Below are 115343 nucleotides of genomic sequence, written 5' to 3'. Positions count from 1 at the left end.
CGTTTTGCAAATTGATAACCGCCCGGAGTTCGTCAGGCCGATTAAATCGATGTTTCCGAAAGCTACTGTGTCCTTGTATCTTCACTCGTTGACTTTTGTCAACTTTCCCCATACCAGCCGGGCAGAGACTTTGGCCGGATTACGAAAAGCAGACTTGATTATCACTAACAGTTCATCGCTTGAAAGTCGGCTTTCTGCTCGTTTTCCTAGTATGTCGAGAAAAATCCGGGTTGCATGGCTTGGCGTTGATACATCTCGCTTTTCCCCTATTCAAAAAACCTCTTATCCCCGTGCCTTCACCTTATTGTTCGCAGGCAGGCTTATTCCACGCAAAGGCGTTCCCATATTGCTGCAAGCAGCTAAGCTCGTGAATAAACAGGTAGCCCAACCTGTCAAAGTAATGATTGCAGGAGGATCATCAACAAGCAAATATGCAAGACAATTGCAGGCGCTCTCGCGTAAATTTGGCGTACATGCCGAATTTCTAGGTACGATCCCTCATTGTCGTATCCACCGCGTGTTTAGAAAAGCCGATTTGTTCATTTGTCCTTCGCAGAAGCATGAATCGTTCGGCCTTGTTAACGTCGAAGCGATGTCTTCCGGATTGCCAGTCGTTGCTTCGAAAAACGGGGGCATAAAAGAAGTGATTCAGCATGGCCGTTCTGGATTGCTGATCAATCAATATAAAAATCCGCAAGCCTTCGCCGATGCGATCTGTTCGCTGATCATGAATAGGCCTCTGTATTTGAAAATGAAGCAAGAAGCTCGTCAAATTGCCTTGGAGAAATTTAGTTGGCGAGCAACAGCCGATAGACTCAACCAAATTTACGAGTCTGAAAAAGCTTTACAAAAGAATGAACTCCAAAATGAAGACCATAACAATCCCCGCAATACCGTCCACGAGTATGGCCAATGTCTCGGCACGATAAGCGGTGGTAAAGCTCGATTTGGAGAAGTGGGACACGATCCAGAAATAAAAGACGTTAACAAGGCTGACGATCATAGCACCGCTGCCGATTGCCATGAATGTCAAGATTTGCACGAATGGCATGTCCACGATTGGAGCTGCTTTGATGACTGCCCCCATAGCATTACCAGCACCCGAGTTTTCCAAAATGTTGCCGATCTGTGTACCGAAAATGACGAGTCCGATGGGAGTGATGATTCCACGGAAGCCTCTTTCGATTTCTTTTCCGCTATCGGCTATCAAAGGCTTGTCGATGCACTCATATACGGTTAACACAATACTGCTGAAGTGGACAATCAGGATTTCAGGCTATAAATCCGCATAACCTGCTCGGCTGTTTGCTCTAGAAGTGAAGCCGCTTCGTGCATGGATTGATCCAGCGTCATCGGTTTGTTGGTGATGCTGACAACGGCAGAAACGCCTTTTTCATAAAGGGTGTCGATGCCATTTCCAATGGAACCCGCGAGGACGATGACGGGAATGCCGTATCGTTGCGCGACTTGGGCAACTCCACATGGCGTCTTTCCTTGGGCCGTCTGGAAATCGACTTGTCCTTCGCCAGTGATAACAAGATTGGCTTTGTCCATGGCTTCTGCGAGTCCGGTCGTCTCAATCACAATCTCAATCCCGGAACGCAGCTGACCATTCAGAAAAGCGAGAAGGGCACCAGCGACACCACCCGCAGCACCTGTGCCAGGCAAATCGTGAATGGCTATGCCGCGGGTCTTTTCGATCAAGTCAGCGAAATGGCGCAAATGATCATCCAATTGGAGCACCATTTCCGGTGTGGCTCCCTTTTGCGGGCCAAAAACGTGAGAAGCGCCATTGGGTCCAATAAAAGGATTGGTGACATCACACGCGATGACGAAGTGACAGTCAGCTAGCCGCTTATCAGCCTGGCTCGTATCAATACGGCTCAGTCGTGATAATTCACCACCTCCAAAAGAGAGTGGCTGATCGTCTTGGTCGAGGAGCACATATCCGAGAGCTTGGAGCATGCCAGCACCTCCGTCATTGGTTGCGCTGCCACCCAGTCCCAGAATGAACTTGCGGCACCCCTGATCCAGTCCGGCTGTAATCAACTGACCAAAGCCATAGGTCGTCGTGACAAGCGGGTTGCGATCTGCGGCAGAAATCAAGTAAAGACCAGAGGCAGCAGCCATTTCGATCACACAGGTTACACCGTCACCCAAAATGCCAAATTCAGCAGCAATGTCCTGTCCGAGCGGGTTTTTTACGGTGGCGGTCAGTATTCTTCCATCTGTGGCATCGACCAAGCATTGCATGGTACCTTCGCCGCCATCAGCCATCGGTTTCACGGTGAGTTCACTTTGCGGGAGTGCGCGTCGAATCCCTGAGCGAATGGCTTCGCCCGCTTGTTTGGCAGTCAGGCTGCCCTTAAAGGAGTCCGGAGCAATTACAATTTTCATGACGGTGTTCCTCCTATCAAAAAGAGGGTATTTTCCCCATGATAAAAAAAGACTGTCCCCCGCGTCTAGGCGAGAAACAGTCTTGGTTGTGTCAGGCGTTCTTTTTCAAAGCCATTTCTTCTGGCTGCGATGTTTTCGAGAAGAACATTTTCATCATTGGCGGAGTGACGATGGTCGTCAAGAGTACAACGACAATCAGGACAGCAAACATGTCTTGTGTGAGCAAATTGTTCTCCAGACCAATGGCAGCGATAATAAGGGCGACTTCCCCACGAGATACCATGGCAGCACCAATGGCCATCGAGTTTTTCCACGGGAAGCCTGTGATTTTTGCACCAAAAGCACCACCGATGAGCTTGGAAACAATCGCGATGACGCTCAGGAGCACAATCAGTCCGAGGTTTTCCAAGATGCCAGAGAACTGTGCCGTTACCCCGATCGAGGTGAAAAACACTGGTACGAAAACCGAGTAGCTGATGGTTTCGACCTTGTGGGTTACTTCTTGCTTGTAATTGGTCAAGCTGATGGCAACACCGGCGATGTAAGAACCGATGATAGCAGCAACCCCTGTATATTCAGCAAAGTAAGCGAACAGGAAACAGATGATGAGCGCTGCGGAAATGACCGATTCTGTAACCTGCAACGGAGCGAATTTTTTCAAAACCCAAGGGACAACCTTCCAGGAAAGAACGATGACGATGGCAAAAAACGCGACCTTTTTCAAAACCACCATGCCAAGATTCACGTCGCCGCCAGCAAAGCTCATCAAGAAAGCGAGTGCCAAGATGACCAAAACGTCATCAATAACAGCGGCTCCCATGATTGTTGCGCCTTCTCTTGATTTTAGCTTGCCCAATTCCTTCAATGTTTGTACGGAAATACTTACACTGGTAGCAGAGAGCAACAGGCCCAGGAAGATCGCTTCGATGTTGGGGAGGCCAATCGCAATTCCGGCACCATAACCGAGTGCGAGTGGCATGACAATCCCGGCAACACCTACGCTGGTTGAAGACTTGGCGGTGCGTTTGAACTCATCAATATCCGTCTCTAAGCCCGCGATAAACATGAGCAGGATAACCCCGATTTGGCTAATTTCCTTGAGGATTTCTGTGTCTGTGACCAGCCCGAGAACGGTAGGGCCTAAAACGATACCGATGAGCAGTTTCCCCAAAACGGATGGCTGCCCCAATCGTACGCTGATATCACCAGCGATTTTGGAAGCGATCAAAATGACAGCCAGCTGAAAAATAAGCATGTGGTTTCCCCCTTTTTACGAAATAAAAAAGAGCCGTGATCACAGACTTCTTTTTGTCGGCTAAAAAAAGACAAAAAGAACCCTATGATGACAGGCTCCTCCAGTAACGAATTGAATATTCACTTACGATTTACAAACATTTTAGCATATTGGGCAGAAAAAGTAAACATTTGATGACAAATGCTCTCCTGCGTGTGAAGATAGAGCAAAAAACCGGAGGAGAAGCAGGTTTGAAAAAAATTAGCAAAGAGAATGCAGAGCATTATATCTGGGGCGATCAATGCGACGGCTGGCATCTGGTCAAAGGCCAAGAGCTCAGCGTCATTCATGAGCGGATGCCCGGAAATACAGCAGAAGTGCGCCATTATCACGAGCGGTCGCGTCAGTTTTTCTTCGTGCTGTCAGGACAGGCTATGCTGGAAGTGGATGGCGTTCGACATGTGCTGGGCAGGCAGGAAGGGGTAGAAGTGCCTCCGGGAGTCAAACACCAGATGAAAAACGAGGGAGCAGAGGATGTGGAATTTCTCGTGATCTCGCAGCCGACAACAAGAGGAGACCGTATCCAGACAGATTAAAGAAAGCCTGACCGTCATAAGAGGCGGCCAGACTTTTCTATGCGTCAAGCTTATTTGAAATTAGTGAAATCGGACATTTGTGCGAAGATATCTGCCAATGCATGCATTCCTTCGAGTGTTTGATAAGCGAAAATAGGCAGACCCACAACAAACAACAAAGCTTCTCCGATATATTTGGCGATCATATGATCAACCTCCTTTTGGATGTTCGTTACGCTACGCGATCCAAAACAAAGGAACCATATGTATCCATTTCGCCGTCTGTATGCTGTATGCGCCTGAATAAGCGAAGGCGCTGCGGTTGCCTTGCCGCCATTGGATAAGTCTCAACCAACAACGTGTTAATAGAAGGTCGGTACGTATCCGTGACGTTCTGATGTAGAGCCCGGTTTTGCAGGTAACACTGTCTGAGACAAAAAGCAGAAGTGAAGCATCCTACAAAAAGCGCGACCAAGGCGAAGAAATCTTCCAGCGAAAACAGCAGCAATAGCATATCTTCCATGGCGTTTCTCCTCCTTTCGTATTCATCATTCTACTCTTGTTCACAATATCGAGCAACCCCGAAAAATCATGAGAGCGGATACATTGCCAAACTGCCAACTATTTCAATTTGCTAATCGATAGATTGACTCGGTAGTTCCCAAAAGGAAGCAGGGCATCTAAAAAATGATTGAGGGCCTCTTGATCTGGAACATGTACCACCATGGTGTAGCAGCCTTCTCCGCTAATGCGGTGGGCTTCGACGATCTCGCTGCGACTTTTGATAAAACGAGTGAAGAGAGAATGATCGGTAGTGGTCATGAACATGGTGACGAGAGCAGTGAGGAATGGGGCGATTTTACTCTCATCAATGAGCGTTGTGTAGCCTTGAATAATGCCTTGCTCCTCCATTCGTCTAATGCGGTTGCCGACGGCTTGACCGCTTAGATGGACCTGTTCGCCGATGTCCTTCCACTGCAATCGGCTGTTTTTGCGTAGCAAGGCAAGGATGGAGAGATCGATTTGGTCTAGCATGCGTATCTCCTTTCACGGCGAAAGTCGGTAGCCAGCAATCGTTTCGCGGCAACCGTTCATAACCTTATAAAATAAACGTACATCCATTATAACGATAACGAGGAAAGGAAGAAATGACATGCAGATTCAGCTTGTACGACATGCTACCTTGCGCGTGGAATATGCAGGGCTGACATTTTTGGTCGATCCGATGTTTAGCTCCAAGGGCGAAATGCCAGCAGTACCAAATACGCCGAATCAGCGTCCGAATCCAGGAGTAGAATTGCCCATTTCCGTGGAGGAGGTACTCGCTGGCGTAGACGCCCTCTTGGTGACGCATACCCATTTCGATCATCTCGATGAAGCGGCCATACGCCTTCTCCCGAAGCATTTGCCTGTCTTTTGCCAGCCACCGGATCTGGATAAGCTGGTACAGCATGGCTTCGAACAAGTCATTGCCATCGAAGAGGAGTATACATGGCAAGGGATTCACCTACATCGAACAGGTGGTCAACATGGAACAGGAGAAATTGGACAGCAGATGGGGCCAGTATCTGGCTTCGTTCTGGGGCGAGCTGGTGAGCCGACGCTGTATGTGGCGGGGGATACGATTTGGTGTGAAGAAGTGGAGCAAGCTGTTACAGCGTATCGTCCAGATGCGATCGTCGTTTTCGCAGGTGCGGCCCAGTTTTTGACGGGAGACCCGATCACGATGACGCAGGAGGATATCGTCCATATCGCAAATGCCGCGCCCGACAGCCGTATCCTCGTTGCCCATATGGAAACATGGAACCATTGCTTGCTCAGCCGCCGGGAATTGAATGAATGTTTGCAGGAAAAACAGCTGTCCGGACGCGTACATGTTCCGCAGGATGGCGAAATCATCTCTTTTTAATGAGTGAACCGAATAGTAATGAAAAACAAAAGCTCCGCAGGTCATAGCGGGGCTTTTGACGTTGTCGAAAAAAAGGCTTATCCATCATTTGACAAACAAAAACGAACGTAATAAACTATTTTTACGTAAATGATTAATGTCATGAGGTGTTGTTGTGGCGCACGAACAACTGGAAACATATGTAGTCGAGAAACCGGAACAGGCGATGGCGCTATTGAACCCGCTCCGTGCCGAGATATTAAGCCGTTTGGCAGAGCCTGCTTCGGCAGCAGAAGTCGCACGTGGGATCAATGAAATCCCGCAGCGTGTCAATTATCACTTGAAAGCCTTGGAAAAGGTCGGATTGGTCAGGCGGGTAGGGAGTCGACAGGTGCGCAATCTCGTCGAGGTGCTTTATTTGGCGATTGCGCGGACGTATGTGCTCTCGGAAGGACTGAACTGGGGCAACGATACCATTCAGCAAATGAAGGATCAAGGATCGTTGTCTCATCTAGTCCAAACAGCAGAACGAATCAAGCGTGATGCCATGCTTTTGCTGGAGCGCTCCGATCAAGAGGTGGAGGTTCCGAGCGCCTCGCTGAATGCGAGTATTCAGCTAGCCAGTGCGGAACAGCGCAGTGCTTTTGTAGAGGAGTACGTCCAACTGGTGAATCAGCTTGTGGCGAAGTATCAGCCAAAAGAAAAGGGACAAGAAACGTATCAGGTCGTTCTGGCGGTTTATCCAAAACAAGGAGGAGACGAGGCATGAAGGCACAAGCTGTGGAGTCAAACAAGTCCAAACCCGTAATCGTTTGGGAAAGTCGAGTCCAGCCTCAAACCGATCAGGTCATTGCCATGCCTGCCCGAAACGGAAATGGGGTTGCTGTCGAAAGAGAAGCAGCTGTTCAGACATGGTCAGTGGGGCCGGCGAGTAATCCGGCAGTGGTGACGCAGGTTTCATCTGGATTTAACAAAAAATCAGTGGCGGTTCCACAAGCAACCAGCATGCGTATGGCCGCGTAAAAAATCGAGCGTAAACAAGCGAAGGAGGGCTTTTTCATGAATCTCATTCCGGTAGTAGTCGAGCAAACGAGTTATGGAGAGAGGTCCTATGACATTTACTCCCGGTTGTTGAAGGATCGCATCATTTTTCTCGGCAGTGCCATCGATGATCAGGTAGCCAATGCAGTCGTAGCTCAGTTGCTGTTCCTGGCAGCAGAGGACCCAAAAAAAGACATTCACCTTTATATCAATTCGCCCGGGGGCTCTGTCACAGCAGGGATGGCGATTATCGATACGATGAGTTTCATTGCGCCTGATGTGTCCACGATCTGCACAGGGATGGCAGCGTCTATGGGCGCGATGCTCCTCGTAGCAGGAGCGCCGGGCAAACGCTATGCGCTGCCCAATGCTGAAGTGATGCTCCACCAGCCGTGGGGAGGCAGTCAAGGACAGGCGAGCGATATTAAGATCGCGGCAGACCGTATTCTACGACATCGCAACATGCTGTATACGATTATCGCGGAGCGTACGGGGAAGACAGTCGAGCAAATCGAAAAAGATGCAGACCGCGACTATTTCCTTACTGCCGCAGAGGCGCTCGAATACGGCTTGATTGATAAAGTGATCGAAAAATTGTAGAGATGGGGGTACCGGGGTGAAGATCCTATTTTTGGGGGGAACGCGTTTTATCGGGCCACATGCAGTGAAGCGCTTGGCAGAATCAGGTCATGAGGTTGCTGTATTTAATAGAGGGATTAACCCCGGTGCTGCTTCTCTTCCGCAAGGTGTCGTTTCTAGCAGTCTCCACTTTGCGAGAAGCGCTATCCGTTCCGAGGGGCCAGACCAGATCGTGAAGATTATGACAAGGTACTCGTGGAGCGAGCCGTGATGGGGCAGCAGAGTCTGCCAGGCACGATTTTGCGCCTGCCGATGGTGTATGGCCCGCATGACTATCAGCATCGCGTCTATCCGTACCTTCAGCAGATGCGAGACGGACGTCCGTTTATTTTGCTCGATGAAGGCTTTGCTTCTTGGCGTTGGGCACGCAGCTACGTAGAAGACATCGCGCATGCCATTTACCTGGTGGCGACCGACGATCGAGCAAAGAATCAGATTTACCACGTAGCAGAAGAGCAATGCTTGTCGATGAGAGAGTGGATTGAACGAATCGGCAGCGTTTATGGTTGGGATGGCAAAGTAATGACAGCGCCTTCTGCTGAGTTGCCGACCGAATGGGTCCCGCAGATCGAATCGAAGCAGCATATTCAGCTGGATTCAGCAAAAATCAGGAGTGAGCTGGGGTATACAGAACAAGCTACCGCAGAGGAGTCTATGCGACGTACGATTGCATGGGAGATTGATCATCCTCCTGAGAACGTTTTGCAAGGAATTGACTACAGCGTAGAGGATAAAGTGGCTGCGAAGCTCGGAGTTTAGCGTACCGAATGTTCAACCGTCAGGATTTTTCCTGGCGGTTTTTTATCTGCACACGAACGTGATTAAAGGATTAAGTTTTAGTGACTTGTTCTATGAAGTTGTTCAATTGCTCCATAGCGTTGTTAAAATTCATAAAAAAGATATCTATATCCGTAACGGTATACTTTTCAAGTAATTTCTCAGGTTTCGTAATTAATGTGTAAAGATTTATATCTGTCTCATCTTGCTCAGGGTATACATAGATGAGTAGATCGTCAATTCGCTCTCTTAACTCAATGATTTGATTTGCGGAAAGTTCTGCCGCTATATGTTCTTCTGTCAACAAATCATTAAGCTGCCTTGTTAGTTGGGTTAATTTGCGATTCGCGTCAAATAATTTTGCGATGATTTGTTCATTGTAGTGTTTTGCAAAGTAGAGCGAGATGATATTTTCTACACTTTCATAAATTTTCATCCTGCTATTTCCTTGTTTATACCCACTAACATACATTTGAAGTGATTCCAATGTGATTTCTTTTCCATTAGCGTTACCTAAAAAATCACTGATAGATCCTACGTATCTATAGTTATTAAATACATTTTCTGAGTAGGTGTATGCAAGCATTCGGATTTCATCTTCATTGATATCGGCTGCATCCTTATTGCATCCGGAGGTCAACACTAGAATCAAGGATAGCATGATTAGTATCTTTTTCATTATTACCGCCCCTTCATTTAATTATATTATAGAGACTGAATTTTCCAACTCCATCAAGAAAACAGGTGTCCTCTATAAAGGGAACACCCAAATTTTAGCATTATCCTTTCCAATATTCACCTGTAGAGGTGAGTGGATTTAAGTACTTCACTCCCGTGTTCCAAGATATATTAAAACCTCCACCGCCACCTGATACGTTACCACCTATCCCTGTAATTGAAGTGCTTGTCCAAGAATGGTCATATTGTAAATAGACGCGCTCCTTTTTGTTAGTTGTAACTTTTTCAAGTACAGCGGTTATCGTGCCATTTGTAACATATCGATCATTAATCCAAAAGCCAACACCTGCGTCCGTAGCGCGTTTTGCTAACGCCACCTTACCACGTTTTTTATCAGTTCTTGTATCGAAGAAAGCTTCTTCATCACCCAAACCATTCCATCCTTGGATGACAACCCCATCAACGTCGATTGGCATACTTTTTTTATTATCTGTATAAACACCTACGAAATCGTATGGTTCACGTCCGACAAAACCTTCATTCTCATCCCACTCCCAATATCCAACAAACACATATTGATCACTTTCATCATCGTAAACAATTCTATCAGTAAACGTAAGCCATCCTTCCTCGTTAGATAAAGCCTTGATCGGTTTTCCATCTTCACCATCTGAATTTACAACCTTCAAATTACTGTACTTTTCTACTGTTATTTTCATTGCCTTATCAAAATCCTTCGTTTTTCTTACTTGCTCTCGTAAGTAATCTAATTTTTCGTTAAGTTTTTCAAGTTTTTCTTGTTTTACTGCTTTCTCGTATTTTGCGTCAACTTTTTCAGTAAAAGCCATACTTGGAACAGTGAGCAATGACATTGAAAGTGCAAGAGGTGTAATTATCTTAGAAAAATTACCTAACATTAACTCATCTCCCTAATTATGGTATATACTTCGTTTGCGTTCTACTATTTCTTGATTGTTTGTTCAATGTATTTTGTTGAAAAATAAAAAGATTACCACAATTTAATCTAACGGTTTTTTGTTTGCACATCAAATTGTTTGAAGGAAGGAGAAGCTGGGAATGAACATGAGTATCAGATGACGGGAGGCTCACCTTGTGAAAATCAGAACAAAAATTATCCTGGCTTTTGGTGTCATATTGGCAGTCTTGTTCGGTTCAGGTACGTATATGTACGTGCAAATGTTAGCGATGAAGGCATCCTACACAAAAATTATCGAAGAGGAAAAATTGTTGACGGACCTGCGTGAAATGCAGTTTATCATGACAGGTCGAAACAATGACGAACGTGCCTATTTGTTAACGGGCGATGAAGAGTTTCGGATGGAATTGAAGGAAAAGGCAGCAAAGGTGGACAGCCTGTTTGCTAAAATGATCAGTTCTCTTGATACTTCTCACCATCGTGAGGAAATGGAGGAGGCTGAGAGACTATATAAGTCTTATCTGGAGTCGAGTAATAAAGCAGTAGATGCAATGGATAAAGGACTTCGTGAAGAAGCCATCTCTCACCATTTCGGCCAGGAACGGCAATCGAGAAAAGAAATGGATTCGGTTGTGAGTGGATTGGTTGAAGAAGTGCGTAATGAAATCGAAGCAGATCAACAGGAGTTGGCAGAGAACGAAGGAATTTCGGCCATGATTCAGTTGTTTTTTAATGTAGCGGGAATTCTCGTCGCGATTGTGGTTGGCGGTTTTCTGATTCGCTCGATTGTGGCACCGCTGCATCGGGTGAACAAACAGCTTCATGATATCGCTGACGGAAAAGGGGATTTGACGCAAGAGCTGACCGTCTTTTCAAAAGACGAGATTGGACAGTTGGCAGGCTCATTCAACCGGATGCTTGCCAATTTACGAGAGTTGATTTCTCAGGTTCGCGGGCATGCCCAGCAGGTTGCAGCCGCAGCTGAACAACTGACAGCGAGCTCGAAGCAAACGAGCCAAGCTACGGAACAGATCGCCATCACGATCCAGGAAATGACAGAAGGAACGGACAGGCAATCCCAAAACGTAGAGGAGAGTCAGCAGGAAGTCGAAGAAATATCAGCTGGAATTGAAAAAATTGCGGCACGTGCGCAAAGTGTGTCTGCTGCGGCTGCCAGTACCTCAGAGCTGGCGACAGAGGGGGATCGAACCATCCAGCAGTCGGTATCCCAGATGAACGGGATCGGAGAAACGATGGAGCATTTGACTGCACTGGTAGGTGGTTTAGGAAAACGCTCCGAGCAAATCGGCCAAATCGTCGAAGTCATTACGCAAATTTCAGGTCAGACGAATCTCTTGGCATTGAATGCTGCCATCGAAGCGGCGAGGGCGGGCGAGCATGGCAGAGGCTTTGCTGTCGTGGCAGATGAAGTGCGAAAGCTGGCAGAACAGGCATCTGCATCGGCACAAGAAATTTCCCAGCTGGTAGCGTCGATCCAGATGGAGACGAACGAAGCGGTCCTCACGATGGAAAAAGGCTCTCAAGAAGTGGCAGATGGTATGGGGGGCGTCGCAAGAGCAGGAGAAGCGTTCTCTCAAATTCGCGATGCTGTTGTGGGCGTGACGAATGAAATTCAAGAAGTATCGACTGCGGCACATACCCTTACGGAAAGTACAGGCAAGGTCGGACAATCGATGCAGATGATCGCCACTGTAGCGCAATCGGCTGTCTCTCTCTCGGTGGGAGTCTCGTCTGCTACAGAAGAACAGCTTGCCTCGATGGAGGAAATCTACTCCTCGGCCGCATCGCTGGCGAGCCTTGCGGATGATTTGGAAAAGCTGATAGGCCATTTCAAGGTATAAAGCTTCGCCACAAGAAATACCCCTTAGAATCGACAGAATGATTCTGAGGGGTTTTTTTTCGTTTACGCCAATTTCCACAAAGACAATCTTCGGTACACAAGAAAAACCACGAGATTCCCCACTGCCGCTGCCAAAAAGACAGCCCAAGGCCCCAATGACAAAGTCATCCAGCCCGAACCATAGATGGAGAAGACAATCCCGAGCTTGAAAATAGAGCCGGTGATCCCGCTAATTCTCCCGATCATGTGGGCAGGGGTAGTCTCTTGACGGAAGGTCCAAATACAGACGTTTTCAATCGTGCTGATCAGACCCGTGAGAAACAGAGACAGACAGAGCATCCACGTACTTTTCGCGAAAACCATGAGCAAATAAGAGCAAGCAAGTAGCAGGATGGTCATGCCCATGATGCGGCCGATGGGATAGCGCCTCCGCAGATAGGCAACCACTGAGCTGCCGAGAAGACCGCCAAGTCCAGCGACGGAAAGCACCAGCCCTAATGTGGAATTATCCAGCTTCAGGTGATCCTTGGCAAAGAAAATGATCATGGCGTCATACATGCCCGAGGTGGCATTGAGAAAAATCACGAGCACCGTAATTTGCCATAACGGTCGATTTCCCAAAAGCTCCTTCCAACCATTTTGCAACTCCTGCCAGAAGCCGCCCTGAGTGGGGGCAGGCGCATCGGTACGATCTAAAAACGATATGGCGATAAAAGCCAGTAAATAGGCTGTACCCGTAATAAGCAGCCCGGTGTGCAGTGCCGACAGAAGCAGGATAAACCCGGTAATCGCCGGCCCCATAATTTCGATAAACGTGCCCATAAAAGAAAAACGAGCATTGGCTGAGGTTAACAGTGGGGTAGGGACCACTTGCTTGATCATGCTGACGCGTGCGTTGTGAAAGCCGTAATGAAACGCCATCAGGAAAAAGCCAGCCACATAATAATGAATGACCTGTGCATGCCCGGATTCGGTCAGTCCATATAGCAAAAACAACAAGACCATCTGGCCAAAAACCATCCATTGCGACCAGCGTTTTTTAGAAAAGCGATCGACCCAGACACCGATGAACATCGCGAGCAGCAGATTAGGCAAAAACTCAATGCTTTTCATGGTCGTCATGGCAACTGGCGATTGGGTCATGTCATACAAAATCAGTGGCAAGGCTAGTTCGTACACCTTTGCTCCACACGCGATAAAGGTGGAAGTGAAAAAGAGGACGAGAAAGGGCCGATTCCGCCAGATCGACATGCTTTCGTGTGATTCAGGCTTCGTGGCGGGGGTGTGGTAAGGCACTGGCATGAAAAAACCTCCTTCTTCGATCTCATTGTAGCTAGAAAAAGGGGAAGAAAAAGGGTAAAGTGTTTGATGAGTATGGACCCCTTTTTGGATTCGACAGCGACTGTTTACGTAGAAAGAGTGATGATCTCGATGCAAAGTGCCTACTACTACTTGCGCTTGCGCCAGCATTTTGCCTCTGCCGCAGAGGGTGAACAGCAGGAGATTACGCTTGCCGAGCTGGCTCGGATTTTTTGTTGCACGATTCGCAATGTGAAAAAAGTCATCAAGCAAATGGAAGAGCAGAAGTGGATTGAATGGAGCCCGGGAAGAGGACGAGGCAATGTCTCACGGATTATCTTGCTATACGGGATCGAGCAGATTGTTTTGTCCATCGCCCAAGAGCGTATACAAGATGGAGATTTGGAAGGCGCCATGCAGCTCCTAAGTGATTTTGCCATCACTGCCAAGGGGCGGGAGCATTTTTTTGAGTGGCTCTCTGGGCAGTTTGGCTTTATTCAGGAGGAAATCCGTGAACAGAAACTGGATACGCTTCGCATGTCCTTTTACAGGCCGATTCCGGCTCTTGACCCTGCCTTTGTCAACAGGCGTACTGAGTCCCATATGGTGAAGCAACTATTTGATACTCTCATTCGGTATGACGAAAAAATCGATGCATTCATCCCGCATCTCGCCCATCATTGGGAGGTAAATGAGAGCCGAACAGAATGGACCTTTTATTTGCGCAAAGGGGTATTTTTTCACCACGGGCGTGAACTGACAGCGCATGATGTCGTCTGGACGCTCGAGCGCATTGCCGATCCGAAGACGGGGTCTCCCTATCGCTGGATGCTGGAAGATGTAGAGAAGGTTACTGCGGAAAAAGAGACGGTGGTAAAAATCGTGCTCAGACGTCCCAATCAATTGCTGCTATCCATACTGGCAGCGGATCGGCTTTCGATCGTTCCAGGAGATGTCATTCAGGAAAAGGGACAAGCCTTTAGCCGATTACCTGTGGGCAGCGGACCTTTTTCATTGATAACGAATGACTCGCAATTGTTCATTTTAGAGGCTGTCCCCACGTATTTTCTCGGAAGGGCTCATTTGGATCGGGTAGAGATTTGGATTGTTCCCCAAAACAATAAAGATGTGCGAAACGAGGATTACTTTTCCAAACGAGGAGAGGTGCACTTCCAAACCTTCTGGAATAAGCTCGGGCCGATGGAGCAGTGGCAGGAGCTGCAAAGCGTGGAGAAAGGCTGCACGTATCTCGCTTTTAACCTGAATCGCCCTGGACCACAGCAAGATATCGCATTTCGGCAAGCGCTGGATCGTCTTATCGTGCGCGAGAAAATGATCAAGGAGCTGCGTGGCAATCGATATGCGCCTGCTTACGGATTTTTACCTGAGAACAAGGATGTGCCTGGTGAGGCAGCGGGCTGGGATGGGGTCTTCAAAGGCTGTCCCGATCATCGTCTTTACCAAGGACAAACGATGCAATTGTATACGTATGAAGGAGCAGGCAACGAAAATAATGCGGAATGGTTACAGAAGCATTTGGCGGATTGTGGCATTTGCGTCGATGTGACCGTCTTACCGATTGAGGAATTGAAGAAGCCCGAAATCATCCAGCAGGCAGATATGGTGGTTGCGGGTGAAGTTTTTGATGAACAGTGGGTGCTGGGGATGGTGGAATTCTTCAAGTCGGATGTCAGCTTTTCCCGACAACTGTGGAACCCTGCCTTACGAGAGCGAATCGATCAAGAGCTGAGTGCTTTGATGCTGGAGAGGGAAGTAACAGGGCAGCGTCATCACTTGCAGGAGGTCGAGAGAATTTTGCGTGAGCAGTGCGCGATGCTGTTTTTGTACCATACACGCCAGCATTCTGCTTATCATTCGGCTCTGGCTGGTGTTTCGTTGAATGCGCTTGGACTTGTCGACTACAAAAATATTTGGTTTCGGCAGTAATCGTGTAAGATGAGTCTGTCACAGCACCACTAGTTGCGCTATGATAAGGCTTACGCGTCAAAAGGTGGAGGGGAAAGTATGAAACGATTCCGATTTGATCAGCAAGTAGGCAAAACGATTGATCGCTATCATTCCGTCCAGGCGACGATTTCTCGTGTCATCCGCACACCTGATTCCGTTTCGATTGGGTGTATCCATTTGGAGGCAGGCGGGGTTGTCGGCTATCATCCGGCGACTTGCCCTCAGCTGTTTCTTGTGGTGAGCGGTGAAGGCTGGGTACGTGGTGAAGGTACAGAGCGCATCCCGATCCAGAGTGGTCAGGCGGCATTCTGGATCACAGGAGAAGGGCACGAATCAGGCAGTGAAACCGGAATGACAGCCATTGTGATCGAAGGAGATGGGCTCGATCCGGAAAGCTTCATGACCTTAGTGGAGACGTAGCATCTGTATGTATGATGGTATTGGTTTGCCATTCCACCAACCGTACATAAGCTCCCCAGACTACCCAAGAAAGACGGTGTGAAAGGCAAATGACATGGAAAACACATATGGTACTCGGTGCCATTGCAGGCTACTGTGCCTATCCTTCGTGGAAGGGCAGTGTCATTGGTGCAACGATGGCACTTGTACCCGATATCGATCAAGCAAATAGCAAGCTCGGAAACTTGATGGGACCTTTGTCCAAAATGCTGCAAAAAGGGTTCGGCCATCGTACGGTGACACACTCCTGGGTGATTTTATTCCTTCCGTTCCTGCTGTTTGGCGATTCTTTGGCTGCCATGGCGGCGCTTTGGGGAATCCTGTCCCATTTGATCAGCGATATGCTGGTGGGACGCATTCAGTTATTGTGGCCGTTGCGAGTAGGCTGGCTCGGCATTCCGGTGTCCAAGTCGATGTATCGGACTGTGGATCGAATCGTGTTTTATGGAGCGATTGTGTATATCGTGATCAAAGGTTATCAGTAAAAGAATGGACATTGAGAAAGGACCTCCTTGAGGAGGTCCCCCTAATTAATCAGCATGGTAGTGATTTATAATCAGCAAAAAAGTATTTGTACGTAATTTGACGATTTGTCCTATCTCTACATATTCATTAGGCTCTTTCTCAATGGACTCCATATGTTCATAAAGGACATCGACAATATCACTCTCTTGTTTATTTTGGCATTCTAAATATGCATATGTCTGTTTTATTTTTTTCATAGAGGATCCTCTTTCTCTACTTGTTAGAGTCGCTTCCGATTTATGGTTGATACCGTAGCTATTTAGTGAAAACAATAATGATTTTTGACTGATTTTTGTAATTTGATCAACTTCCACGTATTCGTCAGTTTCGGTATCAAGATATCGAATAACATCTTTTATTTCTTCTAAAACTTTATGGTTTATGCCAACCCTGGATCTTGAGTGTACATAACTTTGACCTGTTTTTCGCATGGTTATCACTCATCCTTATTATGTTGCATATCCATTCTTTATTATATAGAAGAATTGTAATATTTAGAATAAATAGTCATCTGAATAAAAAAGCTGACACCGGTTTAGGACCGATGCCAGCTTGCTAGTAACTATTATGAGCGGATTTTTCTTATCACGAAACAATTAAGGCATCATGAACTGTTGCACGAGTTCAGCGTTTTCATTCATGAATTTATCTGCGTTTTGCATGACTTCTTGTTGCGCTTCCATCATTTGTTGGTCAGTCACTGTAGCGAAATTGATGGAGTTGTCAGCAGTCATAGCTGGAATTTCCAGTGCTTTGCCGAATTCTGCTTTGGACTTCAACTTGAAGCTAAAGCCTTTTGGCATATCTGGAGTAGGGTTCGAGAAGTTCACTTTTACCGTGCCATCAGAATCTACACCATTGTCCGTCTTCGTCTCGTTCACGGTAACATTACCGGTCAGAGCAACAGGGTTGGAGGAGTATTCGTCTGCCACTACGAGTGCAAAGTCATAGGTTCCGGTTTTTTTCTTGTCTTGCTTGGTTGTCTCGAAAGTAGTCGACAGGTCCAGAATTGGCTGGTCGGTCTCTTTCATCAGGATGCTGAACTTGCCCTTTGTCTTGTCTTTTTCTTCTGTCGCTCTGTAGGTGAAAGACATTTCGCCATTTTGCTGATCAGACAGGTTGTGCAGGGAGTAACGGTTGTATGTTTCTGCACCTTTATCGTAGGAAACACTGCTGTAGACCAATTGATCTTTTTTCTCTTTTTCGTCAAACAAGAGCTTGCGGGACAAGATTTGATGGTCACTATCCACGAGCACGACCATTCTCAATTGATCAGTTGATTTGGCGTCTGTATCTTCTGTATCCTTGATGATGTCATCAAAGGCTTGCTCGTAATTTTTCTTGAATTCTTCTTTGCTGATTTCTTCTACTTGGTAGCCGCTGTCGAGCATCAAGGTAGCTACATTGTGGTAGCGGCTGTAGATCAGGTCAAACAGTTTCTGGTCTGCTTTTGCCTTCTCTGCAATTTGCTTCGCCAGAGCCGCGCCTTCTGCGTCGTTAAAAGTAACGGTAATCTCACGCGCATCTTCCTTGAGTCCTTCCTCGGAGAAGGAAACGTCTTTCTTGATGCTTACCTGGCTGTCTTTGATGCTGTCAGCATACAGCATGGCATACGGAGTCATTACCGATTTAAGTTCATCTTGGTTAAAATTGATCGCTTTATTTAAATCACTATAGGTTACGAAGCGCTTCGGCAGTTCCTCGCCCAACTTTGCCTTGAGTGCATCGCGATCTTTCAAGTCCATATATGCGTATTTGGAGTAAAACTCTGGAGCCTTGAAGCCCATGATGGAATCACTCATGAAGTATTCGAGGGTAGCCAGCTTTTTATCCTGGAGATGAATCTCTAGGTTACCGGATTGTTGGTTTTTCTGTTCATCGATGTTGCTTTGCATCACGAGCTTCGCTTTGCCCAGCATGTCGAGAATTTTTTGCGCTTGCGGGTCTGGAATCGTTGCATCTAGGGCAATTTCACTCAACTCAGTGGTGGAGTGAACTGGTTTTTCCAGGTATGGCTTCATGTAGTCTTGGTATTCCCCGTAAGCTTTGGATACGTCGCTTGAAAATTTCATCATGCTCTCCGCTTCCGCTTGCAGGTAAATCGTTTTTGCGCTTTTAAACAAATCGTACTTGGCATAGGCGGTTCCTAAACCACCCAGCACAACGACAGCCGCTGCCCCCGCGATCAACCATACTTTTTTCTTGCTTTTGCGCGGTGGGTTCACGTTTGTTGCAGTTTCCATCTGTTCTCTCCCCTTTTTGCTCTCTCTCTTTGGTGATTACCATGTGCGTAATGATTTTGCGCACTCGATTTTGTATTGTACCATAAGGAGAATGAAGGGGAACGATTTCCAGTAAATTTCTTCAAAAAAGAGGAAGAAAGACCCAAAAAGTTGCATTCTTCCTACTTTTGTATGCATATAGAACAAAGAAACAGCGACAGCAGGGGGGAGATTACGTGGATTTTCGCGTGCTGCAAACGTTTATGGTGGCGGCCACGACAGAAAATTTTCACCAGACAGCAGAAGCGTTGTTCATTGCGCAGCCTACTGTCAGCCAGCATATAAGACAATTGGAAAAGGAGTTGGGGATCAAGCTGTTTGAACGGGTTGGCAAACGCGTTCGATTAACGGCTGCGGGCAAGCGGTACTTGCCACATGCAAAAGGGCTTCTCCAACAGTGGCATAACAGTATGGAGGACTTGCAGGCATGGAGACAGGGCTATCGGGAAAAGCTTCAACTGGCTGTTTCACCGATCATTGCCCGTGCTCGTTTTTCCCATTTGCTGCACCGATACACCAAGCTCTATCCCGATGTAGATATCTCGATTAAAATTGTCGACTCCGTGGAAATTGGCCCGCTAGTTCAAAATGGACAGGCTGATCTGGGATTAACCCGGATGGTGCCGGGAGAATTCCAGTTGTCTACCTATCTTTTGTACGAAGATCCTGTTGTTTTTGCAGTCCCTCACAGCGGCGGAGATATGGAGGCACCTTTGCCTGATTGGGAGCAGGAGGTGCAATCGAACCGTTTGCTGACCCACAATCATCCGGGATACTGGGATGAGTTGCTGTTGCTTTTGCGTCAGAGGGGGCTTTCCTTGCGTACGATGGCTGTTTCGCAGGTAGACATTACGAAGCGATTCATCGAGGATGGATTGGGCGTTTCCTTTTTGCCTCGGACGGCTGTCGATCGGGATTTGTTTGAAAACCGCTTTATTGAACTGCCCACACCTGGCCTTGTTTTACCGAAGGTCGCTTCTTATTTGTTGGTACCCAAGGCGGGGATTAGCGAGCCAGCGCAGCATTTTATGGATATCTTGCAGTCCTTGTATCCACCGATGCCGCTTGTTCAGTCGGGTGGACGGACATAAAAGATAACAAGCCTGTAAGGTAGATGTAAGGTGAATCGATAGTTTTGACCAGCATATGTAGCCTATACTGGACCCTGCTTGAAGACAGCAGGGGGGAATGACGAATATGCAGGCTGAACCAATCACACAGAAGGATCGGATTTATTCCATTGATATTGTAAGGGGATTGGCATTGTTCGGGATTTTGCTGGTGAACTTGCCAGGCTTTATCTTGTATTCGGAAGACGTTCGAATGCCAATAGAGGCAGGGATCGATGCATGGATTCGCTTGAGCTATGATTTATTTATTCAGACGAAATTTTTCGGGATCTTTTCGTTTCTGTTTGGCTTGGGTTTTTACATTTTCATGTCACGGGCTGAACAGCGTGGACAAAAAGTATTTCGTCTCTTCAGCAGACGGTTGTTCGCGATGTTTTTCATTGGTGTGATTCACGTCATTATTTGGTTTGGAGATATTTTGACGGTGTATGCACTCCTCGGCTTTTTACTCATGCCTTTTTATCGAAGAAAGCCATCTACCATTCTAGCATGGGCAGCCAGTCTGGGAGGACTGTACATGCTCACTCAAGGCGTGGCGCTCGTACAGACGCTCAATGGTCAAGAAATCTTTCCGTTTATTGCATCATTGCAGACGACACTGATACCGATTTTCGTGATGTTCCTGTTTGGTTTGTATGCGGGAAAACGCGGATTGATTGCTCAAATTTGCGAGCATAAACCATTGTTGAAACGAATCGCTGCTACTACTCTTGTAATCAGTCTTCCGATCGCAGCAGGTATTGTTTGGGCTAGCGGTGTCGTATTTGGTCCAAAGCTTGAACAGGTGAACAAAATATTGGTTGATCTGAGTACGCTGCCTATGGCGCTGTGCTTGTTAGCCAGCTTGTTTCTGTTGCTGGATCGTGAGTCGGTGAGGAAAGTTCTCCAGCCGTTTGCCTACACGGGACAAATGGGGTTAACGACTTATTTGGGTCAGACCGTCATCATGACCATTCTGATTCCTTTGTTCGGTATTACGGCCATGCCGCTCTCTTCTTGGTTTTTGCTCGCGTTGCCGATCTATGCGTTTCAATTACTCGCAAGCTGGCTGTGGCTGAAGCGTTTTAATCAGGGGCCGATGGAAAAGCTGTGGCGCTTCCTGACGTACGGACGCAAAAAGAAGACGGTTCCAGCTCCTGCTAACTGATTGTAAAACGTGATCAAAACTCCGGTTTTCTTCTATTTCCCTTCACGATTATGAATCGATTATACTGAAGAGAAAAGAGACGAAAATGGAGTGGTGATGATGACAAAACAACATCCTTTGGCTATCGGCTTGGATGGTATCGCCGTAGCAGAAACAGACCTTAGTTTGGTGGATGGGATTAATGGACTGCTGGTATATCGCGGTCATTGGGCGCGTGATTTGGCTATTCACCACACATTTGAGGAAGTGGCACACCTGCTCTGGTTCGGACATTTGCCCAGCGAGCAGGAGTTGACGGATTTAAAAGATAAGCTCAAAGCAAACCGTGAGCTGCCGGAGCATGTAAAGGGAATCCTGAAGCTGATCCCGGCAGATGTAGATATGATGAGTGTACTGCGTACAGGTGTTTCGGCGCTGGGCAGTTCCTCGCATGGCTTCCCGCCGACTATTGATGAAGTTATTTCGCTGGCTGCCAAGATGCCGACAATCGTTGCGTATCGCTTCGCTTGTCTGGAAGGCCGCGAACCGTTGGCACCGAATCCGGAGCTGGATCATACAGCGAACTATCTGTATATGCTCAAGGGCGTAAAGCCGAATGCGGCACATGTACGTGCACTGGATGCGTACCTGATTTTGACGCAGGAGCATGGCATGAATGCATCGACATTCTCCGGTCGTGTCGTCAGCTCGACCGAATCCGATTTGATTTCTTCCATTACGGCCGCAATCGGAACCCTGAAAGGTCCTTTGCACGGTGGAGCACCTTCTGAAGTGACGGAGATGATCGAGGCGATCGGCACGAAGGAAAATGCAGAGCCGTGGCTGCGCAACAAGCTGGAGAGCGGCGGACGTTTGATGGGCTTCGGACACCGCGTCTATAAAACGATTGATCCGCGTGCAACTGCTCTGCGCGTCGTTGCATCCGAGCTGTCATCCAACGATCCGTGGTTCGATCTGGCGACACACGTAGAAAAAGTAGGCTTGCAGCTGCTGGAAGAGTACAAACCAGGCCGCAAGCTGAATACAAACGTAGAATTTTTTGCAGCAGCTGTCATGCGCGCGGTGGGCTTGGACGACAATTTGTTTACACCGACATTTGCCGTGAGCCGTGTGATCGGTTGGAGTGCGCACATTCTGGAGCAGGCAGGCAAAAACCGCATTATTCGTCCGCAATCCAATTACATTGGCACGATGCCAGAATAATTCAGACGTTTATCATGAAAGCTATCCGTTATACGGGTAGCTTTTTTTAGTGTTATAAATGTGACTGTAGTGGGGAGAAGAATATTTCCAGTCTAGGCTCCAGGCTCCGTCCTGCTGAGGGCTGAGACTGTCCGCTCCGAAGGGATGAGCGGGGAAACGCAAAAGTGGTAGCCGCTTCGTAGCTCGGGCACGTTGCGTTTCTTTTGCCCGCTCATCCCTTCTCCGCTCGGTAGGACTCCACAAGTCGCTACGTCTGGAAATATTCTTCTCTGTCGTAACCGATGACATTTTTCAATCTTTTAATGCTTTTAAGACCCGTTTAAGCACGGCAAGCTCGTAGAGGAAACAGGAGAAAAAAGCGAAGATCTTAGGGACACCGACCGAGACGGAATGCAAAAAGCGAAACACGCCTTTAAGCGTCCACCTCTGAAAAAACATCTTGAATGGACCACTTTGGACGCGGTTTCGCTTTTTGCATGGAGTCGGGCAGTCAATCCCGCAGCGGGTGGCCCTAGAAGCTGAGCGTTTTCTCCTGTTTCCTCCCCACCACAACAGCGGGACAAAAGTGCAACTCGGGATTGCAGAAGAAGCTTACTTTTGGCATGATAATAAAAAAAAGTAAGGAGTGGAGCAAATGGCGTTGTTGTCTACCCCGTTTCAGTTTAAAGGACTTAGCTTGAAAAATCGGATTGTCATGCCGCCGATGTGCCAATACTCTGTGGATGCACACGATGGAACACCGACAGACTGGCATTTTGTTCATTACGTTTCTCGTGCCGTAGGGGGAACAGGTCTCATTATCGTGGAAATGACCGATGTCGAGCCTGATGGCAGAATTTCCAACGGCGATTTGGGCTTGTGGTCTGACGAGCAGATTCCGGCGTATGCGCGGATTGTCTCCGAGGTTCAAAAGTATGGGGCCAAAATTGGCATACAGATTGCTCATGCAGGCCGCAAAGCGGAAGACGCCGAAGTGCCTGTATCGGCATCTGCGATTGCTTTCCCAGGGGCGCGCTACAAAACGCCACGGGCTTTGACGACAGAAGAAGTCAAGCAAATGGTCGTCAAGTTCCAGGACTCAGCGAGACGTGCGGTGGAAGCCGGGTTTGACACCATTGAAATCCACGGTGCGCACGGATACTTGATTCACCAGTTCCACTCCCCTTTGACGAATCAGCGAGACGATGAGTACGGGCGGGATAAAGCGCTGTTTGGCGTGGAAATTATTCAGGCAATCAAAGAGGTCATGCCAGCTGACATGCCGCTGATCATGCGCGTCTCTGCCGTGGAGTACGTGGATGGAGGATATGGGCTGGATTACAGCACGGAGCTTTGCCGCCGTTACAAGGAAGCAGGCGTGGATATTTTCCATATATCCAGTGGCGGGGAAGGACCGATTGGTTCAGCAGGCCGTCCAGGTGTTCATCCTGGCTATCAAGTTCCATTGGCACGCGCGATTAAACAGGCATTGGATGTACCAGTCATTGCAGTCGGCAACCTCGATGATCCAAAAGTGGCGGAAGCATCGATTGGCAATGGCGATACGGATCTGGTAGCAGTCGGACGCGGCATGCTGCGTGACCCTTATTGGGCACTGCATGCGATTCATGAGATGTCGGCGGATGAGTTGCAGCCACCAAAGCAATATTCAAGAGCGTTTTAATCGAGTAAAAGAGCGAGGGGCTTCCTTTCGGCTATATTGGTCGGAGGGGAGCCCTTTTGTATGGTGAGCCCCTTGACACTTTTTGGGAGTCGGTCTATGATAAATGTCAGTCAGTACTGACATTCATTTTCAGGAATGAGGATAGCGATGAGCAGCAAAAATCTTACAAGCAGCGAAAAACTGATGATAGCCGCAATCGATCTCATCGCGGAAAGAGGCTACAACGGCGTAACCACGCAAGAAATTGCCACTGCGGCAGGGTTGAGTGAGAAGACGTTGTTTCGTCACTTCGGCAGCAAGCGGAATTTGCTCGAAAGCGCCTTTGACCGTTTTCATTACACGGAAGGACTGACAAAGCTTTTCGCGGAGAAGCTTGTGTGGGATTTGCGCGAGGATTTGCTTTTGATCAGCCGAACGTATCACGAAATGATGAACCGTAATCGGAAAATGATTTTGATTAGTATTAAGGATGAGGCTCATTTGCCCGGATTCCGCGAGCGGACCCAAAAGCACCCGCGACAGTTGATGGTACTGTTTACAGATTACTTCAAAGAGATGGGCAAAAAAGGCAAGATGATCCAAACGAATCCTGAGGCACAGGCGACAGCCTTCATGGTCATGAATTTCGGGGCGTTTTTAAACGATCTGGACGGCATTAGCAATTTTTCAGGGGTATCTCTGGATGCATTTATCGAAGAGAGTGTAGAGGTTTTTGCTAGGGGTTTGACTCCCTAGTTTTTTTACCACATAAATGTCAGTCAGTACTGACAGTCAAAATGCGAATCACAAAGCGAAGGGGAAGATGCGGCATGGAAGCGACAAAAACGCAGCAAAACAGGGAAATATTAATCCGGATCTTGATGTTTACCTTGGTCATATCATCCATGAGTGCTTTGGTGTTTAACATTGCACTCCCCGAAATTAGCAAGGAGTTTGGTTTGAGCATAGCGCAGGTGAGCTGGCTATCGACCGCATATGGATTGTTATACGCGATCGGAACCGTGACGTATGGCAAGCTGGCGGATCGATACAAGCTCAAGAATTTGTTGACGTTTGGACTTTTGGTGTTTACGGCTGGCTCGTTTTTCGGTTTGGTCTCCGATTCCTTTGCGATGGCCCTTTTCGGAAGATGCTTGCAGGCAGTAGGGGCGGCTGTCATTCCGGCTACTGCGATGCTCATTCCTTTGCGATACTTCCCGCCTGAGCGCAGGGGTTCTGTTTTGGGAAGAACGGCAGTAGGATTGGCGCTTGGCGGTGCGCTCGGTCCTGTGGTCGCGGCGTTAATCGTCAGCTTTGCCCATTGGCGCTGGCTGTTTTCCATACCGCTCTTGATCTTGCTTACGCTGCCTTTCTACCGCAAATACTTGGAGGATGAAGAGATTACGTCTGGTGGGAAGTTTGATTGGGTGGGCGGCTCTTTACTCGCGATCAGCGTGACGTCATTGCTTTTGGGAGTAACCAATGGATCGTGGTGGTTTGCATTGGCGAGTTTGGTTACTTTGCTCCTGTTCGTCGTACGAATTCGTTCGGTAGCCGATCCATTTGTACAGCCGAAGGTTTTTGCCAACAAGCAGTATACAATCGGGATTCTGATGGCATTTCTCATAAATGGAATGGGGATATCGCTTTATTATCTCAGTCCGCTGCTCTTGGCTCAGGTGCAGCAGCTATCGACGAGCTGGATCGGCTTTGTGATGGTTCCAGCGGCCATCGCTTCGGCATTGCTTGGTCGCGTGGGAGGAAAGCTCGCGGACAGGCGGGGGAATGCTTTTCTGTATTTTGTTGCGTCTAGCTTACTGATTGGCTGCTTTGGCTTGCTGTCTACTTTCACAAGCGCCTCGGTTATCGGCATTGCACTCTTCTTGATCTTAGGCAATGTGGGGCAGTCTTTTATGCAAATTTCAATGGCGAACTCGATCTCGAGGACGTTGACGAAGGAGCAGGCGGGAGTAGGCATGGGGATCTTTTCGATGCTGAGCTTCATTTCCATGGGGATCGCGTCTGCGGTATACAGCAAGGTTATCGATCTTGGCGCGAATACCAATTGGAACCCGGTGAATCCGTATACGAGCGGCTTCATTTACAGCAATATTTATTTGATGATGGCCCTGATGCACGTGTGTCTTATGGTCTTCTACTACTTTCAGTTCGGTAGGGCCAAGAGACAAAGCCTTCTGGCGGATAGCTGATCTTTTGTTCACTCTGGCTTAATACAATATGTGGTAGACTAAAACAAAAAAGGAAGGGGGTTCCTGTTCGTTGCGAGAGCTTTCTGCCATATGTTTTACAGAGGGAGAACCACTGTTCATCCAAATCTATCACTTTATCAAAGACGAAATATTGCGTAACCAAATCACGTATGAAGAGTTTCTCCCCTCGATTAGAAGCTGTGCCCAGTCGCTTGCTGTCAGCAAAAACACGGTGGAAGTTGCCTATCAGCTACTGGTATCGGAAGGGTACGTCAGCAGTATTCCGAAAAAAGGGTATCAGGTGACGTACAAGGCAGGACCTCCTTCGGGGCAACATCCAGCGGAGCGAGAAGACTCTCGTATACCATCGATTCGCTATGACTTTCGCTACGGCAACATCGAGCTCGGGGCATTCCCTTTTCATCCGTGGAATAAGCTGCGCAACAAGCTCATTTCCTGCCATCAGCGCACGTATATGGTGGAGGGACTGGCTCAAGGCGAATACGTCTTGCGAAAGGAACTCTCGAAATTGCTGCATGAAACGAGAGGAGTCCTCGCTACGCCAGAGCAGATCATTATTGGAGCTACCCCGCAACAGTTAGTGTCGATTGTCGTCCAGCTTTTGGACAGAGAGAAGCATGTGATTGGCGTAGAAAATCCGGGCTATGATGGTGCGAGAAATACGTTTCTCAACGGTGGCTACCTTGTACACGGCATTTCCTTGGAGGCAGACGGTGTATCCATCGAAGAGCTGAGGCAAAGCGGGGCAAGCATCATGTACGTGAGTCCTTCTCAGCAATTCATCAACAAAATGACGATGCCTTTGGAGAAAAGAAACCAATTGACCTTATGGGCGCAATCCTTATCGCATGCTTATCTGGTGGAGGATGACTACGAATGGGAGTTCAAATATCAAGAGAGCTACATCCCTTCGATCCAGAGTCTGTCACCCCAAAAGGTTGTCTACATTGGGAGGCTCTCCAAAGCATTGCTGCCACTCGTAAACGTCAGCTACGTCGTCCTTCCCTATGAGCTGTTATCGCGTTTTCACCAGCGTATGCCTGAATACGATCAGCCTGTTTCCCGCTTGGACCAGTTGACGCTAGCGGCGTATTTGTCTGATGGCTATTGGCATAGACACTTGCAGCACATGCGAAAAAACTACGCGGAAAAGCGAGAGGTGTTTCTTCAGGCAGTCGCTCGTTACATGGACGGACGTGTGGAAATAGAAGGGAAGGATACAGGGCTGCATGTATTTTTGACCGTAAAAAGCCAGCGTACAGAAGCGGAACTCATGGAGCGTGCCTATCAGAAAGGTGTAAAAGTCTACGGAACTGCCCGATACTGGCTGCATGATACAAGGGAGCATCCGACGGTATTGCTAGGGTACGGAGCATTAACTCCCGACGATATTCAGGAGGGCATTCGGTTGTTGGCTAGTGCCTGGTTCGAGTAACAGATCAGCTTTCTGTCCCACTCATCTTGAACGATCTGTCCCTTTGGCTTCGGACGGCTATCCATTACGATGGACAGGACAGCGATTAGAAAGGGTGGGAAAAATGAAGTTCATTTTTGATCTGGACGGGACGATCTGTTTCAAGGGTCAGCCGATCTCAACAAACATTTTGGATAGCCTGCTTGCACTCGAACAAGCGGGACATACGGTAGGTTTCGCCTCTGCAAGACCGTGTCGTGACATGCTGCCTGTCCTCGATGAGCGGTTTGCCAATCATCTCCTCATTGGCGCGAATGGAGCGATGACACATCACCAAGGGAGCTTGCAGGGCTGCGTGCCGATCCCGGATCGTTTGGCACATGAAATCATCAGCATTCTCGAGGATTATCGCGCGCAGTATTTTATCGATGACTCGTGGAACTACGCACATAATTGTGTGTCTACCCATCCTTTTTTGAGCTATGTCGATCCCAATCGGACAGCCAGCCGCGTGGACGTGGATCAACTGAATGCCGTGCTGAAAATCCTGATTTTATCATGTGACCGTTATGAAGAATTGATGGCGAGAATCAAGGAACTCGACGTCACGCTACATTATCATTCGGCAGAAGGCATTCTCGATCTTACGTATCGGGGAGTGAACAAATGGGCTGCCCTGAGTCGGTTCGATGTGCCAGGAGAGCCGTTCATCTGCTTTGGCAATGACATGAATGATTTGCCGCTGTTTGAAAAAGCACATCATTCCGTATTAATTGGCGAATATGAACCGCTGCTTGCATGGGCAAAGGAAAAAATCACTGTGGATGAACAGGTGGAGCCATCCATTATCGCAAAATTGCGAGAGCTGGGCGAGAAGTATGAGTTAGCTCTTCCGTAAACTGAAAAGGAGGCCATCAAATGATGAATCCATTGTTGGAGAAGAGACATCGGGCTCTGCGCGAAGCAGAGACCAAAGCTGAGTTTTTATTTGCCACTATCGAAGAGAAGGGCATCATTCGCAGCGGTGTGACGGAAAAAGATATCAACAAGGAGATTTACGAGCTGGCCTTTCAATTGTTCGGGATCAAAAAATATTGGCATAAGCGAATTGTGCGAGCGGGGAGAAACACGCTGTTTCCGTACCGAGAAAATCCACCGAACTTGACTGTCGCTCCCGAAGATATTGTCTTTCTCGATTTCGGGCCCATTTTTGAAGACTGGGAAGCCGATCTCGGGCGGACGTATGTGCTTGGAAATGATCCGGTAAAACACAAGCTGCGCGACGATATTGAAAAAGCGTGGGACGAGGGCAAGGCTTACTTTTTGTCCAAGCCTGATATAACAAGCAGCGAGCTGTTTACCTACATGTGCGAGCTTGCCAAAGTATACGGCTGGGAGTACGGTGGTCCGCACGCCGGGCATCTCATCGGTGAATTCCCGCATGAAAAAATTCAAGGGGATGATATCGTCAACTATATTCATCCTGACAATCACAAGCCAATGAGAGAGCCGGATCATAACGGACACCCGCGCGATTGGATCTTGGAGGTTCATTTTATTGATCGGGAACGGGAAATTGGGGGCTTTGTGGAGAAGCTGTTGACGGTGGAGTAAGGTTTATGTTGCTCAAAGTTATTACTGGAGATTCCGTTTGTTCCTCGGAGTCTCTTTTTTGTAATTGTACGGAATTTACTTATAGTCTCATCATGTACGCGCACTCACACGAAATCCGTCAAGTGCGAAGCTAGACGGTTACACCCCACTGCAAACCGGACCCGAGATTGTTGAACTGGCGCAAAAGGCAGGAGTGCAGCGAGTCACGGTTTTATGGAATGGCGAGAAGGGACCTGTAGAGAGGGCTGTAGAATCCAGTGACCTCGAGTGGACCCTTCTCCAGCCTGTTGAGTTTATGTCCAATGCGCTTCAATGGGCAGAGTCTATTCGCATGGAAGGGATTGTCCGGGAGCCATTTGGTGACTCACCCAGCGCTATGATCCACAATTGCCGACATCGCTAGCGTAGCGGTGGCCGCATTAATCGGTGATGGTCACGCCAGGAAAACCTACACGCTGACGGGTCCAGAGGTACTGACAGTGTTCGATAAGGTTCGGATTCTTGGTGAAGCGATCGGCAGGGATATCCAGTTTTTCGAGCTTACCGAAGATCAGGCACGCGAACGTATGCGAGAGCAGGGAGCGCCAGAGGACGCCATCGATTTCGTCTTAGGATGGTATGCCAACCCTCCAAAATCTGCGTACACAGTGGTTCCGACCGTCGAGCAGGTCACTGGTCGTCCAGCACGAACCTTCGCCCAGTGGGCATCTGAACACGTGCCATATTTTAAAAAAACATAATTGAGGCGTTCCAAAGTACTGGATACGACTTAATACATCACCATATTCCCGGTCTTTTTCATATGCTTCTCCGCTTGCTTCAACAACACGACGGTCGTCGTCACCAGCACAAGCAATACAACGCCCAGAAGTGCCATACTTGGCAACATTGTCTGCCACGATGCCCCCTCCATCAACAACTCGCGAATCAACTGAAGCGCGTAGGTCAGAGGAAAGCAAAAGGAAATGACCTTGGCCCAAACCGGAAAGGCCATCGGAGGCAGACGGACACCGGAAAAGATCAGCATCGGCTCATCCAAAACGGTGTACAGAAAGCTCGCATCGCGTGAAAACAGAAAGAGCACACAGAGAAAGCCGCCCCAGACGATGGCCGATACCAGCAAAATGAGGAAGGCGAGTGGAGGCGCCCACCAGCCGCTCAGCTGAATGCCATTGACAAAAAACAAGGCTAACAGGACAAAGCAAAAGAACAGCCAGACCCCCTCGATCAGTGAGGAAAGCGAACGCCCATACAGAAAAGCGAGTCGGTTGACCGGGCTGATGAAGATCATTTCCATGGTTCCCGCTTGCCTCTCAAAGCTCATTTGCCATGACGACTGCACCAGACACCAATAAAAGATGTAGCCTAAATAGCCAGTCAACAAGAACAACGGCAACTGTTCGTAGCTGATGAACCGGGCTAGAGGGGAATCAGCTCCCATCCGGAACGGGGCAAACGAATAATACGCGGTAACAAAATTGATGACGGGCCAGACCAAGAGCGAGAAATAGATCATTTTGCTGTGAAACGAATGGCGATGCTCCTTGATGATTTCTGCCAAAAGCAGGCTGCCTAGCTGTTTCATGCGCCCCTCCGATCTGCCATGTGCAGGATGACGTCTTCCAGTGATGGCTGTTGGGTGGAGAGACGCAAGACAGGGGATTGATGAGCAGCCAAGAGGGAAAGCAGCGGAGTCGTCATATCCGTTTTGCCCCGTAACGTCACTTCCCAGGTCTGATCGTCCGTTTCCGCGATTTCACGCGAGCCGCCATAATCTAGAGCTAGCTGGCGCAAATCGTAATCGAGCGAGTCAGAGAGAGCAGGGATCACTACCTGCAAGGCTGTGTCCAGGCGAAGCGATTTAGTCAGGTGCTCTGGTGTATCATGCGCCACGAGCCGTCCTTTATCGATGATGTATACCTCGTCGCAAAGCTCTTCAACCTCATGAATGTAGTGGCTGGTCAACAGAATGGCTTTTCCATGCTGTGAAGCGAGCTCACCCACATGCTGGCGAAGCTGCCGGGCGATGGGGGCGTCCAAGCCGAGAGTCGGTTCATCAAGAAACAGGTAGCGCGGATCATTGATCAGGCCGCGGGCGATTTGCAGTCGTTGCTTCATGCCTTTGGAATAACGCTCGACAGGGGTGTCGGCGGCCTCATACAGGCCAACCTGCAAGAGCAATGAATCGATCCGATTGCGCAAGGCCTGCCCTTGCAAACCGTACAGACTGCCGAAATATTGCAGGTTTTCCCGCCCTGTCAGCCGCCAGTACAGCATGCGCTCTCCCCCTGCGATCATGTTGACCTTGGCCTTGACGAACCGATCGTCCTTTACCGCGTCATACCCGTCTACCGTGATCGTGCCGCTGGTCGGGGTGAGCAGTGTGGAGCACATCTTGATCGTGGTTGTTTTTCCTGCGCCATTAATGCCTAACAATCCAATGATCTTGCCGGGTACCATGCGAAAGGACAGATCAGCGACTGCCTCGACCTCTGTCCATTGCTGGCGAAGCCAGCCTTTTTTCTCTTTCACCCGGTATACCTTCCGTACATTTTCTGCAATCAGCATGATCGTTGTCCTCCTCGTTATCCAAAAATCGATTCCATGACGCGTTTTTCCATCCGACGAATGCCCCACACCCCGATGACGAGATAGACGAGGGACAGGGCTGCCATATGAAACAACTGTGGTGAAACAGCATGCAGCGGCGCTCCTTGAATCACGCATTGCCGAAAAGCATCCAACGCAGGCGCGAGCGGCATGATGAGCCCGAGTGGTTGCACCCATTCAGGCAAATACGGAATCGGGAACGTCACCCCACTGACAAAGGCCATCACGGCAAACAATGTGTTTTGTGTGATGTATGTATCCCGGAACCAAAGCATGAGACTGCCCAATACGAGCGCCTGGCAAAAGAAAGCACCTGTAGACAAAATCCAAACAAGGACGGCGCTCCATACGTTTGTATGAGAGAGCGTGAGTCCGAACAGCGCCCCAACAAGCACAATCACCGAAAATTCGAACAAAGTACGCATGAGCTGTTGGGCGACATTCCCCAAAAAGTACCCCCTGCGCAAGGAAGGGGTGAGCAAAACCGCCTCCAAGGTCCCTTCCCGCAGCTCCGTAATGAGTGAGCGGCTGACATTCATCAAGGTCGAGACGGCAAACGCATAAAAAGCTCCGCCGAGGATGGCGTACGACAAGTAATCAGACGAGCCGGTGAGCTGTGCGAATTTCTCGTCCAACTGCCCGGCAAATACATAGTGATAGGCGAAGAAGGCGAACAGCACCGTATACACCCCGGAAAAAATGTGGCCGATGACAAACGACCACGGATAGGCACGAATCATTACGCGGGTATTGCGGATAAAGGTAGTTTTGGCGACATGAAACACGTTATTTCCTCCGTTCTGGGGGATGTGATGAAGTAGGTGGAGCGGCAAGTCCGGGAACAGGCATATCGATGAACTCATGCAGATCGACTGCGAGCTGTTCCAGCCGTGATGCAATCGCGCGGTAAAACACATATCGTCCCCGCCGTTCACTCCAGATAAAGCCTGTATCTACCAACAGATTCAAATGCTTGTTGACGGCAGGCTCACTGATGCTGTGCAGGTCAGCCAACTGCTGCGTACAGTAAGGATGAGCCAATAATGATTTGAGAATCGCCGTCCGCGTCGGGTCACTGAACACCTTCATTTTGTTGATGAAGTCAGCGGGAATCACCGAGGTGGCTCTGGTGCCGGGAACGTCAACGGATAAGCACACGGAGATATGGTCCTCGTAAATGCCGAGCAACAAATGCGGCGAAATAAAAGTAGAGACACGCAAATGGATACGAGCCAGCTCCGAATAGCCAAATGTGTACGTTTTTGCCTTGTGAAATTGCAAAAAGTCTTCGTGCACCTTCAAGCGCGGGTGCACCTGCGACAAAAACGGAATCGGATCAAGCTTGATCTGCTCTTGCGCCTCATGTACGGCGCGGACGAGCCATGGTTCAATCCGCCGTTCTTCTGTTTGGAAAAAAGGCAGGTAGTCGTAGCAAAACTCCAGAAAGCTTCGCTTGGTCGAGAGTGGATGGCGTAAAAGCTCCCGATGCTCTGGCTTCAGTTCATCAAAAATCTCGTCTGTACGTCCTTGCATCCAAGCGTGAAGTTGTCTGGGATGATAGACGGGGCCGATCATAAGTTGGGCAAACTCGCCAGCATCCATCGCCTGTACACGCTCCAATGCGGCCTCGACAGAATGCTCAAAGCACTCCTCCCAAGGCGCCAGGAAGTCCATGGCATCGAGAAACTGATTGGACATGGAACTAAAATAGTGAAGCTTTTTCAAGAGCGGGGCAGGTAAAGCATTGAGCAACTCCTCCGCCCAATGCAAGCGGGAGGTGTGATGCTCCGGCTTGGCAAGCACATGGAGACTTAAGAAAAACTCATAGCCGGGTATGTATGCGATATGAAGATGCTTACGCAGCCAGTCAGGCAAATCTTGCACGGAGCATCCTCCTTTCTTGTTTAATTAACCATTTGGTGAATTCAATTTGGGAGTGGGCAAAATTGAAGAAATTATGCCGGAGGGGATTCTCGATGTCAAGAGAAAAAGAAAACAACCACGGCTAACGAGTAGCACGTGGTTGTGAAACGGTATTACGTATCAGAGAAACGAGGGCCGAGCGTCTGCACGGCTTGCTGCATCGCTGTCAAATCCGCTTCGGGAAGCGACTGCTCCTGATAGCGATATTGTTGATAGTAACGTGTGATGCGAGCGACTGCATCCAGTTGACCTGTATCTAGCAAGGACTGTTCGCGCAGGCGATTGAAAAACTCTTGGGGCGTCTCATGCAGCTCGATTGGCATTCCTTGCTTCTCCATGAGGACGAGGAATTGATAGTAGGCGTACCTGATGGGGTCATCCTCTGGGCCGATGGGCTGTTTGAACCATTTGGCAGAGCCATCTTCTGCGCTTTCTTCACTGGAAGAGGGAGGAACAGCGGTCAAAACGGTATTTTGTGCAGCCGCCACTTCTTTTTCCAGCGTAATCGTCCCCTTAAAGCGCTTTTTCCATATGTACCGACCGAGGAGGAGCACGCACACGAGGATGAAGGCAACGATTAAATATGGCTGCAGAACAGAAAAGAGTGGTTCTCCGAGCTGTATCTGCTCACTGGGGTTATCTGGTTTTTGTCCTGTATTTTCCGTTAATAACTGAATCGCTGCCTGTTTTTGGTTCGCCCTCTCGTACAAACGTTCAAACCATTCCACAATGAGAATAAGCACAGGCTCAAAGAGCGTATACAGTCCAGTGCTGACAGGTCCTTTTATCCAACTCCAGATCCAATTGATGAGACCAAGTACGATAGAACCGACAGCCAAATAACCCGTGATCAAAAGAATACGAGTGCCCAGCACCTGACTGCCGAGTAGCAAGCTAATGCGAGCGGGCAGCCTCGTAGAAAGTAATCCTTCTCGCAGCACGAACGCCCCAATCGCCACCAGAAGATAGCTGAGAGTAATGAGGACAAGCATGGAAAAAGAGGCTGCGAGCGAATAGGAACCCGGGTCAACGATGGAGGTGTAAAGGACTGCTATCACGAGCTGTATCAGGCCCGCCATCAGCGCCAGAACAAATCTGCGTTGCAGACTGTCATGTCGATAACCTTCCGATGCAGCGCTTTGTACTCTCCAAAAATAAACAGCAGCCAGTATAAGCGCGATGAGCCAGGAATCATAGAGGTAGAAGCTGCCCATTCCTATGACAAACACAAGGGGATACAGCAGCAGATGGAGCATAAAGCGACCGCCACCACTATGGTACAGCCAGCTCCCGGCCATGAGCAGGATCGCTGCGACTAGGCAAAACGAGAGCAGTTGACCAAAGCCCGCTGTCATATACCCAAACAATATCAGGAAAACGCCTGTTAGCATGGCCTCCATCCAAAACGCGAGCGTCCAGCGGCCCATCAAAGAGAGTGTCATCCCATCATCACGCTCCTTTTTTTCAAGCGAGCATGCTCAAAGCGCTGGATGATGACAGGGGCAGAAGAGACATCCAGCACCGCAACCTGATGACCGCATTGAACAAGGCGCTCCGCAGAGGCTTGTACGGATTGGTCCATTCGTGGCGTCACAATGAGAATGGCTTCCTTCCCGTGTGCCCCCTCTAACCGGCGAAGAATAGGCGCCAGTGGCGTTGTCACAAAATGGTGCATTTGCGCCAGCTGGGTCATGACGTGCAAGTGGTGCGCCTTGCCGCTTCCCGTAGGCAAATGAAAATGCTCACGTCCTCGTTGCTTCACGGTGAGGTACAGCTCATATCCGACCGATTTTCTCCTGCACAGGCCAGCCAAAGCCGCAAGACACGAGATCGTCCGTTCATTGGTGGTATCGTTATACTTTTGCATCATCGGTTCATAGGAGGGCAGGATATGCCCGACGATTCTCCAGTTAGGATGGGCCGTATACTCGAACAGGCGCGTCTCCAGTGCCCCTGTTTTGGCGGTTGCCTTCCAATGGATGTGCTTGAAACGGTCGCCTGGCATGTACGACCGAACGCCACGCTGAAACGTGACATCGTCCTGTTGGCGCTGACGAGACAGCCGATTCCCGTCCGGTTCCGTTTCAGCGAGCACGACCGGAGAAAGAGCAAGAGGCAGCGGATAGACCAGCAAGGAAAAGGAAATCGACAATGTCATAGCGGTAGGTTCCTCACCCAATAACGGCAATGTTTCGGATTGAACATCCGTCAGCCAGACTGTGCCCCGTTTGTTCGGAATGAGAATCAAGGTGCGTGTGGCACTTTGCCGCATCGGCAGATCAAACCGCAGGCGAACGCTCGTCCGATGATTGAGGATTCGCACCTCGTCTGCGCCTTCCACCGAGACATGCTCCGGCAGTGTGAAGCGAAGCCAGGTAGCAGGCAAAGGAAGCCACGAACGATTGTGCAAGCGAACGGTAATGTGCACGGGTGTCCCTGACAGGACGCGCGTTTGATCGCTGGACCATTCGAGCGAAACCCATTTGGACATGGACTTGGCCCACCAGTCTTGTGCAGCAGGCAGAAAAAAGAAAAAGCCCCCAAACAGAAAGAAAAACCAGTGGCCGGAAAAAACGGCGAAGAGCAGCAAGACAAAACCGATTATGTGAAAGGTTTGCTTGGTGATCATAGCGCTACACGCTTTCTTCGACGGGAGCGGGGACGCTGGTCAAGATTTGCTCCACGACTTCCTGCTCCGTCACATGCAGCTCTGCTTCCATGGAGAGGCGAATGCGGTGAGCGGCCAGACTTGGGAACACCACTTTCACATCATCCGGCAAGACATAAGAACGACCAGAAACGAACGCGTAAGCCTGGGCGGATCGCAACAGGGCGAGCATGGCGCGCGGACTGATGCCCACCTCAATCGAGCGATGCTGGCGAGTCGCTTCCGTCAGATCGATGACATAGTCTTCCACTGGTTGACTGACATGAACGGTCGTGACCTCGCGTTGCAGAGCCGCAATTTGTTCGACAGTGATAACCGGCTCGACGGTCTCTAATGGGGAGCCACTGCGGAATCTCCGCAAAATTTCTTTGGCATCCTCTCGCGTACCATAGCCAAGAGACAGCTTGAAAAGGAAGCGGTCCAACTGTGCTTCCGGCAGCGGATAGGTCCCTTCCGATTCGATCGGATTTTGGGTAGCAATGACCAGCATGGTCGATGGCAGTGGCAAGGTGACGCCTTCGATCGTAACCTGGCGTTCCTCCATGCATTCCAGCAAGCCAGATTGCGTCCTGGGAGTGGCCCGGTTTATTTCATCTGCGAGCAAGACATCCGCAAAAACAGGTCCCTTGCGCAGTTCGAATTCACTTGTTTTTTGATTGAATACGTGTAGACCTACGACATCAGATGGCAGTAGATCCGCAGTAAATTGCAGGCGGTTGTAAGAGCCGCCAATCGCTTGCGCCAATGTTTTGGCAAGCACGGTTTTTCCCATTCCGGGCAAGTCCTCCAGCAAGACGTGACCACGTGCGAGCAAGGCCGTTACCAATAGGCGGATCTGACTTTCTTTGCCCACGATGACGCTGCTGACAGCATGCTGAAGGTTATCCAATGTCGGATGAGTCATGAAAATTCTCCTTTTCCCATTCAAAATTGACGAGTCATACCATACGATTCCCATTATATATGGAATATCCTGTTATTTACAAATTTTCGAAATAATATGCCCGTCAGCGCGGCGAGCACGATAACAGCGCCTACAGAGATGTAAAGAGGGCGAATCCCTACCTGATCGCTCAGCTGTCCACCGAGCCAAATACCGACAGGCATCGTCGCACGCACGATGAGCAGGCGGACAGACAGTACACGTCCCATTAGCTCGGAAGGAACGTGAAGCTGATACAGGCTTGTGCTGTGTACTTGGAAAAAAGGAGCAAACAGACCAGCCAGTAGTTCGATGGTGATTGCGAGCCAGATATCATGGGTAAAGCCTATCGCAACAAAGCTCAAGCCGCCTAGTACCAGTGATCCCAACATGATCAGGGGCTGTCCAAGGCTGCTACGGAAGCGAGGCACGAGCAAGGAGCCGAAGAAATATCCCAACGGATAACCAGCCAAAAACATGCCGACATGAAACGAGGTGCCTTGCAGCTCCCCGGCTACAAAAGGCAGGTTTAGTACGAGCGTGACTCCGACAGCAAATTGGACGAGAGCCGAGTACAGGCCAAGCCAGAGCAGAAGGGGCTTCTGCCAAAAAATCGCAAGACCAGCCTTAAACATGACGAACCACGGTTGCTTCTTGGTGGCGCTATCCGCTGGGGCGAGTGGACAAAGAACCAGAAAGAAACCGCTGAGCGCATAGCTGATCGCGACCAATGCGAGTACCCATTCACCGCCGATACTCGCTACGAGAATCCCACCCAAAGGAGGACCTGTAATCAAGGCAATTCGCAGGACACTATCCAAATAGGCATTGGCTTGGAGGAGCTGCTCTCTTTTGACCAGAGCAGGGAGGAGCGACTGGCTAGCTGGCACATACAGCGGTTGAACGAGACCGTTGATCAAGGCAGTGAAATACAACGGCCAGAGCGAATCTGTCCCGGAAGTAATGACCGCAAAGGACAAACAAAACGCAGCAGCTCGCATCCATTGAGAAAAAAGCATGACACGCTTCTTGTCGAATCGGTCGATGTACGGTCCGGCTACCAACTGAATAGCGAGAGACGGCAAGAAATACAAAAGCCACATCTGTCCGACTGCACCTTGAGAGCCAGTTGCCTGATAGATGATCCAGCTATTGGCGAGGGTACCGAGTGAGGCGCCGAGTTCTGAAATGAGCTGGCCGAAAAGAATCCAACGATAAGAACGCTGCTGCCAGACAGAGGCTTGTACTACAGTTTGGTTCATGGGGTGCTCCTGTCCAGAAATTCATCCCACAACAGGGGGAGCTTGTCCAGCTTATGACGGCGAAGTCTGTATCGGGAGCCTGCCGTTTCAACGAGATGGGCAGAACGCAGCATGGACAGATGATGGTGCACGGTCGATTTCGCCATGGAGAGTTGATCTGTTATCTCTTGCAGACTCAGGTCCTTTTCCGCCAGCATTTTGACCATGCGCAGCCTGTGCTCATCTCCGAGTGCTTTTAAGGCTTGCACCAGTGAAGGGGGTGGCTGATAAGGATCTACAGCATCGTGCAAATTTTCGTCGGCAACAGGGTAATAAAAAATTTTCGTCCCAACAGCATCGGCCTGTACGGTCCACGGGCGATAGATCGCTTGCGGAATCAACAGTACGCGTGTCACGGCAGGCTCAGGGAGATAGTTCGATCCTGTCGCATACTCCACCAAGGCTTCCGGGTTAAGCTTTGCTAGCTTGTTTTGCTTTTGCGACCAATCCCGTTCTAGCATGCGAACGATTTCTTCCTCATGCAGCTTGATATGAGTGGTATACCAGCCTTCCATCAATCGGAGAATATGACCTCGCAGCTCTTCTGCATCCACGGAAGTCATATGTCCGATATACGATTCAAAAAAGAGGTGCGCGCGGCACGCTTTCTGCAAAGCGGCGCAAGCATCTTTGCTTCCTCGTGCAGCATTCCGCCGTGCATCCTGCATGTTTTCACCTAGATAAGGGAGGGCCTCGTATCGGAGCTGTTCTGTTGAGAGCTCTCTGACATACGAGAGAAAGGAATCCAGATCAGCGAAAGGGCAAAGATCGAGCAGTTGCAAAAGCGTCTTCCACGTATTGTGCTCCTTCGCATAGTCGACCTCTTGCCGTACAGAAGGGGACAGCTCGTCCAACAGTTGACGCCAGTAGGCAGGAGGGTGTTCCATCGTGTGATGCAATTGATCGTAGGTAGCGGCAGCGATTCCCAAGGCAGCTTCGAATAAAGGAGAGTACGTGACCTCCACCCGATAAGTTGTTCGTTCACTGCCAATGTTCAAAATTTTCATGTGACCATCCTTCCAAAATTTGTACATGATTATTTATTTTATAAATTCCGAATGTAAAATTCAATATTTTTCGAACGAAAATAGAAAAGGAAAAGAAGAATCACCAATCTCTATCCGAAGAGATCACGTGATTCTTCTGTCCTGTCAAAGGTATGGCTAGCCTACCGTGGATAATTTCGACGCACGCTGCAGCGCTTGCTCCAAATCAGAAATGATATCGTCGATCGACTCTGTGCCGACGGAGAGGCGAATAAGTCCCGGGGTCACTCCGGCGGCTGCCTGCTCTTCTTCCGTCATCTGCTGATGTGTTGTGCTAGCTGGATGAATGATGAGTGACTTGGAGTCCCCTACATTTGCGAGATGGGAGAACAGCTTCACTGACTCGATCAATGTTTTTCCTGCCTCAACGCCACCGCGAATTCCAAAAGTCAGGATCGCGCCAGCACCTTTTGGCAAATATTTTTGTGCCAATTCATGCTGAGAGTCTGATTCCAGTCCCGGATAATTCACCCACTCTACAGCAGAGTGATTGGCGAGGAACTGGGCTACTGCCAAGGCGTTCTGGCTATGCCGCTCGATGCGCAGATGCAAGGTTTCTAATCCTTGCAGGAACAAGAACGAGTTGATCGGAGCGACGGCAGCGCCGATATCGCGCTGGAGCTGAACGCGTGCCTTGATAATATAGGCGAGTGGACCAACAGCTTCTGTATAGACGACACCATGGTAGCTTGGATCTGGTGTAGTCAAGCCAGGGAATTTCCCGTTGTTCCAGTCGAATTTTCCTGAGTCTACGATGATACCGCCAATGGCTGTTCCGTGGCCGCCGATGAATTTGGTGGTGGAGTGCACGACAATATCGGCCCCGTGCTCAAAAGGACGGCACAAAATCGGAGTCGCGAAGGTGTTGTCCACGATCAAAGGCACGCCATTTTCGTGAGCAATATTGGCGATCGCCTCAATATCAGCAACATCAATGCGCGGATTGCCGATCGTCTCGCAAAACACAGCTTTTGTCTTTTCATTGATAGAGGCACGGAAATTTTCCGGATTGGATTGATCAGCAAAATGAACCTTGATACCGAGGCGGGGAAGCGTGTGAGCGAACAGGTTGTAGGTACCGCCGTAGAGGCTGCTGGAAGCAACAATCTCGTCTCCTGCATGCGCAATATTCAAGATGGCGAATGTAATGGCAGCTTGCCCGGATGCAGTCGCGAGTGCACCAACACCACCTTCGAGCAGGGCAACACGCTTCTCAAACACATCCTGCGTCGGATTCATGATGCGTGTATAGATATTCCCAAACTCTTTTAAGCCAAACAGATTCGCTGCATGCTCTGTATCGCGGAAAACATAGGAGGTCGTCTGATAGATCGGAACAGCACGTGAGCCTGTTACAGGGTCAACCTCCTGCCCGCCGTGAACCGCAAGTGTTTCTGGCTTCCATTGTTGTTGATCGGACATGTCCATCTCTCCTTTTACTATGGAAATCGGCTAATAAAAAAACGGAGCATTCTCCTGAGAAGAAGAAGGGCTCCGATCATGCACGGGCTTTTGTTCATCTCTCAGAATCACTGGATTCTGCAGGAATTGGCACCATGCAGCTAGTTTGCTGGTTGCCGGGTTTCGTAGGGCCTGTCCCTCCACCGCTCTTGATGATAATGATTGTTGTCGTAATTGTATGAAAATAAAACCTCGCTGTCAATGTGAAATATACAGTTATCGGGGAGGATTTTGTGTATATATGGATGAAAGGTGTTCACTCATGCCATTAATTTGTAACGGTTTTGTCTCAAGCTGTTCACATCCCGTGTGGCTACTGCCGCAGTGAAATAGGAGATAATGGTAGAAAATAGGGAGCAAGAGCGCATAGGTGAAGCCAGGTGCTCTTCGCGTTAGAAAAGTAAAAAAGCGTGTGATATCATGGAGGTGGTTACAACTGATCTGATCGTACATATAGGAGGATAAATAGCGATGAGCCATGGAGTAAAAGAAATTACACCACAAGAGCTGTTGGAAAAGCTGGAAGCCAAAGAGGAACTGCAAGTCATTGATGTACGCGAAGTCGATGAGTGGAATGCAGGTCACATCAAAGAGGCAAAGCTGATCCCACTCGGCTTTTTGCCGCACCGTATCGATGAGCTGGATAAGAACATTCCGATTGTGATGGTTTGCCGCAGTGGTGCCAGAAGCAATACAGCTACAGAGTATTTGAGTGCACAAGGGTATGACGTGGCGAATATGGTTGGCGGCATGCTCGCATGGCCAGGTGAAGTGGAACAGTAAGATGGTAAAGAAACAGTGTGAATGCCTCCCGCGTGAATCAGGAGGCATCACGCATGGGACAAGCAGGGAGGAAGCAACCCATGAGTGAAGGAACACAATTGCAGCAGGAATCTGCGATGAAGAAACATTGGTTTCCTGTATTAGCTGGTATTATCATTTTGGCTATCGTCGGAGTATTTGGTTATAAGTACATGACACAAGAAAAGATCGAAGTGTTGAAGCCCATCGCAGACTTCACCTTGGACAACAGTGACGGAACAACCTATACATTTAATGAAAGTGCTGGCAAGGTAAGACTGGTGGAGTTTATGTTTACCAAGTGCCCGGATATTTGTCCGGCTACCACGTACAACATGGCCAAGCTGCAAGATCAGTTAAAAGAAAAGGGACTGTTTGGAGACAAAGTAGAGTTTATCTCCATTTCCTTTGACCCTGATAACGATACCCCGAAAGTCTTGCAGGAGTATGCAGCCAAGTTCAAGGCAGATCAGAGTGGCTGGAAGTTCCTGCGCGGGGATGCTCAGGCTGTAGAGAAAGTAACGAAGGATTTTGGTTTGATGGTCATTAAGCAGCCAGATGGTTCTTATGCCCATACGGCTCGCATGTTCCTTGTGGATGGAGATGGAAACATGCGCCGCGCGTACGGGATGGCAGCAGACATGGACATGGAAGTCATGATGAAAGAGATGGTACAGCTCGCTGACTAGCGGGTCTCCTCATAGGAGATGTTTACGACTTCTTCTGTCTGATTCACGAATTCAATATGAACGAGTAACGCCCACCTGCGATTGCTTTCTTGAAGCAAGAGCTTAAACGTCTCTTCCGATGTGGTGGGCGTTTTTTGTTTTCGTCCGACATGCAGGTAGTCCACAATTTGAGCGTTTGGATATCGTTTCATCGTTTCCTGTATCGCGAGCCTGCCCCATTTTGCATAGGGAGGCTGGGCATAGGTAGGGAACGGCTGAAAGATGAGCAGGAAAAGTACAGTGGAGAGAAGGGGCATCATGTACCGATAGCGAAATAGGCGACGAGCGGTTTGCACTTGCTTATCCCTCTCCTTTTCGAAATGGTTTGCCATGTATTTTGAAGACTTTTCGGAATATCATTCGTAGAAAATAATGACAATGAAGTGCGGGAGGTATTCGATGCATTACTTGCTCATTCCGTTATTTGGCGTTCCTGTTTTGGTGGGGGTTCTTGCGGCGATTTTCCAAAAGCCTCCTTTCTGGAAAAAATGGGGGCTCACGATTGCTTCTGCCGTATTGATTTATGGAGGCTGCTTCGCTGCGAATGTCTATTGGCAAGTGAAGTATGGCATTCCGGTGTTACCTACGGAGTCCGACTTGGAAGTCTTTTTGTACTTTTGTATCTTTTTGGTATTTGTTTGTATCCTCCTGTATATCGGCTTTTTGATTACGATGAGAAAACAGTTTTGGAAGATGAACCTTGTGTTTCTATGCACGGCCTTTGGGTTGTTTTGCTTTTTTGCTGCGGCCTTTTTAGGAATGGGGCCCTTTTTGAAGAAAGCGGAGTATGTCAACGTTGTACAAAAAGCAAAAGAGAAGTGGCAAGCGGCGGAGATGAACAATGAGAAGCCTATTGATCTCGCCATCGTGTACAGCAGACAAGACTGTACCAAAAATTGTGCCGGGTATCCCTATACAAGTCTGATCCTAGTACGCAATCAATCGGATCAGCCGTTGGAGATCGATTTGAAGCTGCGATTGAAAAACAAAGGCGGCACCGTATTAAAAGAAGTCGAGGCCGTACCACTAAAGCTCTCTTCAGGAGAAATTACGGAGGTATGGACGGGCGATTCGTATGCAAAGCACGACTTCTGGGCAAGAGCCAGTGTCGTTACCGATGAACGAGTTGCCGATTTGGTGTATCAGTATTCGATTATTGACCGAAGATGAATGTGTGGAATAGACAAGACTGTGTGAAACGAACGTCTTACGTTGTGATATAATAAGAATGGCATGCTTGGTTCGGGTTCCCATAATCATGCACGACGATGTTAGGAGGAAAGAGATTGAGCGACGTTAAGATTTTCGCGATGGGCGGCCTCGGCGAGATCGGAAAAAATATGTACTGCGTCGAGTATGAGGACGAAATCATCATCATTGACTGCGGGGTGAAATTCCCCGAGAATGAAATGTTCGGTATTGATCTGGTTATCCCGGATGTTTCCTATTTAGTGGACAACCAGCACAAGATCAAAGCACTTTTGTTAACGCACGGACATGAGGATCACATTGGTGCGATTCCTTATATTTTACGGCAAATCAAGGTGCCGATTTACGGTGGTCGTCTGACCCTGGGCTTGGTCAAGGCGAAGCTGGAAGAGCACCGGTTGCTAAATGAAGTGAAGCTGATTCCGATTTCGGAAGATACGGAAATTCCTTTTGCGAAGCTGAAGGCGACATTCTTCCGGACGAACCACAGTATTCCTGATTCCTTGGGAATTGTGCTCCATACACCAGAGGGAATGGTCATTCACACGGGTGACTTCAAGTTTGACATGACACCAGTCGGACAAACAACGGAGTACGGAAAAATTGCACGCATTGGTGCGAGCGGGGACGTTTTGGCGCTTTTGTCAGATAGTACGAACAGTGAGCGCCCTGGTTTTACGATGTCAGAGAGATCGGTAGGGGAAGGGATTCTCGATGTGGTACGCAAAGCGCGTGGACGCATCATTCTGGCTACCTTCGCTTCCAACGTACATCGCCTGCAACAGGTGGTAGATGCTGCAGAGCAGTGCAATCGCAAAGTGGCGGTAATTGGCCGCAGTATGGAAAAGGTTTTTTTGATTGGACAAGAGCTGGGCTATATCCAGATGCCAGAGGGCATGCTGATTGATATTAAGCACATCGACAACTACGCAGACAACCAAGTGCTGATTATTTGCACGGGCAGTCAAGGTGAGCCGATGGCAGCGTTGACCCGGATTGCATCCGGTTCCCATCGTACCGTTTCCATTTATCCGGAAGATACGGTAATCATTTCTGCATCTCCGATTCCAGGAAATACGATCAACGTAAGCCGCACGATAGACAAGCTGTACCGTGCTGGTGCCAACGTAGTATTGAGTCACGAATTTGATATTCACGCGTCGGGTCATGGCAGCAGCGAAGAGTTGAAGCTCATGCTCAACTTCATTCGTCCGAAATATTTCATCCCGATCCACGGGGAATACCGGATGCTCAAGACTCACTCCAAGTTGGCCCAACAGGTTGGGATCGAGGAGAGCAACATCTTTATTATGGACAACGGCGAAGTGCTGAATTGCAACCGCGAAAAAGCGTGGCTCAGCAAAGTGCAAGCAGGGATTGTCCTTATTGATGGCAGTGGTATCGGCGACGTCGGCAATATCGTCCTGCGCGACCGCAAGCATTTGGCTGAGGATGGCTTGATGGTCGTGGTTGTCAGTCTCGATATGAAGAACTTCAAAATTTTGACGGGCCCAGATATCGTGAGCCGCGGCTTCGTATACGTACGCGGTTCAGAATCCTTGATTCAGGAAGCAACACAGCTCGTTCGTGGGCGTTTGCAGGAAGCATTGGATAAGAAAATCAAGGAATGGTCTGAGCTGAAGTCACAGATTAATGAAGTGATTAAGCCGTTTATTTACGAAAAAACAGGCCGTAACCCAATGATTCTTACCATTTTGATGGAAGTGTAGCTCCTGCTTTCTCGGGTAGGCGAAGTCGGGGTATAATAATAAGTAAGTTGAACACGTGATACAAAGGAGAGGTTGCCCAATGATGTCTTATGAAGCATATATGAGCCAAGTAATTCAACCGATGCGCGATGAGTTGACTCGCAACGGTTTTCAAGAGCTTCGCACTGCGGAAGAAGTAGAGCAAGCACTGCCGAATGCAAAAGGCCTGACACTTGTTGTTGTGAACTCGGTTTGTGGCTGCGCAGCAGGACTCGCTCGTCCAGCAGTTGTACATTCCTTGAATCACGCTACAAAGCCGGATAACATCTTCACTGTATTTGCAGGTCAAGACAAGGAAGCGACTGCAAAAGCACGTGAGTATTTCGAAGGCTATGCACCGTCTTCCCCATCCTTTGCGATCATGAAAGACGGCGAAATCAAGACGATGATCGAGCGTCATCAGATCGAAAACAATGATCTGGCAACAATCGCAGGCTTGTTGACCAACGCTTACGACACTTACAAATAAGGAAGTACGAAACATCACGAGGCGCCCGGCAACGGGCGTCTTTTTTACAGACTTTCCGCTAAAACGCGGTCGCTCCTTCTTGAAGTTTAAAAGTGGCTGTAGTGGGGAGAAGAATATTTCCAGACTAGGCTCCAGGCTCTGTCCCACAGGGAAGCCTGTACTGTCCGCGCCGAAGTGATTAGCGGGGAAACGCAAAAAGAGTACCAAACTCCAATTTATTGGGATTGATTCCCTTTCGTTATTATACTAAAATGTTTAATAAGTATAATAACGGAGGGGGAGAGCAATGAACAAGCTGATAGTGATTACAGGCGTGACACGTGGTTTGGGCAGGGCAATGGTGGATCGTTTTCACGAAGCAGGCTGGACGGTTGCAGGCTGCGGGCGTTCGGAGAAAGAGGTCCAAGGGCTGCGTCAGCAATTCGGGGATCAGCATCATTTTTCTGTTGTCGATGTTTCGGTAATGGAGCAGGTGGAAAAATGGGCTGAGGAAGTGAATGCCGAGGTGGGAGTTCCCGATCTGTTGATTAACAATGCCTCCATTATTAACCGGAACAGTCCAGTCATTGGGCTTGCAGCAAGTGAGTTTTCGAGAGTGATGGACATCAATGTGAATGGTGTTTTCTATGTAATTCGCTCCTTTTTACCGTTTATGGTTCAACGCGCAAATGGTGGAGTCGTCGTAAATATCAGCTCGTACTGGGGAAGACACGGGGAAGCGTTTTTATCGCCGTACTGCGCTTCGAAGTTCGCCATCGAAGGATTGACGCAATCATTGGCAGCAGAATTACCTGAGGGAATGGCAGCAGTGGCGCTTGATCCGGGAGGCAGTATCGATACATCCATGCTCCGTTTATGCTCACCAGAAGATGTGGACACGGCACCGAATCCAGTAGAGTGGAGCCGTGTGGCGGTACCGTACATCATCGGACTAGGTCCGCAAGATAACGGAAAATCGCTCACCTGCCCACCTGTGAGAAACAACTGAATGTCGTTGCCATTGTTTCACCATACTGCCGAGAATGCCCTCGGCAGCTTTTTTGGTATAAAAAAATCTCCCGTGGATGGGAGACTTTATTTATGGAGATTCATTCAATTTTGGCTTTCCAGCTTGTATTAATACTTTATTTTTCCCTAATAACATAGCCAGTATTAAGATGAACAGCCCCGTTGCAACCAGAAGCCACTCAATTTTAACAACATCTGCGATCGGTCCAAAAATAAGCATACCCATTGGCATCATCGACGTGGAAATCATGCCGAACACACCAAATATTCTTCCCATATAGTTTTCATCCACTTTCTCTTGAACCAAAACCATTGTCGGGGTATTGAAAATGGGCATGGCAACGCCAAATAGAGCCATGAAGACTAGATAAATCCAAAAGTTCGGAATGATTCCAAGGGCTAATGTGCAGGCCCCCATGATTAAGCTCGCGAATGTCATGGTGTGCACTCTGTTTGTAAAGCCTCCCCAAGAGGCAATAATTCCTCCGCCAGCCATCATCCCGACTGAAAAAGCAATTTCGATGGCCGTTAACCGCCAAACCTCGTCGCCGAAGCTGCGTGTAACTTGCAGAGGGGTCAAAAATGCAGCGGGCGCCATCAAGATAAAGAAGAAGGCGAAGAATAGAAAGAATTTCTTCAAAAAATCATTGTTTTTAATGTAAACTAATCCTTCTTTAAAATCGCTGAAGTAGCTTGTTTTTTGTATTTCGGAAGCCTTCTCGTGTAAAGGAATCTTGAGGAATACGAGCAACGTACCAATGGCAAGCAATGCGGTAATAACATCAATAAAGAAAATCATTTCAATGGTAGACATGGTAAGTAATGCAGCACTCACCATCGGGGATACGAACATAATAACAGCGTGCAAGCTTCCGTTTATGCCATTGATTCTCGTCAGTTGGTCGCTTGGTACAATTTGCGGCAAAATAGCTCCGACAGCCGGGGTTTGAATACCGGCTCCGACTGCACGAATAGCTGCCATGAGAAAGAGCAGCCAAGTCGCATTGTATCCCATTAAAAAGACGATCGCGAGTATAAGTGTTGCAAAGGCAATCATTGCATCGGCATAAATGATCAACAGTTTGCGATTGTAGCGGTCTGCCCAAACTCCCGCAACGGGAGATAAAAGAAAAGTAGGGATGAAGCCGCAAATGATATACAACGTCATCATGATGCCGGATTGCGTATTTAGCGTTATATACCACATCATCGCATATTGAACTAAAGATGATCCAAAAAGTGAAATCGCCTGACTGCTTAGAAAGAGAATAATGTTCTTTTTCCAATGTGGATTTGGCGCTACATGATCATTGGCTTCCATCAAATATGTTTACCCTCTCTTTCTCTCGTTATGGTAAGATGCCGTCTCCCATTCTCTCTGTACGAAAGACATTCCTATATTAGCATATGAGTGTCTACAGTGATTTCTTCTCGATTGCTATTTAGGCTACCCGACTGCCGCAAATAACTCTCAGGTAATACAAACCTCCACTTTTTCGTTCGACTATTTCATAAAATTTATCAAAAAAAGTTGCGATCTTTTTCCACCATTTTCCGTCGTATTACAGTGTATAAGCAAAAAGGTGATAGCTGCGCAGCGTACCTTTTTGAACCTGTAGCCCTTGATACAGGTTTTGATATGGGGAGGAAGACAGATGCAGGACGACAGGCTGATCATTGAGGAGGTCCTCCAGGGGAACAAAGAGGCATATTCTCAGATCATACAAAAATATAACAAAAGGGTCAGATTGCTCATTCGCAAGATGATCGGGCAGCCGCATCTTGAGCAGGACATCGCTCAGGAGATCTTTATCAAGGTGTATTACCATTTGGGTGACTACAGCAAAAGCTACGAATTTGGTGCCTGGCTCTACAGGATCGCCACCAATTATTGTTTCGATGAACTGCGTAACAGGAAAAGATCGATTACGGTTACAGATGCAGAGATTGAAGTGGCTACCAGCCAAACACCTGAAATGGAGTACCTTGCTAAGGAGCAGAGAGCCTTTTTGCAAAATCGGATGATGACCCTGGAGTCCAAATACCGCGTCGTCCTCGAACTGCGTTACCTCCAATTTTTGAGCTACGAAGAAATTAGCGAGGAGCTGGATGTTCCCATCAGTACGGTGCGAACACGTCTTTCCAGAGGAAGGGCCAAGCTCAAAAATGCCATTGCGAATTCGGGTAAAGGAGGGGACCTCTACCTATGACATGCTTGGATACATTCATGCTGAACGCGTATTTGGAAGACAAGCTTCCTTTTCGAGTGAAACAAGACGTACAACAACATCTGGATACATGCAGCGTGTGCCAGTTGAAGTTTGAGCAATATTTGGATGAGCTGGATCCATTCGATGATGTGGCGGAAGATGTTTGGCAGACGGAGGCAACCGTTCAAAATGTCATGGACAAGCTCCCCGCTTACCCGATGAACGTACTCAAACCCGTTCAAAAACAACCCGTTCAAATAAATTGGAAAAAGCGGAGTGTGGATATAGTGAAGAAAACAACGATTGCAGTTGCAGGATTGGCTATGGTGGTTACATTCGGAACAGCAGTTTCTCCTACGTTTGCGAACTATATGAATGGAATTTATGCCTCGATCAATCCGAGTGAGATAATGGTAACAAAAGGGCCTTACAATGCGAAACAAGTAGTCGACCTGTTTGATAAAAAGCAGACAGACATTGGCGTGAAGAAAGCGGCAGAAAACGGCTTTGTACAGCCGCTTGACTTGAAGGTGACAAACCAAGGGCTGACCATGGAAATCAATGCGGTTGTAGCCGATCCGTTGCGAATCATGATTCTGGGCTCGGTGAAGGACTCGTCAGGCAAAAAGATTCCTTCGTTCTGGAAGGATCAGTTCTCGGTCATTACAGGCGACAATGTGAATGAATTCAGGGAAGTTCGACTAAAGGATAAAAATGGCAAAGTAATCACGAGAATAGATGATAAATCGCAGGAATTGCTGCGCTGGCTGCCGCTGCCGAATGGTGAAAACTTCGCCTACGGCTACGGAAGCGATATGGACGCATTCTTTAATGAAGCGAATCCAATGCCGGACGAATTGATTTTGGAACTGCGGGTGAAGCGCCTGACAGATACGAAAGGCACATGGAATTTCGATATCCCAATTGATATGCGACCAGCAAAAGCAGCCATGAAAACAGCAGCGGTGAATAAGCAGTTAGAAACCCCGACCGGGACGACAGTGGAGTTAAAGGAAGCGCGCTTCGCTCCCACTGGTACGGAGCTAGAGTTCACGACCAGCAAGCCGGATAGAAAACTACAGGGCATTCGTTACGAGCTCCTGGATGAAACGGGTACCGTAGTGGGCAAATGGGATGACATGATGCACGACGATGATAGGGATGACAATCTCGTTATCATAAGCGAGAGTTATGGCGCGGGGAGTTACTCGCACATGGACTATACAAGAACGGAACCATTGACGAGTTGGGTTCATACGTACATGCCAATAGACCCGGCCAAGAACCTGACACTGAAGCTTGATGCAATCTATACAGCAGAAAAGTCAACACTCCAGGCAAAGCTGCCATTGGCTGAACTGAAAAAGAAACCGATCACTGTAAAAAGTGATGGAAATGAGTTTACTTTTAAATCTGTGAAGAAGGAAATGGAAAATGATAGATCGGTTTACACAATTGAGGTAGAGGGCAAGTTTGCCAAAGATATCGTCGGAGTTCCATACGATTGGAAGGTGTCCGATGATAAGGGAAATGATGAAGGGGGCAATTTCTTATTCGACCAGACAGTCAATAAGGACGGCACATTGAACATCACAGGCCAACTGAAGGTTTGGAGTGAAAATGCAGATGTGAAGGAACTGACGGTTGGTTTCAACGCGATGTACAAAGAGCATAAGGCAGATTGGGAAGTATCCATTAAGGAAGAAAAGAAATAGTTTAACAAAAAAGCCGCTCGGTCCTGTAAAAGGATCGGGCGGCTTTTTTGCATTTGAAATCAGTTTTTAGCAACCTCTGCTCGTTTTTCCCGATGAAAATAAGCATGCAACAGACAGAGCAGGACCGAACCCGCTGAGACAAGCGTTGCCAAGAACAGAGTTGGATGAATTCCACCATGGTCATACATGAACCCCATAGCCAGCGGCCCCAAGAGCCTTCCACCGGTGGTAATCGCCCCTACGACTCCCAAATAAAATGGGGCATTCTCTCCGGTTTTTTCCGATATAAAAGTAGGGATAGTGGGTGAGATGAGCATTTCTCCAAATGTAGTGATAACCATTCCGACAATAAATGCGTAATAACTACCGTGGTAGACAAGCATACACCCAAAACCGACAGCATACGCGATGGCACTGACGACGAGTTGGGCAGACAAGCTCTGATTCAACAGCCGCTTGATCCAGGAAGTGATGGGCTGCCCGGCAAAAATGATAATCCCGTTGATGGTCCACAGCCAGCTATACGAAGACAGAGGCATACCTTGTTCGGTAATATAAGGAGCGACGCCTGTATTCCATACCGTATTGGAAAAGAAAATGAATGCTGCGCCCAATGCCATAAACAAGTACAATTGGTAGCGGAATAGCAGGGTAAAGTTATTTTTCACGCGATGCTTTTGCTGTTCTTCCAGGTTCTCTCCGACCAGCTCCTGATGGGATATGTTCTTCATAAAAAGGAAGAAGAACAAGGCAAACAATAAGGTGCTCGTGCTGTTGAACCAAAATGTAAGCTGGAAGGATAAGGTGGCAATGACGCCAGCCAATGCAGTTCCGATTGCCATCCCCAAATTATTGCCGACGTAGACGATGTTAAACAATTCTCGGCGCTGTTCTTTCCATCGAAAACCGATAAATGCTTGAATGGCCGGGAATGACAGGTTGAACGTAAAGCCAAGCCCCATCATGAGAATCAGGTAGACAGGCCAGCTCTGAACGAAAGGAATGGAGAATTGAATAAGTCCTTGAATAATCAATGCGCCGACAATAAGTCGCTTGGCACCTAGTCGATGAAACAACGATCCACCGATGAATTGGCCGAAGATTCCCGCCAGAGATTGGATCATCAGGACGAATCCGGCTTCCGTCATCGAGCGTTGCAAAATGGTATGTACGTATAAGGTAGTAAGTGGCCACATAAAAGCGCTCCCGGAGGAGTTAATAAAGCTGGCGATGATGAAGAAAATGGCCTCACGTGGATAGCGATTGAGGAAAGCTGACGGTGATATCACGCGAATGCACCCCTTACCATTAAGGATAAGAATAGTATAGCTAATATTCTGAACTTTGTAAATTAAAATGTTTATAATGTCACAGGTACCCAAATAAAGGCTGCTCCACTTTCCGCAAATTCGAGTATACTAATCAAAGTGGAGAGATGACATCAACTGAGGATAGAGAGAATAAAGGTGGACTTTATGAAAATATGGAAACGAGTGTTGCTTCTTTTGCTTGTTGTGATGGCTGCGACAGCAGGATATTACGGATACTCTTTTTATCAATTTGCTCAAAATATTCAAGAGCCCAATATCGCACCGCCTAGTGGTGGAAATTCCACCAAAGCTGCAGAAATACCAGAGTGGGACGGCAAGGAACGAGTCAATATCCTGCTGATGGGGGTAGACCGCAGAGGAATGAAAAATAACGGGCTTCCTCGTTCTGACTCCATGATGCTGGTCAGCATCGATCCTGCGGGGAAACGTTATGACATGTTTTCAATCCTGCGTGATACGTATGTAGATATTCCCGGTAGAGGCAGCTCGCGGATCAACTCAGCGATTGTAGAAGGTGGACCTGAGCTGGCAATGGAAACGGTTAGTCAGTTCACTGGACTTCCAGTAGATCGTTACGTGATTACTGACTTTGAAGGCTTCAAGGCTCTGATTGATGCAGTAGGTGGAGTCGAGATCGATGTAGAAAAAAACATGTATTATCATGACCCGACAGACAAAGGCGCCTACGATATTAATCTGAAAAAAGGTCTGCAAAAGCTGGATGGAGACAAAGCCTTGCAATATGTTCGTTTCCGCCATGATGCGACCTCCGATTATACTCGGACGGAGCGTCAGCGCAAATTAATGACGGCAGTCGTGGATCAGATGAAGAATGGTACGACGCTGATGCAGCTTCCTACCATTTTGAAGGAAGTAACACCGTATGTTCAAACCAATATTAGCTCGGTGGACATGCTGAAGCTGTCTGCACTCGGATTAAAATTGGACACGCTAGAGCCAGGCAACTATCAATTGCCGCCAATGGGGATGTTCCGTGAATCGAACCGGGCAGGCTCTGTTTTGATCCCAGATGTCGATCAGATTCAATCGTTTATCCAAGAAAAAATAGCCCCTCCTACAGAAGCATCAGATCAACCCGTGGGAGAGAAGAAAAACAGCACGCAAAATTAAGCGTGCTGTTTTTTTATGTTTTGGGAAAGACTAACCATGATTTTCTAAGTGCTGAGGTGACAGGGCCGATGGAGCAGGAAGGTGCACGCATTTGGTTTGCGCATACGAGTGACTTGATCACTGAACATATCGATGAGCCTGAAGGACGCGTGCGACTTTTCTATTTAAGCACCATGGCAGATGCCAAGGTTGTCTACAGCGAGCTCATCCCGAAGCTCCGCGATCTTTGTTTGAAAGAAATCGGGATTGAAGATGTCGCCAGGCATTTAGGTGCTTCCAGCAGCAACCGTGTTTTCGATGAAGGGGAAGCTATTGAACGTTTACTCCGCGGTCATATTGTCATTCAGGTGGCCGAATCGCCCTACGGACTATCTTTTCCCAGTGATGGAACTGCTGGCAGAAGCATTCAAGCACCTGAAATAGAAACGGTTGTACTCGGCCCGCAGATTGCTTTTGTAGAAGAACTGAACGTGAACATCTGTATCATTCGAAAGTATATGTCTACACCAAAATTGTTCCATGAACAATTGAGCGTGGGAAAAAATATTCCGATGGACGTGTCGATCCTGTATTTGAGCGGAACGGCAGATGAGGAAAATGTAAATACGGTGCGTCAGCGCATTCGTGATTTGGAATTAAGCAGTAGTCTGGATTCTACCATACTGGCCCAGCATATCGCAGACAATGAGAAATCATTATTTCCTACGCTTCAGCAAACAGAGCGCCCAGACCGTGTCGTACACGGTTTGCGCCAAGGACAGATTGCCATACTCGTGGAGGGGAGCCCGTTCGCTTTGCTCGGGCCAACCACACTCCTGCAATTTTTTCAGTCGCCAGATGATTATTACTTGCGTTGGAGTCTTGCTACCTTCAACAGGGTCATGCGTATCTTTGCCATGATTTTGTCCCTGATGCTGACGCCGATTTACGTGGCCGCGCTGAGCTATCATTACGAAATGATTCCAGCTGATCTCTTGCTTTCCCTCGCGCAATCACGCTCCCGCGTACCGTTTCCGCCGCTGTGGGAGGCGATTTTGATGGAGCTGATCATAGAGCTTTTGCGGGAAGCGGGAGCGAGACTGCCGACCAAGGTCGGTCAGACGATTGGTATCGTGGGCGGTATTGTAATCGGGCAAGCCATCGTTCAGGCTGGATTCACTAGCAATATTCTGATCATTATCGTTGCCCTCGGAGCTTTGTCATCCTTTATCGCGCCTAGCTATATGATCGGTTCTACGATCCGGGTTGTTCGTTTTCCGATGATTTTGCTGGCGGGCATGCTGGGGGCATTGGGCATTGTGGTCGGATTCAGCTTCCTGGCCAGCCATTTACTGCGACAGACCAGCTTGGGGCGTCCATACATGTACCCTATTTACCCCGTGCGCTATTCTGATTGGAAAGATGGCTTTATTCGCGCTCCATTATCTTCCCTTTCGGAACGCCTCAAGTTTTTTACACCCAAAAAAGTACTTCGTTTTGACAGGGATAAGGCTAAAGAGAAGAAAGACATTGACGAGTAAGCGAGGCTGCTATGAACATAAACATCGATATAAGCAAGGGCAATACCATATCGGCATATCTTGCGGGGATTCTTGTGCATGGTGTTCAGCTTGGGATGGGTATTCTGGGCTTCCAACGAATCATTGCCAAGGAAGCGGGGCACGATGCCTGGATTTCTGTCATACTCGCAGCTTTGCTGACCCATCTTACGGTGTGGGTCATTATCAAGACTCTGCAAAAATACCCCTCAACCGATATTTATGGAATGCATGAAGACGTGTTTGGAAGATGGCTGGGAACAGGTCTTAGCATCATTTATTTGACCTATTTTTTTGTGTCGGCTGGAGTCATTTTACGTACCTACATCGAAGTTGTCCAAACCTGGGTGTTTCCAAATTTGCCTACGTGGATTCTGTCCGGAATCATCCTTTTTCTAGCGTTTTACACAGTTGTGGGGGGAATAAGAGTCATTGCAGGATATACGTTTTTTTCTATTATGTTAACGATATGGCTGGTATTAGATTTGTATTTTCCCTTGAAGTTCGCGAGGTGGGAGTATTTGCTTCCCATCATGGACACCAGCCTAGAGAACCTTTTCAATGGAATGATCGCTATGTCTTTGACCAGTGCTGGCTTTGAAATACTCTACGTGATCTATCCTTATGTACAAAATAAAGAGAGGGTACATAGAAGTGCGCAGTTGGGGGTACTAGTGACGTATCTGATCTATTTGCTTGTCATGATAGTGGCGCTGGTCTTTTTTAGTCAGGGTCAGCTCATGAGAACGATCTGGGCGACACTCAATATGCAAAAGATGGTGTACCTTCCCATTCTGGAGAGGTTTGAGCTGGTTGTCATTTCGCTGTGGCTTATCGTGATCTTGCCGAATATGATGCTGTATTTGTGGTCTTCTGCCCGGGGACTCAAGCGCTTGTTCGGATTCAAGTTGCGTCATTCGTTGTATTGGATTTTACCCGTGATTTATGTAGCTTCCTTGTCGCTGCTATCCAGGCAGGATATGAGCCGGATGACGAATATATTCTCGCAAATAGCGCTGTACATGATTTACGTGTACCCCTATTTTTTGTACGTCATGGTCTGGCTGAAGCAGCGAAAGCAACGGGTGAAACCAACCAGCAAAGGAGAGAGTGCCTGATGCTGCCTGATCGAAAACATTGGCTGCAAGTATCCAAGCGGCTTTTTGCGGTGTGGTGTTCAAGTGTCCTCATCATGACAGGCTGTACAGATCGGCAAATTTTTGATGAGACAGGACTTGCCACGGCTATCGGCTACGATTTGTTGAAAGATGGAAACATTCGTGGGACAGCGATCATGCCCTCCATTAATCCAGAGGCGAAAGAAAAGATACAGCTTTTCTCAGCGACGGGGGAAACCAGCAAAGCAATTCGGGATCGGGTTAATTTACAATCAGATAAAAGAGTATTGGGTGGGCAGATTCGTGTCGCACTCTATAGTGAAAACTTGGCAAAGCGTGGACTAGGCAGTATCGTTGACACGCTGTATCGTGATTCCTCTATTTCCAGCAGGGTTTATCTTTGCGTATTTGAAGGCGAAACATACGATATGCTGACTTATCCCTATACAGAACAAGGGAATATCGGAATCTACCTGTATCGTTTGGTTGAGCAAAATATAGAAGGGGAAAAAATCCCCTCATCGACCATGCATGAGTTTTTTCGGGCTTATTATGACAAAGGGATCGACCCGATCATGCCGTATATTGCAAGAAAGGGAAATGAGCTGCAAATCAAGGGTATCGCATTATTTCAAGGGGACCGCTATGTAGAGTGGATCACACCCAAGGAAGCCTTTTTAATCAAGCTCATGAATGGAAAATTTAGCATTGGCAGCTACGATACTTCTGTACCCGCTCATATTTTTGGAGAGGAGCCCAAGAGTGGAGGAAATAAAAAAGAGCATGTGCAGCTTGTCTTTGACACCATTTCCAGTCAATCAAACATCAAGCTGACCCAAGTATCTCCCCCGATCTTTGATATTCATATTCGATTCAATGCGCGTATTTTAGAACTAACCCTTCCGCTTAAGTTGGAGAATGCAAAGCTGATGAAAATCATGGAGAATGCATTGGAAAAAGAGATCGAAAAAGAACTGCAAAAAATAGTCCGAAAGCTGCAAGGCCTCGATGTCGATCCAGCTGGTTTCGGGATGGTGTATCGTGCAAACAGAAGAGGGATGGCAGACATGACGCAGGAAGAGTGGAGAAAAATGTTCAAGGAAGCAACGTTTCGCTTTCACGTAAAGTCGACCATCATCCGCAACGGCGTCATGGATTAAAAAACTTTTCCTACTATTACTATTGACGTGATATTTTCAAAAAGGATATAATCCGTTTTGTATCATCATGAAAGAGAAAAAACGAACATAATATACGTAGATATCTTTCTTATCAAGAGAGGCGGAGGGACAGGCCCTATGAAGCCCGGCAGCCGGTTCATTTTCGAATGAACGTCGCGGTGCCAATTCCTACAAGATTGTTTGGATCTTGTATAGATGAGAAGGGTGGATGCGAACGTATACATTGCGTTGCAGCCCCTTTTTCGTTTATGAAAAAGGGGTTTTCATATTTTATCAAGATTGTGGTCGGGAGGTGGATGCGTTGATCCAACTGCGTCATTTGCATAAAAGCTATCAAGTACAAGGTAAAACCATCCCAGCATTAACGGGGATCGACCTTTCCATAGAGCAAGGTGAAATATACGGGATTATCGGACACTCTGGAGCAGGGAAAAGTACATTGATCCGGTGCATCAATTTGCTGGAGCGCCCAACTTCAGGGGAAGTTATTGTAGACGGCGTCGATTTAACAAAGCTGGATGAAGGCAAGCTGCAAGAAAAGCGCCGCGCAATCGGCATGATTTTTCAGCACTTCAACTTGCTGTCTTCTTCAACCGTCGGCGAAAATGTCGCGTTCCCGCTCAAGCTGGCAAAGCGTCCGAAGGCAGAAATTGAGAAGAAAGTAAACGAGCTGCTGAAGCTGGTTGGGTTAGAGGCACATAAGGACAAATATCCGTCTCAGCTGTCTGGCGGACAGAAGCAGCGTGTCGGGATCGCCCGTGCGCTCGCGAATGATCCAAAAGTGCTGCTCTGTGACGAAGCTACCTCGGCTCTCGATCCGCAGACGACGAACTCCATTCTGGCCCTGCTCTTGGACATCAACCGCAAGCTGGGCTTGACCATTGTGTTGATTACCCACGAGATGCACGTCATTCGCTCTATTTGTGATCGTGTCGGCGTGATTGATGGAGGAAAGATCGTCGAGTCGGGTAACGTACTGGATGTATTCCTTCGTCCGAAGCATCCAACGACACAGGAATTCGTGGAGCAAGTAGCGGATTCTACAGAGCTGCGCGAAGCAGTCGAGCACGAAAAGGCTTCGGGGAACCGCACGATTGCTCGTGTCACCTTCCTCGGAGAAAAAACGTACCAGCCGATCCTGTTCCAAACGATGCAAGAGACAGGTACGGTGTTCAGTATTTTGCAGGGAACGATCTCCCGCATGAAGGATACGCCGTATGGTCAGTTGGTGATCGAGCTGGAAGGCGATGTCGCACAAAATCAAAAGACCATTGAGACGCTGCGCCAACGTGGCTTGGAAGTAGAGGTGATATAAATGGACTGGACATTCGAAAATGTGGATTGGGCTGAAATCGGCGAAGGTACGATGGACACGCTCACGATGCTCGGCTTCTCCACTCTGTTTACCGTCCTGATTGGTTTGCCGTTGGGCATCATTCTGTTTTTGACTTCACGCGGACAGCTTCTGCAAAACCGCACTTTTTATTCGATCGCATCATTCGTTGTCAACGTATTGCGTTCGGTACCGTTTATCATTTTGATGATCCTGCTGATTCCTGTGACGAAAATGATCGTAGGAACCTCACTCGGCGTACTGGGTGCCATTCCGCCGCTTGTATTTGGTGCCGCTCCGTTTTTCGCGCGTTTGGTGGAAACCTCGCTGCGTGAGATTGATAAAGGCGTGATTGAGGCCGCACAATCTATGGGGGCTTCCAATTGGCAGATCGTCTGGAATGTCCTTTTGCCAGAGTCTAGATCAGGCCTGATCGCGGGTATTACGATCACGACGGTTACGCTGGTCTCCTACACTGCAATGTCTGGGGTAATTGGCGGCGGCGGTTTGGGTGACTTGGCGATCCGATACGGTTATCAGCGTTTCCAAACCGATGTCATGATTGTGACTGTTGTTATTTTGCTGGTGATGGTACAAATCTTACAATCGCTGGGGGACCGTCTGGTTCTCAAGTTCAGCCGCAAGTAGGATTTTTCCATATAGGGTTTCAAATAATAAGATAAATACATGCAAGGGGGAAATCATTCATGAAAAAGCTAGTCGTATCTGTACTTTCTACTGTATTGGCATTTTCTTTGGCAGCTTGCGGAGGCAAAACGGAAACAGCACCTGCTCCAGCTGAAGGCGGCGCACAAGGCGGACAACAGGAAGTAACATTGAAGGTAGGCGCTTCTCCCGTTCCACATGCAGCAATTTTGAAGCTGGTTCAACCAAAACTGAAAGAACAAGGCGTGAATCTGGAAGTTAAAGAATTCACGGATTACGTACAACCCAACGTTCAAGTGAACGAAAAACAACTCGACGCTAACTTCTTCCAGCACAAGCCTTACCTGGAAGACTTCAATAAAGGACAAAACATGAACCTGGAGCCAGTAGTGGCTGTACACATCGAGCCATTCGGCGCTTACAGCAAAAAAGTGAAATCTGTGGATGAATTAGCTGATGGCGCAACAATCGCGCTGCCAAACGATCCAACAAACAGCGGTCGCGCACTCGCACTCTTGGAGAAAAACGGCGTGATCAAGCTGAAAGAAGGCGCTGGCATCAGCGGTACAGTGAAAGATGTTGTTGAGAACAAGAAAAACCTGAAGTTCAAAGAAGTAGAAGCAGCAATGCTGCCGCGCGTTCTGGAAGAAGTAGATCTGGCGTTGATCAACACCAACTATGCGCTGGAAGCAAAGCTTGTTCCAACCAAAGACGCCCTGTTTATTGAAGATAAAGATTCTCCATACGCAAACTTCCTGGTAGCTCGTCCTGACAACAAAGATTCCGAAGCCATTCAAAAGCTGGTGAAAGAACTGAACTCACCTGAAGTGAAAAAGTTCATTGAAGATGAATACAAAGGCGCGATTATTCCAGCGTTCTAAAGTAGAAATAATTGATCGATCAACAAAGCCCAACTGGCCGAAAAGCTGGTTGGGCTTTACTTTTATTTATAGTTTAGTGAATTTTCATAAAATTAAATTAAATCTATCGCAACCCCGTATTCAACCCAATTCCTGTCGAGTATATTGTGTTTGAAATGAGAAAATATAGATAAGGGGGAATTTTCTGATGAAACAAAATCTCAAGTTGTTTCTTGGCGCGATGCTGGTCGCCGGAAGCGTATTAGCTGGATGCTCAACAAGTACGCAGCCATCAACAACAACCCCACCAGCCGAGGGAACCGCAGCGCCCTCTGAAAAGCCTGCAAATGCAAAGCAGCAGGTATTTCGGGCGAACATTATGAGTGAGCCTGCGACAGCGGACCCCGGTCTTGCGAAGGATGCCACTGCGGGAGCAATTGTGCGTGCTACGTTTGATGGCTTGACTCGCTTCGATGCCAACGCAAAGCCAGTGAATTCAGTAGCATCCGATGTGAAGCTCTCGGATGACAAACTGGTGTATACGTTCACGCTCCGCGATTCGAAATGGAGCAATGGTGATCCAGTGACTGCCCATGACTTCGTGTATGCATGGAAGCGTGCACTTAGCAAGACCCTCGGTGCTGAGTATGCCTATCAGCTGTACTACATTAAAAACGCGAAGCTGATTCACGAAGGCAAGGCGAAGCCAGACGAACTCGGTGCAAAGGCAATCGATGACAAAACACTGGAAGTCACGCTGGAGAATCCTACGCCTTACTTCCTGGAGCTGACGTCTTTCTACACATACTACCCGGTTAATCAAAAAGTAGTGGAAGCCAATCCGAAATGGGCAAACGAAGCAGCAACGCACGTAAGCAACGGTCCATTTAAGATGACAGCGTGGGAGCACAAGAGCAAGATCGTGCTGGAAAAGAATGAGCACTACTGGGAAAAAGACGTAGTGAAGCTCGATCGCATTGAGTTTACGATGATCGAGGACGATAATACAGCGCTGTCCATGTTCGAGAACGGAGAGCTGGATTGGGCAGGTCAGCCACTCGGCGGGCTTCCCACCGATGCGATTCCGACATTGAAAGAAACAGGCAAGCTCGTGGTGCATCCAAAAGCGACGATGTACTGGTACAAGTTGAACACGACAAAAGGCCCGCTCAGCAATGTAAAAATTCGTAAAGCATTGGCATACTCGGTTGACCGTCAGACCATCGTGGATAACATTACACAAGTGGGCCAAGTGCCGACGATGGGGATGTTGCCGCAATCCATGATTATCAATAAAGATGGCTACTTCAAGGATAATGATGTAGAGACAGCCAAAAAGCTGTTGGAAGAAGGCATGAAGGAGCTTAATGTAACAAAGCTGCCTCCGATCACCTTGTCTTACAATCCAAGCGACAGACATAAGAAAATTGCTGAAGCAATTCAGGACCAATGGAAACAAAAGCTTGGCATTGAAGTAAAACTCATGGTGAAGGAGGCCACTGTTCACTTGCAGGATATGCATGAGCTCAATTACGAAATAGGCCGTATCGGCTGGAATGCAGACTTTAATGATCCAATGAACTACCTGGAAATGTTCCGAGATGGTAAAACAGGCAACAACGACACGGGCTGGGAAGATCCGCGCTATCAGGAGCTGCTGAAGCAGGCATCGGTAGAAACGGACCCAGAGAAGCGCAAGCAGCTGTTTGGCGAGGCTGAGCAAATCTTCATGGATGCCATGCCTTTGATCCCCATGTTCACGGATGTGGATGTCTGGGTACAAAGCGACAAGGTAAAAGGCGTACAAGTGGATGGGCTCGGATTTATCGACTTGAAGTGGGCAGAAATGACGGAGTAACGAATATAACAAAAATCCCGAGGCCAACGAAATTGCTGGTCTCGGGATTCTTTTGTATTAGTAGCCAAAATCAAGTGTCTTGCCTGTCTCCGCATACGTCTTGATCGACGAGAGCATCATCGGCCAATTGTTGCTCGCACTTGCGTGGGAGGGATGGTTTTCTGTCCATTGATCCTGGATCAGTGTCAGCTTGGTGCAACCGCCAACCGGTTCTAAGGTAATCGTGACACGAGACTGCAATTCCGCATGATTCTCGTAGTAGGCAGGACCAGGATGTTCAGTGAAACTGAAAATGTGATGAGGTTCGAACTGCAAAATTTTCCCGTATACATGCACTGTGTCGTCACCGTCTTTTCCCGGACCCACGTAAGCCATCTCATCGCCTACTTGAAAAGTCGAGCGGATCGTACAGCCAAAGAAAGTACTCTTTACGCCATCATCGGAAGTAAGGACATGCCAGACCTGCTCTGGCGTAGCACCAATGTAGAAATCAAAGCGAAGATCCATTGTTTTACCCCCTGATTTTTTCATTTGGGAATTGTAATCAAGTCTCTCAACTACTACTCTTACTATAAGAAGAATTCGGAAGTGTGTATTGTAAAAACACGTCAGGAGGCGCGCCTTGGAAAATCAGACTGCCAAGCTCCCAAAGGGTGTACTGCATGCGATGATTGGACAGAAGAAATTTTCGCTGGACAGATACGAGCCATCTGCTGAAATCAGCTACTTCGTGCAACATTACTGGGTTGTCCGGTGGGATTTGCGTACGGAACTTCCTTACTCGCAAACCGTACTGGCTCATCCCAATGTGAATCTGGTGTTTGAAAAAGGAGCAACTGGCATTTTTGGTGTAGCCCGTACGACTTCCTCGCATCTATTAGAGGGACAAGGTCACGTTTTCGGAGTGAAATTTAGGCCCGGAGGTTTTTATCCGTTTCTGAATGCCCCGGTATCAAAGCTGAGTGGCACTTTTACGAGTCTGGAAGCTGTATTTGGTGTTGCAACCGAGCAGCTTGAGAAAGAAGTACTAAGCCTGCCAGATGATCAGCAAATGATGAAAAGGGTAGAAGCCTTTCTATTCGAATATTTACCGAAGCCTGATCCGAATGTAGCGCGCATCAGTGAAATCGTCAGGATGATTCAGGCAGATCGATCCGTACTCAAGGTCGAGGATGCGGTACAGTTGACCGGAATGAACATGCGGACGATGCAGCGCTTGTTTGATCGTTATGTAGGGGTCAGCCCGAAGTCGGTCATCCAACGATACAGACTGCATGAGGCGGCAGAGCAGATTGACCAGGGAACAGTCCAAGATTGGCTGGACCTGTCTACCTCTCTTGGCTACTACGATCACTCTCACTTTATTCGAGATTTTCGAGCAATCGTCGGTGTAGCGCCGAACGAGTATCGACGAGCCCAAATGTAATCATAGTGAACCCCTTCACCTTCTGGCTGGAGGGGTTGTTTCATTCTGCATAAATTTTTATGTACGAGGCATACTTCATCATGATGAAACTACCGAATTTATTTCCTTTAATAGAATTTGATGTTTGAATAAAACATAATTAATTTTACTTAAAATGTCTTCAATATTACTAAAAATGCAGTATATTTGTGGAGTAGCTTTCAATGAATTTTTACCGATAGAAAAAAAGGGGGTCAACACCATGAAAAAAAGCGTTTTTGCAGCAATGAGTTCTATCCTGGTTCTTAGTGCGGCGCTGGCTGGTTGTGGCGGCGGTGGTGAGAAAGCAGGCGAGCAAGGCAATGCTTCTAAGGAGCAAACAAGTGGTCCTAAAGAATTGAGAATGAACATGATGTCCGAGCCACCAACTGCTGACCCTGCATTGGCTGAGGATTCTACTTCCAGTGCGGTACTGCGTGCAACATTTGATGGTCTCACCCGTATTGGCGAAGATGGCAAACCACATCCATCTGTAGCAGAAAAAGTTGACGTATCCGAAGATGGTCTTACTTATACATTCACCCTGCGTGATAGCAAATGGAGCAATGGAGATCCAGTTACCGCTAAGGATTTCGAATACGCTTGGAAGCGAGCGCTCGATCCGAAGACAGCATCTAACTACTCCTACCAATTGTATTACCTGAAAAATGCAGAAGAATACAACAAGGGTAAAGCAAAAGCTGAAGATGTTGGCGTAAAAGCGACAGACGATAAAACACTCGTCGTGACTTTGAAGAACCCAACACCATTCTTCTTGGAACTGACTGCGTTCTATACGTACTACCCAGTTAACCAAAAAGTAGTGGAAGGCAGCGATAAATGGGCGGGCGAAGCAGCTACACACGTTGGTAACGGTCCATTCAAAATGGAAACATGGGAACATAAGAGCAAATTGGTTCTTGTGAAGAGCGATACCTACTGGGATAAAGACGCTGTAAAACTCGACAAGCTCAACTTCTCCATGGTTGAAGATGCAAATACAGAGCTGTCCATGTTCGACAATGACGATCTGGATTGGTCCGGAGCGCCTTTGAGCTCACTTCCTACCGATGCGATTCCTGCATTGAAAGAAACCGGTCAAATGCAAACACGCCCGATCGCGGGTACGTACATGTACAAATTCAATACGGAAGTTCCGCCGTTCAACAACGCGAAAATCCGTAAGGCGTTTGCTTATGCAATCGATCGTAAATCTATCATCGACAACATCACGCAAGCAAACCAAGAACCAGCTATGGGTCTGATCCCGCCAACAATGGCAGTGGCAACAAGCCCGTACTTCAAAGACGGCGATGTAGAAGCAGCGAAAAAAATGCTGGAAGAAGGTATGAAGGAAGAAGGCATTACCAAAATGCCGACCCTGACTCTTTCCTTCAACACGTCTGAAGGCCACAAGAAAATTGCCGAAGCGATCCAAGACCAATGGAAAAAAGCGCTCGGCGTAGACATTAAGCTGGAGAACAAAGAATGGAAAGTATTCCTGGAAGATGTGAACCAAGGTAAATTCCAAATCGCACGTTCCAGCTGGTCTGGTGACTACAACGATCCATACACGTTCTTGGACCTGTTCAAGGACAAAGATGGCGGCAACAACGACACGAAATGGGAAAATCCGAAGTACAAAGAGCTGCTGAACAAATCTGCTCTGGAAAAGGACCCAGAAAAACGCAAACAAATTCTGGCACAAGCAGAAGCTATTTTCATGGACGAAATGCCAGCAGTTCCAATCTACTACTACACACATTCTTATGTGAAAAAAGACAAAGTAAAAGGTGTAGTACTCGACGGTCTCGGTTTTGTAGACTGGAAATGGGCAGACATTCAATAAGAAAAAGCGCATAACTCGTTGTAAAAAAGAAGGGTGCTACGGCACTCTTCTTTTTTTGTAAATCATTTCTGAGAGTAAAAAAACGAGCAGACGATTGACGACGATGTAGGTAATTATAAAATTATAAATGAAATTACTATTGTTACTTTACTGAATGTCGGTAAAATTGGGTGAATGAAAAAATACATCAATAAATGAGATCTGAATCCTCAACTCTGAGAAAGCTTGATATTACGCGGTTTTTCTTAGAGATATTGGGGTAGGAATGTTATGGAAAATTTATTTATCGATCAATATAATTTATAATTGATTAATTCTCTTTATAAATAAATAAAAATTTATTAAATCATTCTAAAACATATTTAAAAAATATATAAAACCATGTATATTGATAAAAGATTTAGAAAAGGGGGATTACTTGTATGAAAAAGAATGTTTTCGTGGCAATGAGTTCTATCCTCGTTCTTGGCGCGGCACTCGCAGGATGCGGTGGCGGAAACCAGGCGGCACCGGCAGATAGCAATGCATCGGCAGGAAAGACAGAAAATTCTGCACCAACAGCTGGCTCTAAAGTACTGAAACTGAACTTGCACTCCGAGCCACCAACAGCTGACCCAGGTATCGCGGAAGATACAACTTCCAGCACCATCATCACTGCTACCTTCGAAGGTCTGACTCGCGTTGGTAAAGACGGTAAATACAATCCAGCAGCAGCAGAGAGCTACACTGTTTCTGAAGACGGTAAAAAATATACATTCAAAATTCGTGATAACAAATGGAGCAATGGCGATCCTGTATCGGCAAAAGATTTCGAATATGCTTGGAAACGCGCTCTTAATCCAAAAACAGCTTCCAACTATGCATACCAACTGTACTATGTGAAGGGCGCAGAAGCCTACAACAAAGGCAAGGGTAAAGTAGAAGACGTTGGCGTAAAAGCAGTTGACGATAAAACACTCGAAGTAGAACTGGCAAACCCAACGCCATTCTTCTTGGAGCTGGTTGCATTCAAAACATACTTCCCAGTTAATCCAAAAGTAGTAGAGGGCAACGAGAAATGGGCTACTGATGCGAAAACAGTTATTGGTAACGGTCCATTCAAAATGGATTCTTGGGAGCACAAGAGCAAGCTCGTCGTTTCCAAAAACGATAACTACTGGGATAAAGACAACGTAAAATTGGACAAAATCGAATTCTCCATGGTAGAGGATGAGAATACTGAGCTGTCCATGTGGGAAAACGGTGAATTGCACTGGGCAGGAGCTCCAACTTCTGCGTTGCCAACTGACGCGATCCCGGCTTTGAAAGAATCCGGTAAAATGACAACTCAGCCAATCGCGGGTACTTACTTCTACCGTTTCAACACAGAAAAACCACCGTTCAACAATGTGAAAATCCGTAAAGCGTTTGCCTATGCGATCGATCGTCAAAGCCTGATCGACAACATCCTGCAAGCTGGTCAATTGCCTGCAACAGGCTATGTACCACCAAGCATGGCGCTGAACAAAGACGGTTTCTACAAGGATAATGACATTGAAACAGCGAAGAAATTGCTCGAAGAAGGTATGAAAGAAGAGGGTCTCACCAAATTCCCAGCACTTACTCTTTCCTTCAACACTTCCGAAGGTCACAAAAAGATTGCTGAGGCAATCCAAGACCAATGGAAGAAAAACCTCGGCGTAGACGTGAAGCTCGAGAACAAAGAGTGGAAGGTTTACTTGGACGATGTACACCAAGGTAAATACCAAGTGGCTCGTGCAGGCTGGTTGGGTGACTTCAACGATCCAATCAACTTCTTGGAAATGTTCAAGGAAAAAGACGGCGGAAACAACGATACTCGTTGGGAAAATCCGAAGTACAAAGAACTCCTGAACCAATCCGCTCTGGAGCTAGACCCAGAAAAACGTAAAGCAATCTTGGCGCAGGCTGAGCAAATCCTGATGGATGAAATGCCAATTATGCCAATCTACTACTATACTCAATCTTGGGTGAAGGACGACAGAGTACAAGATGTTATCATCGATGGTCTGGGTGCTGTAGACTACAAGTACGCAGATTTCGTAGAAAAGAAATAATAGCTGTGCATGTAAAAGAAGAGCGGTGTTATACTCACCTCTCTTCTTTTTTTACCTATCCCACTTCCATATTTTTACTTTTGTTGTATACTAATTTTTGGAAGATTCTCATTAGGAAATTAGGGGGGCATATGATGAAGAAGAGTGTTTTTCTGGCTTTGAGTTCAGTCCTTGTTTTCGGTGGAATGATGACAGGGTACGAAGGCGCTATCCAAGCAGCTGGGCCTAAGGTATTAAGAATGAATCTGCATTCGGATCCGCCTACAGCAGACCCGGGAATTGCGGAGGATACTACCTCTAGCACAATCATCACTGCTATATTCGAAGGTCTGACACGTCTCGGAAAAGACGGAAAGGTACACCCAGCCGCGGCAGAGAGCTATACCGTTTCTGAGGATGGGAAGACTTATACATTCAAGATTCGTGATGCAAAATGGAGCAACGGAGATCCGGTAACGGCACATGACTTCGAATATGCTTGGAAACGCGCGCTCGATCCAAAGACAGCTTCCAACTACGCCTACCAGTTGTATTATGTGAAAGGTGCAGAAGACTTCAACAAAGGGACAGGCAAGGCGGGAGACGTTGGGGTAAAGGCGATTGACGATAAGACGCTAAAAGTGGAACTGACAAACCCGACACCATTTTTCCCAGAGCTCGTTGCTTTCAAAACGTACTTCCCAGTGAACAAGAAAGTAGTCGAAGGCAACAAAAAATGGGCTGACGAGGCAAAGACGGTTGTTGGCAACGGACCATTTAAAATGGAAACATGGGAACACAAGAGCAAACTGACTGTCGTAAAAAACGAGAAGTACTGGGATAAAGCCAATGTAAAATTGGATAAGATTGAATTCTCTATGATAGAGGATGAGAATACGGAATTATCCATGTTTGATAACGACGAGCTGGATTGGGCGGGTGCTCCAACGTCCGCTCTGCCAACCGACGCACTTCCGGTTTTGAGGGAAACTGGCATCTTGAAGACACAGCCAATCGCCGGTGCCTACTTTTATCGTTTCAATACAGAGCAAGCACCGTTTACCAACGCAAAAATTCGTAAGGCGTTCGCGTATGCCATTAATCGTGAGAGTATCACCGCCGATATCCTGCAAGCGGGTCAAGTACCGGCAACAGGCTATGTACCACCGAGCATGGCGTTGAACAAAGACGGTTACTTCAAAGACAATGACCTTGAAGTTGCAAAGAAATTACTGGTAGAGGGTATGAAGGAAGAGGGCATCACCAAACTCCCGCCAATCACACTCACCTACAACACATCCGAAGGTCATAAAAAGATCGCAAAAGAAATACAGGCTCAATGGAAGAAAAACCTCGGTGTAGATATCAAGCTCGAAAATAAAGAGTGGAAGGTATACCTAGAAGACGTACACCAAGGTAATTATCAAATCGCTCGTGGAGGTTGGCTGGGTGACTTCAATGATCCCATCAACTTCTTGGAAATGTTCCAGGAAAAAGACGGCGGAAACAACGATACGCGTTGGGAAAATCCAAAGTACAAAGAGCTCCTGAACCAATCCTCTCTGGAGCAAGACCCAGAGAAGCGCAAAGCAATTCTCATGCAGGCTGAGCAAATCCTGATGGATGAAATGCCAATCATGCCAATCTACTTCTACACAAACTCTTGGGTGCAGAACGAGAATTTGAAAGATGTCGTGATGGATGGTCTGGGTGATATCGATTTCAAATACGCGGATATCACCAAAAAATAAGAATGCAGGAGAAGAGGGCGATTTTCGTGTCCCTCTTCTTTTTTTCTGTCTCATGGACAAATGACCAATCCATTACGCCCTTGGCTACATAGAGTAAAAAGGAACTAACTGCAACCAGGGGGGATATTGATGGATATTGGTTCTTTACTCAACATTGTTAAATCGATTCCTAAGGAAAAGCTGAGGACAGATGCGGGAATCAAGGAAGTCATTCGTGAAATGGCCAGAAAGTCAGGGAAAAAATTGACCGAGCAAGAGGTTAACAGTTATGCTGCGCAGTTTCGTCAGATGCAGAAAACAGAAAATGTCGGTAGTCTGCTGAATAAGCTTTCGAAAAAAGGTGTCACTGCAAAGGATTTGGAAAATATAAAAAAACGTTTTAGATAAGGGGGTAGAGTGAGGAGGGAGGTGGGATTATCGTTGAGAAAATGAAAGCGAAAAGGAAGCAGGCTGTCCCCAGGAGCAATTTGCTAGAATCGATCAACAAGCTTGTGGATGCACAGCATGCAAGCAATGCCCAAATGATGAAAGAAATGAGTCAGGTGCGGCAGGAGCTGCAGGATATGAAGAATACACTGGGGCGTCTCAAACAAGCACCTCCAAGAAGTACAGGAGAACGGCGAGGCTTGCTGTTTGGAGGACGAAAGAATGCCGCTCAAGTGGAAGTTGTACCTCAACCACAAAAGCCTGCCATTTCTATCGAAGATTTACTGCCGCTTTTACCGTATCTAGGCGACGCTATTCCCCAATTGAAAAACCCGAAAGTAGCCGACTCCATTAAAGTGCTGTCGAATCCGGCTGTGATTTCGCTGATCCAGCAATTTCTTGCCAACGGGGGCTTGAACATGATAAAAAAACCTGTTCAAGAAGTAAGTAGGCAAGAGAGAAGGGGATTTTTTCGATACAAATGATCAGTTATAAAGACTGTCTCGCGGCATGCGGAGGCGGTCTTTTCATTTTGGTACCAAAAGACTATAAACTTTACAGATCATATAGCGTCTAATAGAATGGTGAACGTTGCACATTGGCTGACGCCACATAACGAAAGAAAACAGACATCACGGAGGAGGTCAGGATGAAGAGACGATTTTACCCTCTGCTTTTTGCGCTGCTGGTCCTGCTGCTAATCCCCAGTTGGGCGGTTGCAGCAAGCAGTGCCTCAGAGGAAGCTGTCAATCTCATGATTGGTGGACAAGCAGTGAATGCTGAAGTGCCGCCAGTCATCAAGAATGGACGCACGTTGGTTCCCGTCCGTGTCATCGCCGAAGGGCTAGGTGCAAAAGTGGATTGGAATGACGCTACTCGAACAGCTGTCATTACCAAAGGCACGCAGCATCTCTCCCTTACACTTGACTCCCGTACAGCAGTGTTGAACGGCAAGCAAGTGAAGCTCGATACGCCGCCTGTTATTTCACAAAAGCGTATGCTGCTGCCACTGCGTTTTGTCGGGGAGTCGCTTGGCGTTACAGTCGGGTGGGACAACAGCACACGAACTGTCATTGCGAACGAAACACCACAGGTCAAGCTGAATGGCAAGGCACCAACCCAGCCGATCAAGCTGTATCAAGTGGAAGACACGATGTACGTGTCCGCACAGGCTGTAGCTGAGCAAGTGGGACAAAAAGGCTTTGCGTGGAAACGACCTGAGCGAGGGATGACGATTGATGATCAGTTGGTCCTCTCATTACGTCAATTGGAGGACGAGCTTGGAGGGTCATTTGCGTGGGACAAGAAAAATAATCAGGTTGAGATCGATCGCCTCAATATTTTGAAAGATGTATCTGAGGACGGCGACCGTGTTCGTATTGAGACGACCATACCTGTAATTCCTCAGTCCTTTGTAATGACAGGTCCACACCGGATCGTCTTGGATCTCCCACAAACAGCATTGGATGACGATTTAATCGAAGATCTCAAACGGCAAGACGAGAAAAATGATAGCGTAGGCGAATCCGAGGAAACGGCCTCCGCTGATGAGGAAGACCAAGACACAGATTCTGATTCTGATGAACAGAATCAGGCAGAACAAACGAAAGAAGAACCTCTCATTGCTGATCTGCGTTACAGCCAATACAGTGCATCTCCGGACACGGTTCGCGTTGTCATTGAACTGAACCAAAAGAGCAAGTATGAGTTGGCTTACACGGAAGATGGTATCGAAGTAAAATTGACGCCAAAACCGAAGAAAACAGGCTACCTGATCGTCGTTGATGCCGGTCACGGAGGGAAAGACCCAGGCACGAAGGGCTCCGCTGGCAACAATGAAAAAGATTACAACTTGGCTGTCTCCAATAAAATTGTGGCTTTGCTGAAGCAATATCCAGAGTTTCAAGTCGTTCCCGTACGCACAACGGATGTGTTTTATGAACTGTCAGAGCGTGTTGCTTTTGCCAATGAGTTAGATGCCGACATGTTCTTGTCTATTCATGCCAACGCATTCCCGAAACCAACGGCTGCAGGAACGGAAACCTTCTATTATAATGAAAACAGTAAAGACTTTGCCCAAGTGGTACATAAACATTTGCGTGGGGCAACGCAGTTCCCGGATCGAGGCGTCAAGAAGAGCGGCTTTTATGTGATCAAAAACACAAATATGCCCGCTGTGTTGACCGAAACTGGCTTTCTCTCCAATCCACAGGAGAATGCACAGCTGACGAATCCGGCATTCCAAGATAAAATCGCGAAAGCCATTGTTGCGGCTATTCGTGAATACTACGAGTCTTATCAGTAAGGGGGCTTTTCACGATGAAAAAAAGTCGAGTGATCTGGATGGCAGCGTTAGTGATGCTGCTTTTGGCCGGATGTGGGCAAAACGCGACTGAAACACCACAGCCAACCACACCAGTAGAACAGCCATCTGGTTCAAACACTGATCCATCGACAACAGAGCCGACTCTGAAAAAGCAAATGGTCACCGTTTACTATTCGGATAATAATGTGATGGAGATGCAAAAAGAAGAGCAAGAGATCACGTTTGCAGAAGATATCGAGAAGTACAAAAAGACACTTGCCCTGCTGGAGTCGCCTGTAAAGCCAGACGTGCACATTCCGCTGTGGAAAGACTTCAAGTACCATTCAATCACATTTGATAAAGGAACCCTGACGATTGATGCAGATAGCAAGAATCAGTTCAACATGGGTTCAAGTGGCGAGACGATGGCTTTGGATGCGTTGAAGAATACATTCTTTCAGTTCTCGGAAGTAAAGGAAATTGTCTTCCTGGAGGATGGCAAGAAAGTAGTAACGCTGATGGGACACGTAGATCTCTCCGAGCCACTGAAACGGGACAATTAATCATCACCATAAAGGCGGCACACCCTGTTCATCAGGATGTGCCGCTTTTTTCGTGGATAAGTTTACAGTGGCTGTCGTGGAGAGAAGAATATTTCCAGTCTAGGCTCCAGGCTCCGTCCTGCTGGGGGTCAAGACTGCCCGCTCCGAAGCGATTAGCGGGGAAACGCAAAAGTGGTAGCCGCTTCGTCGCATGGGCACGTTGCGTTTCTTTTGCCCGCTAATCGCTTCTCCGCTTGGTAGGACTCCACAAGTCGCTACGTCTGGAAATATTCTTCTCTGTCGTGACTGATTACATTCTTCAATCTTTTAATGCTTTTAAGACCCGTTTAAGCACGGCAAGCTCGTAGAGGAAACAGGAGAAATAAGCGAAGATCTTTGGTACACCGACCGAGACGGAATGCAAAAAGCGAAACACGTTCTTAAGCGTCCACCTCTGAAATACACCCTGAAAGAACTACTTTGGACGCGGTTTCGCTTTTTGCATGGAGACGGGCAGTGAATCCCTCAGCGGGTGGGACAAGAAGCTGAGCGTTTTCTCCTGTTTCCTCCTCTCCTCAACAGCCTGACATAGTTTTTTTATGTTGTTGGTGTTTCTTCCCGATCCGTAAATAGAAACTTGATAGCATATACCCCAAACAAGCCTACCAGCGTATACACGATTCGACTTACAATCGACTCCGCTCCACCAAACAAGCTTGCGACTAAATCAAACTGAAATAACCCGATTAATCCCCAGTTCAGGGCACCGATGATAACAAACAGCAAGGCCAGTCGATCCATATGGACACCCCCAGAAAAGAATAGGGACATTATTCCCATGTTTTCAGTTTTACAACAGGAATTTCTCCATCTTTAAGAAAGCTTTACATTCACAACATAATACGACAACATTCCCCCTGTATAGTTTGTACTTGTAAGAGAGAAAAACAAACCGAACCTTTTAAGGAGGATTTTCATCAAATGAAAAAACTCAGCAAAATGTTTATTGCGCTGACATGTGTAGGGGCATTACTCGCGGGGTGCGGAAGCGGCAACACTGCACAGACACCAGCACCAGCGCAACAACCAGCCCAGGAGCAAAGCAACTCTGGTTCGACAACAAAACCTTCCGGTGAACCTGTAACAGCAGTGGGTTCTACCGCTTTACAGCCTCTGGTCGAGCAAGCGGCCAAAGACTTTATGGCAAAAAATGCAGGCGCACAAATCCAAGTACAAGGCGGAGGAAGCGGCACGGGCTTGAGCCAAGTAGCAAGCGGTGCAGCAACGATTGGTAACTCCGATATTTTTGCAGAAGAGAAAAAAGGCATTCCAGCAAACGAACTGGTTGACCATAAAGTAGCGGTTGTCGGTATGGCAGCAGCGGTAAGCCCGCAAGTAAAAGTAGACAACTTGACCAAGCAACAATTGATCGACATCTTCACTGGAAAAATCACCAACTGGAAAGACGTTGGCGGCGAGGATATGAAGATCACGCTGGTTAACCGTCCGAAATCTTCCGGAACTCGCGCGACATTCAGCAAATTCGCGTTGGATGGCAAAGAAGAAGCAGAAGGTATCACAGAGGATTCCTCCGGTACTGTTCGCAAAATCATTGCTGAAACACCAGGTGCAATTGGTTACTTGGCACTGTCCTACTTCAATGACTCTGTAAAAGCTCTGAAATTGGATGGCGTGGAAGCAAACGCAGAAAACATTACAACGAACAAATATCCAGTATGGGCGTACGAGCATATGTACACCAAAGGTGAAGCAACTGGCGATGCAAAAGCATTCCTCGACTTCATCCTGACTGACGAAGTACAAAAGAAAACTGTAACAGAATTGGGCTTCCTGCCAATCACAGATATGAAAGTGGAACGTGATGCAGAAGGCAAAGTAACACAAAAATAAGCGTTATCGTCAACAGCAAAATAGAGGGGTAGGGGGGCCTTCCCCTCATTTTGCTTGCGTACAGTCGTTTTCTTTCCAGGAGGGAGAACATGAGCCATCGTACTGAAGGGGTAAATACAGAGCGTAAATCGATGATTGCGCAAAAAATGCTGACAACGAACAAGCGTCAAAAGACAGAGAATATTACCGGCAAAACCATCGCGATGATTTGTGCGGGTTTGCTCGTTATTGTTGTTTTATCGATCACCTATTTTATTGCTTCCAAAGGGCTGTCGACGTTCTTCGTCGATGGAGTAAGCTTCAAAGAATTTTTAACCCATGACAAATGGGACCCAGAAGGTGAGCCATCCGCGTATGGTGTGTTGCCTTTTATTCTTGGTTCGTTTTTTGTAACGGCACTGGCTGCTTTAATTGCCGCGCCACTCGGAATCGGCGCCGCTATTTTTATGACAGAGATCTTTCCTGGCTTCGGGAAAAAAGTGTTGAAGCCGGTAATCGAGCTGTTGGTTGGTATTCCATCGGTCGTTTACGGTTATGTTGGACTAACTTTGCTTGTTCCATTTATTCGCGAACAATTTGATGTTCTTGGCTTCAGCTTATTGGCAGGGGGACTAGTTCTTGCCCTGATGATTTTGCCAACCATTACGAGTGTGGCAGCAGATGCTATTGAGGCTGTTCCGCAAGATTTGCGCAACGCTTCGCTTGCACTGGGTGCTACTCGCTGGCAAACCATTTGGAATGTCGTGTTGCATTCCGCGCTTCCTGGCTGTTTGACGGCCATTGTTTTGGGAATGTCTCGCGCTTTTGGAGAAGCTTTGGCTGTGCAAATGGTTATTGGTAATACAACGAAGCTGCCAGGCGGTTTGCTCGAACCAATCAGTACGCTCACTAGCGGTATTACATTGAATATGGGGAATACGATTCAAGGAACTCCGTATAACAATGCTCTCTGGTCAATGGCTTTGCTGCTCTTGGCGATGTCTTTCGTCTTTATCGTGATTTTGCGCCTGTTGGGCAGAAAGAGGTTGGCGAAATAGATGAAAGCGAGACTGATGGACCGTGCTGCTACTGTTGTTTTGACACTGATTGCCGTACTGATTATCGGTACCTTGGTGGGATTGTTGGGCTTCATTCTCTCACAAGGCTGGCATAAGCTGAATCTCGACTTTTTGACCTCTCCGCCGGATATCGTCAATGCGGGTGGCGGGATTGGACCACAGCTTTTCAACTCGTTGTACTTGCTGGTCCTGACCATGCTGATCGCGTTGCCGCTCGGGATCGGAGCAGGCATTTATATGGCTGAATATGCGCCGGATAACAAGATTACACAGTTTATCCGCATGAGTATAGAAGTATTGTCTTCCCTTCCGTCTATCGTAGTTGGTTTGTTTGGATTGCTCGTGTTTGTAAACATGACTGGCTGGGGCTATACCCTGTTTGGTGGAGCACTTGCGCTGACGGTATTTAACCTGCCACTCTTGGTTCGTGTAACAGAGGATGCACTGCGCAACGTACCACGCAGTCAAAAGGAAGCGAGCCTCGCGCTTGGTATTACCAAATGGCGTACCATCGTGTCTGTCATCCTTCCAGCAGCACTCCCAGGTATCATTACGGGTGCCATTCTGGCATCTGGCCGTGTATTTGGGGAAGCGGCTGCCTTGCTGTTTACGGCAGGGATGTCTTCACCGAATCTGGATTTCACCGACTTCTCATTGAATAGTACGACCTCACCGTTGAACCCGTTCCGTCCTGCCGAGACATTGGCCGTGCATATTTGGAAGGTAAACAGCGAGGGGCTGACACCGGATGCGCGTGATGTCGCAGATGGCGCGGCTGCTGTTCTGATTATTGCCGTCTTGCTCTTTAACCTTTCCGCTCGTTGGTTCGGGAATTGGGTTTACAAAAAGATGACGTCAGGATCAAACTAAGAAGAGGTAGGTGGCAGTCATGTCCGTACTGACCATGCAAGAAACGATCATTCAGACGAATAACGTGAATGTATACTACGGAGAGAAGCACGCCGTAAAAAATATATCAATGGATATAGAAAAAAACTCCGTGACGGCCTTCATCGGTCCGTCCGGATGCGGGAAATCGACGCTTTTACGGAGCTTGAACCGGATGAATGATCTGGTTCCTTCTTGTCGTGTAGAGGGTTCCATTATTGTAGATGGTATCGACATTAACAGCTCGCAAGTAAACATCGAGAGCCTGCGTCAAGTGGTAGGAATGGTGTTCCAAAGAGCGAATCCATTTTTTAAATCGATCTATGAAAACATCGCATTTGCACCGCGTTTCCACGGGATGACCAATAAGCGTGATTTGGATGAATTGGTTGAATCGAGCCTGCGAAAAGCAGCGCTTTGGGATGAGGTAAAGGATCGTCTTCGCGACTCTGCGCTCTCCCTTTCCGGTGGACAGCAGCAAAGGCTTTGTATCGCGCGTGCAATCGCGATGCAGCCAACCATTTTGCTGTTGGACGAACCGGCTTCCGCTCTCGATCCGATCTCTACCATGAAAATCGAAGAGCTGGTCATGCAGCTAAAAGATGAGTATACGATCGTGATCGTTACCCATAACCTCCATCAGGCAGCGCGAATTTCTGAGAAAACCGCCTTCTTCCTGATGGGTGAGCTGATCGAGATGGATGAGACGGGGAAAATCTTCACATCACCTGAAAACGAAAAAACCGAAGCGTATATTAGCGGACGATTTGGTTAATAGCGAATAGAAATAAAGAAGCCCTCCCAAGCGAATCATCTCACATCAGCTTGCTGGAGGGCTTCTTGTTCTATTCGTTTTGGGCTTTCTTCAAATACCGTGAATAAAGACCATAGTAGGCAATAAACAGACCCAGGAAAAAGAACGCGATGACAGTGCCGTAGTCTTCGCTGGAAGCCTCATAACCTACAACAGCTTTTACACCATATTTGATAGCCATATAGATGAGGGCAAAAGCAAGTATAAATCCATATTTGTACCATTTGCTTTGATGCTGCATATTCTCGCTTTTGACCCTCATCACATATCGTACATAACCGACAATCAAGCCAACAAAAAATATCGCGACAAACAAGTAACGCAGATAGTGGCTATGAACAAAGACCTTGATAAATGTTAGTAGGGACATTGCTAGCAGTACGAGTAGGGCAATGACATAAAAGTGAATGGAACGCTTATCCAAGATCCAGACATCCCCTTTCACAGGATAGGTTTGTGAAAAGTTCACATTCACTTTATGATATCATGAATTTTTCAAAGAAAGGGTTGTTTCTCCCGCTCGAAAAAATTTGATGGTTTGCTCGAGATCCTCTACGATTTCTGTCAGGCGCAGGGAGTCATCGAGAAATTGCTCCGATAAGGAGAGGCTCTCTTGATTGGCGGCTACCGCTTGCTGTGTGCCTGATACGACTTGCTGGGCAGAAGCAGACAGGTTATCGACCCGCTGTGAAATGACTTGGCTTTGCGCAGAAATCGTTCCTGTGAGTGCTCTGATGGTCTCGAATTGTGCTGTAAGAGCTTCGCTGAGCTGTACGGTATTGTTAAAAATAGAAGCTGCTTGATGCAAGGTTTGAATGCCATTTACAGTGGCATGATCGGTCGTTTCCAAGCACGCAGCTACGTGCTCCATTCTCTCTTCCCCGGATGCGATTACCTGTTGAATACGGGCCGATGCCTCTTCGGTCTGATCGGACAGCAAGCGGATTTCATCCGCGACGACACTGAAACCGATTCCTGCTTGACCCGCTCTTGAAGCTTCAATACGGGCATTGAAGGACAAGAGCTTCGTTCGTTTCGAGATAGCAGATATCAAGCCGAGCATTTCGTTGATATCTCCCATACTTTCTCGCATGGAAGACATAGCTTGAATGGAGGCTTTCATGTCTTCCGAGATGCTGTGCATATTTTGCTTTAACGTATTCATGGAGGCTGCAGCCATGGCGTTCTGTTCACGCGATTCCTGGCTTTGCAAGATCGCTTCTTCCATCGAGCTCGTGATGCGGGACATTTCTTGTGTGATCTCGTTCATCGTGAGGTTTATTTCTTCAATCTGCTCCTGCTGGTTATCCATTTCTTGGGCGAGTCGTTCAGTTACGGAGACGACCTCGGTCTGCATCGCGTGCGAATGGCGAGAGCCTTTTCCTACATGATCGGCTACTTGTTTGACGTCTGAGATGACATACTGGATTTTACCGATGATCGTCCGGATTTGTTCACTCATTCGATTGAAGCTGTCAGCGAGCTGTCGTATTTCATCATTGCTCTGTACCTGCATCGTTTGTAGGAGATCACCCTCGCTAAAGGCTGTCATTTTTTGCTGAGCTTCCTTGATCGGATTGATAATTCTGCGTACGTACACATACAGCAACAATGCGAGTGCCACGAGTCCAACCAATGAGACGGCCAAAATGGTTAGCTGTAGGCGACGGACCTCTTGTTTTACCTCCGATACAGACTGAACGACGATTACGCCCCATTTCAACGATGGATCGAATTGATAAGCAGCAAAAGAATCGATTCCATTGATCTTGCTCGGTTCGTAGCCAGATTGACCGGCGATGACATTTTGCACGACCGGAAGCTCAGTGAGAAGGGGACGCTGCAACGCGTAGGATTGATCGGGATGAGCGACCAGCTTTCCTTGATGATCCACGATCATGGCATACCCGGTTTCCCCGAGTTTAATCTGACCGATTGACTCGCTCAGCTTCGGGACAGAGACAAAAGCCACGACTACCCCGACAGACTCCTCCTCTTCGTTGCGCAAGGGGAGGGAGACGGCAATCTTCGGAAACTCCGTCTCGGAAAACTGGAAGACGTCCGAGACAAAAGCAGCATGCTGCGTTTGATTCAAAGCTCCTTCATACCAGTCTGTTTTTCGCGGATCATATGAGCTGTCGAGCGGTGATCCGGGAAAGGTCAAATACCGCCCGTCTGTGGTAACGATCTGTAATTCGGAAATAGTAGGATTGTTGATCGTCATATCCGTAAAGATGCCAAATATTTGGCTGTTGGTAACCGTGCTGTTTTTATAAGTAGAAGCAAATGATTGCAAGGCGGTCACGATGTCGTAGACCCTGCTATGTACGTTCTGTAAAGCGGCACCGGATGCGTCATGTAATTGCTGCTTTGTTTTTTCATTTAGTGTGGCTTGCGATTGATAGCTGATGAAGAATGCGGCAATGGCCATTATACAGACTACCATTCCCATAATGCCCGCAAACAGCCTGGTGAAGATTGAACGATAATGAAACGACGAGTGACCCCATATCTTTTTTATGCCCGCCATCGATTGTTCTCCCCTTATTTGTCAAAACGTTCAGCTTCATTGTAGGGTTAGTCCAGGGGAGCGTATATGCTTTACGAGCAAGATTTACCATAACTTAATGTAAGATGACCTATGTAAAAAGTCCTAAGACAAAATCTTTATCGAAACTTAATAAACTTCATACGGAAACCTAACATTGGTGCGCTATAGTGGGGAAGTAAAAGGACGTAACAACCACGAAGGAGCGAAGACCGTATGAGCGTTATTTCGGTGAGAGAGTTGAATCTCTTCTACGGTAATAAGCAAGCCCTCTATAATATAAATCTGGATGTAGAGTCTGACTCCATTACAGCCTTAATCGGTCCGTCAGGCTGCGGTAAGTCTACATTTTTGCGGACGTTGAATCGAATGAACGATTCTGTCCCGAACACCAAAATTACGGGAACGGTAAAAGTGTTCGATGAGGATATTTATGGTAATCGGGTAGAAGTTGAGCGACTTCGCAAAAATATCGGCATGGTGTTTCAGCATCCGAATCCATTTCCGAAGAGTATCTACGACAACATCACGTACGGGCCGAGACTTCATGGCATGAACGATCGCAACAAGCTGGACGAGTTGGTAGAGACAAGCCTCAAGGCAGCAGCCCTTTGGGATGAAGTGAAGGATGTATTGAAAAAGCCAGCAACAGGTCTTTCCGGTGGACAGCAGCAACGCCTCTGCATCGCTCGGGCACTCGCTGTTCAGCCACAGATCATTTTGATGGATGAGCCAACCTCTGCCCTGGACCCGATTTCGACAGCCAAAATCGAAGAGCTGTTGGAAGAGCTAAAGAACCGTTATACGATTGTAATCGTGACGCACAACATGCAGCAGGCAGCACGTATTTCCGATAAGACTGCGTTTTTCTTGAATGGAGAGCTAGTCGAGTTTGACAGTACCCCGGCGATTTTCCAAAATCCTCGTGACAAAAGAACAGAGGATTACATTACTGGACGTTTCGGATAATTTCAATTTGTAGTATGGTAGGAGAGCGGACTTTCGAGGTCCGTTCTTTTTGGTTTTTGGAAAGGAGATACATGCAGTGGTTTGGATTTCATTCTTTCTTTTTCTGATCACGTTGACATTGGTCATCTGGCAACCGCGGGGGCTGTCGATTGGCTATCCGGCAGTCGGCGGAGCACTATTGGCCTTGGCGATCGGGGTAGTCACAATCAGTGATGTCGCAGAGGTAACCTCCATTGTTTGGAATGCGACACTAGCGTTAATCGGGATTATTATCATCTCGCTCGTATTGGACGAAATCGGTTTTTTTGAATGGGCTGCGCTCCATATGGCTCGATTTGCCAAAGGAAATGGGCGGCTTATGTTCGTTTATGTGATCCTGCTTGGTTCACTCGTATCCGCCTTGTTTACGAATGATGGGGCTGCCTTGATCTTGACACCGATTGTGTTGGCACAGGTGCGGGCACTGAAGCTGGATGGGAAAACGGTTTTGGCATTTGTCATGGCGAGCGGGTTCATTGCAGATACGAGTTCTTTACCCTTTGTGATTAGCAATCTGGTGAATATTGTTTCCGCTGACTATTTTGATATTGGCTTTGCTGCGTATGCGGCGAAAATGATCATTCCGACTTTGTTTTCGATTGGTGGAAGTCTGCTGGTTTTGTACCTATATTTTCGCAAAAGCATCCCGGCGCAGGTTGACCTTTCCCATCTGAAAAATCCGAAGGAAGCGATTCGCGACCACAGAATGTTTCGCCTGGCGTGGCCGATTCTTGCGGTCTTGTTGATTGGCTTTTTCATTAGCGAGTCCATCCATACGCCCGTTTCTATCATCATTGCGGGGGCAGCTATCATTTTTTGCCTGGCTGCAAGAAAAAGTGAAGCAATCGCCATGCGGCGGATTATGAAAGAAGCACCGTGGGTAGTCGTTGTTTTTTCGATTGGCATGTATGTCGTGGTGTGGGGGCTGCACAACGCGAGATTGACTGACTTGGTCAAGGACACCTTGGATTGGTTCATGGCGCATGGTTTATTGGCAACGACCTTGGGGACGGGCTTTCTCGCTGCTGTTCTCTCCTCTGTTATGAACAACCTTCCGACAGTCATGTTCAATGCGCTGGCGATTGCAGAGACACAGGCAGACGGAGTGTTGCGGGAAGCCATGATTTACGCAAATGTGATCGGGAGCGATTTGGGGCCGAAAATGACCCCGATTGGATCACTGGCGACTTTGCTCTGGTTGCATGTCTTGGGACGCAAAGATGTGACGATTACGTGGGGACAGTACTTTCGGACGGGGGTTATTTTGACCGTACCGACATTGACGGTAACTTTGCTTGGATTGTATCTGACATTGGTTTATTTTTCATAGGGAATGAAAAGCCTGCTGGTTCATAGTCAGCAGGCCTTTTTCTATTCATCACGCTGCTCGCAGTGAAACGGGCAGAATAGGACCTGACAAGGACGGAAAAAATAGGCGCAACGTACGTAAAAAGGAGGATGTTTCCATGTGGCATGGCTGGCCGATCGAACGCGTACTGATTCTTTTTGCTGGATTGGCGTTTGCCCTGATTGCGGTTCAGGTCACACTTTTTCACGCCAGACAAAACTTCCGACATTGGGCAATGTGGATTCCCGTTCTTGAGCTACCTGTATTTGCGGTTACTGCTATTGTTTTATCGTTTGTGAATGCGGGGTGGCTGCGTTGGGTGTTTGCCTTGATGATGGTGGTCGGCATGGCTGGTGGCGTGTACGGAGCCTATTTGCATACGGTCGGGGTTGGACAGCGTGTGGGAGGTTATTCGCAAAGTCAAAATTTTCTCGTCGGTCCTCCTGTGATTCTTCCTTTACTGATCACGGCAATTGCAGCATTGGGGCTTCTCGCGCTGTTTTGGTAAAAAACGTTATCGAAGGGGTGAGAGGACATGGTGAAGCCTAGACGTTACCCATCCTATGATGTTTGGGACCAACATACAGAGTGGGATGCTCACACCAGGAAAGTGGTAGGGGCCAGACGAATGCCCGCGATTGCCAATCAATTTTTTACGAAGCCTGAATCCTTGCTTTTACAGACAGTCGTAGGCGTATTGGTCAATGATCACCGTTTGGAGGTGCTGACCTTTGTGGTGGAGCATCTGGATGATACGACGGCTAGTAATATCGGCGAGTCGCAACGAAAGGTCGGAGTTCCACCAAAAAAAGAGCTCTACCGCTTAGGCTTGAAAGGGATTGATGCGGAGAGTCATGCCGCTTATGGAACCGACTTTGTTGCGTTGAAGCTAGACCAGCAGGAAGCCGTTCTTCAGCATGTTGCGAATGGGGGCATCCAAAACCAGGAGGCGTGGAAAGACTTTGCTCCCGCAGATTTTTTCAAGCGGTTGCTGCATGACACAGTTAGTGCGTACTATTCTCATCCGTTGGTTTGGTCAGATATCGGCTATGGCGGACCAGCTTATCCGCGCGGCTATGTACGGGTGGAAAAAGGATTGACGGACCCATGGGAGGCGAAAGCAAATGACGAGTCATGACCATCATACGATTACTCATCGCCCCACTCCTGTGGATCAAAGAAAATATGCCGATGACGCAGATGTATGCATCGTAGGTGCTGGAGCGGCAGGGGGCGTACTGGCTTATGAGCTGGCAAAGGCCGGGTTGCGTGTAGTCGTACTGGAAGCAGGGCCGTTTTGGGACCCGCAACACGATTTTGCCAGTGATGAGCTGTCGATGCGGAGATTGGCCTGGCAGGAAACAAGGCTGGTAGCAGGCAATGACCCATTGCGTTTGGGACATAACAACTCAGGACGGGGAATTGGGGGAGGCACCGTGCATTTTACAGGGGTGTTCCTGCGTTTCCACGAAAGTGATTTTAAGACAAAGACCGTAGACGGCGTAGGGGAAGACTGGCCGATTACATATCAGGATCTTGCCCCGTATTACGACAAGATAGAACGGGAGATTGCGGTCTCAGGTCCGAATCATTTTCCGTGGGGCTCCTTTCAAGGTCCGTATCCGTACCCTGTTCGGGAGCCGATCAGTGCCAATGCCCAGCTGTTCCGGGAAGGGTGCGAGAAGCTGGGCATCGAGAGTGTGGTCGCCCCTTTGGCGATTTTATCGGCTCCTTTTGATGGACGTCCACCCTGTATCAATCGTGGCTTTTGCAATCAAGGGTGCATGCCGAATGCTAAGTACAGCGGGTTGATTCATCATATCCCCAAAGCGATAGCGGAGGGGGCAGAGGTACTGTCCGACTGCATGGTGACGGAAATTTTGATGGCTGGCGACCGGGTCAGCGGTGTGGTGTTCAATCATAATGGTTTGACGCACAGGCAAATGGCTCGTGTGGTCATTTTGGCCGGTTTCGTGGTGGAGACTCCCCGATTGCTGCTCAGTTCGGCGAATGCTCAGTTTCCGCAAGGGCTGGCGAATTCAAGTGGATGGGTAGGAAAAGCGATTATGCCTCACTCCAGTCATGATGTATACGGACGACTCCCGGAGGAAGTGCGATTGTATAAGGGAACACCTGTCCTTGCCTTGACCCAGCATTTTTATGAGACGGACCGGGAACGAGGATTTGCCCGCGGATATACATTGAGTGCACACGGGGTACGTCCGGTCGGGATGGCGGCTGCCATTGCTGCCGAGAGGGAAGATGGCTCGTATTTATGGGGAAAACAGCTTCGAGAGACCATGCTGGATTACAATATGTATGCGCGGATCACCTTGGTAGGGGAAGTGCTGCCTCATCCTGATAACAGAGTGACGCTCTCAGGGGAAAAAGATGAATACGGAATGCCGATCCCTACGGTGACGTTCAGTTATCAGGAAAACGACAAACAGCTTTACAAGCATGCCATTGGGCAAATGAACCGGATTATTGAAGCGATAGGGGGACATCCGGAGCATGTAGTGTCTGATACTGCTCATCTCATGGGGGGATGCCGGATGGGGAATGACAGGGAAACCTCTGTTGTGAATGAATATGGGCAGTCACATGACATACCCAATCTTTTCATAGCGGGTGCTTCTACGTTCGTTACCTCGAGTGGCAGCAACCCGACAAATACAGTCATGGCGCTGGCTGCACGCACGGCAGACAAGATCATTGAGGCGATGAAAAAGCAAGATGTATAAGCAGGGTTCACATAACTTTTGCGTTCCTATCTTCCCCATCATATAAGCCATATAGTATACTGATAAACAGATATGTAAGGCAAAGGTGGGTTCCTTATGGAAATGGATTTGATGCAGGTACTGTTTTTGTCAGAGACTTATAAGCTACTTGGTGACAAGACGCGCTTGACGATCATGGCTCTCCTGCAAGTACAGTCCTTATGTGTCCGTGATCTCGTGGAAATTTTGCAAACTTCCCAGCCTTCTGTTTCCCAGCACTTGGCTAAGCTAAAAACTCATGGTTTGGTCAAAGAGCGCCGGAAGGGACCATGGGTTTATTACTCCGTTAATACGGAATGCAGTCCTGAAGTGAAGCAAATTTTGTCTAACTTGCCGGACATGTCGCCAATCGTCAAACAAAAATCAGTTGCAAGTGAACCTTCATTTGGCTGATCAGTCGTAAAAAGCGTTGGATCAATTGAGATCCAACGCTTTTTTTAGTTCTTCCTTGTCAAATCCATGGATGACAATTTGCTCGCCGTTGTCCTTTTCAATGTAGGTTACAGGTGTCATGCTGGCGCCTAATTGAATGGCTTCCTGGAAAAAAGCCTCGTTTTGACGGATGTCTCTGTCTTCGAAAGCAATGTTGTTAGAAGTCAGCCACATTTTTTCTTCCTGACAAGGACCGCAAGTAACTTGGGTATAGATGATGACCTTGTGAGCCATACAGAATCACTCCTTTGACGTTGTTTTCTGCTGAAGTCTTGCCCTTCCACTATGCCTGATCAGTTGTGACAAAGCAAGTCAATCAAGTGCCATTTGGGAAAATAAGGATGGATATACCAATAGGGAGCGGTACAAATTATATTCAGTGACGTTGAGGAGGTGAATCTAACGATGCCTAAACAAAACAGACAAGCGGGAATGAACGCGAACCAAGCGGGCCAAGCGGCTAACACTGCGACTGAATTTGCAAGTGAAACAAACGCAGCTGAGGTTCGTCGTCAAAATCAGCAATCCGCTCAACAAGCTGCTACACAAAACACTGCGACTGAATTCGCAAGTGAAACAAACGTAGCAGAAGTTCGCCGTCAAAACCAACAATCTGCTGCCCAACAAGCTAACCGAGCTACTGAGTAGTAGGCAGTTGAAAAACAGCCCTCGCGAATTGCGGGGGCGTTCTTATTTATATGCTGCTATCCAAATTTCTTGCTTCTACAACTTGCAAAAGGATAGAAGAGGGTGATACTGTGATCCGTAAAACAGCCCACTAGGAGGCAATTTCTCATGATCATTGGAACAGGCATAGACATTGTGGAAATAGAGCGCATGGCTACTTTAATAAAAAGACAAGAGAGTGCGATCAAACGCTTTTTGACCACAGATGAAAAGCAGCTCCTGCATGGAAAATCAGAGACGAGACAGGCGGAAATGGTTGCGGGCAGATTTGCTGCCAAGGAAGCGGGAGCAAAGGCTCTTGGCACAGGCATTGGTGCCGTGCTCAGCTTTTTGGATATGGAAATCCTCCCGAATCATTCGGGCAAGCCGGTCATGACCATAAAGAACGAGGTGTACAGCAAACTTGATCTCGACCCCGCCCGCGTTCATATTCATGTGAGTATTTCGCATAGCCAGACGCATGCGATTGCGCAAGTAATTATAGAAGAACGATAGCTGTTTGTAAAAACCGATAAACTTGTCTGCATATTGGGACGAGGATGGACATACATTTATATCGCGTAGATCAGGAGGGACTACCTGCTCTTACACAGGAAGGCTAAGTCTGTAGCCGACAAGCGATATATCGCCAACTTCGTATCCATTCGCAACCATTGACACGATGTGCGCTGCATGGGCGAGAGACTGACAGATTTCCCAGGAAATAGACAGGGATGCCCTTCTTTGTCGAAAATATTGACAAGGAGGAGTTCATTGAATGAAACGGGTAGCTTTACCACTGGTGTTATTGTTGGTTTTCACCCTGTTCCTCGGCGGTTGTTTCGGTCAGAAAACACCAGAAGATGTGGTGAGCGACCTGAACGGTACGCTGGGAAAAATGACTGGGTACAAGTCTCAGGCTGTTTTGACCATGCAGACAGGCTCTACCCCCATGGAGTACGATGTTCAGGTCTGGTATGAAAAGCCAACCAACTATCGGGTAGCTCTCACCTCGAAGCAGCGTGGCATTACACAAATCATCTTGCGAAACAATGAAGGAGTCTTTGTACTGACCCCGCATCTGAACAAGAGCTTCCGCTTCCAAAGTGGCTGGCCTGAGAACAACGGACCGTTATATCTATACGAAACGCTGGCCAAGAGCATTATCGATGACACTGAGCGACAAATGAAGATGGAAGAAAAACAGTATGTATTTGAAGTGAAAGCGAACTACAGCGGCAATCGTTCTTTGACCAAGCAAAAAATTTGGCTGACAGAAGATTTCAAACCGACGCACGCCGAAATTATGGATGCTAGCATGAATCCGCTCGTACGGATTGATTTCACTGATTTTTCGTTCAACCCTATGTTTGACAAAGACGCCTTTGACAAAGAGCGCAACATGACAACAAGCTCATTGACAACGATCCCAACAATGGCGCAAACAAATGGACAGGTCATGAAACAACCGAACAGCCAATTCGGTGTCATCGTCCCTACGTATATGCCGGAAGGGGTTACGCAAGGCGATATCGAGCCAGTTACCCGTGATGGGGAGAGAAAAGTTATCTTGACCTACAAAGGGGCCTACAACTACAAGGTCATCGAAGGACGCCCGACAGCAGCATCTGTGTCGTATGAGCAAGGTATGCCTGTGAACCTCGGCTTTACGGTTGGTGTGCTTGCGCAGACAGGTGAAAATCAGCGACTTCTGACGTGGGAGCTCGACGGCATCGAATATACAATCGCGGGGGATCTTCCAGAGGAAGAAATGGTAAATGTCGCACAGTCGACATATGGTCTCAGCGCGAAATAAATGTGTGGGAGAGGGGACGGTAAATGCCGTCCTCTTTTGCTGTCTCCTGGGAAAGTGGCTGCGGTGGAGGGGAAGAAGCGCATTTCCAGTCTACGCCCCACTGTAGGTTGGACTTAAATGACGGGAGCGCTTCAAAAGTGGTCATGTCGATGATGTATTCGCAGAGGTTGAAGCTGAAAACCCCTGTCATTTATTGCGGAACTAGGTCGGGCTCCAGAGGCGCTTGAACTGGAAATGCACTTCTTCCCAAGCGGCTTTGTTCTACTATTTGAGAAGAACAGCCCCGTTGAATGATCTTCCTAAGTATGAAAAGAAGCGATGAATCAAAAAAGCTGGCGAAAAGAAAAAGCACAGGGCTCGCAGACCTTGACAACGCCTACCCAGTCGGAACTGCAAAAAGGGGACCACGCTTGTCGAACACTTCTTCTTTGAGAAACTTCCGCCCGTAGGGTGGCTTTGGCTCGACGGTCCCCTTTTTGGAGTGGAGACGGCCAGTGAATCCCCCCTGCTGGCGTGTCAGAGTCGAAGAGAACTGTGCTTTTTCTTTTCCTCCACTATGTTGACTCATCTCACAACTACTCCTCGATTTTCCCTCAAGTTTTCCTTTTTTCTCAAACGGGAATCTAAAAATACCCATGTACACTTGGTCTTGTACCAAAGAGAAAGCACACTACACGAGCAAAGACGAAAGGGTTGAGTGTATATGTTTAGCAAAGCGAAAATGGGAATGCTGATGGGAACGATGGCAGTGGTTCTGAGTCTGGGTAGCATAGGCGGAGCAATGGCAGCCGATTCAGCACAAACAACTTCATTGAATAAATCGGCAGAAGTAAAATTCAAAACGGGCAAGATGGGCCACCACGGTGGAGTGGGCTTCAAAGAAAATACAGAGCTGCTCTCGCTGTTGAAGCTGGATGCTGACAAGTTGAAAGAAGAGCTTGCGGCAGGGAAAACACTCGCAGCCATTGCACAAGCCCAAGGAGTCGACACCGCAGATGTCGTGGCACTTCTGGTTGAACAGCAAGAGTCTAAACTGAAGGAAGCAGTAGCAGCAGGCAAGCTGACGCAGGAGCAGGCAGATAAGCTGTCTGAAAATCTAAGCGATCGCGTAAAAGAACAGGTAGAAAACACGAAACCGCATAAAGGCTTCGGCAAAGGAGGCTTCATCGGTGGCTTTGAGAAAAACGAAGAACTGCTGTCCCTCTTGAAGCTGGATGCCGATAAACTCCAAGAAGAACTGAAAGCGGAGAAATCGCTGGCTGCCATTGCAGAGGCCCAAGGCGTATCTGTGGATGATCTGGTAGCGCTGTTGGTAAAACAACAGGAAGCCAAGCTGAAAGAGGCGGTAACCGCCGGGAAGCTGACACAGGAACAGGCCGACAAAATGAATGAGAATGCCAGTGAGCGGGTAAAAGAAATGGTGCAAAACACGCATTACGGACGTGGACCGGGTAAAGGAATGGGCATCGAGAAAAATGAAGAACTGCTGTCCCTCCTCAAGCTGGATGCAGACAAGCTGAAGGAAGAGCAAAAAGCAGGAAAAACGTTGGCGACCATCGCCAAGGAGCAAGGCGTAGAAGTGGATGACGTTGTCGAGCTCTTGGTAGGTCAGCACGAAGCCAAGCTGAAAGAAGCAGTAGAGGCAGGCAAGCTCACACAGGAGCAAGCAGACAAACGCAGCGAGGAATTGACAGCGATGGTACAAAAGATGGTGGATGGCAGCTTTGAAAAAGTCGTTTTCCCAAGACATGAAAAAGAGGAAAAAGACCAGGAGGAAACCATGTAGAAAAGTCAGCAGGTGGGAGTTAATCCCATCTGCTTTTCTATTTTCTCGGGATTGGTCGATGAGGGCTGATTTGTACATAAAAACCAACGTGCGAATGAGGTGAGGGGACAATCCGCGAATTGACACACAGCGGGAAAACACGATACATTCAGAGTAACTTATTGAATGAGGTGGCATGCTTTACATGAAGAAACCGTCTAACGAAGTTTTGTACGAGGAAGCATCGACCTACAAAGACATGCTCCTGCGAAAAAGCTGGAAAATGCGTATTAACGAGACTGTCATGTTTGTGCTGGGGATGATGATTCTCTCTCAATTTTTCCCGACCAATGACACGAGATTCAAGGTGCTTGTTTTTGCCATTGCCATTGCTGTAGTTGGATTGTCTCCGTTTCTGTACAAATCGGTTTTGCGTCCGGTGTACAAGCTGACCAAGACCCACCTGATTATATCCATGTCAGGGCAGGAAAAGAGCTACCCGCTGTCTGAAGTCGAGCAGATTTATGAGGGCCGTCATTTTTATCGTGTAGGCGGCAAAAAGGAATCACTGATGGTTTCCAGGCAATTTCTCAGCCATTTAAATGAGCGCTTGTTTTACTATAAAAAAGGGAACAAGAGGAGATAGGAATGAAATCGTTTTGTCGTGACACTTGGGTAGAGGTTGATTTGGATGCCATCCGGGCGAACCTCGAGGCATTCAGACGCCATTTGCCAGAAAAAACGGGTATTATGGCTGTTGTGAAGGCAGACGGGTATGGTCATGGCGCTGTCCATGTCGGAAAAGAAGCGTTGGCGAGCGGTGCAGATTCACTTGCAGTTGCATTGCTCGATGAAGCGCTTATTTTGCGGAGGGCAGGGATCACAGCGCCGATTTTGGTGCTGGGATACACACCTGTCGAATCTATCGTCACCGCAAGCGAGCTGGAAGTGGAGTTAACCGCTTACAGCGTCGAATGGATCACGGAAGCGAATGAGATTCTTCGGGAAAACGATCACAAGCCTATCGGGATTCATGTAAAGATTGATACGGGCATGGGACGTTTGGGGGTTCGGACAACGGAAGATCTGTTTGCGGTTGTAGGCGCCCTTGAAGAATGCTCTAAGCTTAAGTGGACAGGCATTTTTACGCATTTTGCTTGCGCGGATGAACCAGATACAACCCATGTGCGACGACAACACGACTTGTTTCAATCCTTTTTGCAAGCACTGCGTGAAGCAAATAAAACATTGCCAACCGTTCATTGCTGCAATACGGCTGCGGCTATTGCATTTCCCGATTGGGGGTATGATACGATTCGTTTAGGCATAGGTTTATACGGATTGTATCCTTCTTTGTATATAAAAGAACGTGCGGATGTCATTCTTGTGCCCGCCCTGGCGCTCAAGACCAAAATTGCCCACGTAAAGAAGGCAGATGAGCCATTTACGGTCAGCTATGGTGCTACGTATACAGCACAGCCTGACGAGTGGATCGCAACGCTGCCGATCGGATACGCAGATGGCTATTCTCGCCTTTTGTCCAATCGGGGTGAGGTGTTGTACAATGGATCTCGCTACCCGATTGCAGGCAGAGTTTGCATGGACCAAATCATGGTCAGCCTGAAATCGACAGAAGCAGCGGTCAATGATGAGGTCGTCTTGTATGGCAAGCAAGGAGACGAGGAAATCTCCTTGGATGAAATTGCCGATTTGCTGGGAACAATCAATTACGAGGTTCCTTGTATGCTGAATTACCGAATTCCGCGCCTCTATTTGCGCGATCAGAAGGTAACAGACGTATTTCACCCATTGACAATGAAACACTCGTCCCGTGAAAATGTAAATAACTAGCAAGGGAAATCAGCAGGAATTTTCCCGTGGAACACGAATACTAGTTAAGCGAAAAAGCTGGCTTTTTTGGGTAAACGAAGTCTTCACCTGCACCTTTGGATTGTTTACACTCACGTTTTCTCACCGAAAAAGCGCACAGTAGGTATATTTTTGCAATGGATTCGACATAATGGTATTGTTCATATTGGCTGTTCTTTCTAGAACCAGCATAGCGGATGGAAGTTACGGTCATGGTTGGAGGTGGATTTGTCTTGTCGAAGTCAAACACGAAACGCATCATGATCAGCTTGCCACAACACTTGCTTCAGGAAGTGGATGGCGTTATTCAAAAGGAAAAATCCAATCGCAGCGAGTTTATTCGTCAAGCGATGCATTTGTATTTGAAAGAGCGAAAAAAACGTACAATCCGTGAGACCATGCAAAAAGGGTACATGGAGATGGCGAAGATCAATCTGAATATGGCATCGGAGGCTTTTGGCGCTGAAGAAGAGGCTGACCATACTCTTGTCCGCTTAGTTAGCGGGGTGTGACTGGTGATTGTCAAACGTGGCGATGTGTTTTTCGCGGACCTGTCCCCGGTCGTTGGCTCTGAGCAAGGAGGCGTACGGCCTGTTTTAGTCATTCAAAACGACATTGGAAATCGATTTAGTCCGACGGTCATCGTCGCAGCCATTACGGCGCAGATTCAAAAGGCGAAGCTGCCTACGCATGTGGAAATTGACGCAAAAACTTATGGATTTGATCGTGACTCCGTTATTCTATTGGAACAAATACGAACCATTGACAAACAACGTCTCACTGATAAAATTACGCATCTCGATGACGAGATGATGGATCGGGTTAATGAATCCTTGCAAATCAGTTTAGGACTCATTGATTTTTAACGTGTGAGAAAAGATCAGACTATTTGATAGGAAAAGCCACTTGAGTGAAGCAAGTGGTTTTTTGCTGTCAAATTTGCAGGGATTTCATAGGTGCACATCGAACTGTTCGAAAAGAGAATATAAGACAAAATGTGACACAATATGCTTTATTTTTCGAGGTAGAGAAAAAACTCATTTCTACCTACCAAGCGAGGCGGAAGGGGTTTTTTTGGTTGTGGCAGACTATTCTCCTGAGACAATCAATATAGAAAAAGAATCAGACATCGTAGCGGCGCGACAAGTGGGGCGAAATATGTCGAAGCTGTTTGGCTTTGGCACGATCACGCAGTCCCGCATCGCCACGTCAATCTCTGAATTGGCTCGTAACATTTATTTGTATGCGGGTAGGGGGACGATCACCATTTCGCCGATTGAGCGCGAAGGAGTGATTGGCTTGCAGATAACAGCGAATGACAGCGGTCCAGGGATTCCTGATATTCGCCAGGCATTAGATGATGGCTATTCGACTTCGGGTGCCCTCGGGGCCGGATTGCCGGGTGTCAGGCGCATGATGGATGAATTTGAGATCCACAGTACCCTGGGAGAAGGGACGCGTGTCGTTGTTGTGAAGTGGAGCGATCAAGCAAAGGAGGAATGAGATAGATGGTAACCCGGAGCTTCCAAGAAGAGTATGTAAAAATTCTTCGGGATTACCTGAGTGCTCAAGGGGAGGACCAGCTTTACGGAGCCCAGCAGTTGGGCAAATGGATGCTTTCTCAAGATATTTCGCCAGAAGAAATAACTGATTTGCATGCGCGAGCGCTTGAGCAGCTCGGGGAAGTGCCAGAGTTTGTGCGCTCCTCCTTCTCCATTTTGACAGAGGTCATGATTGAATATGGAAACGAGCACCGATCCGTAAACAGCTGGCGCAACAGGCATCAGCAGATGGAATCAGAAATAGCCGTGGCGAAGGCGATGCAGCAATCCCTTTTGCCAAGTGAGGTTCCCGTCTATCCAGAGCTGGAGATTGGCGTAGTGAGTATTGCCGCGAAACAAATCTCGGGCGACTACTACGACTTCATTGAACAAACCAAAGGTCGTTTCGGCGTCGCCATAGCAGACATTACCGGAAAAGGAATGCCTGCTGCGATGTGTATGTCGATGGTGAAATATGCGATAGACAGCCTTGGACAAATGGAGCTGGGTCCCGATGAAATGCTGCACCATTTAAACCGGATCGTGGGAAGAAATATTGATCCGAGCATGTTTGTGACGATGCTGTTTGGCAGTTACGACTCGAAGGAACACTGTTTCCGTTATGCGATGGCAGGACACGAGCCAGGATTTTTGTACAGGTCGGCCGAAGGAAAGTTTTACGATCTCGAAGGGCGAGGGAATGCACTCGGTTTATGCCCAAACAGTGAATACGCTGTTCAGGAGATTCATTTGGAAAAAAATGATGTTCTGATTCTTCTGACGGATGGTGTAACAGAATGCAAAAATAACCGATATTATTTGCAAAGGGAAGAGCTTGTACACCATTTGCAAAAAGAGGTAGGCGAATCTGCCCAAAAGATGGCAAACGGCCTGTACAATAGACTGCTTCTGCTCTCCCAGTTTGACCTGCTGGATGATTACACCATGATTGTACTTCGAAGAACCTAAGCAACGTACGGGGGGTAGACGCAGATGGACCTGCTAATTAAGACAACGAGCCTTGAAACTGAGCACCGAGTGGTCCTTGGTGGAGATATTGATGCTTTTACAGCACCGAAAGTAAAGGAAACACTCCTATCACTCGTCACCAAGCCGGATATCAATCGCATTACGGTTGATTTGGAAGCAGTAGAATACATGGACAGTACCGGAATTGGAATTTTCATCGGGATTATGAAAGAGTGCATCCAACGAAATCGTACATTTGAGGTGCACAAATTGTCTCCGCGCGTGGAAAGGCTATTTCGCATTACTGGCTTATACGATCATATTGCCATCCGCAAAGGAGAGAGCGAGTAATGGGTCCAAATCGACCTCAGGCAGACGTGATTCAATTGACTTTGCCAAGCATGGCGGAGTATTTGGGAGTAGCGCGTCTGACTGTATCCGGTGTAGCCAACCGTATGGGATTTTCTTATGAAGAGATTGAGGATATCAAGCTTGCCGTCGGAGAAGCATGCACGAATGTAGTAAGACATGCATACAAGGAAACAGAGAATCCTGGCTCCATTCATATCCAATGCCACGTTTTTGAAGATCGATTGGTGATCGAGGTAAGCGATCAGGGCGTTGGATTTTCAAATGAGCTCATTGCTGAGCAACTGACGCCGATTTATGCAGGGAAAAACCTTGAGGATTTGGATGAGGGCGGGCTCGGGCTCTATCTCATTCACACGCTTATGGATGAGGTGGAGACTCGCTCTGAATCAGGAGTAGTAGTCTCCATGACCAAGTATGTTCGGCAGGATGGGGTGGCTGGCAATGACTGGACAATCTCGGAAGCAGAAATATAGTCCAGAGGAGTTGAAGGAGCTCATTCACCTGTATGGTGAAACAAAAGATCCTGCGATACAGGAACAACTGGTGAGGGCCTATACTCCTCTTGTGGAATCGTTAGCGAAGAAGTTTGTTCGCGGACAAGTCATGTATGAAGACCTCGTGCAAGTCGGATTAATCGGCCTGCTTGCTTCCTTTCGTCGGTTCGACCCTAGTTTTGAGCGGACATTTGAGAGCTTTGCGATCCCGACTATCGTAGGGGAGATTAAGCGCTATATTCGGGACAAGACATGGAGTGTCTATGTTCCGCGCAGAGTAAAGGAGCTGAGCCCGAAGATCAAAAGGGTGGTCGACGAGCTCACGATCAAGCTGCAGCGTTCTCCCCAGATTGCGGATATTGCCAACAGCCTAGGCGTTACAGAGGAAGCGATTCTGGAAACCTTGGAAATGGGGCGCAGCTATCATTCTCTCTCCATGGACAGCGAGCTGGAAGCGGATCTGGACGGCAACACCATTTCTTTACTCGACCTAGTGGGGACGACGGAAGAAGGGTACGGAGCAGTCGAGCAGAATCTGATGCTGGAGCGGGCCCTGCAAATTTTGGATCACCGTGAAAAAGAAATCATTCAATTAACTTTTTATCAAAATTTGAGTCAGAAGCAAGCTGGGGACATCATGGGAATGTCGCAGATGCATATTTCCCGCCTTCAGCGCAGGGCGTTGGGCAAGCTGAGAGAAGCATTGAAAGTGGAACAACTGGAAACCGCGACGTAGAGGGGCCAAGTGGCTCCTCTTTTTTCTTCCCTTTTTCCAGTCCTTGTTAGCAAATGTGGTACAATAAACGACGAAGAATGAGCGCAGGAGGACAGGTATGGAGCTTACGTTGATGATCCAGACAATCGCCCAAGATACGGGTGTCAAACCTCACCAGGTGGAGCGCACGGTTGCCCTCCTGGATGAAGGAAACACGGTTCCTTTTATTGCCCGCTACCGCAAAGAAATGACGGGGCAGCTAGATGAAACACAAATTCGAGCGATTGAGGAACGCGTTCGCTATTTACGCAACCTGTCAGTGCGGAAGGAAGAGGTCGTTCGGCTCATCGATGAGCAAGGCAAACTGACGGACGAGCTGCGCACAGCTATTGAGCGTGCGACAAAGCTGCAAGAGGTAGAGGACCTGTACCGCCCTTACCGCCAAAAACGCCGCACGCGTGCAACCATGGCCAAGGAGAAGGGGCTAGAGCCGCTTGCCAACTACCTCATGAGCTTACCGAAAACCGGGAATCCGGAAGAAGAAGCAAAACCATACATCAACCCGGAAAAAGGCGTAGAGACGACTGAGCAAGCTCTGCAAGGAGCAATGGACATCGTGGCGGAACTTCTGTCTGATGACCCAGAAATTCGCCAGTGGGTTCGCCAACGCTCCGTGCAAAAAGGATTGCTTCTGACAGAGCAGAAAGCCGAAGAAGCAGACGAGAAAAATGTATACCAAATGTATTACGCATATAGTGAGCCTCTGAAAAAGGTCGTTCCCCATCGGGTACTGGCCATCAATCGGGGAGAAAATGAAGGCATCTTGAAGGTTTCCATTGAAGCGCCTGTCGCAGAGATTCTGGCTTGGATGCAAAAACGAACCATTCCTCGTGATACCGTTGCCCGCGATCTGCTGACTTTGACAGTCGAGGACGCGTACAAGCGTCTGATTGCACCTTCTATTGAACGAGAGGTGCGCGCCGAGCTGACAGAGGCAGCAGAGGAACGTGCTATTCACATCTTTGCAGAAAACCTGCGCAATTTGCTGCTTCAACCTCCTGTAAAAGGCAAAGTCGTACTTGGGGTCGATCCTGCGTTTCGGACAGGCTGTAAGCTCGCCGTTGTAGACGAAACCGGGAAACTGCTGGAGGTTGCTGTCGTTTATCCGACTCCTCCGGCCAATAAAGTGGCAGAAGCTACAGTGAAAGTGAAGCAGTTGATCGAAACCTATGGGGTTACGGTTGTGGCGATTGGGAACGGTACTGCTTCGCGCGAGACAGAACAGTTCATTGCTACGCTACTGAAAGAGCTGAAGCGAGAGGTGATGTACATCATCGTCAACGAGGCAGGTGCATCTGTGTATTCCGCATCCACACTGGCCAAGGAAGAATTCCCGGATCTGGATGTAGCAGAGCGAAGTGCGGCCTCGATCGCGCGTCGCTTGCAGGACCCGCTCGCGGAGTTGGTCAAAATCGATCCGAAGTCCGTCGGGGTTGGTCAGTACCAGCACGATGTTTCCCAATCGAGGCTGGCAGACAGTCTGCAGTTTGTGGTGGAGTCTGCCGTGAACCATGTCGGGGTAGATGTGAATACTGCTTCTCCTTCTCTATTGCAGTATGTATCAGGAATCAGCCGTCAAGTGGCGGGGAATATTGTAAAAAAACGGGACGAGATCGGGAAGTTCACGGAGCGCTCCCAGTTGAAGGCGGTTCCGCGCTTGGGTGCTAAAACGTATGAGCAGTGTATCGGGTTTCTCCGTGTGATGGACGGTGCGAATCCACTGGACAAAACGCCGATTCACCCGGAATCGTACGAGGCGACCCACCAGCTATTGTCGATGCTGGGCATTAGTGCTCAGGAGATCGGCAGTGAGAACTGCAAGGAACGCGTGCAGTCTCTGGATGTAAAAGAGACCGCTGCGAAGCTCGGGATTGGCGAGCCTACGCTGCAAGACATTGTGGACAGCCTCTTGCGTCCTGGTCGCGACCCGCGTGACGAGCTGCCAAAACCACTCTTGCGAAGTGATGTCCTCCAGCTGTCTGATCTGAGTGTGGGTATGAAGCTGCAAGGTACTGTACGTAACGTGGTCGACTTCGGAGCGTTTGTGGATATCGGTCTGAAAAACGACGGACTCGTGCACATTTCCCGTTTGAAAAAGGGCTTTGTGAAACATCCACTTGAAGTAGTGACCGTTGGCGATATCGTAGATGTATGGGTAGTAGAAATTGACGAGAAGCGTCAGCGTGTAGGGATGACCATGATCGCGCCAACGGAAGGATAAGAATGAACTAAAAGGCGGCCCCCTGTCAGTCAGGGCGGCCGCCATTTTTTTCTAAATATAAGAACCAGCAGCTGTTGAGCACTCGAATTTGGCGAACGTCCTTCCCATTAAAGGCACGTTGCAACTGCCTGCGCATCCATTGTGGCATGAAAGTACCTCCTGGAGATATTCGTCTATAGGCAATGTATGCGCCGAGACGAGCAGGAGGTGCCTAGAATTTTTATTTACTCTTCTTCTTCATGCAAATACTCCAATTGGGCTTGCAGGGCACGGATCTCTGTCAATAAAGAGATGAGCGGATACTCTGTTTCTTGTAGGGCAGCGAAGCGGCGCTCCAGACCACTGACGTACTCCAAACCATCTACGAGCGAAAGCCCGCTCTCTAACCGTTCCACATCCGCACAGTCTGCCAAAACCGTAGGCAATTCTGGGCGCTCTGTGATCGTCAATTTGTCGATTTCCTTGTAAAGTCGTTTCAATAGAGCGATTAATTGGTACATATGCGTTTCTGGCAACGAGACAAACTGTAGTCCGTCACTGGACTGCAACAATAAATAGCGCATGAGCTCCTCCACCATTCTGTCTACCGTTTAGATATGACCGTTTATTTGCACATAGTGTAGCCTATCTGTCTGGCACTTTTCAACTGGAACTGCTATGGTGAAAGGAAGGAAGCGGAGGAGATGAGATGACCGATACGGAACTGCAAATGCTGGTAGAGCAGATATCCAGCGAATTTTTTGCCAAGCCCTTTCGCCATCAGGCCCGCTTTAACAGCAGATTGCGCACGACTGGCGGGAGGTATTTGCTGCGCTCGCATGACATTGAATTGAATCCGAAGCATTTGCAGGAGCATGGTGTGGAGGAATTGATTGCGATCATTAAGCATGAGCTTTGCCATTATCATTTGCACATAGAAAAGCGCGGGTATCGTCACGCTGATCAGGATTTTCAACTGCTTCTGCGTCAGGTGGGGGGAAGCCGATACTGTCAACAGGTAGGAAACGGTCGGACGACCCTGCCTTATCGCTACGAGCTGGTATGCAAGGCATGTGGCATGAGCTACAAACGCAAACGAAAGATGAACCCGAGCCGCTATTGTTGCGGACGCTGCAAAGGAAAGCTGCTGCTGCGCGAGCTAACGACGTAAAGAGTCAGAGGCGGTTGGCTTTCTTGCGCGTCTTTTGATAGCAGGGGTATAATGAACAGACGAAAAATGTTTTCCGCGAAGGAAAAGGAGCGTTTGAAGTGGCACACGACGAATTTTCCCTGATCCGGCAATGGACGAGTCGTTCTGCGGGGCAGGAAGGGAACGGTTTGACCGTCGGGATAGGGGATGATGCCGCTGTCTTCTCCCCAGCGCCAGAAATGGAAGTCGTGGCTTGTTGCGATGCGATGGTGGAGACGGTTCATTTTTTGAAGAAAACGATGAATCCTAGTGATATCGGATATAAGGCTGTTATCAGCAATGTGAGCGATGTTGCAGCAATGGGCGGGGTTGCCCGGTATGCGCTTGTCAGTATCGCGGTAAGTCCGCAATGGACGCCTGACGAATGCCAGCAAATCTATGAAGGGATTTACGAGGCTTGTCAGACATATGGAGTTCGTGTCATAGGTGGCGATACCGTTTCTGCGCCTGATGCCCTGCACTTGAGTGTTACCGTGTTGGGCGAGGTGGAAAAAGGGCGTGCCATTCGTCGTTCTCAGGCAAAGCCTGGGCAGCTTGTTTTTGTTACAGGGCATGTCGGAACTTCTGCAGCAGGACTACATCTTCTCCTGCAGGGCGAGACTGCTGAAAGGGGCGACTCTTTACCTTGGGAAACATTGATGGATGCTCATCAGCGTCCCGTTGCCCAAATAAAGGCGGGCAGACTGCTGCTGGAATCAGGGGCATGCAGCGCGCTGAATGATGTAAGTGATGGACTTGCATCAGAGCTGTGGGAGATTGCCGAGGCGAGCGGCGTATCAATCTTGGTCGATGCTGCAACGGTACCGATCAATGACGAAGTCCGGGAGTATGCACGGCTCGTAGAGAAAGATCCGCTGGAGTGGGCTTTTTATGGCGGTGAAGATTATCAATTGGTCGGAACGCTTGCGAAAAGTCACTACGAAGCCGTAAGCAAGCAATTTGCCGCTAGTGGTGTACCGTTTACTGTCATCGGTGAAGTGGTAGCAAAAACGCATGAGCCAGAATTGATGCTTCAGCGCGATGATCAACAGCTCCCGTTGCCCAAAGCGGGATTCAACCATTTTAGGAGTGGATGAAAGAGATGAGCTATACATGGAGGCTCACGGGAGCGCAGGAGACGCAGCGCTTTGCCGAGCAACTGGCAGGTCTGCTTGAGCCGGGGGACTTCCTCGCGATGGAGGGAGATCTGGGAGCGGGCAAGACGACTTTTACCCAAGGGTTGGCCAAAGGACTAGGAGTCCGACAAGTAGTGAACAGTCCGACCTTTACTATCATAAAAGAATATCAGGGGCGCTTGCCGCTTTATCATATGGATGTCTACCGGGTAGGCGATGATCCAGACTCTCTGGGACTGGACGATTACTTTTTTGGAGAAGGTGTCTGTGTTGTAGAGTGGGCCTCTTTGATCGAGGATGTCCTGCCAACAGATCGGATGACCGTCTTCCTGCGTAGAGAAGGAGAGGAACAGCGCATGATCGAGCTGGTTCCTCAAGGGAATCGTTATGTGAAATTGTGTGAGGAGTTTGATTTTGATGCGCGTACTGGCGATTGATACATCGAATCTGGTGCTAAGTGTAGCTGTGGTAGAGGAAGAGCGGGTCTTGGCCGAAATGACGACAAACCAACAAAAAAACCATTCCGTGCGTTTGATGGACTGCGTCAGTGAACTGCTCGATGCAACAGGAACAGCGCCAGAGGAACTAAGCGGTTTCGGGGTGGCAAACGGACCGGGTTCCTATACAGGCGTGAGAATCGGCGTTGCCTCTGCGAAAAGCATGGCTTGGTCACTGAATGTGCCAGTCATTGGTGTATCCAGTCTGGAGGTAATTGCCATGAATGCCACAGGCTTCTCTGGATTGATTGTGCCGCTGTTCGATGCGCGCAGAGGTCAAGTGTATACCGGCTGTTATCGTTCCCATGGCATGGAGGCGGTGCGAGCGCAGTCCGCAGAACAAATCATCCTGTTGCGAGAATGGCTGCCACTGTTGCGAGACCTGGCGCAAGGAGAGCCGATCTTGTTCTTGGGTGAAGATGTAAGGCTGCATCGGGAGACGATTGTGCAAGAGCTCGGGAATCAGGCGCAATTTGCTTCTCCAGCTTTCAATCACCCGCGTGCTGCCCATATCGGCTATGTGGCACTGCGCAAGCTACAAGACGGCGGCAATGCGCATGAACTGGTTCCGGAGTATTTGCAACTGGCAGAAGCAGAAGCGAAGTGGCTTGCCCAAAAGCAGGCGGGGGCCGTAAAGGAGTAAAAGCATGAGTCAACCAATCGATTTGGAATATCGTTATATGACGATGCAGGACGTTGGGGCTGTGGCAGAGCTGGAGCGCTTGGCTTTTACAACTCCATGGCCGCATGATGCATTTGTCAACGAGCTGACGAGAAATCCAAATGCACGCTATGTAGTCGTCGTTCACCAAAATCGGATTATCGCTTACTGCGGCATGTGGATCGTGATCGATGAGGCACATATTACAAATATCGCCGTCCATCCACTATATCGCGGAAAAAAGGTTGGATTGGCACTGATGATTAAAATGATGGGTGTTGCCAAGATGCAGGGTGCCCATAGCATGACGCTGGAAGTTCGACCTTCGAACACAGTCGCACGGAACATGTATATCAAGCTCGGCTTCAAAGAGCATGGGCGACGCAAGGGATATTATTCGGATAACAATGAGGACGCAATCATTATGTGGGTGACATTGTAATGAACAAGACGTATACGTCGCGCTACGAGAAGCGCATACAGCAAAAATACGAAGCACATAGGGAATCAGGTGCTCCTACTTATATTTTAGGAATTGAAACAAGCTGCGACGAGACAGCGGCTGCTGTCATCCGTGATGGCCGAGAGGTGCTGTCGAACGTCATCGCTTCCCAAGCCGATATCCATAAAAGGTTTGGCGGAGTCGTGCCGGAGGTGGCTTCTCGCAGACATGTAGAGAATATTACGCTTACCATTGAAGAGGCACTGACCGAGGCCGGAAAAACGTTGGATGACATCCAGGCAATTGCGGTGACGTACGGGCCTGGGCTTGTCGGAGCCCTGTTAGTCGGCGTGGCAGCAGCAAAAGCCATTTCCATGGCCAGAGGCATCCCGCTGATTGGAGTGCATCATATCGCGGGTCATATTTACGCGAATCGTCTGGTGCAAGAAATGGAGTTTCCGCTGATTGCACTCGTTGTATCGGGCGGGCATACAGAGCTTGTCTGGATGAAGGAGCACGGTCAGTTCGAGATTTTGGGGGAAACGCGAGATGACGCGGCAGGGGAAGCGTATGACAAGGTAGCACGAGCGTTGAATATGCCGTATCCAGGCGGACCTCATATTGATCGCCTCGCACATGAAGGGGAGGCAAATGTACCGCTCCCTCGTTCATGGCTGGAGCCAGACTCCTACGATTTCAGCTTCAGTGGCTTGAAGTCAGCTGTGCTCAATACGTTGCACAATGCAGCTCAGCGAGGAGAGACGATCGAACCGGCGAATCTGGCTGCGAGCTTCCAAGACTCTGTAACGGAAGTGCTCGTAGAAAAGACGATTCGTGCAGCCCGTTCTCATGGAGCGAAGCAGGTATTGCTGGCTGGCGGTGTGGCGGCGAATCGTGGACTGCGTGAGAGACTGCAAGCGAGATGCGAGGCAGAAGGAATTCCTCTCGTGATCCCTCCGTTCTCGTTATGCACAGACAACGCTGCGATGATTGCGGCAGCAGGCTTTATCAAGTATGAAAAAGGACAGTTTGAGGGGCTTGATTTGAACGGAGTCCCAAGCTTGTCGCTTTCTGAGCAATAGATGTAAAAATGCAAGAAGGGACTATCCAAGCCGGATAGTCCCTTTCTTTTTTGTTACTTGTCGCCACGCACCTTTTCGAAAAAGGGTGCAGCTTTTTGGGGGAGTATCTCTTCAAACTGCTTCCGTTCCTCAGCAGTCAGCTGATCCTCGTGCATGACCCCGTTTTCATCCGTAATCTTTATTTTCAGATCCATGAGTTGCTTCATGATCGCCGAAAACTCCGCGTACTCTTCTTCAGTCAGCTTACTTTTCGCTTCCTGAAAGAATTTCTCGATTTCCTGATAATCCCCCTGTGTGCCACCACGCTCGATGATGGTTTGCGATGACCCGAAGATTTGATCAGCCAAATAAGGAGTAGCCAGGGCCGCAGTTGGGATCAGGATAGCCACTGCTATGATTCCACTTACCAAACGTTTTTTCATGAATAATCTCCCTTTCTTTTGCAAGAAGTCATTTTGATAGGAGAGGTACACACGACTCTCGATTTCGGGTGGGGTTTTCAACGATTCAGCATGTTGAAGAAGCTCATCGCGTAGTTGTTTGTCTATGGACATAAGAGTCTCCTCCCGATAATTCGCAATGCTTGCGTAGTGCCTTCAGTGCCAGATGATGCCTGGATTTCACGGTACCGAGCGGGATTTGCAGCAACTCGGCGATTTCATCCAGAGCATAATCGTGAAAATAGCGCAGAATGACCACTAGGCGTAACTTGTACGAAAGTGTACGAACCACTCCGAGCAATTCAAGCTGTGTCTCAGATTTGATCACTGTGGAATCTGCCCAATCAAATTGCTCATCGTGCATAAGGCGGTTTCGTTCAAAGAGCCGTATTCTTCGCCAAGCTTTCCTTTTCCAGTCCTGCACCTGACGGACGGTGATCCCGTGAAGCCAAAAGCGAAACGGCCGACTCTGATCATAGGTGTGAAAAGAACGCCACATACGAATATAGGTTTCATTCACTATGTCTTCGATGTCTTGTTTGTTGTAGACAAGAAAAGCGATCGTACGATGAACATCGGTGTGCGTAGCTTGATAAACGACGCGAAAAGCTGCTTCGTCTCCCGTCAGCATTTTTTCCAGCCAAGGGAGCAACTCTTTATCATTCATGGGGGCCCCTCCAGAACGTATTACATCCCTATATTCGCTAACAGAGGCAAAAAGGTTCAGTTGTTTCCGTCCCTCTACTATGATTTATCCACATCATAGGATAACTTTCTGGATTGTTCACATAGACTCCTGTGAATACTGGTGATAACACGAGAAAATGACCGGGAAAACCGCATGTGCTCTGTGGATTGTTCTGTGGAAAATGTGGATAAAAAAGTCGAGTTATCAACAGGAGGGAGACTCGTGAGAAAGAAACTCGCGTTGATTTGCTTGTCATTCCTGATATTGTTTCTGGCTACAAATATAGGAAATCCATTGATAGCAAAGGAAAAACAACAAGTCATCATGCTGTTTGTGGAGGGGATGTCGTTTCATGATCTGGAGCAGCTCAAAAAGTTATCAACTGTGGATAAATGGTTGGATGGTGCAGGAGCTGGGGCTCTGTCCATAAGAACACCCGGATCGCGAACGGCCGCGAACGGCTACCTGCTCATGGGGAGCGGCGGTCAAGCGCTTTACTCTGAAAAGAGCGGGACAGGCTATCATCCGTATGAAGCGCTCTCGTCCAGGGAAACAGCCGGTGAACGGGCGCAAGAGCTGGGCAGTGATCAGGCGCAGGAGGTGGCGCGCTCCTCGATCATTTTTCCGGGTATTTTCCGGCTCTTGGCAGATAATCGGGAGAAACCGTATTCTGCGCAAATTGGGCTTCTTGGAACGGTGCTTGCTGCAAACCACATTCCGGTTGCTTTATATGGAAACGGTGACTATGAGGATACCCGGCAGAGACATGCCGTTCTATTTGCAATGGATCAGCAAGGAAGGGTTCCGACAGGGGACATTTCTACAAAAAGCATGGAGCTCCTTCGTGGCTATCCGTACGGGATCAAGACAAACTACGCTTACTTGCTTGAGAAAATCCACAGCGAGCGTCAAGCGGGCTTGATTATTGCTCAACTCTCAGATTTATCCCGGTTATACCAGTTGGGTACGGATATGGACCCAGGTCAGTTTTCCTGGCAGTATCAGCGTGTTTTGCGGGACTTGTCCCTTTTCCTTAACCAGCTCCTTGTGGAACGTAAACCACACCAACGCATTGTATTGGCATCGCCAGCCGTCAATCATGTGGCGACAAAAGAAAAGGCTCTCTTATCTCCCGTGTTCATTTGGGGAGAGAAAGCGAGTGGAGTTTTGACATCAGCTACCACGAGGCAAGCGGGATTAGTCAGTGGACTGGATATGGTACCAAGCATACTGTCTTGGCTGGATGTACCCGTACCAAACGGGTTGGCTGGTCATGTCATACGTATCGAAAAAGGGAAGGGTCTCACTGCCCTTCAGAATCAGGTAGGTGAAATTCATCATACGTATGCGACACGGCCAGCAGTGCTCTATACCTACGTCATGCTGCAGATTGTCATTGTAGGATGTGCGGTCGTTCTCTGGTGGTTTGGGCGGAAGAGAGAAGGGGCAGGCCTTTTGTGGCTTCGTAGAGGAATACGTCTGGCGCTGCTGGCTTTATTGTGGTTTCCCGCATTGCTTTTGGCAGAGAGCCTGCTCGACTGGCAGGTTTCTGGCGCGGTTGTCTTGGGGGGACTGATCATGACTGCCTTGATCGCAGCTTTTTGGCAGGAAGCTCATGCTCTCTCGCGAATCGTGATGACGGTTAGCGGAGTCACGACAGCCATTCTGCTGGTGGACGGATGGACTGGCTCGCATTTGATGCGGCAATCGTACCTCGGGTATGATCCGGTAATCGGAGCGAGGTTTTACGGGCTAGGAAATGAATACGAAGGGGTCCTGATCGGCAGTACGATCATACTTGTGGCTTCGCTGTACGAGAGAATGCGTGGGGGACAAAAGGAGCTAGGTCGGGAAAATAAATGGTTGCCTGCTGTCTCCGCAGCCATATTCAGTGTCGTGCTGTACTACATGGTGGCACCGAGCCTAGGAACAGATGCAGGGGGTTTTCTTGCGGGGCTGATCGGTTTTTCCGTGGCATTGTCACGGCTTGAGGGCTGGCGAATCGGCAAAAAAGGCCTCCTGCTGTTGGCAGGCGGCCTGGTTATGGGTGTATGCAGTTTGATGGCGATCAGTCTCATGTCAGATCAGCCCTTGACCCATGTCGGACGGCTTTCTCAGCAGATTGTACATGGGGAATGGTCCGAGGTAGGGCAGATGATTGAACGCAAGCTGGCGATGAATCTCCGTTTGATTCGTGTTTCCATTTGGAGCAAAGCATTTGTCGTCTCCCTGATTGCTCTAGGCGTTCTCACCTTGAAAAACGACCGCTTTTTGCACCATCTGGCGAAGGACGCGCCTTACTTGATCAAAGGCTTTGCTGGTGTCATTGCCGGTGCACTGGCTGGGCTGATCCTCAATGACTCAGGCATCGTCACAGCAGCCACCTGCACTACCTTTCTGGTGATTCCTGCTCTCTATGCCGCCTTGGAGGAGCCTGCGCAGGAGCGCTGTTCTACGTGAAGAGGAGACTACTCCTCTGATAGCGCGCTCCACTCGTCATACAACTGCTCCAGCTCTTCTTTGGCAGCCTGGATTTGATCGTTGCGTTCTTTTGCCTGCACATGATCGCTATAAATTTCCGGGAGACAGAGTTCTTCTTCCCATCTGACAATGTCAGCCTCTCGTTTTTGGATCGAGACCTCAATCTCTTCCAAACGGCGCTGACGTTGACGCTCACGACGTTTCGCTTCCTTATCTAGCTCATAAGAGGATTTCTCAGGCTGTGCCGCTACGGTACCGCCTTGTTTTTTTGCGGGCTGCGCTGCTTGTTCGGCTGCGAGCTCTTCCAGTTCCTGCTTTTTCTCCACGAAGTAATCGTAGTTACCCAAATAGCTGGTCACGCCATCACCTGTCAGCTCTAGGACGCGTGTGGCAATCTTGTTTAAGAAGTAACGGTCATGGGAGACGAACAGGATCGTACCCGGATAATCGTAGAGGGCGTTCTCGAGCACTTCCTTGCTGAAAATATCCAAGTGGTTCGTCGGCTCGTCGAAGATCAGGAAGTTTGCTTGCTTTAACATGAGCTTTGCGAGGGAGACGCGTGCACGCTCTCCTCCAGAAAGGTCGCTGATCTTCTTTTGTACATCATCACCGCTAAACAAGAAGTTGCCGAGCAAGGTACGGACGTCCTTTTCCAGCATGTTCGGATATTCATCCCAAATTTCGCCGAGAACTGTATTCCGTTCGTTCAGGTTACGATGCTCCTGGTCGTAGTACCCGATTGTTACATTGCTTCCGAAATGAATATCGCCGCGCAGCTTAGGCAACTGTTCCACAATCGTTTTTAACAGCGTCGATTTCCCGATACCATTGGGACCGACCAAGGCCACACGCTCTTCGCGTTCGATTTCAAACGTAAGGCCCTGAGAAAGAACAGCATCCGGGTAGCCAATCGCAACGTTGTTTGCCTTCATCACGATGGTGCCGCTCATTTTCGCCACATCAAAGGAGAAGTGGACGGATTTGTTGTTCATAATCGGCTTGTCCAAGCGGTCCATCTTTTCCAACGTCTTGCGCCGGCTCTGTGCTCGTTTGGTCGTCGTAGCCCGAGCGATGTTTCGCGCGATGAAATCCTCCAGCTTGGCGATCTCTTCCTGCTGCTTTTCGAATCGCTTCAAATCCTGTTCGAGCCGAGCCGCTTTTTCATCAAGGAAGCGGCTGTAGTTACCGACATAGCGGGTAGCACGTGTCCGTTCGATTTCATAGACAACGGTCACGAGCTTGTCCAGGAAGTAACGGTCATGGGAGACTACGAGAATGGCGCCCTGATAGTTTTGCAAATACGTCTCCAGCCAAGTCAGCGTCTCGATGTCCAGGTAGTTCGTCGGCTCATCGAGCAGGAGAATGGTCGGAGATTGGAGCAGCAGCTTGGCAAGTGCCAGACGAGTCTTCTGTCCGCCGCTCAATGTGCGGATCGGCGTCGTGTAATCGAAGTCCGCAAATCGTAGGCCGTGCAATACTCCACGAATCGCACCCTCGTAGCTGTAGCCGCCCTTTTCCTTAAAGGCCTCCGAGCGGTGAGAGTAATTTTCCAACAGTTGCTGGTAACGCTTCTCATCAGCCAGTATAGCCGGATCGCCCATTTTGGCCTCGAGCTCACGAAGCTCCAGCTCTTCTTTTTGCAGATGGGAAAAAACACTCAACAGCTCATCCCAAATCGATCGTTCCGATTCAAGACCGCTGTTTTGTGCCAAATACCCAAGGGTTACATCCTTTGGGATGCGGATAATTCCTTTGTCGTAGCTTAGCTCGCCGGCGAGGATCTTCATCAGAGTCGATTTGCCTGCACCGTTTACGCCAACCAGGCCAACCCGTTCCCCGGTTTGAATTTGCAGGGAGATGTCTTGTAGAATGGTTTCGATACCATACGTTTTTTCTATATGTTCAGCTTGTAGCAAAATCATCGGATTCACCTCTTTATATACTAATGCCAGTGTAGCCTAGAGAGAGCGCATGGGACAAGCCTCGTGGGAATGTCCCAAGCACGTTATGAAAGAGGGAAGAGGTTGTCATGGACCAAAAAACGAATAAAAAACAGCTGCGAAGCCATATTTTGGAGAGACGCAAATCCATGTCTGCAAAGGAACGGGAGCAGTTTTCCAGAGAGGCATGCGATCATTTGCTGTCTCATGAAAGGCTGGCTGATGCCAAAGCAATCATGGCTTTCCATCCTTTTGGAGATGAACTGGATATTCTGCCCTTTCTACATGAGGCAAAAAAGCGAGGCCAAGACATATGGCTGCCGCTCACAAACATTGCCGAGAGACGTCTCATTCCTTATCGGTATACAGGCCCAGAAATGCTAAAGCAGGGAGTCTACGGAATTTGGGAGCCAGACCCTGCCTTGGCAGAGGAAGCGGACGTATCACACTTGGATGCGATCATTGTTCCAGGCGTTGCTTTTGACAGCAAGGGCGGGCGAATGGGGTATGGCGGTGGTTATTATGACCGTTTTCTGGCAACGCTGAAAAAGCTCCCGTTCTTGGTTGGAGTCGGCTTCTCTATTCAGGTCGTGGAGCATGTGCCCCTAGAGTCTCATGATGTTTTGCTGAATGCAGTTGTCACCGAAAAAGGTCTTCTGCATTTTTGAATGTTTTGTGTCAGCAGCTTTTACATGCCTTCTACTGTCGCGAATGGTGCTATCCCCCAAGGAAAAACGACGAGACGTTTTTGACAGAAAAGTGTACAATACTATCGAATGAGAAACCGGAGGAATGTATCGTGAGCAAATGGAAGGTAGGCGTTATTTCTGCAAGTGATTCGATTGCCAGAGGAGATCGTGTGGACGATCGTATGCCAATCGTTCGTCATCTGACAAGGGAATGGCTTCAAGTAGATGTCGCTGTATACCGTGCCGTTAGTGATGATATGGAAGATTTGCAAGAACATATGATTGAGCTCGTAGACCGCGAAAAATGCGATCTGTTGATTGTTACGGGTGGCACAGGACTTAGCCCGCGTGACGTTACGCCAGAAGTGACAGCGTGGGTCATTGACAGACCAGTCCCAGGCTTGGCCGAAGAAATGCGCCGTGCTGGTTTGAAGCAATCCCGCCGTGCGATGCTGACACGTGCAGTTGCGGGAACCAGGGGTAATTCGTTGATTATCAACCTCCCTGGTAATCCGAGAGGCGTAGAAATCTGTTTCAATGCGATTGGCGATATGCTGTCCGACGCTTTGCACATTTTGCAAGGGACGGGAGAAGCAAACGAAGATTGGGGAGGATTGCATTGGTAGAAAAACCTCAGATGCGGGAAGTGCCAGTGCGTGAAGCGATCGGAATGATGCTTCCTCACGATATGACGCAAATTTTGCCTGGAGAATTCAAAGGGCGCTTGTTTAAAAAAGGACATGTTGTCACCGAAGCGGATATTGAGCCGCTGTTGTCCATTGGCAAAGAGCATATTTATGTGCTGGAGATGCCAGAAGGCTACATCCATGAGGAAGAAGCGGGCATTCGAATCGCGAAGGCTGTTTCTGGATCAGGCTTGACCTTGACGCCTCCTTATGAGGGCAAGGTGTCGATGAAGGCCGCGAGAACAGGTTTAGCCAAAATAAACGAGGAAGCTGTCCATGCTTTGAACAAGCTTGAAGGAATTGCGTTCTCCACGATTTACGGCGATCAGGTCGTGCATCCGGGACATACATTGGCGGCTACGAGAATCATCCCGTTAATTATGGAAGAGTCTCGAATCATCGAGCTGGAGCAGCTGGCCAAACAGTTTGACGAACCGATTGTCCAAGTAAAAACGTTTCAGGATAAAAGAGTGGGACTTGTTACGACCGGGGGAGAAGTTTTCTCTGGCAGGATTGCAGACAAGTTCGGTCCTGTCATTCGAAACAAGGTGGAAGCTCTCGGCTCTACTGTCGTAGACCAGCGTTTTGCGCCAGATGACAAGGAAGCGATCGAACAGCAGATTCACTCGTTCCTCGATGAAGGGGTCGATCTGATCCTGGTCACGGGGGGCATGTCTGTCGATCCAGATGACCGCACGCCGGGAGCGATTGCAGGAGTAGGAGCGGAAGTAGTGCGTTACGGTACACCGATGCTGCCGGGCTCCATGCTGATGGTTGCTTACAAAGGCGAAGTGCCGATTCTCGGATTGCCGGGAGCGGTCATGCATGAAACGTTTACTTCCTTTGATGTATTTTTGCCGCGCATTTTGGCTGGGGAGCGAATTGTGGCTTCCGATATGACAAGACTCGGATATGGTGGTTTACGAAAGTGCTAGCTGGTTAGACTGGCAAATAACGAAAAGCAAACGACTTCACAAGAAAAAGGAGTGAACAAGTATGAGCTCAATCGGGATTCCTGGATTAATCTTAATTTTAGTTTTAGCCTTGGTGCTTTTTGGTCCGAAAAAGCTTCCAGAATTGGGGCGTGCGGTAGGTCATACTTTGAAAGAATTCAAAAATGCTACACGTAGTCTGACAAGCGACGATGAAGAAGACGATGAGGAGAAAAAGCGCAAAGAGCTAGCTTCCAAAGAAGCGTCTGCCAAAACAGCGCCGGTTGTCGCTGAGAAGGAAGCAGCGGAGCGGGAGCGAATTGAACGCGAAGTTCGTGAAAAAATGGAACGCGAGCGCTTGGAAAAAGAAATCCGCGAAAAGCTGGAGCAAGAGCGCCTGCAAATGGAAAAAGAGCAGAAGAACGCGTAACAGGTAAGGTTGGTGGTTACCATGAAGGATCAGGAAATGACAGTGGTAGAACACCTGACGGAACTGCGCAAGCGCATCATATGGGTGCTGGCCGTGTTTATTGTCGCATTGATCGTCGGTTTTTTCCTCGCCGGTCCACTCGTGGATTATTTAAAGCAAGAACCGATTGCGGATGGCGTGCCCATTGTCTCGTTGCATCCGTCAGACGCACTTCGTGTTTACATGCAGGTTGCCTTCCTTGTGGGCGCTGTCATCACACTGCCTGTAGCACTTTATCACGTTTGGCGTTTTGTTTCTCCGGGGATGGAAGTACAGGAAAAGCGGGGGACGCTTTACTTCATCCCGGCGGCTTGTTTTCTATTTATCGTTGGTATCCTGTTTGGCTATTACGTTGTTTTCCCGATGGTCATGCAGTTTATGACCAGTATTACAGCGTCGATGGGCGCAGACCCGAACTACGGAATCGCGCAATACTTTGGCTTTATGTTTAATATGGTCATTCCGTTCGGGATACTGTTCCAGCTGCCGATTATCGTCATGTTCCTGACGAGACTGCGCATCCTCAATCCAATGAGGCTGGCAAAGGCACGACGCTACGCTTACTTTGCACTGGCTGTCGTCGGAATCACCTTGACGCCTCCTGAGATTGTCAGCGATATTCTCGTGATTATCCCTTTGCTGCTGCTGTACGAGCTGAGCATTTGGCTATCCCGCGTTGTTTATCGCAAGCAATTAAAAGAACAAGAAGCGTGGGAACAAGAATACGGCAGTTTGGAAACAAACGAACCCGTTCAATAACGAGCATGAGAAAAGTCTTCTGTCCTGAGTGGCAGAGGACTTTTTTGGTATTCCAGCAGAAATTGGGAAATACTACAGACGTTATGATCCGGGAGGTGCTGAATATTGTGGCTGATCGTATGTTTGGCGTTGCTCTTTTCTGGGAGTACTGCGAATGCCGCCGGGCTGGGGGAGCCTATCGAACTGTTTGATACGGACAAGCAGCGCGTTGTGGCTAGCTTTGAAAATACAGCTGGATTTCAGGAGGAAGCCCAGCAGATTTTGCAGAGTGTGAGTGGGCGGGTCTTGGAGTTTAATCCATCGTTGGATTCCGCCATGATCGTAAAAATTCCGCTAGTCCCCCCAAAGCCGATAAAGCTAAAATCCGCGAATCTCGATGCGATGATTGCAGAGATGTTTGTTATCATGCCAAAAAAAGGGGAGCGTCGTCCGTGGCTGATTCTGCACACGAAAGAATACGAAACGGTCGTTGTGGAGTTTACCGAAAAAGTTGACCATCTGAGGGAGCAGGTGAAATTGCCGTAAAGTGGCGCTCCTTCTTGCAAAAACAAGCCCGGTCGTCCATAAAAAGCGACGAAACCGGGCTTTCGATTATTTCATGGGAGTGAGGAAGGTTTGGGTGAAGTAGTCTGTATATACGCCCACTCCTAACTGGGTGAAGCCTTTTTCAAGTACGTTTTTGCGATGGCCTGGACTGTTCATCCAGCCTTCATGGGCTTCGATAGCATCCGTGTAGCCTGCTGCAATATTCTCTCCGGCCATGCTGTAAGCGAGAGATGCACTTTTCATGCGGTCAAAAGGATTACTCCCGGTAGTCGCAGAGATGTGATCGAAGAAATTGTTGCCCTCCATGTCCATGCTGTGTTTTCGTGCCACATCGGCAGCTTTTTCGTTCCATTGAAGGGGCGGAAGCTTGTATCGGTAGCGGGAGACATTGACCAGATCGAGGATTTGCCGCTCAGATGCTGCATTGACCTGCTCTCGTTCACCGACACGAAGCGGCGGGGGATCAAAATTGGGGGCCTGGCCTTGATAGGTCCACTTCGTTTCGTAAAAACTGCCGCGCAACAGCATTTGCGTATCCATCATACGTACGGCGGTGACCTTGTTGCCATTTTGCTTGTCCAAGTAATACATGTAGGGAGTGCCGTCTTTCATGACAAGAGGGCGTTGCTGCTTTTGATTGGTAATCTGGATATGGGCCCCCTGAAAAGAGAAAGAAACAATGTTTTGTACATCCATCTGACGCTCGAGTGATTGCTGGCTGGTGCCAACGCCGATGTTTCCGAGCTTTGCTGTCGGAGCGAGCGAATACACATCGACGACTTTGTCATTTGCGATGCCGACTTGAATGTAGCGGGCAGGCTCGCGATTGTACACCCACCATTGATAGCCGAGACTGCTTGGCTCTTTGCGGGCAGGCTCACCTAATAGCTTGTATACTTCCTCAGAAGACATGCCGAGACCTATGTCAAAAATCGTGTTAGGCTTCTCCTCTCGAATGGGTGCTGCAGGTGGTTTGTTCGTTGCAGGATTTTGGGGAAGCGGCAGAGAGGCCGGGACTGCATCGGGTGTAGTCTGTTTTTCAGGCTGTCCGACGGAGAATACAGGAGGTTGACCGACCCAAGCGGTTTGAGAAGTTTCGTCCCAACCGATAGGCTTATTCAAGTGGCGACTGATCATGGGCAGAGGTACATATAGCGTTCCTTTGTATTCTAAGGAGGCTGGTATTACCTTGCCTTCCTCCGTGTAGTACCCGGGCTTTTCACTTTCGACGATTTCACGGCCATCCCAATAGATGGAGGCTGGGTTAAGGTTGACCCGTATAAAGGAAGTAGTATCCGAAGTGAAGAGACGGCTGATTCCCAAGACTCCCAGGGCAATTAAGCCAATCCAGAGCCATTTGTGCATGGAACAATTCCCTCCTTGGCGAGCTTGCCTGATTCTATGTTTCATTTATATGAGCGTGTCCGAATACTAGAACCTTTTTGCTAGAGAATGCAATTTAATAGGAGGAAGAGGAGTCAAGCAGTTGCAAATGGAAAAAAGTGAGGGAAACTACTTGCAAAGTACATAGTGATTCATTATTATAGGAATTGGGTGTTAGCACTCATAACAGTCGAGTGCTAACAACGTAAATTTGTTTACCTACATTTTTTGAGGAGGGTGTTTTTAGTGCTTAAGCCATTGGGTGACCGTGTGGTAATCGAAGCTATCTCCAAAGACGAAACGACTGCAAGCGGTATCGTTTTGCCTGATTCTGCAAAGGAAAAACCGCAAGAAGGCCGCGTAATCGCAGTAGGTTCTGGCCGTGTTGCTGACAACGGCGAGCGCATCGCTTTGGAAGTAAAAGAAGGCGATAAAGTAATCTTCTCCAAATACGCTGGTACTGAAGTAAAGGTAGACAACAAGGAATACCTCGTGCTGCGCGAATCCGATATCCTCGCGATCATCGGTTAAGGCTCTTAACATAGGAAGTCGAACGAATAAACACATAACAGGAGGTTGAGTTTAGATGGCAAAACAAGTCAAATTCTCTGAAGACGCTCGCCGCTCCATGCTCCGCGGTGTTGAAACTTTGGCAAATGCGGTTAAAGTAACCCTCGGTCCAAAAGGCCGTAACGTGGTTCTTGAGAAAAAATTCGGTTCTCCGTTGATCACAAACGACGGTGTAACGATCGCGAAAGAAATCGAGCTGGAAGATGCTTACGAAAACATGGGTGCGCAACTGGTTAAAGAAGTTGCTACCAAAACCAACGACATCGCTGGTGACGGTACAACAACTGCAACTGTACTTGCTGCAGCTATGATCCGTGAAGGTCTGAAAAACGTAACTGCTGGCGCTAACCCAATGGTTATCCGCCGTGGTATGGAAAAAGCAGTTCGTGCAGCTGTAGAAGAAATCAAATCCATCGCGAAGCCGGTTGAGAACAAATCCTCTATCGCGCAAGTAGCTGCGATTTCCGCTGACGATCAAGAAGTAGGTAACCTGATCGCTGAAGCAATGGAAAAAGTGGGTAAAGATGGCGTAATCACTGTTGAAGAATCCAAAGGATTCGTAACAGAGCTGGAAGTAGTAGAAGGTATGCAATTTGACCGTGGCTACGCTTCCCCTTACATGATCACTGACACTGACAAGATGGAAGCGGTTCTGAACAACCCTTACATCCTGATCACTGACAAAAAAATCTCCAACATCCAGGAAGTTCTGCCTGTACTGGAGCAAGTCGTACAAAGCGGCAAACCACTCCTGATCATTGCTGAGGATGTTGAAGGCGAAGCGCTCGCTACTCTCGTAGTGAACAAACTGCGTGGTACCTTCACAGCTGTAGCAGTTAAAGCTCCTGGCTTCGGCGATCGCCGCAAAGCTATGCTGCAAGACATCGCTGCTCTGACTGGCGGCGAAGTAATCACAGAAGAGCTGGGTCTGGACCTGAAATCCACTAAGCTGGAGCAACTGGGCCGCGCTGGCAAAATCGTGGTTACAAAAGAAAACACAACTGTTGTTGAAGGTGCTGGCGACAAGGCTTCCATCGAGAGCCGCGTAACGCAAATCCGTCAACAAATCGAAGATACTACTTCCGATTTCGATCGTGAAAAACTGCAAGAGCGTTTGGCTAAATTGGCTGGCGGCGTAGCAGTAATCAAAGTCGGTGCAGCTACTGAAACCGAACTGAAAGAGAAAAAACTCCGCATCGAGGACGCTCTGAACTCTACTCGCGCAGCAGTAGAAGAAGGTATCGTACCTGGTGGTGGTACTACTTTGATCAACGCAATCAAAGCGGTTGAAGCGATCAACGTAGGTGGCGAAGAGGCTGTAGGTGTAC

At 48.2% G+C, this 115343-nt stretch carries 120 protein-coding genes and 2 riboswitches (2 of these 122 running past the window's edge); of the genes, 85 read left to right on the top strand and 35 right to left on the bottom strand.

All coding sequences use genetic code 11. The annotated features are described in order from the left end of the window. Positions 1-1240, top strand: partial view of a glycosyltransferase family 4 protein gene (locus tag EL268_RS28185; protein WP_106652614.1) — the 3' portion only. The gene continues 251 nt to the left of window position 1, outside the view; only the last 1240 of its 1491 coding nucleotides appear in the window; the start codon falls outside the window, past its left edge; its stop codon occupies positions 1238-1240. A gap of 23 nt (positions 1241-1263) precedes the next feature. Here EL268_RS28185 and EL268_RS28180 read toward each other — a convergent pair whose 3' ends face one another. Further along, complete coding sequence (locus EL268_RS28180; protein WP_106652615.1) at positions 1264-2397, bottom strand: glycerate kinase; 1134 nt, start codon at positions 2395-2397, stop codon at positions 1264-1266. 91 nt (positions 2398-2488) lie between these two features. Then, complete coding sequence (locus tag EL268_RS28175; protein WP_106652616.1) at positions 2489-3652, bottom strand: cation:proton antiporter; 1164 nt, start codon at positions 3650-3652, stop codon at positions 2489-2491. Between the two features lie 230 nt (positions 3653-3882). Between EL268_RS28175 and EL268_RS28170 the strand changes: the two genes are divergently transcribed. Then, complete coding sequence (locus tag EL268_RS28170) at positions 3883-4227, top strand: cupin domain-containing protein (RefSeq protein WP_106652714.1); 345 nt, start codon at positions 3883-3885, stop codon at positions 4225-4227. A gap of 50 nt (positions 4228-4277) precedes the next feature. On the opposite strand, the gene EL268_RS33775 is transcribed toward EL268_RS28170, so the two are convergent. The 3 genes from EL268_RS33775 to EL268_RS28160 all read right to left on the bottom strand — a co-directional run bounded on the left by EL268_RS33775 (position 4278) and on the right by EL268_RS28160 (position 5241). Beyond that, entirely contained in the window at positions 4278-4412 is a 135-nt protein-coding gene (locus EL268_RS33775) for a hypothetical protein (RefSeq protein WP_255438700.1), read from the bottom strand. Between the two features lie 26 nt (positions 4413-4438). Continuing rightward, the gene (locus EL268_RS28165) at positions 4439-4729 is read right to left on the bottom strand and encodes a hypothetical protein (RefSeq protein WP_106652617.1); all 291 of its coding nucleotides are present in this window, start codon (positions 4727-4729) and stop codon (positions 4439-4441) included. A gap of 98 nt (positions 4730-4827) precedes the next feature. Beyond that, complete coding sequence (locus EL268_RS28160) at positions 4828-5241, bottom strand: Lrp/AsnC family transcriptional regulator (RefSeq protein WP_106652618.1); 414 nt, start codon at positions 5239-5241, stop codon at positions 4828-4830. A gap of 118 nt (positions 5242-5359) precedes the next feature. Between EL268_RS28160 and EL268_RS28155 the strand changes: the two genes are divergently transcribed. From EL268_RS28155 to EL268_RS28135, 6 genes are all read left to right on the top strand, one after another. Next, positions 5360-6115, top strand: coding sequence for an MBL fold metallo-hydrolase (locus EL268_RS28155; RefSeq protein WP_106652619.1), 756 nt, complete (start codon positions 5360-5362; stop codon positions 6113-6115). 154 nt (positions 6116-6269) lie between these two features. Continuing rightward, positions 6270-6863, top strand: coding sequence for a winged helix-turn-helix domain-containing protein (locus EL268_RS28150; protein ID WP_017247220.1), 594 nt, complete (start codon positions 6270-6272; stop codon positions 6861-6863). After that, a complete protein-coding gene (locus EL268_RS28145; protein WP_106652620.1) occupies positions 6860-7117 on the top strand; it encodes a hypothetical protein in 258 nt (85 codons plus the stop codon). The genes EL268_RS28150 and EL268_RS28145 overlap by 4 nt, the downstream gene beginning before the upstream one ends. A 36-nt stretch (positions 7118-7153) precedes the next feature. Then, positions 7154-7735 carry an ATP-dependent Clp endopeptidase proteolytic subunit ClpP gene (gene clpP / locus EL268_RS28140; RefSeq protein WP_106652621.1) on the top strand — a complete coding sequence of 194 codons (582 nt, stop codon included), beginning with the start codon at positions 7154-7156 and terminating at the stop codon, positions 7733-7735. A gap of 16 nt (positions 7736-7751) precedes the next feature. Further along, positions 7752-7985 carry an NAD-dependent epimerase/dehydratase family protein gene (locus EL268_RS33535; RefSeq protein WP_232030135.1) on the top strand — a complete coding sequence of 78 codons (234 nt, stop codon included), beginning with the start codon at positions 7752-7754 and terminating at the stop codon, positions 7983-7985. Further along, positions 7985-8533, top strand: coding sequence for an NAD-dependent epimerase/dehydratase family protein (locus EL268_RS28135; protein WP_232030133.1), 549 nt, complete (start codon positions 7985-7987; stop codon positions 8531-8533). The genes EL268_RS33535 and EL268_RS28135 overlap by 1 nt, the downstream gene beginning before the upstream one ends. A 70-nt stretch (positions 8534-8603) precedes the next feature. Here the strand turns inward: EL268_RS28135 and EL268_RS28130 are convergent, their stop codons facing one another. Further along, a complete protein-coding gene (locus tag EL268_RS28130; RefSeq protein ID WP_106652622.1) occupies positions 8604-9230 on the bottom strand; it encodes a hypothetical protein in 627 nt (208 codons plus the stop codon). 100 nt (positions 9231-9330) lie between these two features. Continuing rightward, positions 9331-10146 (bottom strand): hypothetical protein, encoded by an 816-nt coding sequence (locus EL268_RS28125; RefSeq protein WP_106652623.1) that lies wholly within the window; start codon positions 10144-10146, stop codon positions 9331-9333. A gap of 196 nt (positions 10147-10342) precedes the next feature. Between EL268_RS28125 and EL268_RS28120 the strand changes: the two genes are divergently transcribed. Next, positions 10343-12028, top strand: coding sequence for a methyl-accepting chemotaxis protein (locus tag EL268_RS28120; protein WP_106652624.1), 1686 nt, complete (start codon positions 10343-10345; stop codon positions 12026-12028). A gap of 62 nt (positions 12029-12090) precedes the next feature. Here the strand turns inward: EL268_RS28120 and EL268_RS28115 are convergent, their stop codons facing one another. Further along, a complete protein-coding gene (locus tag EL268_RS28115) occupies positions 12091-13329 on the bottom strand; it encodes an MFS transporter (RefSeq protein ID WP_106652625.1) in 1239 nt (412 codons plus the stop codon). 66 nt (positions 13330-13395) lie between these two features. Here EL268_RS28115 and EL268_RS28110 point away from each other — a divergent pair, with 66 nt between their 5' ends. The 3 genes from EL268_RS28110 (at position 13396) to EL268_RS28100 (ending at position 16238) form a co-directional block, all read left to right on the top strand. Beyond that, positions 13396-15273 carry an SgrR family transcriptional regulator gene (locus tag EL268_RS28110; RefSeq protein ID WP_106652626.1) on the top strand — a complete coding sequence of 626 codons (1878 nt, stop codon included), beginning with the start codon at positions 13396-13398 and terminating at the stop codon, positions 15271-15273. Positions 15274-15351: 78 nt separating this feature from the next. Then, positions 15352-15714 (top strand): cupin, encoded by a 363-nt coding sequence (locus tag EL268_RS28105; RefSeq protein ID WP_106652627.1) that lies wholly within the window; start codon positions 15352-15354, stop codon positions 15712-15714. A gap of 89 nt (positions 15715-15803) precedes the next feature. After that, on the top strand, positions 15804-16238 hold the full coding sequence (locus EL268_RS28100) for a metal-dependent hydrolase (RefSeq protein WP_106652628.1): 435 nt from the start codon (positions 15804-15806) through the stop codon (positions 16236-16238). 45 nt (positions 16239-16283) lie between these two features. On the opposite strand, the gene EL268_RS28095 is transcribed toward EL268_RS28100, so the two are convergent. After that, complete coding sequence (locus EL268_RS28095; protein ID WP_106652629.1) at positions 16284-16709, bottom strand: hypothetical protein; 426 nt, start codon at positions 16707-16709, stop codon at positions 16284-16286. 165 nt (positions 16710-16874) lie between these two features. After that, positions 16875-18521: a DUF6583 family protein gene (locus EL268_RS28090; RefSeq protein ID WP_106652630.1), complete on the bottom strand. Its 1647-nt coding sequence runs from the start codon at positions 18519-18521 to the stop codon at positions 16875-16877. Positions 18522-18736: 215 nt separating this feature from the next. Here EL268_RS28090 and EL268_RS28085 point away from each other — a divergent pair, with 215 nt between their 5' ends. From EL268_RS28085 to EL268_RS33155, 10 genes are all read left to right on the top strand, one after another. Continuing rightward, positions 18737-19651 (top strand): LysR family transcriptional regulator, encoded by a 915-nt coding sequence (locus EL268_RS28085; RefSeq protein ID WP_106652631.1) that lies wholly within the window; start codon positions 18737-18739, stop codon positions 19649-19651. Between the two features lie 97 nt (positions 19652-19748). Continuing rightward, positions 19749-20837, top strand: coding sequence for a DUF418 domain-containing protein (locus EL268_RS28080; protein ID WP_232030129.1), 1089 nt, complete (start codon positions 19749-19751; stop codon positions 20835-20837). Positions 20838-20936: 99 nt separating this feature from the next. After that, the gene (locus EL268_RS28075; RefSeq protein WP_106652633.1) at positions 20937-22040 is read left to right on the top strand and encodes a citrate synthase/methylcitrate synthase; all 1104 of its coding nucleotides are present in this window, start codon (positions 20937-20939) and stop codon (positions 22038-22040) included. A 634-nt stretch (positions 22041-22674) separates the two neighbouring features. Continuing rightward, the gene (locus EL268_RS28065) at positions 22675-23703 is read left to right on the top strand and encodes an NADH:flavin oxidoreductase/NADH oxidase (protein WP_106652634.1); all 1029 of its coding nucleotides are present in this window, start codon (positions 22675-22677) and stop codon (positions 23701-23703) included. A 135-nt stretch (positions 23704-23838) separates the two neighbouring features. Then, on the top strand, positions 23839-24438 hold the full coding sequence (locus EL268_RS28060) for a TetR/AcrR family transcriptional regulator (protein ID WP_106652635.1): 600 nt from the start codon (positions 23839-23841) through the stop codon (positions 24436-24438). A 74-nt stretch (positions 24439-24512) separates the two neighbouring features. Beyond that, entirely contained in the window at positions 24513-25892 is a 1380-nt protein-coding gene (locus EL268_RS28055; RefSeq protein WP_106652636.1) for an MFS transporter, read from the top strand. 70 nt (positions 25893-25962) lie between these two features. Continuing rightward, positions 25963-27348 (top strand): MocR-like pyridoxine biosynthesis transcription factor PdxR, encoded by a 1386-nt coding sequence (gene pdxR / locus EL268_RS28050; RefSeq protein ID WP_106652637.1) that lies wholly within the window; start codon positions 25963-25965, stop codon positions 27346-27348. 103 nt (positions 27349-27451) lie between these two features. Further along, positions 27452-28225, top strand: a complete 774-nt coding sequence (locus tag EL268_RS28045; protein ID WP_106652638.1) for an HAD-IIB family hydrolase — start codon at positions 27452-27454, stop codon at positions 28223-28225. 20 nt (positions 28226-28245) lie between these two features. Beyond that, on the top strand, positions 28246-28941 hold the full coding sequence (locus EL268_RS28040) for a M24 family metallopeptidase (protein ID WP_106652639.1): 696 nt from the start codon (positions 28246-28248) through the stop codon (positions 28939-28941). A 410-nt stretch (positions 28942-29351) separates the two neighbouring features. Further along, positions 29352-29681, top strand: a complete 330-nt coding sequence (locus tag EL268_RS33155; protein ID WP_174769464.1) for a Rossmann-fold NAD(P)-binding domain-containing protein — start codon at positions 29352-29354, stop codon at positions 29679-29681. A gap of 29 nt (positions 29682-29710) precedes the next feature. Here the strand turns inward: EL268_RS33155 and EL268_RS28030 are convergent, their stop codons facing one another. The 10 genes from EL268_RS28030 to EL268_RS27985 all read right to left on the bottom strand — a co-directional run bounded on the left by EL268_RS28030 (position 29711) and on the right by EL268_RS27985 (position 40833). Next, positions 29711-30526: an ABC transporter permease gene (locus EL268_RS28030; protein ID WP_106652640.1), complete on the bottom strand. Its 816-nt coding sequence runs from the start codon at positions 30524-30526 to the stop codon at positions 29711-29713. Further along, complete coding sequence (locus EL268_RS28025; RefSeq protein ID WP_106652641.1) at positions 30523-31509, bottom strand: ABC transporter ATP-binding protein; 987 nt, start codon at positions 31507-31509, stop codon at positions 30523-30525. The genes EL268_RS28030 and EL268_RS28025 overlap by 4 nt, the downstream gene beginning before the upstream one ends. Before the next feature lie 17 nt (positions 31510-31526). Further along, positions 31527-32336, bottom strand: a complete 810-nt coding sequence (locus tag EL268_RS28020) for an ABC transporter permease (protein ID WP_106652642.1) — start codon at positions 32334-32336, stop codon at positions 31527-31529. Between the two features lies 1 nt (position 32337). Further along, positions 32338-33435: an ArsR/SmtB family transcription factor gene (locus tag EL268_RS28015; RefSeq protein ID WP_106652643.1), complete on the bottom strand. Its 1098-nt coding sequence runs from the start codon at positions 33433-33435 to the stop codon at positions 32338-32340. Between the two features lie 152 nt (positions 33436-33587). Further along, the gene (locus EL268_RS28010; protein ID WP_106652644.1) at positions 33588-34916 is read right to left on the bottom strand and encodes a DUF4129 domain-containing protein; all 1329 of its coding nucleotides are present in this window, start codon (positions 34914-34916) and stop codon (positions 33588-33590) included. Beyond that, a complete protein-coding gene (locus tag EL268_RS28005) occupies positions 34913-36103 on the bottom strand; it encodes a DUF58 domain-containing protein (RefSeq protein ID WP_106652645.1) in 1191 nt (396 codons plus the stop codon). Before EL268_RS28005 ends, EL268_RS28010 begins: the two co-directional genes overlap by 4 nt. Positions 36104-36107: 4 nt before the next feature. Next, positions 36108-37046: an AAA family ATPase gene (locus EL268_RS28000; protein WP_106652646.1), complete on the bottom strand. Its 939-nt coding sequence runs from the start codon at positions 37044-37046 to the stop codon at positions 36108-36110. Between the two features lie 53 nt (positions 37047-37099). After that, positions 37100-38326 carry an MFS transporter gene (locus tag EL268_RS27995; protein ID WP_106652647.1) on the bottom strand — a complete coding sequence of 409 codons (1227 nt, stop codon included), beginning with the start codon at positions 38324-38326 and terminating at the stop codon, positions 37100-37102. Next, positions 38323-39372, bottom strand: a complete 1050-nt coding sequence (locus tag EL268_RS27990; RefSeq protein WP_106652648.1) for an ArsR/SmtB family transcription factor — start codon at positions 39370-39372, stop codon at positions 38323-38325. The genes EL268_RS27995 and EL268_RS27990 overlap by 4 nt, the downstream gene beginning before the upstream one ends. Positions 39373-39528: 156 nt before the next feature. After that, positions 39529-40833: a homocysteine synthase gene (locus tag EL268_RS27985; protein WP_106652649.1), complete on the bottom strand. Its 1305-nt coding sequence runs from the start codon at positions 40831-40833 to the stop codon at positions 39529-39531. Positions 40834-40924: 91 nt separating this feature from the next. After that, positions 40925-41031, bottom strand: a riboswitch (SAM riboswitch). A 312-nt stretch (positions 41032-41343) separates the two neighbouring features. Here EL268_RS27985 and EL268_RS27980 point away from each other — a divergent pair. Further along, a complete protein-coding gene (locus EL268_RS27980; RefSeq protein WP_047073938.1) occupies positions 41344-41655 on the top strand; it encodes a rhodanese-like domain-containing protein in 312 nt (103 codons plus the stop codon). Between the two features lie 80 nt (positions 41656-41735). Beyond that, positions 41736-42362 (top strand): SCO family protein, encoded by a 627-nt coding sequence (locus EL268_RS27975; RefSeq protein ID WP_232030120.1) that lies wholly within the window; start codon positions 41736-41738, stop codon positions 42360-42362. Here EL268_RS27975 and EL268_RS27970 read toward each other — a convergent pair. Next, complete coding sequence (locus EL268_RS27970; RefSeq protein ID WP_106652651.1) at positions 42359-42697, bottom strand: YqzG/YhdC family protein; 339 nt, start codon at positions 42695-42697, stop codon at positions 42359-42361. The two genes, EL268_RS27975 and EL268_RS27970, sit on opposite strands and share 4 nt — an antisense overlap. A 103-nt stretch (positions 42698-42800) precedes the next feature. Here EL268_RS27970 and EL268_RS27965 point away from each other — a divergent pair, with 103 nt between their 5' ends. From EL268_RS27965 to EL268_RS27950, 4 genes are all read left to right on the top strand, one after another. Further along, positions 42801-43571 (top strand): hypothetical protein, encoded by a 771-nt coding sequence (locus EL268_RS27965; protein ID WP_106652652.1) that lies wholly within the window; start codon positions 42801-42803, stop codon positions 43569-43571. Positions 43572-43669: 98 nt separating this feature from the next. Beyond that, complete coding sequence (rnjA, locus tag EL268_RS27960) at positions 43670-45340, top strand: ribonuclease J1 (RefSeq protein WP_106652653.1); 1671 nt, start codon at positions 43670-43672, stop codon at positions 45338-45340. A 79-nt stretch (positions 45341-45419) separates the two neighbouring features. Continuing rightward, positions 45420-45848, top strand: coding sequence for a BrxA/BrxB family bacilliredoxin (locus tag EL268_RS27955; protein ID WP_106652654.1), 429 nt, complete (start codon positions 45420-45422; stop codon positions 45846-45848). A gap of 286 nt (positions 45849-46134) precedes the next feature. Continuing rightward, positions 46135-46836, top strand: coding sequence for an SDR family oxidoreductase (locus tag EL268_RS27950; RefSeq protein ID WP_106652655.1), 702 nt, complete (start codon positions 46135-46137; stop codon positions 46834-46836). A gap of 90 nt (positions 46837-46926) precedes the next feature. Here the strand turns inward: EL268_RS27950 and EL268_RS27945 are convergent, their stop codons facing one another. Further along, positions 46927-48177 carry an MFS transporter gene (locus tag EL268_RS27945; protein ID WP_164724534.1) on the bottom strand — a complete coding sequence of 417 codons (1251 nt, stop codon included), beginning with the start codon at positions 48175-48177 and terminating at the stop codon, positions 46927-46929. Positions 48178-48511: 334 nt separating this feature from the next. Here EL268_RS27945 and EL268_RS27940 point away from each other — a divergent pair, with 334 nt between their 5' ends. Together EL268_RS27940 and EL268_RS27935 are read left to right on the top strand one after the other, a co-directional pair. Further along, a complete protein-coding gene (locus EL268_RS27940) occupies positions 48512-49066 on the top strand; it encodes an RNA polymerase sigma factor (RefSeq protein ID WP_106652657.1) in 555 nt (184 codons plus the stop codon). Next, complete coding sequence (locus EL268_RS27935; RefSeq protein WP_106652658.1) at positions 49063-50781, top strand: DUF4179 domain-containing protein; 1719 nt, start codon at positions 49063-49065, stop codon at positions 50779-50781. The genes EL268_RS27940 and EL268_RS27935 overlap by 4 nt, the downstream gene beginning before the upstream one ends. 59 nt (positions 50782-50840) lie before the next feature. Here the strand turns inward: EL268_RS27935 and EL268_RS27930 are convergent, their stop codons facing one another. After that, a complete protein-coding gene (locus EL268_RS27930) occupies positions 50841-52070 on the bottom strand; it encodes an MFS transporter (protein WP_106652659.1) in 1230 nt (409 codons plus the stop codon). Positions 52071-52256: 186 nt separating this feature from the next. Between EL268_RS27930 and EL268_RS27925 the strand changes: the two genes are divergently transcribed. From EL268_RS27925 to EL268_RS27890, 8 genes are all read left to right on the top strand, one after another. Beyond that, positions 52257-53243 (top strand): LCP family protein, encoded by a 987-nt coding sequence (locus tag EL268_RS27925; protein WP_106652660.1) that lies wholly within the window; start codon positions 52257-52259, stop codon positions 53241-53243. A gap of 68 nt (positions 53244-53311) precedes the next feature. Further along, a complete protein-coding gene (locus EL268_RS27920) occupies positions 53312-54763 on the top strand; it encodes a spore germination protein (protein WP_106652715.1) in 1452 nt (483 codons plus the stop codon). An 11-nt stretch (positions 54764-54774) separates the two neighbouring features. Beyond that, positions 54775-55899, top strand: a complete 1125-nt coding sequence (locus EL268_RS27915) for a GerAB/ArcD/ProY family transporter (RefSeq protein WP_106652661.1) — start codon at positions 54775-54777, stop codon at positions 55897-55899. Beyond that, a complete protein-coding gene (locus EL268_RS27910; RefSeq protein ID WP_106652662.1) occupies positions 55899-57059 on the top strand; it encodes a Ger(x)C family spore germination protein in 1161 nt (386 codons plus the stop codon). The genes EL268_RS27915 and EL268_RS27910 overlap by 1 nt, the downstream gene beginning before the upstream one ends. Positions 57060-57165: 106 nt before the next feature. Next, positions 57166-57282, top strand: a riboswitch (SAM riboswitch). A gap of 99 nt (positions 57283-57381) precedes the next feature. After that, positions 57382-58395 carry a methionine ABC transporter ATP-binding protein gene (locus EL268_RS27905; RefSeq protein WP_106652716.1) on the top strand — a complete coding sequence of 338 codons (1014 nt, stop codon included), beginning with the start codon at positions 57382-57384 and terminating at the stop codon, positions 58393-58395. Beyond that, positions 58396-59061: a methionine ABC transporter permease gene (locus EL268_RS27900; protein ID WP_106652663.1), complete on the top strand. Its 666-nt coding sequence runs from the start codon at positions 58396-58398 to the stop codon at positions 59059-59061. A 59-nt stretch (positions 59062-59120) separates the two neighbouring features. After that, positions 59121-59960, top strand: coding sequence for a MetQ/NlpA family ABC transporter substrate-binding protein (locus EL268_RS27895; RefSeq protein ID WP_106652664.1), 840 nt, complete (start codon positions 59121-59123; stop codon positions 59958-59960). 187 nt (positions 59961-60147) lie between these two features. Next, positions 60148-61797: a peptide ABC transporter substrate-binding protein gene (locus EL268_RS27890; RefSeq protein ID WP_106652665.1), complete on the top strand. Its 1650-nt coding sequence runs from the start codon at positions 60148-60150 to the stop codon at positions 61795-61797. 57 nt (positions 61798-61854) lie between these two features. Here EL268_RS27890 and EL268_RS27885 read toward each other — a convergent pair whose 3' ends face one another. Continuing rightward, positions 61855-62304, bottom strand: a complete 450-nt coding sequence (locus tag EL268_RS27885) for an SRPBCC family protein (RefSeq protein WP_106652666.1) — start codon at positions 62302-62304, stop codon at positions 61855-61857. 115 nt (positions 62305-62419) lie between these two features. On the opposite strand from EL268_RS27885, the gene EL268_RS27880 reads away from it, so the two are divergent. From EL268_RS27880 to EL268_RS27845, 8 genes are all read left to right on the top strand, one after another. Then, positions 62420-63223: a helix-turn-helix domain-containing protein gene (locus EL268_RS27880; RefSeq protein ID WP_174769463.1), complete on the top strand. Its 804-nt coding sequence runs from the start codon at positions 62420-62422 to the stop codon at positions 63221-63223. 241 nt (positions 63224-63464) lie between these two features. After that, positions 63465-65090 carry a peptide ABC transporter substrate-binding protein gene (locus tag EL268_RS27875; protein WP_106652667.1) on the top strand — a complete coding sequence of 542 codons (1626 nt, stop codon included), beginning with the start codon at positions 63465-63467 and terminating at the stop codon, positions 65088-65090. Between the two features lie 422 nt (positions 65091-65512). After that, complete coding sequence (locus EL268_RS27870; protein ID WP_106652668.1) at positions 65513-67165, top strand: peptide ABC transporter substrate-binding protein; 1653 nt, start codon at positions 65513-65515, stop codon at positions 67163-67165. A 134-nt stretch (positions 67166-67299) separates the two neighbouring features. Then, positions 67300-68895 (top strand): peptide ABC transporter substrate-binding protein, encoded by a 1596-nt coding sequence (locus EL268_RS27865; RefSeq protein ID WP_106652669.1) that lies wholly within the window; start codon positions 67300-67302, stop codon positions 68893-68895. A gap of 129 nt (positions 68896-69024) precedes the next feature. Then, entirely contained in the window at positions 69025-69282 is a 258-nt protein-coding gene (locus tag EL268_RS27860) for a hypothetical protein (RefSeq protein ID WP_007721136.1), read from the top strand. 41 nt (positions 69283-69323) lie between these two features. Beyond that, the gene (locus EL268_RS27855) at positions 69324-69806 is read left to right on the top strand and encodes a hypothetical protein (RefSeq protein WP_106652670.1); all 483 of its coding nucleotides are present in this window, start codon (positions 69324-69326) and stop codon (positions 69804-69806) included. A 164-nt stretch (positions 69807-69970) separates the two neighbouring features. Further along, complete coding sequence (locus tag EL268_RS27850) at positions 69971-71626, top strand: N-acetylmuramoyl-L-alanine amidase family protein (protein WP_106652671.1); 1656 nt, start codon at positions 69971-69973, stop codon at positions 71624-71626. A gap of 14 nt (positions 71627-71640) precedes the next feature. Then, positions 71641-72189, top strand: coding sequence for a GerMN domain-containing protein (locus EL268_RS27845; protein WP_106652672.1), 549 nt, complete (start codon positions 71641-71643; stop codon positions 72187-72189). Positions 72190-72765: 576 nt separating this feature from the next. Here EL268_RS27845 and EL268_RS27840 read toward each other — a convergent pair. After that, the gene (locus EL268_RS27840) at positions 72766-72969 is read right to left on the bottom strand and encodes a DUF378 domain-containing protein (protein WP_106652673.1); all 204 of its coding nucleotides are present in this window, start codon (positions 72967-72969) and stop codon (positions 72766-72768) included. Positions 72970-73149: 180 nt separating this feature from the next. Here EL268_RS27840 and EL268_RS27835 point away from each other — a divergent pair, with 180 nt between their 5' ends. The 4 genes from EL268_RS27835 to pstB (EL268_RS27820) all read left to right on the top strand — a co-directional run bounded on the left by EL268_RS27835 (position 73150) and on the right by pstB (EL268_RS27820) (position 76800). Continuing rightward, positions 73150-74079 (top strand): phosphate ABC transporter substrate-binding protein PstS family protein, encoded by a 930-nt coding sequence (locus EL268_RS27835; RefSeq protein ID WP_106652674.1) that lies wholly within the window; start codon positions 73150-73152, stop codon positions 74077-74079. Positions 74080-74168: 89 nt separating this feature from the next. Further along, positions 74169-75116 (top strand): phosphate ABC transporter permease subunit PstC, encoded by a 948-nt coding sequence (pstC, locus tag EL268_RS27830; RefSeq protein ID WP_106652675.1) that lies wholly within the window; start codon positions 74169-74171, stop codon positions 75114-75116. Continuing rightward, positions 75117-76007, top strand: coding sequence for a phosphate ABC transporter permease PstA (gene pstA, locus EL268_RS27825; RefSeq protein ID WP_017247277.1), 891 nt, complete (start codon positions 75117-75119; stop codon positions 76005-76007). 19 nt (positions 76008-76026) lie between these two features. After that, positions 76027-76800, top strand: coding sequence for a phosphate ABC transporter ATP-binding protein PstB (gene pstB, locus EL268_RS27820; RefSeq protein WP_047073985.1), 774 nt, complete (start codon positions 76027-76029; stop codon positions 76798-76800). A gap of 70 nt (positions 76801-76870) precedes the next feature. Here the strand turns inward: pstB (EL268_RS27820) and EL268_RS27815 are convergent, their stop codons facing one another. Beyond that, positions 76871-77263 carry a hypothetical protein gene (locus EL268_RS27815; protein ID WP_232030117.1) on the bottom strand — a complete coding sequence of 131 codons (393 nt, stop codon included), beginning with the start codon at positions 77261-77263 and terminating at the stop codon, positions 76871-76873. Between the two features lie 60 nt (positions 77264-77323). Continuing rightward, entirely contained in the window at positions 77324-79369 is a 2046-nt protein-coding gene (locus tag EL268_RS27810; protein ID WP_106652676.1) for a methyl-accepting chemotaxis protein, read from the bottom strand. 234 nt (positions 79370-79603) lie between these two features. On the opposite strand from EL268_RS27810, the gene pstB (EL268_RS27805) reads away from it, so the two are divergent. The 6 genes from pstB (EL268_RS27805) to EL268_RS27780 all read left to right on the top strand — a co-directional run bounded on the left by pstB (EL268_RS27805) (position 79604) and on the right by EL268_RS27780 (position 84919). Beyond that, positions 79604-80356 carry a phosphate ABC transporter ATP-binding protein PstB gene (gene pstB, locus EL268_RS27805; protein WP_106652677.1) on the top strand — a complete coding sequence of 251 codons (753 nt, stop codon included), beginning with the start codon at positions 79604-79606 and terminating at the stop codon, positions 80354-80356. A 76-nt stretch (positions 80357-80432) separates the two neighbouring features. Beyond that, positions 80433-81725: an arsenic transporter gene (locus EL268_RS27800; RefSeq protein ID WP_106652678.1), complete on the top strand. Its 1293-nt coding sequence runs from the start codon at positions 80433-80435 to the stop codon at positions 81723-81725. Between the two features lie 136 nt (positions 81726-81861). Beyond that, on the top strand, positions 81862-82251 hold the full coding sequence (locus EL268_RS27795) for a hypothetical protein (protein ID WP_106652679.1): 390 nt from the start codon (positions 81862-81864) through the stop codon (positions 82249-82251). 27 nt (positions 82252-82278) lie between these two features. Continuing rightward, on the top strand, positions 82279-82881 hold the full coding sequence (locus EL268_RS27790) for a gluconate 2-dehydrogenase subunit 3 family protein (protein WP_106652680.1): 603 nt from the start codon (positions 82279-82281) through the stop codon (positions 82879-82881). Continuing rightward, complete coding sequence (locus EL268_RS27785) at positions 82868-84487, top strand: GMC family oxidoreductase (protein WP_106652681.1); 1620 nt, start codon at positions 82868-82870, stop codon at positions 84485-84487. The genes EL268_RS27790 and EL268_RS27785 overlap by 14 nt, the downstream gene beginning before the upstream one ends. A gap of 96 nt (positions 84488-84583) precedes the next feature. Then, the gene (locus EL268_RS27780) at positions 84584-84919 is read left to right on the top strand and encodes an ArsR/SmtB family transcription factor (protein WP_106652682.1); all 336 of its coding nucleotides are present in this window, start codon (positions 84584-84586) and stop codon (positions 84917-84919) included. Between the two features lie 21 nt (positions 84920-84940). Here EL268_RS27780 and EL268_RS27775 read toward each other — a convergent pair whose 3' ends face one another. After that, positions 84941-85192, bottom strand: a complete 252-nt coding sequence (locus EL268_RS27775) for a glutaredoxin family protein (protein WP_106652683.1) — start codon at positions 85190-85192, stop codon at positions 84941-84943. A 171-nt stretch (positions 85193-85363) separates the two neighbouring features. Between EL268_RS27775 and EL268_RS27770 the strand changes: the two genes are divergently transcribed. From EL268_RS27770 to EL268_RS27760, 3 genes are all read left to right on the top strand, one after another. Continuing rightward, entirely contained in the window at positions 85364-85606 is a 243-nt protein-coding gene (locus EL268_RS27770) for a gamma-type small acid-soluble spore protein (RefSeq protein WP_106652684.1), read from the top strand. A 147-nt stretch (positions 85607-85753) separates the two neighbouring features. Next, positions 85754-86140: a holo-ACP synthase gene (acpS, locus tag EL268_RS27765; RefSeq protein WP_106652685.1), complete on the top strand. Its 387-nt coding sequence runs from the start codon at positions 85754-85756 to the stop codon at positions 86138-86140. Positions 86141-86402: 262 nt separating this feature from the next. After that, positions 86403-87440, top strand: a complete 1038-nt coding sequence (locus tag EL268_RS27760; protein ID WP_106652686.1) for an outer membrane lipoprotein-sorting protein — start codon at positions 86403-86405, stop codon at positions 87438-87440. 376 nt (positions 87441-87816) lie between these two features. On the opposite strand, the gene EL268_RS27755 is transcribed toward EL268_RS27760, so the two are convergent. Continuing rightward, on the bottom strand, positions 87817-88008 hold the full coding sequence (locus EL268_RS27755; RefSeq protein WP_106652687.1) for a hypothetical protein: 192 nt from the start codon (positions 88006-88008) through the stop codon (positions 87817-87819). Positions 88009-88143: 135 nt separating this feature from the next. Here EL268_RS27755 and EL268_RS27750 point away from each other — a divergent pair, with 135 nt between their 5' ends. The 11 genes from EL268_RS27750 to EL268_RS27700 all read left to right on the top strand — a co-directional run bounded on the left by EL268_RS27750 (position 88144) and on the right by EL268_RS27700 (position 97446). Further along, a complete protein-coding gene (locus EL268_RS27750; RefSeq protein WP_106652688.1) occupies positions 88144-89226 on the top strand; it encodes a coiled-coil domain-containing protein in 1083 nt (360 codons plus the stop codon). Positions 89227-89410: 184 nt separating this feature from the next. Next, the gene (locus EL268_RS27745) at positions 89411-89851 is read left to right on the top strand and encodes a hypothetical protein (RefSeq protein WP_106652689.1); all 441 of its coding nucleotides are present in this window, start codon (positions 89411-89413) and stop codon (positions 89849-89851) included. Between the two features lie 2 nt (positions 89852-89853). Further along, a complete protein-coding gene (alr, locus tag EL268_RS27740; protein WP_106652690.1) occupies positions 89854-91056 on the top strand; it encodes an alanine racemase in 1203 nt (400 codons plus the stop codon). A gap of 230 nt (positions 91057-91286) precedes the next feature. After that, on the top strand, positions 91287-91586 hold the full coding sequence (locus EL268_RS27735; protein ID WP_007721089.1) for a CopG family ribbon-helix-helix protein: 300 nt from the start codon (positions 91287-91289) through the stop codon (positions 91584-91586). Positions 91587-91589: 3 nt separating this feature from the next. After that, on the top strand, positions 91590-91940 hold the full coding sequence (locus EL268_RS27730; protein ID WP_005830205.1) for a type II toxin-antitoxin system PemK/MazF family toxin: 351 nt from the start codon (positions 91590-91592) through the stop codon (positions 91938-91940). A gap of 208 nt (positions 91941-92148) precedes the next feature. Beyond that, on the top strand, positions 92149-92577 hold the full coding sequence (locus tag EL268_RS27725; RefSeq protein WP_106652691.1) for an anti-sigma regulatory factor: 429 nt from the start codon (positions 92149-92151) through the stop codon (positions 92575-92577). A 5-nt stretch (positions 92578-92582) separates the two neighbouring features. Next, complete coding sequence (locus tag EL268_RS27720) at positions 92583-93584, top strand: PP2C family protein-serine/threonine phosphatase (RefSeq protein ID WP_106652692.1); 1002 nt, start codon at positions 92583-92585, stop codon at positions 93582-93584. A 24-nt stretch (positions 93585-93608) separates the two neighbouring features. Beyond that, positions 93609-93935: an anti-sigma factor antagonist gene (locus tag EL268_RS27715; protein ID WP_106652693.1), complete on the top strand. Its 327-nt coding sequence runs from the start codon at positions 93609-93611 to the stop codon at positions 93933-93935. Next, complete coding sequence (gene rsbW, locus EL268_RS27710; RefSeq protein ID WP_106652694.1) at positions 93935-94429, top strand: anti-sigma B factor RsbW; 495 nt, start codon at positions 93935-93937, stop codon at positions 94427-94429. Before EL268_RS27715 ends, rsbW begins: the two co-directional genes overlap by 1 nt. Then, entirely contained in the window at positions 94398-95186 is a 789-nt protein-coding gene (gene sigB, locus EL268_RS27705) for an RNA polymerase sigma factor SigB (RefSeq protein ID WP_007721066.1), read from the top strand. Before rsbW ends, sigB begins: the two co-directional genes overlap by 32 nt. A 97-nt stretch (positions 95187-95283) precedes the next feature. Next, the gene (locus EL268_RS27700; RefSeq protein WP_106652695.1) at positions 95284-97446 is read left to right on the top strand and encodes a Tex family protein; all 2163 of its coding nucleotides are present in this window, start codon (positions 95284-95286) and stop codon (positions 97444-97446) included. 25 nt (positions 97447-97471) lie between these two features. Here the strand turns inward: EL268_RS27700 and cmpA are convergent, their stop codons facing one another. Together cmpA and EL268_RS27690 are read right to left on the bottom strand one after the other, a co-directional pair. Further along, positions 97472-97594 carry a cortex morphogenetic protein CmpA gene (cmpA, locus tag EL268_RS27695; protein WP_012684250.1) on the bottom strand — a complete coding sequence of 41 codons (123 nt, stop codon included), beginning with the start codon at positions 97592-97594 and terminating at the stop codon, positions 97472-97474. A gap of 76 nt (positions 97595-97670) precedes the next feature. Next, positions 97671-98009 (bottom strand): hydrolase/acyltransferase, encoded by a 339-nt coding sequence (locus EL268_RS27690; RefSeq protein WP_106652696.1) that lies wholly within the window; start codon positions 98007-98009, stop codon positions 97671-97673. A gap of 125 nt (positions 98010-98134) precedes the next feature. Here EL268_RS27690 and EL268_RS27685 point away from each other — a divergent pair, with 125 nt between their 5' ends. From EL268_RS27685 to tsaD, 6 genes are all read left to right on the top strand, one after another. After that, complete coding sequence (locus EL268_RS27685; protein ID WP_106652697.1) at positions 98135-98596, top strand: SprT family protein; 462 nt, start codon at positions 98135-98137, stop codon at positions 98594-98596. Between the two features lie 98 nt (positions 98597-98694). Next, positions 98695-99711: a thiamine-phosphate kinase gene (gene thiL, locus EL268_RS27680; RefSeq protein ID WP_106652698.1), complete on the top strand. Its 1017-nt coding sequence runs from the start codon at positions 98695-98697 to the stop codon at positions 99709-99711. 5 nt (positions 99712-99716) lie between these two features. After that, positions 99717-100187, top strand: coding sequence for a tRNA (adenosine(37)-N6)-threonylcarbamoyltransferase complex ATPase subunit type 1 TsaE (tsaE, locus tag EL268_RS27675; RefSeq protein ID WP_048036252.1), 471 nt, complete (start codon positions 99717-99719; stop codon positions 100185-100187). Then, a complete protein-coding gene (gene tsaB, locus EL268_RS27670) occupies positions 100168-100890 on the top strand; it encodes a tRNA (adenosine(37)-N6)-threonylcarbamoyltransferase complex dimerization subunit type 1 TsaB (RefSeq protein ID WP_106652699.1) in 723 nt (240 codons plus the stop codon). Before tsaE ends, tsaB begins: the two co-directional genes overlap by 20 nt. A gap of 4 nt (positions 100891-100894) precedes the next feature. Next, positions 100895-101350: a ribosomal protein S18-alanine N-acetyltransferase gene (rimI, locus tag EL268_RS27665; RefSeq protein ID WP_106652700.1), complete on the top strand. Its 456-nt coding sequence runs from the start codon at positions 100895-100897 to the stop codon at positions 101348-101350. Then, positions 101350-102432, top strand: a complete 1083-nt coding sequence (gene tsaD / locus EL268_RS27660) for a tRNA (adenosine(37)-N6)-threonylcarbamoyltransferase complex transferase subunit TsaD (protein ID WP_106652701.1) — start codon at positions 101350-101352, stop codon at positions 102430-102432. Before rimI ends, tsaD begins: the two co-directional genes overlap by 1 nt. Before the next feature lie 53 nt (positions 102433-102485). Here tsaD and EL268_RS27655 read toward each other — a convergent pair whose 3' ends face one another. Together EL268_RS27655 and EL268_RS27650 are read right to left on the bottom strand one after the other, a co-directional pair. Then, positions 102486-102986 (bottom strand): DUF3600 domain-containing protein, encoded by a 501-nt coding sequence (locus EL268_RS27655; RefSeq protein WP_106652702.1) that lies wholly within the window; start codon positions 102984-102986, stop codon positions 102486-102488. Further along, positions 102958-103539 carry a sigma-70 family RNA polymerase sigma factor gene (locus tag EL268_RS27650; protein WP_106652703.1) on the bottom strand — a complete coding sequence of 194 codons (582 nt, stop codon included), beginning with the start codon at positions 103537-103539 and terminating at the stop codon, positions 102958-102960. The genes EL268_RS27655 and EL268_RS27650 overlap by 29 nt, the downstream gene beginning before the upstream one ends. A 243-nt stretch (positions 103540-103782) precedes the next feature. Between EL268_RS27650 and EL268_RS27645 the strand changes: the two genes are divergently transcribed. Further along, positions 103783-106020, top strand: a complete 2238-nt coding sequence (locus EL268_RS27645; protein ID WP_106652704.1) for a hypothetical protein — start codon at positions 103783-103785, stop codon at positions 106018-106020. Positions 106021-106028: 8 nt separating this feature from the next. On the opposite strand, the gene EL268_RS27640 is transcribed toward EL268_RS27645, so the two are convergent. After that, positions 106029-107963, bottom strand: coding sequence for an ABC-F family ATP-binding cassette domain-containing protein (locus EL268_RS27640; protein ID WP_106652705.1), 1935 nt, complete (start codon positions 107961-107963; stop codon positions 106029-106031). 107 nt (positions 107964-108070) lie between these two features. On the opposite strand from EL268_RS27640, the gene EL268_RS27635 reads away from it, so the two are divergent. The 6 genes from EL268_RS27635 (at position 108071) to EL268_RS27610 (ending at position 112041) form a co-directional block, all read left to right on the top strand. Further along, positions 108071-108649, top strand: coding sequence for a 5-formyltetrahydrofolate cyclo-ligase (locus EL268_RS27635; protein ID WP_106652706.1), 579 nt, complete (start codon positions 108071-108073; stop codon positions 108647-108649). Between the two features lie 131 nt (positions 108650-108780). Continuing rightward, positions 108781-109296: a MogA/MoaB family molybdenum cofactor biosynthesis protein gene (locus EL268_RS27630; protein ID WP_106652707.1), complete on the top strand. Its 516-nt coding sequence runs from the start codon at positions 108781-108783 to the stop codon at positions 109294-109296. Beyond that, the gene (locus EL268_RS27625; RefSeq protein ID WP_016740771.1) at positions 109290-110291 is read left to right on the top strand and encodes a molybdopterin-binding protein; all 1002 of its coding nucleotides are present in this window, start codon (positions 109290-109292) and stop codon (positions 110289-110291) included. The genes EL268_RS27630 and EL268_RS27625 overlap by 7 nt, the downstream gene beginning before the upstream one ends. A 61-nt stretch (positions 110292-110352) precedes the next feature. Continuing rightward, entirely contained in the window at positions 110353-110718 is a 366-nt protein-coding gene (gene tatA / locus EL268_RS27620; protein WP_106652708.1) for a twin-arginine translocase TatA/TatE family subunit, read from the top strand. 21 nt (positions 110719-110739) lie between these two features. Continuing rightward, on the top strand, positions 110740-111516 hold the full coding sequence (gene tatC, locus EL268_RS27615) for a twin-arginine translocase subunit TatC (protein ID WP_047074049.1): 777 nt from the start codon (positions 110740-110742) through the stop codon (positions 111514-111516). 105 nt (positions 111517-111621) lie between these two features. Beyond that, a complete protein-coding gene (locus EL268_RS27610; protein WP_106652709.1) occupies positions 111622-112041 on the top strand; it encodes a hypothetical protein in 420 nt (139 codons plus the stop codon). 66 nt (positions 112042-112107) lie between these two features. On the opposite strand, the gene EL268_RS27605 is transcribed toward EL268_RS27610, so the two are convergent. Beyond that, a complete protein-coding gene (locus tag EL268_RS27605) occupies positions 112108-113427 on the bottom strand; it encodes a CAP domain-containing protein (RefSeq protein WP_106652710.1) in 1320 nt (439 codons plus the stop codon). Positions 113428-113691: 264 nt separating this feature from the next. Here EL268_RS27605 and groES point away from each other — a divergent pair, with 264 nt between their 5' ends. Together groES and groL are read left to right on the top strand one after the other, a co-directional pair. Next, entirely contained in the window at positions 113692-113976 is a 285-nt protein-coding gene (gene groES, locus EL268_RS27600; RefSeq protein WP_007721023.1) for a co-chaperone GroES, read from the top strand. A gap of 55 nt (positions 113977-114031) precedes the next feature. Then, positions 114032-115343, top strand: partial view of a chaperonin GroEL gene (gene groL / locus EL268_RS27595; protein WP_047074052.1) — the 5' portion only. It continues 320 nt past the right edge of the window; only the first 1312 of its 1632 coding nucleotides appear in the window; it begins with the start codon at positions 114032-114034; the stop codon falls past the right edge of the window.

Source organism: Brevibacillus brevis (genome assembly GCF_900637055.1).
Taxonomy (GTDB): Bacteria; Bacillota; Bacilli; order Brevibacillales; family Brevibacillaceae; genus Brevibacillus; species Brevibacillus brevis.
The sequence above is the reverse complement of the archived record's forward strand: the minus strand, read 5'-3'. Positions and strand labels throughout refer to the sequence as shown.

Excerpts from the sequence above, each read along its gene's own strand:
- EL268_RS28180 (WP_106652615.1), bottom strand. The coding sequence starts at position 2,397 with ATGAAAATTGTAATTGCTCCGGACTCCTTTAAGGGCAGCCTGACTGCC.
- EL268_RS28175 (WP_106652616.1), bottom strand. The coding sequence starts at position 3,652 with ATGCTTATTTTTCAGCTGGCTGTCATTTTGATCGCTTCCAAAATCGCT.
- EL268_RS33775 (WP_255438700.1), bottom strand. The coding sequence starts at position 4,412 with ATGATCGCCAAATATATCGGAGAAGCTTTGTTGTTTGTTGTGGGTCTG.
- EL268_RS28165 (WP_106652617.1), bottom strand. The coding sequence starts at position 4,729 with ATGGAAGATATGCTATTGCTGCTGTTTTCGCTGGAAGATTTCTTCGCC.
- EL268_RS28160 (WP_106652618.1), bottom strand. The coding sequence starts at position 5,241 with ATGCTAGACCAAATCGATCTCTCCATCCTTGCCTTGCTACGCAAAAAC.
- EL268_RS28155 (WP_106652619.1), top strand. The coding sequence starts at position 5,360 with ATGCAGATTCAGCTTGTACGACATGCTACCTTGCGCGTGGAATATGCA.
- EL268_RS28145 (WP_106652620.1), top strand. The coding sequence starts at position 6,860 with ATGAAGGCACAAGCTGTGGAGTCAAACAAGTCCAAACCCGTAATCGTT.
- clpP (WP_106652621.1), top strand. The coding sequence starts at position 7,154 with ATGAATCTCATTCCGGTAGTAGTCGAGCAAACGAGTTATGGAGAGAGG.
- EL268_RS28135 (WP_232030133.1), top strand. The coding sequence starts at position 7,985 with ATGGGGCAGCAGAGTCTGCCAGGCACGATTTTGCGCCTGCCGATGGTG.
- EL268_RS28130 (WP_106652622.1), bottom strand. The coding sequence starts at position 9,230 with ATGAAAAAGATACTAATCATGCTATCCTTGATTCTAGTGTTGACCTCC.
- EL268_RS28125 (WP_106652623.1), bottom strand. The coding sequence starts at position 10,146 with ATGTTAGGTAATTTTTCTAAGATAATTACACCTCTTGCACTTTCAATG.
- EL268_RS28115 (WP_106652625.1), bottom strand. The coding sequence starts at position 13,329 with ATGCCAGTGCCTTACCACACCCCCGCCACGAAGCCTGAATCACACGAA.
- EL268_RS28110 (WP_106652626.1), top strand. The coding sequence starts at position 13,396 with ATGAGTATGGACCCCTTTTTGGATTCGACAGCGACTGTTTACGTAGAA.
- EL268_RS28105 (WP_106652627.1), top strand. The coding sequence starts at position 15,352 with ATGAAACGATTCCGATTTGATCAGCAAGTAGGCAAAACGATTGATCGC.
- EL268_RS28100 (WP_106652628.1), top strand. The coding sequence starts at position 15,804 with ATGACATGGAAAACACATATGGTACTCGGTGCCATTGCAGGCTACTGT.
- EL268_RS28095 (WP_106652629.1), bottom strand. The coding sequence starts at position 16,709 with ATGCGAAAAACAGGTCAAAGTTATGTACACTCAAGATCCAGGGTTGGC.
- EL268_RS28090 (WP_106652630.1), bottom strand. The coding sequence starts at position 18,521 with ATGGAAACTGCAACAAACGTGAACCCACCGCGCAAAAGCAAGAAAAAA.
- EL268_RS28080 (WP_232030129.1), top strand. The coding sequence starts at position 19,749 with ATGACGAATATGCAGGCTGAACCAATCACACAGAAGGATCGGATTTAT.
- EL268_RS28075 (WP_106652633.1), top strand. The coding sequence starts at position 20,937 with ATGACAAAACAACATCCTTTGGCTATCGGCTTGGATGGTATCGCCGTA.
- EL268_RS28065 (WP_106652634.1), top strand. The coding sequence starts at position 22,675 with ATGGCGTTGTTGTCTACCCCGTTTCAGTTTAAAGGACTTAGCTTGAAA.
- EL268_RS28060 (WP_106652635.1), top strand. The coding sequence starts at position 23,839 with ATGAGGATAGCGATGAGCAGCAAAAATCTTACAAGCAGCGAAAAACTG.
- EL268_RS28055 (WP_106652636.1), top strand. The coding sequence starts at position 24,513 with ATGGAAGCGACAAAAACGCAGCAAAACAGGGAAATATTAATCCGGATC.
- EL268_RS28045 (WP_106652638.1), top strand. The coding sequence starts at position 27,452 with ATGAAGTTCATTTTTGATCTGGACGGGACGATCTGTTTCAAGGGTCAG.
- EL268_RS28040 (WP_106652639.1), top strand. The coding sequence starts at position 28,246 with ATGATGAATCCATTGTTGGAGAAGAGACATCGGGCTCTGCGCGAAGCA.
- EL268_RS28030 (WP_106652640.1), bottom strand. The coding sequence starts at position 30,526 with ATGAAACAGCTAGGCAGCCTGCTTTTGGCAGAAATCATCAAGGAGCAT.
- EL268_RS28025 (WP_106652641.1), bottom strand. The coding sequence starts at position 31,509 with ATGCTGATTGCAGAAAATGTACGGAAGGTATACCGGGTGAAAGAGAAA.
- EL268_RS28010 (WP_106652644.1), bottom strand. The coding sequence starts at position 34,916 with ATGACACTCTCTTTGATGGGCCGCTGGACGCTCGCGTTTTGGATGGAG.
- EL268_RS28005 (WP_106652645.1), bottom strand. The coding sequence starts at position 36,103 with ATGATCACCAAGCAAACCTTTCACATAATCGGTTTTGTCTTGCTGCTC.
- EL268_RS28000 (WP_106652646.1), bottom strand. The coding sequence starts at position 37,046 with ATGACTCATCCGACATTGGATAACCTTCAGCATGCTGTCAGCAGCGTC.
- EL268_RS27995 (WP_106652647.1), bottom strand. The coding sequence starts at position 38,326 with ATGAACCAAACTGTAGTACAAGCCTCTGTCTGGCAGCAGCGTTCTTAT.
- EL268_RS27990 (WP_106652648.1), bottom strand. The coding sequence starts at position 39,372 with ATGAAAATTTTGAACATTGGCAGTGAACGAACAACTTATCGGGTGGAG.
- EL268_RS27985 (WP_106652649.1), bottom strand. The coding sequence starts at position 40,833 with ATGTCCGATCAACAACAATGGAAGCCAGAAACACTTGCGGTTCACGGC.
- EL268_RS27980 (WP_047073938.1), top strand. The coding sequence starts at position 41,344 with ATGAGCCATGGAGTAAAAGAAATTACACCACAAGAGCTGTTGGAAAAG.
- EL268_RS27975 (WP_232030120.1), top strand. The coding sequence starts at position 41,736 with ATGAGTGAAGGAACACAATTGCAGCAGGAATCTGCGATGAAGAAACAT.
- EL268_RS27965 (WP_106652652.1), top strand. The coding sequence starts at position 42,801 with ATGCATTACTTGCTCATTCCGTTATTTGGCGTTCCTGTTTTGGTGGGG.
- rnjA (WP_106652653.1), top strand. The coding sequence starts at position 43,670 with ATGTTAGGAGGAAAGAGATTGAGCGACGTTAAGATTTTCGCGATGGGC.
- EL268_RS27955 (WP_106652654.1), top strand. The coding sequence starts at position 45,420 with ATGATGTCTTATGAAGCATATATGAGCCAAGTAATTCAACCGATGCGC.
- EL268_RS27950 (WP_106652655.1), top strand. The coding sequence starts at position 46,135 with ATGAACAAGCTGATAGTGATTACAGGCGTGACACGTGGTTTGGGCAGG.
- EL268_RS27945 (WP_164724534.1), bottom strand. The coding sequence starts at position 48,177 with ATGGAAGCCAATGATCATGTAGCGCCAAATCCACATTGGAAAAAGAAC.
- EL268_RS27940 (WP_106652657.1), top strand. The coding sequence starts at position 48,512 with ATGCAGGACGACAGGCTGATCATTGAGGAGGTCCTCCAGGGGAACAAA.
- EL268_RS27935 (WP_106652658.1), top strand. The coding sequence starts at position 49,063 with ATGACATGCTTGGATACATTCATGCTGAACGCGTATTTGGAAGACAAG.
- EL268_RS27925 (WP_106652660.1), top strand. The coding sequence starts at position 52,257 with ATGAAAATATGGAAACGAGTGTTGCTTCTTTTGCTTGTTGTGATGGCT.
- EL268_RS27920 (WP_106652715.1), top strand. The coding sequence starts at position 53,312 with ATGGAGCAGGAAGGTGCACGCATTTGGTTTGCGCATACGAGTGACTTG.
- EL268_RS27915 (WP_106652661.1), top strand. The coding sequence starts at position 54,775 with ATGAACATAAACATCGATATAAGCAAGGGCAATACCATATCGGCATAT.
- EL268_RS27910 (WP_106652662.1), top strand. The coding sequence starts at position 55,899 with ATGCTGCCTGATCGAAAACATTGGCTGCAAGTATCCAAGCGGCTTTTT.
- EL268_RS27900 (WP_106652663.1), top strand. The coding sequence starts at position 58,396 with ATGGACTGGACATTCGAAAATGTGGATTGGGCTGAAATCGGCGAAGGT.
- EL268_RS27895 (WP_106652664.1), top strand. The coding sequence starts at position 59,121 with ATGAAAAAGCTAGTCGTATCTGTACTTTCTACTGTATTGGCATTTTCT.
- EL268_RS27890 (WP_106652665.1), top strand. The coding sequence starts at position 60,148 with ATGAAACAAAATCTCAAGTTGTTTCTTGGCGCGATGCTGGTCGCCGGA.
- EL268_RS27885 (WP_106652666.1), bottom strand. The coding sequence starts at position 62,304 with ATGGATCTTCGCTTTGATTTCTACATTGGTGCTACGCCAGAGCAGGTC.
- EL268_RS27875 (WP_106652667.1), top strand. The coding sequence starts at position 63,465 with ATGAAAAAAAGCGTTTTTGCAGCAATGAGTTCTATCCTGGTTCTTAGT.
- EL268_RS27870 (WP_106652668.1), top strand. The coding sequence starts at position 65,513 with ATGAAAAAGAATGTTTTCGTGGCAATGAGTTCTATCCTCGTTCTTGGC.
- EL268_RS27865 (WP_106652669.1), top strand. The coding sequence starts at position 67,300 with ATGAAGAAGAGTGTTTTTCTGGCTTTGAGTTCAGTCCTTGTTTTCGGT.
- EL268_RS27860 (WP_007721136.1), top strand. The coding sequence starts at position 69,025 with ATGGATATTGGTTCTTTACTCAACATTGTTAAATCGATTCCTAAGGAA.
- EL268_RS27855 (WP_106652670.1), top strand. The coding sequence starts at position 69,324 with ATGAAAGCGAAAAGGAAGCAGGCTGTCCCCAGGAGCAATTTGCTAGAA.
- EL268_RS27850 (WP_106652671.1), top strand. The coding sequence starts at position 69,971 with ATGAAGAGACGATTTTACCCTCTGCTTTTTGCGCTGCTGGTCCTGCTG.
- EL268_RS27845 (WP_106652672.1), top strand. The coding sequence starts at position 71,641 with ATGAAAAAAAGTCGAGTGATCTGGATGGCAGCGTTAGTGATGCTGCTT.
- EL268_RS27840 (WP_106652673.1), bottom strand. The coding sequence starts at position 72,969 with ATGGATCGACTGGCCTTGCTGTTTGTTATCATCGGTGCCCTGAACTGG.
- EL268_RS27835 (WP_106652674.1), top strand. The coding sequence starts at position 73,150 with ATGAAAAAACTCAGCAAAATGTTTATTGCGCTGACATGTGTAGGGGCA.
- pstC (WP_106652675.1), top strand. The coding sequence starts at position 74,169 with ATGAGCCATCGTACTGAAGGGGTAAATACAGAGCGTAAATCGATGATT.
- pstA (WP_017247277.1), top strand. The coding sequence starts at position 75,117 with ATGAAAGCGAGACTGATGGACCGTGCTGCTACTGTTGTTTTGACACTG.
- pstB (WP_047073985.1), top strand. The coding sequence starts at position 76,027 with ATGTCCGTACTGACCATGCAAGAAACGATCATTCAGACGAATAACGTG.
- EL268_RS27810 (WP_106652676.1), bottom strand. The coding sequence starts at position 79,369 with ATGGCGGGCATAAAAAAGATATGGGGTCACTCGTCGTTTCATTATCGT.
- pstB (WP_106652677.1), top strand. The coding sequence starts at position 79,604 with ATGAGCGTTATTTCGGTGAGAGAGTTGAATCTCTTCTACGGTAATAAG.
- EL268_RS27795 (WP_106652679.1), top strand. The coding sequence starts at position 81,862 with ATGTGGCATGGCTGGCCGATCGAACGCGTACTGATTCTTTTTGCTGGA.
- EL268_RS27790 (WP_106652680.1), top strand. The coding sequence starts at position 82,279 with ATGGTGAAGCCTAGACGTTACCCATCCTATGATGTTTGGGACCAACAT.
- EL268_RS27785 (WP_106652681.1), top strand. The coding sequence starts at position 82,868 with ATGACGAGTCATGACCATCATACGATTACTCATCGCCCCACTCCTGTG.
- EL268_RS27780 (WP_106652682.1), top strand. The coding sequence starts at position 84,584 with ATGGAAATGGATTTGATGCAGGTACTGTTTTTGTCAGAGACTTATAAG.
- EL268_RS27775 (WP_106652683.1), bottom strand. The coding sequence starts at position 85,192 with ATGGCTCACAAGGTCATCATCTATACCCAAGTTACTTGCGGTCCTTGT.
- EL268_RS27770 (WP_106652684.1), top strand. The coding sequence starts at position 85,364 with ATGCCTAAACAAAACAGACAAGCGGGAATGAACGCGAACCAAGCGGGC.
- acpS (WP_106652685.1), top strand. The coding sequence starts at position 85,754 with ATGATCATTGGAACAGGCATAGACATTGTGGAAATAGAGCGCATGGCT.
- EL268_RS27760 (WP_106652686.1), top strand. The coding sequence starts at position 86,403 with ATGAAACGGGTAGCTTTACCACTGGTGTTATTGTTGGTTTTCACCCTG.
- EL268_RS27755 (WP_106652687.1), bottom strand. The coding sequence starts at position 88,008 with ATGAGTCAACATAGTGGAGGAAAAGAAAAAGCACAGTTCTCTTCGACT.
- EL268_RS27750 (WP_106652688.1), top strand. The coding sequence starts at position 88,144 with ATGTTTAGCAAAGCGAAAATGGGAATGCTGATGGGAACGATGGCAGTG.
- EL268_RS27745 (WP_106652689.1), top strand. The coding sequence starts at position 89,411 with ATGAAGAAACCGTCTAACGAAGTTTTGTACGAGGAAGCATCGACCTAC.
- alr (WP_106652690.1), top strand. The coding sequence starts at position 89,854 with ATGAAATCGTTTTGTCGTGACACTTGGGTAGAGGTTGATTTGGATGCC.
- EL268_RS27735 (WP_007721089.1), top strand. The coding sequence starts at position 91,287 with ATGGTTGGAGGTGGATTTGTCTTGTCGAAGTCAAACACGAAACGCATC.
- EL268_RS27720 (WP_106652692.1), top strand. The coding sequence starts at position 92,583 with ATGGTAACCCGGAGCTTCCAAGAAGAGTATGTAAAAATTCTTCGGGAT.
- EL268_RS27715 (WP_106652693.1), top strand. The coding sequence starts at position 93,609 with ATGGACCTGCTAATTAAGACAACGAGCCTTGAAACTGAGCACCGAGTG.
- rsbW (WP_106652694.1), top strand. The coding sequence starts at position 93,935 with ATGGGTCCAAATCGACCTCAGGCAGACGTGATTCAATTGACTTTGCCA.
- sigB (WP_007721066.1), top strand. The coding sequence starts at position 94,398 with ATGACTGGACAATCTCGGAAGCAGAAATATAGTCCAGAGGAGTTGAAG.
- EL268_RS27700 (WP_106652695.1), top strand. The coding sequence starts at position 95,284 with ATGGAGCTTACGTTGATGATCCAGACAATCGCCCAAGATACGGGTGTC.
- cmpA (WP_012684250.1), bottom strand. The coding sequence starts at position 97,594 with ATGCCACAATGGATGCGCAGGCAGTTGCAACGTGCCTTTAATGGGAAG.
- EL268_RS27690 (WP_106652696.1), bottom strand. The coding sequence starts at position 98,009 with ATGCGCTATTTATTGTTGCAGTCCAGTGACGGACTACAGTTTGTCTCG.
- EL268_RS27685 (WP_106652697.1), top strand. The coding sequence starts at position 98,135 with ATGACCGATACGGAACTGCAAATGCTGGTAGAGCAGATATCCAGCGAA.
- tsaE (WP_048036252.1), top strand. The coding sequence starts at position 99,717 with ATGAGCTATACATGGAGGCTCACGGGAGCGCAGGAGACGCAGCGCTTT.
- tsaB (WP_106652699.1), top strand. The coding sequence starts at position 100,168 with ATGCGCGTACTGGCGATTGATACATCGAATCTGGTGCTAAGTGTAGCT.
- rimI (WP_106652700.1), top strand. The coding sequence starts at position 100,895 with ATGAGTCAACCAATCGATTTGGAATATCGTTATATGACGATGCAGGAC.
- tsaD (WP_106652701.1), top strand. The coding sequence starts at position 101,350 with ATGAACAAGACGTATACGTCGCGCTACGAGAAGCGCATACAGCAAAAA.
- EL268_RS27655 (WP_106652702.1), bottom strand. The coding sequence starts at position 102,986 with ATGTCCATAGACAAACAACTACGCGATGAGCTTCTTCAACATGCTGAA.
- EL268_RS27650 (WP_106652703.1), bottom strand. The coding sequence starts at position 103,539 with ATGAATGATAAAGAGTTGCTCCCTTGGCTGGAAAAAATGCTGACGGGA.
- EL268_RS27640 (WP_106652705.1), bottom strand. The coding sequence starts at position 107,963 with ATGATTTTGCTACAAGCTGAACATATAGAAAAAACGTATGGTATCGAA.
- EL268_RS27635 (WP_106652706.1), top strand. The coding sequence starts at position 108,071 with ATGGACCAAAAAACGAATAAAAAACAGCTGCGAAGCCATATTTTGGAG.
- tatA (WP_106652708.1), top strand. The coding sequence starts at position 110,353 with ATGAGCTCAATCGGGATTCCTGGATTAATCTTAATTTTAGTTTTAGCC.
- tatC (WP_047074049.1), top strand. The coding sequence starts at position 110,740 with ATGAAGGATCAGGAAATGACAGTGGTAGAACACCTGACGGAACTGCGC.
- EL268_RS27605 (WP_106652710.1), bottom strand. The coding sequence starts at position 113,427 with ATGCACAAATGGCTCTGGATTGGCTTAATTGCCCTGGGAGTCTTGGGA.